The following is a 112,921-nucleotide window of genomic DNA, read 5'->3' as shown; positions in this document are numbered from 1 at the left end:
TCCGGTGAGGTGCGTGGATGTCCGTGGTTGTGCGGGGTTGTTGCCGTCGCCACTGCCGTCAGACGGTTCAGCCCAGGTGCGGCTTTTCGCGCTGTTCCAGGAAGTGTTGGAGCCTGAGTCGTTGGGTGTGGTGCATCGGCAGCTGTTCGATCTCTTCCGGCGGTACGAACCGGAGTTCGGTGGACTCGTCGGAGATCTCCAGTTGGCCGCCGGTGATGCGGGCGGTGAAGCAGACGTTGAACTGACGGCGGACCTCGCCGTCGGTGTAGGCGATGATGTGTTTCGGGTCGGTGTAGGTGCCGACCAGGCCGGTGATCTCGACGTCGAGGCCGGTCTCCTCTTTGACCTCGCGGACGGCTGTGCCTGGCAGGGAGTCGGTGAGGTCCATGCCGCCTCCGGGCAGGGCCCACAGGTCGTTGTCGCGGCGGCGCTGGAGGAGGATGCGCCCGTGGTCGTCGGTGACGACGGCGGAAGCGGCGACGACCATGCTGTTCGGCTTGGGTGCGTTGGGGTCGTCGTAGTACTCGGTGCGGGCCACGGTCAGTCTTCCTCTCGTACGGGGGTTGCGGTCGCCCACACGGCGTCGAAGCTGTCGGCGTAGGTGTCGAACATGCCGCTCTCCTGGTGTCGGCGAAGGTGCCACACGGGGGCTGCGTAGGCGTTGACGCCCCAGACGTGTGCGTTGACGAGTTGCTGGTCGTCGGCGCGGTAGAGGGAGTTGTAGAGCGTGGTTTCGTGGGTGCGGACTTCGATGCCGGGGGTGTCGGCGAGCGGCTTGTAGTGCATGAGCGCGAGGCGGCAGCGGGATTCGATGCCGTGGCCGAACCGCTCTTCCTGGCCGCGGGCTTGGACGTTGTCGCTGTCGGGGTCCCCGATCGCGATGCGGACGGTGCAGCCTTCGGCGGCGCGTTCGGTGAGGAGTTCGTTCAGCCGCGGGTACGCCTCGTGGAGGAAGACTGCCGCGTAGACGAGGATGTCGATACGTTCCCGGGCCTGGGCCATCAGGTCGGTGAACGCCGAGACGGGGATGTCGGCCCGCTGTTCGTAAAGCGCGACCAGTTCGGGGCTGATGGCGCGGGCGGGGCGGGCCTGGCGGAGCGCCGGCCAGAGTGCGTGCACGTCTTCTCCCAGGGCCTTGGCCGCCTGGAGGGCTGTGGCACGACGTGGGATACGCCCGAGGTTCACCCAGCGCTCGACCGACTTGGGGTCGACCTCGACCTGCTGAGCGAGTGCGGCGTACGTCCAGCCTCCCGCCGCCATGACGGCTCGTAGTCTCTCGTTCGGCACGAGTCTCCCCCTTCGTCTCAGGACGGCACTAGGGACGTTCTACACGGTGCAGGACGTCCCGAAGTGGGGTTTGGTGGAGGTTCCTTCGTCCCGGTGACCGGCGTGAGGATCGGTGCCGACCCTGCGGCACGAATAGGTCCAGGGGCACGCATCAACGCCGCCGAGGAGCGTCACCGTGCGAATGAGCGCCGCCCCATGTGTTCCCGCCCTGCGACTGGACGCCCGGTCGCGCGCCGCCTCGCCGGGGTGGTCACGATGACGGCCCCCACCCCTGGTGCCGACGGGCACACCGTCTCGCCCGATGCCGGCGCCCTGGTGGTCGACCGGCGGAGCGGCAAGGTGGGCGTGGTGATGGGGCATGTGGGGACGTACGTGCAGCTTCGGCCACCGCGCGGTGGCAGAGAGTGGGACGTGCCGCCTGAGGACGTTCGCCCGCCGACTCCGACGGAGGAGTTGAGCGCGAAGGTGGCCGTGGCCAACCGGAGGTGGGGACGGTGACCCCGCGCTCGGTCCTGCGCTACGAGACCTGGACGCTCCAGCCCGACCGCGAGCCGGACGCGGAGCCGGTCCTTTACGCGATGCAGTGCGCCGTGGACGGAGAAACCTCACCGACGAGCGTGGACTTCACCGAACCGCAGAACTGGGTGCTGCGGCACTGCGGCCAGAACCCGTCCCACCATACCTACCGGGAGATCATCACCCGGCCCTGGCGGGCCTGGCGGCAGACGTGACCAGCCCCGCTGGCCCAAGCACCGCACCGCGCTGACCTACCCGACTCCCGTCCTTGCCGGGCGTGGCCGATCGAGGCTCCCCCGTCCTCGTCAGCCCCGGCAGGGACGGGCCCTCACGTACGTGCCGGGCCCATGGGTCATGAGGTTCTGGCCTCAGCCACAGAAAGTCAGCCACCACGGCGGGCGTGCCGACCGATTACCCGCCACGTGTGTCTCGCTCAACCCCGCACCGGCATCAGCCCAGTTATCTCCATCGTCACGGCCCCCAGCCAGGCAGCAAACATGGGCGTCCGGGACGGCGCGAACCCGTCGGGCGGCCTCTCGAGTGCCCCGGCCGGTCTGCTGGTGAGCGGTCGGACCGGGGGCTTCCGATTGGTAGTCCGGCCTACGCTCCCGGGCTCTGCGCGCCGAGTGGTCGGCGGCCGTCGCCAGCGGGGCGGCAGACAGGAGCGGGCGGCGGTCACCGACCGCCGACGCGCGGCGGCCCGCGTCAGCGGGACGCCCTTGATCAAGTAAAGAAACTCTGAACAGCTCACCCACTGGCCGACCTGTCAGCCTGGTCGTCAGGGGCCCTGCTGGCGGCGCCTCTTCGCGTCGGCGAGTCTGTCTTCGAGTTCCTTGCGGGCGGCTGCGGGATCTTCGTGGAGCGGTGGCGCGAGTTGGCCACGGCGGGCCAGTTCGCGGGTGATCTTCCGGCCTTTCTCAACCGCTGCTTGGTACGCCGTGCGGGCCTGGTTGAGCTCGTTATGGATTTGGTCGGCAAGCGCTTTGAGCTCGGCGTCGGAGAGGTGCGCGAATTCGCCGGCGGTCCTACGGGCCTGGCGTTCGATCTCCTCGCGCTGGAGGTGCTGGACGACCTTGGAACTGTAGTTCTTGCCGGGTGTGGGGGCGGTGCGGACGAAGACGCCGCGCCCCTTGACCGCGTAGATCAGTCCCTCGCTCTTCAGGAGGCGAAGGGCGTTCTGCGCGGTGGAGTTGGCGATGGTGAACCGCTCTTGCAGCTCACGTGCGGAAGGCAGCTTGCTACCCGGGGGAAAGAGTCCTTCCTTGATCTCTTCGCGCAGGGTGTCTGCGGTCCGGACGAAGGGAGGACGGTTGTCCTCGGCGCGGGCCGAACGCCACCCAGGAGGAAAGGGGCCGTCCCCTGTCGCGCCTTCGTCGCCGTCCTTTTCTTCGGTGTCCTGTTGGTCGAGGGGCAGGCTGACGTAGCTGCCCCGGCCGAGGACGGAGTAGACGAGCCCTTCCTGCCTCAGGACGCGCAGGGCGTTTTGGACGGTGGAGCTGGCGACACCGAACCGCTCTTGGAGATCGCGTGCCGACGGCAGGCGCTCACCGGGCTGAAGCTCGCCGTTGAGGATGGCGGCCCGCAGCACTTCGGCGGCCTGGAGGTAGGGGGGCCGCGGGTCGTCGTCCAAGGGCAGGGTCATGGGCCAACCGTAGCGTCCGTAGCGCCCGCCGCACACGCCTGCATCACCACCCTTATCGACCGTCCCACCTATGCGTGCGTTGCATCCATATCGCCGTAGCGCTATGGTCATCATCGAGTCGATCAAGCGGCTCCATCTCGAACGATGAGGATGTGATGGCATGGCCATGTCTCGAATCCGGGTTGCCCTGCTGCCGTCGGCGGTGTGCATCGCGGGCACCGACCCGGTGCTGAAGATCAAGGACCAGCAGACCGGGGAGGTCGCCACCGACCGGGAGACCGGCGCGTCGCTGTACACGGTGACCGTGATGCTCATGGAGGACGGCCGGGCCGAGGTCCTGAAGATCACGGTTCCGGAGACGGGCCTGGCCGCCGGGCTCAAGCCGGGCGCGATGGTGCGGCCGGTGGAACTGTTCGCCACCCCGTGGGCGCGGATCTTCAACGGACAGCTCTCCGACGGCGTCGCCTACCGCGCCGCCCGCCTGGAGCTGGTCGCGGCGGAGGCCGCGCAGTGACCGGGCTCGACAACCGGGGGCCGCAGCGTGAGCTGCATGTGCTGCGGCCCCTGCCGGGCACCGAGAGCAAGGCGACGTTCTCCGCATCCGGGGCGGTCCTCGACCTGCTCGGCCTGACCCCGGCGGACGCGGCCGGGCTGGACCTGGCCGACGTGCTGCACCTGATACGCGCGACCAAGGGGGACTGACGTGGAGAACCTGACCGATCGCGCGCCGCAGGTGCTGCTGGTCGTCGCCGTGCTGGCGGGCGCGTGGCTGTTGTGGGCAATGGTGCGCTACGTCCGTGCCGACCGGGGCACGCGGGTCAGCATGCGGCAGGCCGTTCGGGTTCGATGGGGCTGGGTGCGCCTGGCGCGGATGGCCGGACTGACGGTCACCGACAAGACGCCGGGCCTGCTCGCGCAGCTCACCGCTCAGAAGGACAGCCCCGCCCCCGCGCCCCGGGTACTGACTCCCCGGATCAAGGTCAAGCCGGACCGGTTCGGGGTGATCGTGCAGGCCAGGACCCTGCCGCAGGTCGGACTGGAGGAGTACCAGAAGGCGGCGCGGTTCCTGGCCGACGCCTGGCGGTGCACGCGGGTCTCCGTCCTGCCGGACGGGCCCGGCCGGGTGGTGATCCGGGGCGTGCGCTCCGACCCGTTGACCACACCGACCGAGCACCGACCCACCGGCCGCCCGCCGGAGGACGTGGCGCGCTGGGAACTGGGGGTGGACGAGTACGCCGCACCGGTATGCGTGTCCCTGGCGAACGTGCCCGGGGTGACCGTGGCCGGCACCCCCGGCGCGGGCAAGACCTCGGGAATCAACAAGTTCGTGTGTGACCTCGCGCCGTCGGCGGCCGTGCAGTTCGTGGGCTTCGACGGGAAGGTGTCGCGGGCCGAAGAGGGCGACTACGCGGACCTGGTCAAGCGGATGTTCGCTTTCTGCGGGGACGACCTGGATGAAGCGAATGCGCTGTTCAAGCGCCTGGTGGCGCTGCGTCGGCGGCGATCCTCGGTGATCCGGGACGTGATGGACGTGAAGAACATGTGGCACGTTGGCCCCTCCCGGCTGTGGCCACTCACCGTGGTGCTCATCGACGAGGCGCACACGTTCTTCCGCGAGTACAAGGGCAGCGACGCCGAGACGAAACGTTTGGCCGCGCTGACGGCGGAGAACACCCGGCTGGTGGAAGACCTGGTCAAGAAGGGCCGCAGCGTCGGCATCCTGACCATCCTGATTAGCCAGAAGACCACGGGCGACGCCATCCCGACCTTCATCCGCGACGTGTGCCCGGTCGGGCTGTCGTTCGCACAGAAGACCGTGGAAGCCGCGGTGGCCGCACTCGGCGACGACATCCGCAACTGGCCCGACGCCAGCCCGGTCACCTTGCAGGACCCCGCCTACGTCGGCGTCGCGGTGATGGCCATGCAGGGCCGCCCCGGCTACACCCGCATCCGCACCCCCTACGTCTCCGACGCCGACGCCGCCCGCATCGCGGAGGACACCTCGCACCTGACCGCCGACCCGGAGCTCCTTCTGGACGCCCTGCTTCACTCGACCGGCCAGGCGGCTACGCCTCTGCCCCGGCTCACCAAGCAGCCCTGAACACCCGGACCCGGGAGGGAGGTTGAACCCATGGCGGAGGAGCGGTTCACCCGGCGCACTGTGACCGTGGTCATGGCGGTCATCGCGGCCCTGGCCTTCGTCTTCTCCTTCGGCAACGTCTGGGCGCTCGCCCTGCGCCTCGGCGTCCCGCATCCGATCGCCCCGCTGATTGCGCCCATGGTGGACCTGTCGGTGGTCGGACTCTTGGTCGCCCTGCGCTTCCTCGCCCTGCGCTTCCTCGCCCTGCGCGGCGTGCCGCAGGCGGAGCTGCGAGCCGGTACCCGGCTGCTGCACCTGTGCGGCCTGCTCACCCTCGCGCTGAACACCGCTGACCCCCTGCTCACCGGACGCTACGGACGGGCCTGCCTGGACACCGTCGCCCCGCTCCTGCTCTTGGGCTGGGGCCACATCGGCCCTGCCTTCCTCGCCCAGTTCCACACCCTCACCCACCCCACCGAGAACCGGGAGACCACCACCCCTGCCGCCGAACAGGTCCCCAACGAAGCACCCGTATCCGAGCCCCCGACGCCCGCCCCGGTCGTCGCCGAGTCCCCCACCGAGGAACCGCAGCCCGCTCCGGCTCCGACCGCCGCTGCGCCCGTCGTAGCCAAGACGGCCCGGCCCGCATCCGGTCCTGCCCTGCCGCCCGCCTTGCTGGACGCGGCCCGGCGCGTCGCGGATACCCACCGTGCCGAGCACGGGACACCGATCACCGCCGCTCACCTGGGGACGCGCATGGGCGTCGCCCTTCCGGTGGCCACCGCAGCGCTCGCTCAGCTCTGAGTCCCAGCCCTCACCGGCCACCTCCCCCTCGCCGCACCACGCCCGCCCATGGGCCTGGTTCGTCATGCCCCGAGTAGTACCAACACGCCTTCCTGCCTGGCTGGTTGCTGCTCGGGGCCACCCACCCGACAGAAGGGACACGCCCCGAATGGTCACCCTGGACCTGCGCCACGTGGCAAGCCCCGCCGTGCGGGACTTGCTCCACCTGGTCAATCACCCCGACTTCGACCGCGCACAGCGGCAGATCGAACGACTCGGCGGCTGCACCGAACCCGTACGCCTGACCGGCCAGAGCACGACCGTCGACACCATGACCGGTGAGGTGCTGCGCTCCTATACCGCCTCCGACGAGCCCACCGGCAGCCTGCTGACCACGTGCGGCAACCGCCGTGCCTCCCGCTGCCCGGCCTGCTCCCGTCTCTACGCCGCCGATACCTACCACCTCATCCGCGCCGGCCTCTCCGGCGGCAAGACCGTCCCCGACACCGTCCGCACCCACCCCCGCGTCTTCGCCACCCTCACCGCCCCCTCCTTCGGCCCCGTCCACAACCGCCCCGACGCCCGGCCCTGCCGCTGCGGAACCCGCCACGAGCCCACGGACCCACTGCTCGGCACACCGCTCAATCCGGCGACGTACGACTACGCGGGTGCAGTCCTCTTCAACGCCCACGCCGGAGCCTTGTGGGCCCGCTTCACCACTTACCTGCGCCGCGAGCTCGCCGTCCGGCTCGGCCTCACCCAGAAGGCCGCCCGCACGGTTCTACGGATGTCCTTCGCCAAGGTCGCCGAGTACCAGAAGCGCGGCCTGGTCCACTTCCACGCCGTGATCCGCCTCGACGGCCCCGACGGCAGCACCCAGCCCCCGCCCTCGTACGCCACCGTCGCCGTGCTCACCGAACGCCATCCGCGCCGCCGCACCACGCGCCCGCATCTCCGTCACCTCGGACGCGATCGGGGAACGCGAACTCACCTGGGGCCAGCAGCTCGACGTACGCGAGATCGCCGCCTTCGACACCGATAGCGAACTCACCGACCAGGCGGTGGCCGCCTATGTGGCCAAGTACGCCACCAAGTCCGCCGACGCCTCCGGCACCCTCGACCACGCCCTGTACTGCCGCCCCTGCCAGGGACGCGGCGCCACCCTCCTGCCCCACGGCACCCCGCTCCCCTGCACCGCGTGCGACGGCACCGGACAGGCCCGGCCTCTACCCCGCCTCGCGGTCGCCCGGCATGTGCGGCAGATGATCCGCACCTGCTGGGAGCTCGGCAGGCTGCCCGAGTTCGCCGACCTCAAGCTCTGGAAGTGGGCGCACATGCTCGGCTTCCGCGGCCACTTCTCCACCAAATCCCGCGCCTACTCGACCACCCTCGGCGCGCTGCGCGCTGCCCGCCGCACCTGGCGCACCGAACAGGCCCGCACCCACGCCGGCCTGCCCGAGCGCGCCCCGGACACCACCCTCGTCGTCGGGCACTGGGCATACCTCGGCACCGGCTACAGCCCCGGCGCCAGGCTCCTCGCCGCCGCCGTCTGGCACCGCAGAGAACTCGCACGGCGGTTCATCGCGGAAGGCGGCTGCTGATGACCGCACATGACCCGGTCCCTCCCCGCCAGCCGGTGAGCACGCCGGAGGAACTGCTGACGGTGCCACAGGTCATGGCCCGCCTCCAGCTCGGCCGCTCCGCCGTCTACGACCTGCTCCGCACCAGCCAGCTCGCCTCGATCACCCTCGGCCGCGCCCGCCGCATCCCCGCCCGCGCGCTCACCGACTTCATCCGCACCCGCCTCGACCAGGAAGCCGCGTAATGACCACTCCCCGAGACAGCAGCCCCTCCCGCCGCGTGCGCGCCAACGGCGACGGAACCGTCTATCAGCGCAAGGACAGCCGGTGGGAGGCTGCCGGATACGTCCTCGCACCCGGCAACACGCGCAAGCGCATCCGCGTCTACGGCGCCACCCGCAAGGAGGCCCTGGCCAAGCTCACCGAGAAGATCGCCAACAGTAACCGCGGCCTCCCCATTCCGTCCGCGCAGGGTAGCGTGGCCGCGTACCTGACGTACTGGCTCGACGCTGTCGCCGTCCACCAGCTCCGCGAGAACACCCACACCCGCTACACCGCCGTCGCCCGGCTCTACCTCATCCCCGGCCTCGGACGGAAGAAGCTCGCCAAGCTCACCGCCAAGGACGTCCGCACCTGGCTCAACCAGCTCCGCACCACCTGCCAGTGCTGCACCCGCGGCCTCGATGCCGCCCGTGACCAACCCCTCTGCTGCGCCGCCGGAAAGTGCTGCTCCAAGCAGCTCTCGCCCCTGACCCTGGCCTACGTACACTCCGTGCTCAAGTCCGCCCTGGAGCACGCCGTGCGTGAGGAGGAGATCCCGCGCAACGTCGCCCATAACGTCCGCACCGGCACGCCCCGGCCCCGCCGCTTCGAACCCCTCACCGGCGACGAAGCGCGCAACTTCCTGGCCGCCACCAGCGGTCACCGGTTGCAGCCGCTGTTCGAACTCGCTCTGCATACCGGGCTCCGCAAGGGCGAACTCCTCGGCCTGCGCTGGGAAGACCTCGACCTGGCCAGCGGAACCGCCAGCATCCGCCGCACCCTCCAACGCATCAACTCCAGCGGCCTGACTGCCCTCCCGACCAAGACCAAGAGCTCTGAACGGCGCATCGCCCTGCCCGCGCCATGCCTGCGCTCCCTCGAACAGCACCGCAACCGGCAACTCCAGGAACGCGAGGCGGCGGGAACGGGCTGGCAGGACAGCGGCTACGTTTTCACCCGTCCCAACGGCGCCCCGATCGAAGGATCAACCCTCACCCGGCACTTCAACACCCTGCTCCGCCGGGCCGGGCTCCGGCGCATCCGGTTCCACGACCTCCGCCACTCGACCGCGACCCTCCTCCTGGAACAAGGAGTGGAACTCGTCGTGATCAAGGAGCTGCTGGGGCACGCCCACATCGGCGTCACCGCCACCGTCTACGCCCACGTCCGGCTCCGCCTCCAACGCGACGCCATCGACCTCCTCGGACACGCCCTCCGCAACCCCACCGAGACCACCGGCAAGCCCGACGACGGCAACGAACCACCCCTCGTCGGAGCCGCCGTCCGCTGACGTTGCCGTCAACTACTGCCGTCACCCCACCCAGACGCCCCGCCAGATGCCAACTGGCGGGGCGTCATATTTGCTCGCGCACGCGCCCTAAAGTCAGCAAGTGGCGAGATCTACGCGAAGTTCTCGCATTAGTCCCACAATCGAATCCAGGAAGGCATTATCAAGGGATTCTTGAGACGTCTGAAAGTTCCGCCAAATAATCCTCGCCGGGGGCCCTTCGCCGAAACTCGAAGAAATACAGTCCGCGAGAGCGTCAAGATTTGATCCAAAGTAACCGCCCGGACCATTGACCGCCTCACCCAATGCACAGTAGAACCCCGACTTCGTGGAAATTTGCCCACCGTCCAAGTGGACAACGTCCTCCACTCCATAGCGAGCAGCCCTACGGTTCGAAGCGAACCAGGAATTTTGAACAACGTGCAGCCATGCGCCCTGATAGTTCGCCGGCCACCGAACCCATTCCCCCTTCTCCAGGGCGACCCCTGATGCCCAACGCGGCCAAATTCTCTCAGCTTCGGGATACTCGCAACGATTACCAAAGAACCGGAAAGCGACTCTTGGAATATTTCCGCCTGGCTCCCCTACGCCAGGGTCTCCGAGCACAGCCCGACCAATGAAGTACTCGCCAATCTTCTCCCGTTGACGATTCATGACCGCCATCACTGCATCTTCGACCCTCCGCCCACCCTTCTCGACCTCATGAGCCCTCAGGAAGGCCACTTCCGGCGATTCCGCTTCCGGGTCGACAAAAAACCCCTCTACTCCCTCAGCGGCAACAAGCACCCCCCCGGACTCTTCATCCGATACCACGTACAGCGGGAAATCCGCCTTGCCCACTACGGGCAGTTCGCCAGCCACGCCTAATCCCCAAACCGGAACTGGTGCAGCGACAATCAAGTCGCTGCACCAGTTAACCAATAGAGCTACTAATTCCACCCCGAGTCAGGGAAATGGGGTGCACTGAAGCGTTGAATCTTCGTGTAATGCGTGGACGTCCAGCCGTATACCTTGACGCCGTTCGGCAGTTCCTTTTCCAGGATTCTGTCAGTTTCAGGCCTGCCCGGCACGCGGTACTCCTTAGAACCTGCCCACCACGGGTGTTCACGTCCCCCGTACGTATCGTGCGAAGGAATCCGCCCTGCCCTCACGTCGTCGTAGGCCGAAGCGATCTTATTATTCATCCCCCTGGGCAGGGGATCCGACAACCTCCCAGTGGGACAGCCGTTGCTGTTGTGAACGAGAACCGGCGTATCGCCCGCGAGTACATAGTACGTGTGCAGGCCGCCGACCGTGAGGTTGTATGTACGAGCGTGGCGAATGAACGGGCGGTTGGCTGTAACCGTGACGGTTGTGCCGTCGTCAGTGAGCAGGGTCATGCCGGGTGTGAGGTCTCCGGCTGCGATCCAGGTCCGCTCGGATGGTGACCAGAACGGGTGTTCGTGCGTTGCGGTTAGCTTTTCGGAACCGTCGTTGGTGGTTAGAGAGAGTTCGTTGAAATATTTATCGCCGTCCGTTCTGATGAGAGCGGTGACCTTTTTCGGGGCAGTCTTCCCGGTCTCGGGGTCGGTCGCTAGGACCTTGTCGCCAACCTCAACATCTTCGATATCCTTCGTTGCTCCGTCAGCCATGAGAACATTGGTGCCGGCAAGGAAGCAATTGCAGGACGTGAGCTGCATTACCCCCTTCTCTAGCGCTTGCTCGAAGATTTTCAGTTTGGCGACGAAGATTGCGTTCTTCGAGAGTTCAACGCAAGCCATGGCATCGCCATTCTTGCAGTCCTCAAAGGCGCCGATCCCGATCAGGTCTTTCTCTACTTCCCATGCCTGTTTGGCCACTTCCTCAAAGGTTGGGCCATAAGAAATGATCTTGCAAAATATCGGATTGTGCTGGCAATATCTACCCGGATTTTCGGAGGCCTCGCATCCGATCACGCCACAGCGATACTGTTCCGCAGCTGTGGTCGTGGTGCTCGTGCTACCGCTTGTGGAAGCTGTCCCGCCGCTGCCACCACTGCCGCCGTTGGGTGTACCGCGTACGGTGCCGTCTGCGTTTTTCCCTCCGTTCGTATCGCCCTTCGTGCCACCGTCGGGGCGGGTCCAGCCGGCACCGTCGTTGCAGCTGTCGCACCAGAGTCCGGTCGGATCGCTGCCGGTGACAGGGTTGTTGTTGGCGTAGCTGTAGCCGTTGAGGGACTGTGGCTGGTCGGCGGCCAAGATGGGGTCGACGCTGATGAACTGGCCGATTTCTGTGTCGTATTCGCGGGCGCCTATGTGGGTTAGTCCGGTGCCGGCGTCCCGCGTTTTGCCGAGGAAGCCCTTGTCGTCGGGCCAGGGGCCATAGGTGGGCGTGCCGCGGTCTTTGCCGAAGGGTGTGGTGAAGCGCTTGGTGAAGGTCTGGCCCGTGTCCGGATTGAGCGCCAGGCTGGAGGTGCCGTGGTGGTCACCGGCGAGGTATGTGAGCTTGTTGATGCCGGACTGGTTGGAGCGGAAGGCGGCCGTGATGTCGCCCGCGGTGTAGTAGCGCTGGGCCCAGGTGGTGCCATTGGCGCGCAGGTGGAGTTCCGTGGCGCCGGCGTACAGGATGCGCTCGCCGTTCTCGGTGCTGCGGATCAGTAGTGTGCCGGCCGCGTCGTATGTGTAGTCGGTCGACGTCTCGTTCTCGGTGAGCTTGGACAGCTTGCCGTCGGGTGACCAGTCCAGTTCCTGAGTGGCCGACACCGTTGTGCCGGGGCGGTGCCGCGTGTTGCCGGTGGCGTCGTAGTCGTAGGTGCGCTGCGGGGTGGTGCAGTCGGTACCTGTGGTGGTGCCTGTCAGAGTGTGGGGCTGGCCAGTCTTGGCGTAGCAATAGGTCGTCTTCGTGTCGCTGACGCCCGTGTGGTTGGTCTCGCTGGTCCGCTGGCCTGCTTCGTTGTAGGTGTAGCTCGTCCAGTAGGGGGCTGGGCCCGACAGGGCGGACGCGCTGCGCGTGTCGCTGCAGTTCTGGGATGCGGGGGTCCAGGCCTCGCTCAAGCGCTGGTGGTCGTCATAGGCGAAGCATTGGGTGTCCGTGGAGCTGGAGCCGCCCAAGTTGGTCGGGTCGCTGATAGCGGTGACTTTGCCTGCCTGATCGTAGGTGTAGTTGAGGTCCTGAAGGTTGTATGGGTGGGTCTGGTCAGTGATATTGCTGCGCTTGAGGCGGCCGGTGCCTGGCTCGTAGGTGTTGTTGATGTAGAAGTCCTTGTTGCTGGCCCCGCCCAGGCCCAGGGTCACTTGCTGTGGCTGAGCGAGCGCCGAGTAGGAGATGCCGCGTATGTAGCCCACCCCGGTGCCGCCGTTGAGTCCCGTGGGATTTCCCAGGTCGTCGTAGCTGTACTGCAGGGGTTCGGACGGAAGCCCGCCGAGTGCCGGCTCCGTGGCGGTCTGCAGTGTTCCGTCGATGTTGTAGGACGTCTCGAATGCCAGCTTGGAGGGCTGCCCTGCCGTTACGAAGGCATCAGTCGCAGGCAGTTGCAGCTCGAGGCCGATGGGCCGGCTGAGACTGTCGTACGCAGTGACGGTCTGCGTGTAGGCGTCGCCCGCCTTCCCGCCGACGTACCGGGTGGACGAGGTGGGCTGGCCCTTAAGAAGGGTGTCGTAGGTGTAACCGGTGAGCTGGTTGGCGTCCGTTTCGGAGTTTTTCCACGTGCCGGTTGCACGACTCAGTTCGTCGTACTTGGTCAGGATGGAGATGCCCCGTGCGTCCGTGGTCTTGACGGCCCGGTCGAGGTCGTCGTACGCGGTGGTGGTGGTGCCTCTGTCGGGGTCAGCGGCTTTGGCTTGGCGGCCGAACAGATCGTAGCTGTACGACCAAACGGCTCCGTCTGGGCCAGTGATCGACTTCTGCTGGCCATCCAGTTCGTAGGCGAACTTCGTCGACGTGTACGGGCCTCCCGGACCGGTGCCGAAGGAGGTGTCGGCCGGACTCGTGCCGGTGTACTCGCGGCTCTCTACCGTCCGGCCGCGTACGTCGGTGATTGTGCGCGTGGCCGAAGCGCCTTCAAGCGCAGTCGTCGCGACGGAGTCGCCGGTGTAACTCGTCTCCGTGGACCACTTCTTGACCCCGTAGATGTACAGGGTCTTGGCCGTGGCACGTCCGGTCCCGTCAAACACCGTCTGCGTCTGGGTGGGGGACTCGCCAAATTCGGCACGCGTGTAGGTTCCGTTGGGGGTGCTGGTGTCATCGAAGATGTCCGCGGATGTCTCATGGGCCAGGCCGCGGGTGTCGTAGCGCGTGTCCGTCAGCAGACGGCCACCCTGTGGGGTTGGCGACTGGGTCTGCAGTGGGCGGAGCAGCGAGTCGTAGAGGGCATAGCCGGTGTTGTAGCTCTTGCCGTCGTTCTTCAGCGCAGAGGTCGACACCCACGAGGCCTTGGTGTCGTCCAGGTGGTAGGCGAAGGTCACATTTGCGGCGTCGGCGTTGGCTCGGTTCCGATTGGGTTGCCAGACGGCGGTCAGGCGGCCCAGAGAGTCATAGGTACTTTCGGTCTTTTTCGAATTGACGTCGAAAATCCGTGTCGGCAGACCGCGCCGCGGATCGAAGTACTTGTACGTCTTGTACTGCTTGGGAGCGGGGCCGGTCACAGCGACCCTTGTCAGCGGGCCCGCATCAACGGGGACGTAGGCCGTGGATGAGGTTTCCCCCTTCGAGTTGGTGACGGCGAGGGGGCGGCCTAGCGTGTCGTACGTCATCCTGGACACCATCTGCCAGGCGGCCGGAAGCCGTTCGCCGTTGGGGTCTGCAGTGACGGCGTAGCCGGTGGCGCGGCCGGTCCAGGTCACCTGGCCTTTGGTGGGCGTCTGGGCGGCCGACCATGTCGTGGCGTTAGCGGTGTCGTAGACCCTGGCGTCGTCTGCCAGTATGTCGCCTCGCTGAGGGTTGGCAGGGTCCATGGTCGCGGGCATGGACAGCAAGGTGTCCGCTGTCGCACAGGTGCGGGCGACCGTGCGAGTGCGGGAGACCAGGCTGGTCAGGTTGACATCAGTATTGCGGGCGTACCACGTACGCGTGCACGTCTCGTCGTCCGCTTTGCCGACCTGGCCAGAGTCCTCGACGGTCACTGGCATGCCGTAACTGTCGAAGGTCGTGGCTGTCTGACGCTCACGCCATGCCTGGGACGCCGTCAAGAAGGTGTAGGAATGGGTCTTCGACGTGCGCACATAGCGGGCGACGTGATCACCGGCGCCTGGCACGGTCTGGCGACCGGTCTCCTTGGACCACGGGTCGTTTATCGTGCCCGAGATTGCCGTGGAGCCGTCGTAGGTGACCTGTTCACGCAACTGACCCGCGTACGGGTCACTATCAGTGAGCTGGGCGGCCCCGAGGGCCGGAGATGCCAGAGGGGATATGGAGACGGACTTGGTGGTGCCGTCTTTGTTCTTGTCCCCGTGCATGCCCTGGAAGTACAGGGAGACCGTTCGAGAGCGGGTGGCATCCGTTGCGCCGGCCCACGTCGTGACCTGGCGGTATCCGCGCCAATCGGACCAGGTCCGCTCATCAGCCGGAGTGAACGGCTCGTCGCTGTAGTGCCAGGCCGCACCGCTGTAGGCATACGCATGCTCGACGGTCTCACTGGCCGCGGCCGGGTCGGAGACGGTGACGGCCAGCACCCGGTACTTGTGGAACCAGTCGATCGAGGCGTCCGAGGCCCCGTTGATGTTCCAGAACTGCGGGTGACACGAGCGGGTGTTGCTGTCCGGTGCCGCGCCCAGGACCTCGCTGCGTACACATTCCTCACCCGACAGCGTCACTCTCGTGATCGCGCCCGTCTCCGAGGTGATCGTCGATACGCGAGGGCGGGTGAGGGGCAGGATGTTGTCAGTAGCATCCACCCTGTTAGGGCGCATCTGATAGGTGAACAAGATCGGGTTCACGGCGATGCTCGTGTCGCCTGCCTTGCCGGTCGGCTTCAGCGACTTCAGGGTCAGCACCTGGTCGGAGCTGTCGCCGATGTCTCCGCCGTCCAGGTAGGCCTGCACCAGATCCCAGGAGTCCACCGCGTCATAGGTAGCCGCGGTGGCGTTGTAGGAAAAGGTATCGATCCCGGTCAGGCGCTTGCGGGAGAAGAAGCTGGGGCCGGCTGCGTTGCATTCGTCGTCGCCGCTGGAGCAGATCGCGTCGAATGGTACGTCCGGCCAGTTGTCGGCCGTGTCCTTGGTCAGGCTGGAGCAGTCCGAGGCAGTGCAGCGCTCGGCGTGGGAGAACGTGACCTTCGCGTCCGCCTTGTCGGTGAACAGTGCCCCTGCGCGCAGACCGTACTCGATCTGGGTGAGATAGCCACCGCGCGTGTAGGAGGCGTTCGCGGTCGTCGCCTTGTTCTTCTTGTAGTAGTTCGACTCTTTCGTGTACCAGTAGGTGGTCGCGTTGCCACGGGTGTCCTCGACGTAGTCGAGGTTCCATCGCCACGCCTGGGTCAGCGCCCGGTCACCGAAGGTGTCTCCGGCCGAGTAGCCTGGCTCGCCCGAGTCGTCACCGAAGACCGGTACGGTCCATACCGAGTTGGTGCGTTGCGCGTCCGAGCCCGCAAGTTTGTCCAGGCCGAACACGTACCTGGTGCCGTCGCCCGTTGTGACAGTCCAGTACTCACCGTTGTCGTCCCCGTTGTCCGCGCCCGAGGACCGAGTCACCTTCGAGGCGTCATCGTCCTCCAGTCGCCACTGGCCGCTGCCGTCGTCTTTGACCAGTCGGCTTGCCTTGCCGTTCAGAACAAGGCTCGCATTGTCGTACTTCCAGCAGCGGTCGAACATGTCGGTGTGACCGTCGTCGTCACAGGAGCCGTAGGAGCGCTCAATGTAGGACTCGGTGAGCGTGAAACCCTCACCGACCGCCGAGCCCTGGTTGTTGGTCGTGGCGGTACGGCCATCGACGCTGCCTGAGTCGTACGACAGCGACGGTGCGGGCGCCGGGCCTGCCGCCGCGGGCGGCATCGAGAAGCCGTACGACCAGGTGAAGGACCCCGAACTGCCGCCTGCCTGCCACGACGAGGACTCCGAGAGCGGTGTCGATGAGTAGTCACCGGCGCCGTTGGGCGACTGCCCGGAGCCGGCGCTGGAGGCCGTGACAGCGAGCACTGTGGCGGACGCGGCGCCGTCGGCGGTACGTATCAGTTGAGCAGTCTTGCCAGCCGTAGAGCTGCCCAAACTGACCGTGGCCGATACCGACTCACTGGCGATGTCATTGTCGGAAGAGAGCGGTTCCTGAGTGCGGCACTCGACCTTCTGCGGTGTCGTCAGGGCGCAAGCTGGCAATTTCACCACGTGCAGGCGCTGGGACCATCCTCCGCCGATGGCTGAGGCGAAGCCGCCATAGTCAACGCGCATCTCTACGGCGCTCGCGGAGTCCGCCTCGGCGGTCAGCAGCACACCCGTAACGCCGGCCTTGCGGGTTGCCGTTTGGTCCAGAGTGCTCACCCGGACGGTGCCGCCCGCTGCCGCCTCGACGCCCGGCGCCGGCGATATTGTGACTGCGACGCCACCCGGATCCACGGTCTTCGGCCTGCCCCCAGTGAGGGTCAGTGTCGCCGTGCCGTGTCCAGGCCAGACTGCCTCTCGTTCCGTCTGGGCCCGTGCAGCCTGACCAGCGTTTGCCTTCTTGTCCTGGGCAACCTGCCTGCGAGCCTTCCCCGCACCCGGGCCGCTGAACTCCTCCACCTTGCTCACCCGGGATTCAGGTACACCGGGCCGACCCAGGCCCTTGGCTCCTGCGGCCTCGGCCACTTGGGCCACGCCGACCGGCACAACCAGCGCCAGGGCCAACGACTGCACCAGCAGTCGAGCACGGTGCCGTTCGCCGCCACGACGCCGCTTTGAGGTGCCTATGCCAAAGACCATCGTTTTCGTCCCCACCCAGTCCCGTAAGAAGAGCCCGCCCAACGCCGCAAACCGCCGCTTCCACAGCGGCTGGGGGTGAGGCGGCCGCGCCTGCGGCTGCCCCACCCTCTGCACCCGTCAGTCACCCACGATGTCTCCGACCTGTGCGAAGCCGCCCATCGCACCGGCCCACAAGCGCACTTCCGCGACGTTGCCGGGCAGGTAGTGCTGCCAGGCGCCGCTGGTGAAACCCTTTCCGAGGGCGAAGTCGCCCGAGCCTGCCTTCGCTGTGAACACCTCGGCGTCCCCATTGGGGATGCCTCCCACATAGAGGCTGATCGTGCCACCCCGGTCCTGGGCGTCGAAGACTCCCGTCAGCCGGACCATCCCGTCCGTCAGGGCACTGTCCCGGGAGACGACGGACGAGAAAGTGCCGTCAGCGTTCAAGCGTCCAAAGTGCCACTTGCCGACCGGTAGCGTGTGCTCCATTCCGTCGTCGTCGAGCACGATGTCCTCGCCGGTCAGCTTGTACCAGAGTCCCCAGGCAGACCCGTCTGCCGTCCGCTGACCCACTATCTGGCCGGTGTACCCGACGCTCTTGCCGGCGAGTTTGTCTCCATCGACGGACACCAGCGCCGTCACGGTGAACGACCCGTTGTCGTCGACGATCGGTCCCCCGACGGTGGACGCATCGTCCACGCCGTCCAGCACGATCGATTCCCCGTCCAGCGATGCTCCACCGGTCAGGGCCAGCGACTTCCCGTAGCCCGAGGTGGTGTCCGGGACGCTGGTGCCACTGCCCCGATCCGCCGACCAGTCGGCGACCAGTTCTACATGGTTGTACTTGTCGAACTGCGCCAGTTTTGCCTCGTCTGAGATCTCGATCGCAGAAAGGTCCCGCTGCCACACCGACACTTCGTCGGCCGAGCCCTGCAGGTAGTCGGTATAGGCATCGGCCCAGATACCGCGTCCGATCTGCAGGGGACCGGTCGCTTTCCACGCGGTGCCGGCATCGACGGAGCTCTGCAGTTTCCCGTTGAGATAGAGGCTGATCTTCTTCGTTGCCGCGTCGTGCACCCCAACCACATGGGTCCATACATTGCGCGCTGTGGCCTGTTGAGCGCTCGCCTTGTGGATTGCGCCGTCACTGGCCAACACGCTCATGCTCCACGTGTTGTCACCTCCGCCGGCGTATGACAGCCCGAACGGGATGTACTTCTGGCTGAAGGGGCTCCCGCTCTCAGGCGTCTGAGTGAGCACCGTCATCGTGCGTGTGGCGCCGGCGTCGACCCGCACCCAGGCAGAGACGGTGTAAGACGCTGAGGTGTCCAGCACCGTACCTGCGCTCGCTGCGTACGCGGTGGTGCCGTTGAGACTCAGTCCCTTGTCCGTCACCGGAGTCGCAAGGGCTGTCCCCGAATCGTCGTATGTCACGAGACCGCGACGCCCTCGGTCGTCACGGACCGCGCCGCCGTTCAGCGTCGCATCGTCCGCCCCGTCCCAGGTCCCGGAGTCCACAGCCGAACCATCAGCCTCGTCGAAGTGCCAGCGGCCGACCGGATCCTGGCCTTCGTCGACCATGAACTCGACAGGTGTCTCCTCACCGTAGCGGCCAGTACCGACATTGTCCTTGGCTCGCACGGACAAGGTGTATTTACCTGCTTGCGCAGGTGTGACGGTGAACGTCGGCGACGACGCCGGCCGGTCAGCCGACCATGCGGCGTTGTCAGTCGTGCCCGTAGAGAGCTTGTACTGGTAAGCGACGACATTCGTGTCCACGGCCGCCGGCTTGAACATGAAGGTGCCTGGGACACCCGGCCCACCGTGCGACACACAATCGTTGCTGAGGCATTCTGTGTACGGCGTGCCGAAGGTCACCTGCGGCGCCTTCGGTGCCGTGGGGTCGACCTTGAAGTAGCAGGGGGCTGAGTAGCCAGAGTTCAGCCGGTTGGTGCCGTCCTCGTAGTACGAGAGAGTCAGTGCCTTGAGCCGGTACAAAACTCCTTCCTGGACGGCGGGAAAGCGCTTGGTCTGCCTCACCATGTTGCCGATGTATCCGCTGGTCGGGCTGTCGAGGTCGCTGACGAGGCTCCAGACGGAACCGTCAGACTTCTCCAATCGCCAACGGATCCTCAGGCTGGCACCCACCGACCCTCCGGACGCAGTACGCGGTTTGCCCTGAACGTAAGGCATCGGGTCGGAGACGATGTTTGGCGCAGTGGAGTTGGATGCGCATACGTAAGAATTTCCGGAGATCAATCCCACTTCGATGGGGGTGTCCGGCAGGCCCACGTACTTCACGGCGAGCGTGGCATCGTTCCTGAACCGCTTCCATGCGGCGGTGTCGCCCTCGTCGTGCGCCTTGACCTCGAGGGTCAGCCTCGAGAACTTGCCTGCCGCGAAGTTACGCACCGTCGGCGTCAGGTTTTCGTTCGTCTCCGTGGCGCTGTCGTTGAACTCAATTGGTGCGTTCGGTGAATCGGGGTCACACAGCGACCCTCGCCCAGCCGAAACATTGACGTCCACCATCAGGTCCAGCTCCGTCGGCCGGGACGACCAGGTGGTGGCAGAGGAGATGTTGTTCGTGCGGACGAGGTCCACCCAGCGCGGATCACACTGGAACGCCCACGGCTCGGTCACCCGGAACGTGGCGTCCAGGATGTTCTTGCCTTTCAGGCTCGCCGGGGAGAACTCGAAGTACAACTTCTGTACATAGCCCGGGCCGCAGTAGTAGCCGTTCCAGGTACCGCATTTGCCGGCGCCCTTGCCTTGGTCGTCATCACCGTTGGACCAGCCGTAGGACTCATAGCCGTCGCTGCGCAGGAGCGTGCGCTCCGACTCACCCCACGACACGGTCGGGTCGATGAAGAGCGGAAACGCCGACTCCTCGGTCGAGGAAAGCATCTTCGCGTCCGGCACCACCGACAGCGAGTCCTTGCTGACAGTCACATTCATGCGAGCCACGGTGTCCCCCTGCCCGGGCTCCAGCCCCGACCCCGACGGCGCACTCTCCGACGGATCGGAAGGCTCGGCAGCGGCGGCGCCTGGCGTATCCGCCGTCACCAGCTGTGTCTGGGCCGCGGAGCCTTCGCCGGCGGAGTCCCACATCCGCGCGGGTGGCGATCTGAACACGGTCTGGCCGCTGTCGTCGACAGCCGCAAGGTTGCCGGACGACCCCTCACGCACGTTCAGGCCGTGGGCCTTGAGTCCGAAGGTGAGCTTTTGCAGCTTGTCGTTCGCCGCGGCCTCAGGCGTTTTGACCACGAATACGGGCTGGAAGCTCTCCGGTGTCGCCGTCACCTTCAGATCGACACCCGGCAGCACGTCGCCGTACACGGCGCTGGAGCCGTTCAGCTGCGGGGCTGGCAACATCCCCGGCCAGTCAAGCTCCAGTGATCTGCCGCGATGAGCGATCCGTGCAAGCGGCGCCTTGTCACCCCCTGCAGTGAATTCCACCTCCACGGCAGCGGCCTTCGGACCCACAGACCCGTCCGAACGTTTCACCAAAGTTGCATCCGGCGTCTGCCAGCCGCCGTCTGCAGTGGCCACACGTACGGGGACAGCCGACTCCTCCAAGGTGAACGTGAAACCGTCAGGATTGGCGTAAACGGTCGTCCGTTCCGACCGCTCCCCAGTGACTTCCACTCGTTGACCGGACTCCTGGGCTTGCACCAAGGCCTGTTGGGCCTGGGTCAAGGACGCGGGCTCCGGTTCTGCTGCAGAGGCAACCCCATGCTGGGTCGGCAGCACCATCATTCCCAACAGCACGCCAAGCGCAGCCGTCGTTGCACCAGCCGTCCTGCCCCCGCCGCGTCGGCGATGCCCCGCCATATCTCTGCCACGCCGACCTATCGGCACAGAACCCCGCCCCCAGAGTCACATGATCTTCAAAATGAGACCACATTCAAACCTCATGGCTACCTTCCGTCAAGGGGGAATCACGGTGCGCATAAGCCCGCAGGTGCAGCAAAAGGAATGCAACCACCACCCAACTCGGAGGCACCCGGAAATATGCAGCTATGCACACTCAATACACGCTGCCCGACGGGCAGGTACCGACAGCCTCGCCCTCCTGCGTCAACCCGAGAAGGTGCAAGGTCGAGCGCGTGACGTCACGTTGGCCTGGCGCTCTTTCGCGGATCGCCACCACCTCGTCAGGGCTGCGTTGAGTCGGAAGGGCTCCGGAATGTCGTTCATGCTGACAACGGGCACATTCGGGGCGCCTGGTGCTCATGTCGCCGACGCCCGCTACCCTCGGCAGCCAACACCGCAGCGGCGACGCCATCGAGGGCGCGTCGCGGGCAAGGCCGTAGCCCGAGCAGTCCCTGCGGCGTCTGCCGCATACACGGTGACCGAGGCCTTGACCTACCGGGCGCTCGTCGAATGCGCCGGCTGCGGCGCTCCTGCAACCGCTCCCTGCGAAGGTTCCTGCCCGGCCTGCCTGGCTGGCCGCCGTGCCGAACCTGCCCCGGGACGACGCCTCGGCGAGCCCACCCGGAGGGCGATGGCCGCTGCCCCACCTGCGCCACTGCATCGAGCCACTTGCTGGAAGGACGCACGCCATGACCACCTGCCCGCTGACGACCGAATTCCGAAAGGGGCACGAGAGCGCGTCGCCGTCCCGTCGATGTCGGCGAAGCTGTCGAGGGCGAGGGTGCAGGAGGTTACCGGCGCAGAACGCTGGCTAAGCTTGGCGTCTATGCAGCTCCAGTGACTGTGGTGGCTGCCATGAGGTTTGGTTTGTCCTGTTTCCCGACGGGGTGCTCACATGCACGGTGCTTGTTCTTCATGCCGGTTGGCCGGCCGGGGCCAGCGGTGCTGAGTTTCGGTGCGCTGGCCGGCTGAGGGGTTTTCCCGTGGAGGCGGCGAAATCCTCGGCGGACACGTGCGGGTGTGAGGCGCCCCTGGCGTGCGGGACGCTCCCAGGGCTTGCGGAGGTCTTCTGCGAGGGGCCGTGCAAGGCGGAGTTGTGTGTGGGCTGCGATGACGAGCCAGGTCCAGCGATCAGCGGCGGCTGGCTCCCGGAGCCTGGGAGTGGTCCACCCGAGTGTTTGCTTGAACATCCTGAAGGTGTGCTCCAGATCGAATCTTCGCAGGAATGCCTGCCAGAGCCGGTCCACATCCCCAGCAGTGGCGGCGGTGGACGACCACCACAGCCAGACAGGCTTGGGGTTCCGGTCCCCTCGAAGGTGGTCGACCTGCAGACGGATGACGGTGCCTTCGATGACCGGCAGCTCTCCTTCGGGGTGGTCGGCGAGCGCCGCACCAGCAGCGGGTGCAGGCGGTCCCAGGCAGTGGCGACGGCCTTCCCGTAGTGGGTGGTGTCAGTCACCGTGGTGACGGAAGGGGCGGGCTGAGTTGCCGCAGCCTCGAACGCGAACTGCGCACCGCGCTTGGGCTTACGCCCCCGTTTCCCCGACGGCTGCGGTGGGGGCGGGAAGTACAGGACTCGGTCCGAACGCATCCGGCCCAGCAGCTCAAGGGGCAGGTCCGCGAGCAAAAAGGCCAGGCGAGTCACGTCATAGCCGGCATCGACGACGACCAGAACAGACGGATCGCCGATCTGCCACTGACCTGCCACATATAGCCGCTGGAACACCTCCCGGAGCTGGGTTGCGGTGACCGCGACCGCGTCGTCCCACGGACACAGCCGGACCACGTCCAGCATGGCAGTCCACGACGTCCGCCCCGGCTCCAGAGCGGCGACGAAGGAATAGGGCCACCCAGGGATCATCTGTGCCGAGCCCCTGCCCCGGCCATACGTGTGGCAGAACAGCCGGTACGGGCTGGTATTCGCATCCGGCGGCAGCCAGTTGCTCACATCGACCGCCAGCACCAGCCGCCCTTCCGCCGTCCGGGGAAGCGGCAGCTCGGCCAGCGCCATGCGCAGCCGAGACACGTCCAGATGCCCACAGTTCAACCCGCCATACAGTGCACCATGCCCACGCTGATGCTCAGGTGCGAGGGACAACTCGACCAACGTCCTCACCGGGCCGTCCGCACACAGCAGGGCGTCGCTCAGCTCGAACAATGCGTCGGGTCTGCGGGTCAGGCAGGCATATAACTCCGTCCGAAAGCATGACAGTTCGGCAAACGCATCCCGCGGGACATCCCGCTGCAGCAGACTCATTGCTACGGCCTTCGTGCTGGTCAAGTGCCTCTGTGACGGAGCACAGGATCAGACGAAGGCCGCTCTCACGTCAGGCGCTCGGTCAAAAGCGTCAGCAAGTTCGAGGCCATGTTCGACCACGGACGTTAAACGCCAAGCTTAGAGACAAGTAATTTGGTCGCTGGGCGGGCGTGCGTTTCTTGGGGGCGCACTGTTCGGCGGCCAGGAGGGTGCGGACACAGTCGGTGCGGCGGCCAAGACGGTCGTAGGTGACGGCGATGTCGCTCAGGGCACGGGAGCGGCGCTCGATGCTGGGGAGGGCCTTGAGGGAGATTGAGTGGGCTGCGGCGAGCGCGGCCAGGGGGTCCCCGGCGTGGTTCTCGGCGCTGATTTTGTGAAGTGTCACGGTGAGGGAGCTGAAGCCGCCGCCGTGGTCGCGCAGGAGGGTGACGCCGCCGAGTTCCCTGGCGATGGCTGCGGCTTCGTCGGTCAGCTCCCGCATCCCGTCCCGGGCGCCCCTGCGTGCGAGGGTGTAGCTGGCGCTCTGCACGAGAAGGCCGCGTACTGCGGCGCCGGGCCGTCCGGCGCGGCGCAGATCTGGGTGGTCGGCGGCGGACAGTGCGATCGACAGTGCCTCGGAGTGCCACCCTGCTTTCCTGGCCAAAACGGCCAGCTGGCGGGCGGATTCGGCGATGGCGAGGACGTCTTGTGCGGCCTCGCCGAGCTGCCGTGCGCGGTCGGCCGCCATCCAGCCGAGCTGCTGCTCGTCCATCTTCACGAGCATGCGGGTGGCCAGCAGGTAGCTCTTGGCGAGAAGGGCGTACTGGGCGGTGCCGTCGCCGTTGGCGGTCAGTGCGTGGCCGGCGCGGATCAGGCGCGGCAGGCGAACGGCGAGAGAGGCGTACCGGCAGGCGTCGAAGTCGGCGAGAGCGCCGGTGAAGTCGGCGGAGAGCTTCTCTGTCGGAGGGTTCGCGGGGTCCGGGCCCAGGCCGAGCATCGCGTCCCTCAGGCGGGCTACCAGCAGCTCACCGGGCGGGGCCTCATCGGCCTGTGCGGTTTTGCTCCCGAGGAGCGGGGTGCCGGCCGCTGAGGCGGCCGTGGCTGCCAGGACCGTAAGCAACTTCCTTCGTCGCACCTGCTCTTCACCGTCCTCCCTGCCGGATCTGCCCACCCTAGAGGTGGGCAGGCGGGGGAAGGCGCTGGTTGCGCCGATCGGCTGACCGTGTCGAACTTCCGGCCGGGGCGCGGGCGGCGCCAGACCGAATGCCTGGTGCGGCAGCTCCAGCGCGTCGGCGAAGCAGCGCAGTACGTCGACGTCCGTCATCGGCGAGATGCCCCGCTCATACCGGGAGACCTGGGCCGCGGAGTAGCCGGTCTGCTTGCCGAGTCCGGCGAGCGTTTGGCCCTTGGCCTGCCGGGTCTGCCGTATCAGCTCCCCGGGTTTCACGTCGGCCCCGAGAGTCGTCGCTTGTGCCGTGTTGACCGCATCCGTACCTCGTTCCCGCCGGTAGCCGAGGTTGCGCCGCATCAACCGTAGTCCTGGGACTGCACGGCCAACAGACGGTTTGCATGAGATGCAAACGGCTTTGCGGGCCAGGACAGCGCCCCTCCCGCCGAAGGGCTGGCAGCGGCGACCTTCGGGGGCAGGCGGCCCGCAGCCACGGGCAGCCCCAACTCCGGGAGGCTCCGATGCACTCCGCGAACGCTGCCCCGTCCACGATGCCAGCCGTAGACACCCGTCTGATGTCCGCCTACTACTTCGGGACCGAGGGTCTCGGCTCGTACGTCACCGCCCTGCTGGAGCGGTGCCCCAGCGTGTTCGACCTCAAGGAGGCGATGACTGCCGACCTCGACCGCGAGATCACGCGCCTGCGCTCCGGGCACGGCGTCATTGAGGACGGCGCCAAGCTCAAGGGCGAGGTCATCGTCCAGGCCGGGGCCCGGATCGAGGCCGGCGCCCAGATCATCGGGCCGGTCCTGGTCTGCACTGGCTCCGTCATTTCGGCCGGAGCACTCGTACGCGACCACAGCGTGATCGGGCCCGGCTGCCGGATCGGATTCGGTGCCGAGATCACCCGCAGCCTGCTGGCCGCGCACGTCTTCATGAAGCACCCCGGCTTCATCGGCGACTCGGTGATCGGACGAGGTGTCAACATCGGCTCCTTCTGCTCCACCACCGGACTGCGTTGCGACCGGGGCCCCGTCGCCGAACCGGCCATCGAGGAAATCACCGTCAACCTCGACGGGCAGCGGATCACCACAGGGCAGACCAAGTTCGGCGCCGTCATCGGCGACGAGGTCGCTTTGCCAGCGGGCACCGTGCTCTCCCCGGGAACTCTGATCGGCCCCCGCACCGTCATCTACCCTCGCGACCACATCGGCGGCTTCCTGCCCTCCGGCTCCCGGATCCGGTGACGGCCATGACCACCACCCCCACCGTCGTCCACGTCACCGGCGGACGTCCGCTGTCCGGCCGGATCCCCGTGCAGGGCAGCAAGAACATCGCTCTGCACCTGTACGCGGCCACGCTCCTGGCCGACGCCCCCGTCGTCCTCACCGCGGCCCCGGAGATCACCGACACCGGGGTCTGCGCGCGAATCCTGCGGCACACCGGAGCCCACGCCGACGTGATCGACACCCGGTTCACGAGCTCCCCGGCCCAGACGGTGCGCCCGGTCATCCATCCCGAACTCGGGCGCCAGGTGAGGACGACAGTGGTGCTGGCCGCCGCCGTGCTCGCCCGCACCGGCCAGGTCGCCTTCCCCTATCCCGGAGGCGACGCCTTCTGCCCTCGCCTCATCGACCGGCACCTTGCCGCCATGCACGCGGCGGGCGCCGAAGTCATCGCGAGCGGCACCGGCCTGCGCGCGGTGTGCGGGCCGCGAGGGGTGAAGGCTTTCACCGTCGACGTGGACACACCCTACGGGCCGAGCCTGGGCGCTACCGTCACAGCGATGCTGCTGGCCGCCCGGGCCACCGGCACGAGCCTGATCACCCACCCTTCCATCGAGCCGGAAGTCACCGAGACTGCGCGCTTCCTCGCCGAGCGCGGCGTCCTCATCCACTTCGACGACCAGGGCCTGCACGTGGTCGGCAGCGACTGGATCGCTGGGGGCGAGTTCGCGGTGGCCGGGGACCGGATCGAGGCGGCCACCATGGTCATGACCATCGCTGCGGCTGGCGGTAGCACCTCGACAACATCACCGCCGCCGGCTTCCGCAGCGACCTCGTCCATGTCCTCACCGCGGCCGGGATCTGTCTGAGCGACGCGACGGACGGCGGCGTGCACAGCCAACTGAAGGGACCGTTGAGGGCCGTCAGAGCCGAGACAGGCCCCCACCCAGGCCATCCCACCGATACCGCACCACAGCTCGCCGCCATGCTCACCCAGGCAGACGGCACCTCGCTGGTTGGCGAGCGCGTTTACCCCCGCCGCGACACCCACGTTGAGGGCTTGCGCGCCTTCGGCGCCGACATCACCACCACCGGCTCGGTGAACCGCATCCGCGGGCCCCTCCGACTAAGTGGCGCAGAAGTGGAAGCGTCAGACATCCGTGCGGTCACCGCCCTGTTGATCGCCGCCCTCGCTGCCGAGGGCCCCTCTACGACCCGGGGCATGTACCACCTCCGGCGCGACTACGGACACCTGCTGTCCAACCTCGCCACGCTGGGAGCCGACACCACCATCATCCCCGGAGGCCCCTGATGCCCGTCCCGTTCACCGCCGCTGACGCCGCCCGCCTCAAGGAGACCCTCGAGTCCGTCGTCGCCGACGGCGCCACCCCCGGCGGCGTGATCGTCTACGGCACCGCGGACGGCACCCCGGAATTTCTCAGCGCCGGTGTCGTCGCCCCGGAGTGCGGCGACGAGGCACCCACCCGGCACACGGCGTACGACATCGCCTCGCTGACCAAGGTCGTCGCGACCTGGCCCCTGGTCGGCCGCGCCCATCATGACGGCCTGCTCGACCTGGACGAGCCCGTCCGCGACTTCCTGCCCGCGATGAACGGCGAGACGCCCACCGCCGAGGCGACCGTGCGCCAGCTCCTGGCGCACACCTCGGGACTTCGCGCCTCCACCCGCCTGGACCACTACCGCGGCGCCGAGTTGCCCCTGCACGAACTGATGTGTCGCGAACCGCTGGACGACGCCCCCGGCACCCACCTACATCAACTGCGGGTACATCCTGCTGGGCTTGGCGCTCGCGCACATCAACGACCAGCCCCTCGACCAGCTGGCCGCAGCCATGTGGAAGAGCCTCGGCATGCCCGAAGTGATGTACGGGCCCCTGAATCGCTCCAGCCGGGTCGCCCCGACCGAGCGGCGCATCCCCGGCGCCCCGCGCATCAGGGGCGCCGCGCACGACGACAACGCCGCCCTGCTCGGCGGCGTCGCCGGCCATGCCGGCGTCTTCGCCACCCCGCACAGCCTCGCCCAGTACGCCCAGCGGCTGCTGACCGCGTGTGCAGACGAGACCGACGCCGACCTGGGCGAGTGGATGCGAGCCAGTCTCGTTCCCCAGATCGCCATCGAACCCGGCCTGGACCGCGGCCTGTCCTGGATCCTCGCCGCCGGTGGACGCGTCGCCTACCACCACGGGTTCACCGGGACCAGCCTCTACCTCGCCCCCACACCGGCCGCTACCTGGCGATCTGCACGAACGCCGTGTACCACGGCAACGCCCGCACCCGGATCGCTCCACTGCGCGCCCTCGCACTCAAGACGACCTCCGCCACCTGACCAAGGAAGCGAAGCAGGCCGCCGACAGGTCCGCACGGTGCGTAAGCCCGGCAGTGCAGCGCCGCTGCCGTAGATCGATTGCTCGGCCACCGAGCCGGCGAGGTCCCCCCAGGCCTGAGCGTGGGACCCCAGAGGTGTTCTGTAATGCCGGCTACGACTCCCAGAGGGGCCCGGACTGGGCAGGTTTCGGGCCCCTCGTCTGCCGCACGCGTCCAGGGGGAGAGGTACGCGCCCACGTACGCAACGACGCTAGTGAAGAAAGGTCACACCAGGAAGCGAGTGCACCGTGTCGGCCCTCTCTCCGGTGCCCTCCCGCTCCCATGGGGAGTGCAGATCGCTTTCGCCCGAGTGACAGCGCAGCCCTGGCGCGATGTCCGCAACTTCGGGGGAGGGTTGAACCGAATGAGCAGACAGGACAACCCAGCTCAGCCCTCATCTCTGAACGGAGAACCGACAATCCACCATTCTTCTGCATCTGATTCGTCAAGATCCTGAGCCAGTTGGTCGATCATCTGGTTGATACGTGCCTCCTCAGATTCGGCCGGAAGGCTGGCCCGATAATGCCGGGTGGCCTCCCAGTACTTCCTGAAGATGCTATTGCGTAGCAGAGTTCTGGCGTATCCGTGCAATTCCTCCCAGTTGAGCAAACCTGCACGATAAGAAAAGATGAAGTTCGCGTGCAAGGCGTTGCTGAACAGGAACTGCCGACGCCGATCTTCCGACACTTGCGTATCGTAGATATCAAGGACTTCAGAGAGGGTTGGATCGTCAAGTGCCTTCATCAGCAGCTCAAAATGCAGGCGATGGCTCGCCTCCAGTGCCGTACGTCGCTGATCAGCCTGTTTTCTTGCTTGAGGAAGAGACCGGTGCGCGGCCCGTCGCAACCGTGCCGTGAGGAACTTCCGGCCTCGGTCGAGGATCCCGACGCTCGACTTCTGCTGCGAGGACGTTGGTCCGTCCGTCCTCCGGCGTTCGGAGGTATTTGAACTGGTCTGGTGCTGAGGCGTATTGGATGCGTTTAATAGCAGGGCGTGAGAGCGGACAAACTCATCCACGTCCGCGGCGGTCGGAGCATGCGCAAGCCCCACGCGCGCAATGTGTTCGGCGGCCGCCTCCACAGTCTCGGGTCCGGCGTCGCTGAACATCTCTGTGAGCATGCGTCGTACGACCTGCTCTGCGCCTGCCTTCTCAGTCATGTCGCGATCGCCACCAGGATGTTGAGGGGCCGTAGACGCCGCAAGCCCAGCATTTGTGTACCCGAGCCAGACTATGGGCGAGCATACGCGCGATATTCTCCGCACGGCGCTCCGCTTGCTCGGGTTCCAATGATTCCATCTCCTGTGCATGATCAGCTATGTGTTGCACCGTACGTGTCCAGTGGTCTTTCGCCACACGGACATTCCCACTGTGTGGATTGTTGACGAACTCCGTAACAAACTCCAGTCCCTCACCGCCCTCAGCAGCCAACTCATCAAGCGATCTCATCCACTCCCCCCGGTTGACGGTGGCCCTCCCGATTGGGTTCGCATCCGCTCCAAGAGCTCGTCAAGGGCAATCGAACGTCGGCGCTCTATCTGCCGAGTGACGAGATACCCCGCCGCCGCGCCTGTCACGCTGGGCACCAGAAGCCAGCCCGCGAGGGAGAGCGCATATCCGTACCAAGGATGTCGGCACTCAGCCGGCGCGGTCAATCCCACCAAAAGCTCGTAAGCGATGGACCACCCCAGCAGCATGCCTCCCAGCACGTACAGCACAACGAACCCCGCAAACCAGACCGAGGCCCGCGTCACCAGCCAGTGATGCGCTCTGTTGAGAAACGCGATAGACCTGACAAGATTTCGTGCGTCTTCCCAGACGGTGTCACCCGGCACGTCGGGCGGAGACGAGGCCATGACCGCACCGTAGCGGCGCAGCTGCGATTCGTCAGCAGCGCGTAGTTTCCCTTCAGACGGTCAGCGATCTTGCCCGCGCGCATTGAGCTTCTTCGAGTTGGCCACCGATCAGGTGACGGTCCATGAAGTGCAACGAACGAGGCCCCCGAGCTGTTGATCGAGATGTCTGACGTCTCAACCACGCTGCTCGGGGGCCTCGTTGGTCATCTATCCTGCCGCACTCGACCTGCCCCATGCGCTCGTGGAGTGGGTCACCATGCTCATCGTCACCCGTGAGGGTGACCGGCGCGCGGCAAGCTCCGCCCGTCCCAGCGCGCGATGGTGGCACTGGTGTACCTGCGCGAACACACGACCCTGGCGAAGATCGCTGCCGGGTTCGGGATCAGCGAGTCCACCGCCCACACCTACATCGGCGCGGTCATCCATCTGCTCGCCGACCGTGCGCCGGGTCTGCTGAAGGTCCTGCGCGAGGCCGATGCGGACTTCGTCCTGCTGGACGGCACTCTCACCGAGTGCGACCGGGTGGGCGACGGGCGGGCCGACTACTCCCACAAGCACCGCCGGCATGGGGTGAACGTGCAGGTGGTCACCGATCCGGGCGGCCAGCCGCTGTGGCTCTCACCGGCATTGCCGGGCCGGGCTCACGACCTGACCGCTGCCCGCACCCACCGGATGATCCGTATCTGTGAGCGCCAGGGCGTCCCCATCCTGGCCGACCTCGCCTACCAGGGCGGCGGCCCCTGGGCGAGCACCGGCATCAAACGCAGGCCCTTGCAGGAACTCAGCCTCACCGAGAAGACCGTCAACCGGGCTCTGGCCGCAACACGGGCACCGGTCGAGCGCGGCGTCGCGCGCCTGAAGTCCTGGCGGATCTTCCGCAGATCCCGATGCAGCCCAAACCGCATGACGTCAATCGCCAAAGCCGTCCTCACCCTGGAGCGGCAACGCTGAAGAAGCTCATTCATCGGAGCAGTAGATCCTGCGGCGGCCAGCCAGAGCGGCGAATCCGGCCAGACGGGCCAAGCGCGTTTGCTCGTCGCGGAGGTCGGCGCCCTTACCGCTGCCCAAGCCTTGCGTGACGACCCGTTCGTCTCGTGCCTCCTCGCCACCGGACTACCTTCTCCCCGCGGCAAGCCGGTCTCCGACTGGAGCAAACATCCGCTGGCTCTTCCACGCCGACATCGACAACGCTCAAGTAGACGCGCTTGCCGCCGTGCTCGCCGAGTCGATGACGATCCCGGACACTGAACGCGACGAGCTGCAACGGCGGCGCTACGCCCCCATCGAGGCAGGCAAGGACGATGCCCACCTACTCTCTGCACGACGTACACGGTGAACCGATCGTCGCCGGACTGCGCCTGCTGCTCGCCGACGCCACCCGTGCCCCCGTTGTGGTGGTCGGCACCTGTTGAGTATGCGGCTCCCTGGCAGTGCCGAGACACTGTCCCTCCGCCCGGCGTCTGCTCCCAGTCCCCTTTCTGAACGGGTCCATCTGCCGCTGCCGATCGGCGGATTGATCACTGTTTGCGGGCCGCTTGACGGAGCAGGACGGCCTCCGCCCGACGTGTAGGTATATCTCGTGGTCTGTACGATGCCGCATGCTCGGCAGATGTCCGGTGAACGGCTTCTGCAGGCCCGTCAATCACCTGCTCCGCATCCAGAGAAGACCTCACCCTTGAACCACCCGCCCGCTTTCCCGTCACCTCCGTCCCCCGCCACCCGCTGGTGGTTGACCACGCCGGCCCGCATCGGCTTCGTACTCGCCGTCCCCTTGTTCGGTCTGGTCAACCAGTACCTGGGTTTCCTGGCGATGATCGCAGCGATCGTCCTGGTGTGGAAGGACAGCCTCTGGCAGAAAGGCGCGAAAGTGGCTGCCACCATCGCGGCCCTGGCGCTGCTCGGTGCGGTACTCCCCGACCCGCCCGAGGAAGGCGCCGCCGTGGCCCAAAAAGACGCCAAGGGCGCGGTGGACCGCACGCTGACCTCGCCATCGCCCTCCGCCCCTCAAGACAACCCGTCACCGACCCTCAAGCTGCGGCCGGAAGCCGCGGACTACCGCGGCATGCGCCTGGACGAGGCTCGTGACAAGGCCGAAGCCGCAGGGTTCGGCGCGAGTGACCACAATGCGTCCGACGAGGACAAGAGCATCTGGATGCGATCCAACTGGACCGTCTGCTTCCAGAAGACCGGCTGGACCAGGTCAGAGACGAAAACGATCGACTTCGGAGCCGTGCAGACCGGCGCTCCATGCCCCGGCACGGACGGCGGTGCCATCCCATGGCCGAGCATGCCGGAGCTGACCTGGAAGACCTGGAAGACGGCACGAAAGGAAGTCGTAGCACTCGGCGTCGTCCCCGCGGATCATGTACGGGCCGACACGGCCTACCTCAACGACACGCTGCCCGACGAAGGAAAGCACGACAACTGGCGGGTATGCGCGACTGACCCGGTCGAGGGCGCAGATGTCACCATCGACACGTGGGTGACCCTTGAGCTGACGCACCCGGACAACGGCTGCCCGGAGCCCGGCGAAAGCACGGAAGACAGGGCGGACCTGCCCGATCGAGACGACGACGGCGACCCCGACTACCGCGATCCGTTCCCCGGCGACCGCAGTCGCAACAGCACGTTCCCCAACGGTTTCCCGGACAGCTCCGGAAACTCGTCCGGCGGAGGCGGCGGGGGTGATGGAGACGGCTGGAACTGCCCCCGCACCCGTTGGTGCTGACCTAGGCCTTCACAACTGCGCTACGCGCGCTGCAGGACAGGTGGAACGACCTCGCCCGCCGGTTCCAGGACCGCGGCTGGATCGGCGGGCGTCCGGCGCTGATGCCGAGCTCGAACGTCAAGTCCGGGGGCGCGGGGCGGCGGCGGCGCCGGCCGTGCTCGGTTTCTGCCCTCCGCTGCTGTACGGCGGCAATTTTCGCATCGATGCGGGGTTAGCCACAGGGTGTGCCACACCCGCAGTGTCTCGAGGTGGGGCAGGTCCTCCGGAAGGTCATCGAACACGGTGTACCCGCCTGCCGTCTCCATCAGGGAGGACGTCACGGGGGAGGGACTGGTGGTTCGGCGGGCTGCTGTGGGGGTGCCGCGGGGTCCGGGGGTGGCGGGAGGGCGATGGTCTGGCGCATGCGGGTGATGTGGTCCAGGCCTGCCTGGTGGCGGTCGGGGTCCTCGAGGAAGCGGTCTTCGTGCCGCAGCCGCATGGCGGCGGCACGGTTGTCGGAGTAGGCGGTGGCGAGGGTGGCGATGCCCGAAGCCAGGGCAGGGAAGGCGGGGAGCAGGAGCGGGATCGCGATCCACCACGGGGCGCCCGTGAGGGCCGTACTTCCGGCGGCGAGGCCGAAGAGAAGGCTGGGCAGTGTCGGGGCGTTCATGGTCGGCTCCTGGCGGGTGCGGTGAGCAGGGCGTGGGTGTGCCACTGCTTGTGGTGGCGGGGGCGGGGGACAGCACCGGATACGGCAGCTGGTGTGGCAGGCAGGGTGGCGGGGGCGGCGGTTAGCCGCGCAACCCCTGCTGGACGGGCAGCATTCTCGTCAGTCGTCCGGGCGTATTCGAGGCCTGTGAGCTGCAACTTCCTGCCCGCGCGAACCCGCACGGACCGCCGCGGCCGGGCGGGTGGGTCCGTAGCGGCGCGTCAGGCAGCCTGCGGCCATGGCCAGCAGTGCGGCGGTCAGCACCGCGAGTGCGCACGAGAACACCACGGAACTGAACGGACATGTCGTGACTCCTTCGGTCCACGAGGGGTGTGTGGCACCGAAGGTGGCGGAAAAACCGTTCACAGAGGTTCGCGGCGGTATAAAGCGGTAGAAGGTGAACGCGTAGGGATACCGGGGGTATGCGTATGGTGAGCGGCGAGCCGTCCAACCCTGTAGCCGCGCTCGCGGAGTTACGTGCACGTCTGCAGGCCGCCTTGGTCGCCAAGCGGATGACCAAGGCGGCTCTTACGCGGCGGGCGAAGCTCGGGCGTACCTCGGTGAGCCGGGCCTTCTCCGTGTCCGCGCCCGCGCCGTCCGCGCAGACGGTGAGCAGCGTGGCGGCGGCCCTCGGGCTCGACCCCGGCCCGCTGCTAAAGCTGCGAGCGGTCGCTGTGTCTGGTGCTGTGCGGGAGAACTCGGAAGCACGGGAGCGCCTGCCACATCGGTCTGACGAACGCCTGCACGGCTCGGAAGACTCCGCGCCTTCCCATCGTGGCGTCGACCGGCCGCTGGGAGGGGACCTCGCCCCGTCCTCGAGCGAGAACCTCCGCGCCGCCCTGATGGCTTACGCGCACCGGGTCAGGCAGACGTACGCGAATCTCGAACTCGACGTACTCACCCCGCTGTCCGACCAGAGTGACCATCCGCCGGTCGCCCTGCGCGAGGTGTTTGTGGTCCCCGGTCTGAGGGCTGACCCGCCACCGGTCGAGCTCCCCCGTGAACTGGTCTACCGCCTCATGGAGTCCGGGGACCTGGCGGAGGAAACGGAGCCCCCAGAGGAGACGGCTCGCGAGGTGTTTGCGGTCCCTGGTCTGAAGGCCGACGCGCGGCCGGTCGAGCTCCCCCGTGAACTGGTGTACCGCCTCATGGAGTCCGGGGACCTGGCGGAGGAACTCGAGCCGACAGAGGAGAGGGAGTCCCCGGCGGAGGAAGGAGAGCCTTCCGAGTACACGAGGTTCTGGGCAGCGGTGAGAGTGGCAGCCGACCGCCTGAAGGACTCCTACCGGCGTAAACCGGTGGTCGACGCACTCACAGTCCTGACGAGCGACGAGGCGCGCAGAACCGTGCTTCTGGGCGACCCTGGTGCGGGCAAGTCCACGCTCGCCCGGTACCTGGCGCTAACACTGACCCGTCCTGGACCGCCGGAGGGGTCACTGGCCGCGCTGGCAAGTCATGTCCCGCTCCTCGTGGAACTGCGGGAGTACGCTGCCGCAGAATGGCGCCAGCGCACCTTCGAGGACTTCATCGCACATTTGCACGTCAACCGGGGGATGGCCCCTCCGCCGTCCCTGACCCAGCAACTCCTGCTCTGCGGACAGGCGCTGGTCGTCTTTGACGGGCTGGACGAACTCTTCGACCCGCGCATTCGCCGTGACACCCACTACCGCATCGCCGCCTTCGCCGCCCGCTATCCCGAGGCCCGTGTCATCGTGACGTCCCGGACGATCGGTTACCAGCGGGCTGTTCTCGACGGGGCCGGCTTCAGCCACCATATGCTCCAGGATCTCGACGGGCCCCGAATCAGCGACTTCGCGCACCGCTGGTACGCGCCCTCCGGCCGGCAGGACCCGGATCTCGGCGACCGCTTGGCCGGGCAGCTGGTCGCGGCTGTCACGGACTCCCGGCCGGTCCGTGAGCTCGCTGGAAACCCCCTGCTGCTGACGATCCTGGCCATCATCGGCCGCCGCAAGGTGTTGCCGCGCGACCGCCGCGGAGCCTACGAGCACGCCGTTACCGTCTTGGTCGCCCACTGGGACCAGCAGGCGAAGCACCTGGAGGCCCAGCTCCCCGAGGCCGTGGCGAACACGCTCGACGCACTGGGCGAACGGGAGCGCACTCGGTTGCTCCAACTCCTGGCCAGAGCGATGCAGGAGGGGACAGGCGGGATCGCTGGCAACCACATCCACGGTAGTGATCTGGAGCGCCTAATCGGCGATCATCTGCGCGCGCGGTACGAGATACCGCGGCCCCTCGCCGCCACGTGCTCACGCGCCATGATCGCGCAATTACGGGAACGCAACTTTATCCTGTCCCGCTACGGAGGCGAGGTGTACGGGTTTGTGCACCGTGCCTTCCTGGAATACCTCGCGGCCACCGACATCATTCAGCGCATCAAGGACGACTGGGACCGAACACCCAAGCAGTACGTCGAGGAAATTGTCACTGCCCACGCTGCCGACCCCGCCTGGCACGAGGTGCTCCTGCTGCTGATCGGCGAACTCGGCGAGCGCGCCGCGGCCGCCGCCGTCGACCGCATCCTTGAGCTCCACGCAGCCCGGAAGGACCCCGCGGACGCGGGCCATGTCGTCCTCGCCCTTCGGGCCCTGGCAGAGGTCGGCGCGGTGGGTGGTCTGGCCAGACAGAGCATCGCCGTCATCGACGCCGTCACTGCCTTGCTGGATGCGAGCATTGGCGACTCTGGGCCGCGAGACGGGCCCACCGTGCTGCTGGACGAGAACGACAGCTATTCCCGGCCGCAGGTACCCGCCGCTGCCACAGCCTTCCAAACCTTCGGACCTTACTGGATCGGCCGCGATCGCTATCTGCGCTGGTACCACCTACGTGGACAGTTCGCCGACGCCAGTACCGAACCGGCCGAGCTGGCGGTCGCCTTGCGTCCTGACCCCGCCGAACTGCGCCGTCTCGCAACAGGTTCGTTCTACGGTCCGGATCGCGAGATCTTCCTCAAGGCCTTGGCGGACAGGTGGATATCGCAGGATGACACACGAGAGTTCTTGGCCAGTCGGTCGGCTTCGGACCCCAGTCCCGAAATCCGCCGCAAGCTCGTCGATCTGCTGATCGGTCAGTGGCCTCACAGCCCCGATGTCCGCGCCCGCCTGGGGCACTGCGCGACGAGCGACCCCGACAGCGAGGTCCGTCACCTGGTGGTCAAGAGCCTATTGCTGCGCTGGCCCGACCGTGCAGATGTACGGGATCTGCTTGTCGCTGTGGCCACCGAGGGCAGTGACACCGAAGCGGCTCAGGCAGCCACCGAGGCGCTTGTGGCGAGAGCACCCTATGACGAGACACTCCACCCTGTTCTGGCGCATCTGGCCGAAGAGCACACTTCCCCCCTCGTTCGCGGAACAGTGCTGCCTCTGGTGCTGGACCGCGGGAACCAGGACGAGGCACGGCGGCTACTGTCCAGGCGCGCCGTACGCGACGAGGACCCGGACCTGCGCTTGGCGGCGGTACGAACCCTGGAACGGATGTGGTCGCAGGACGACGACGCCCACTCCTTCCTGCGCACGCGTGCCACGGAGGACCCCGCTCCCCTGGTCCGCTGTGCTGCGCTGACAGCCTGGGCCGCCCAGTGCAAAGACCACGAGGAGGTCCGGGCGGTGCTGACTGAACGCATAGTCGGAGAGGAGAGCCTGGACCTGCGCTTGGACGCGCTGACGGCGCTGGTGGACCGGCAGCCCGACGCGGAACAGGCTCGCTCCCTACTGACCCAGCGGGCAGCGCACGACGCCGACCCCGATATGCGGGCGGCTGCGTTGAGACGGCTCATCGATTACCGACCCCAGGAGGATGAGGTTTGGGCGTGGTGGGCTGAGTGCATTCGCCGGGAGGAGAACGGCGCGGTACGCCGGAGCGCGGTGTTGATGCTTGGCGAGGCAGACCTGGGACGCACAGACGTCCGCGCGGTACTCGTCGAGACCGCCGTGGGTGACCCAGTACCAGCCGTCCGTTGGGCGGCAGCAACCGTGCTCACCCAGTGCGGGGACGCGCCAGAGGTTCGCAACGCGCTGCTGGCACTCGGCCGCCGGGACACGGAAGCCGATGTCCGGCTACTGGCGGTCTCGCACTTGTCCGAAGGACGGATGGGCAACGACGAAGAGCTGGCGTCATTCCTCGCCGAGCGGGTCCGGGAGGACCTGGACCCTGCGGTCCGGCGCGCGATCCTTGAAGCCTGGACAAAGGGTGCTGGCTTTCCGCCGGTACCCGCGTCCGTGTTCGTTGCCGTTGCTGCTGAGGACACTGAACCTGCTCTCAGGTTGGTGGCCCTCACTCATCTCATCGACCACCACGCCGACGACCACCAGGTGCGAACCTTCCTCCTCGCCCGCATCCAGGAGGACCTGGACCCTGCGGTCCGGCGCGCGATCCTTGAAGCCTGGACAAAGGGTGCTGGCTTTCCGCCGGTACCCGCGTCCGTGTTCGTTGCCGTTGCTGCTGAGGACACTGAACCTGCTCTCAGGTTGGTGGCCCTCACTCATCTCATCGACCACCACGCCGACGACCACCAGGTGCGAACCTTCCTCCTCGCCCGCATCCAGGAGGACTCCGCCTCCAATGTCATACGTACGCTGCTCTGTCTCTGGGACGGAGACGGCCCCGCTCCGGACGAGGAACTGTCCGTACTGGCATTGGTCGCTGCCAACGATCCGTCGGAATTCAACCGCTGGGCGGCGGTCGGCGCCGTGGTCCGCCGCCGGCCGGACGAGGAGTGGGTTCAGGCACTGCTGGCCGACCGAGCGGCTCACGACAGCTCTCCCCGCCTCCGCTGGGCGGCGGCGCTTGCCTTGGCCCAGCGGCTGCCAGTCGAGCAGGCAGGCCGCACCCTGGCGGAACGTGCCGAGCACGACCCCGACAGGGACGTCCGCTGGGCGGCCCTGAGCAAGCTCGTGCAGGAGGTGCCCGTCGACGATGAGGGGCGGGAGTTGCTGATTCGGCTGGCGTCGGGGGATGAGCATCCGACCATGCGCTGGCAGGCTCTCGCCTTGTTGATCGTGCACAGGCCGGCGGACCCGGACCTTCGTGCCGTGCTTACCGAACGTGCCGAGCACGACTCCGACAGGGACGTCCGCTGGGCGGCCCTGAGCAAGCTCGTGCAGGAGGTGCCCGTCGACGATGAGGGGCGGGAGTTGCTGATTCGGCTGGCGTCGGGGGATGAGCATCCGACCATGCGCTGGCAGGCTCTCGCCTTGTTGATCGTGCACAGGCCGGCGGACCCGGACCTTCGTGCCGTGCTTACCGAACGTGCCGAGCACGACTCCGACAGGGACGTCCGCTGGGCGGCCCTGAGCAAGCTCGTGCAGGAGGTGCCCGTCGACGATGAGGGGCGGGAGTTGCTGATTCGGCTGGCGTCGGGGGATGAGCATCCGACCATGCGCTGGCAGGCTCTCGCCTTGTTGATCGTGCACAGGCCGGCGGACCCGGACCTTCGTGCCGTGCTTACCGAACGTGCCGAGCACGACCCCGACAGGGACGTCCGCTGGGCGGCCCTGAAGATGCTGGCCGATCTTTGGAACGACGACGAGGTGTGCGCCCGGTTCGCCGCCCATTCTGCCGAGGACCCGGATGCCGACCTGCGCTGGGCGGCGGCCGTGGTCATAGTGAACCGGTGGCCCGACCGCAGCGCAGTGGCCGTGGCGCGGCTGCGTGCACAGGCGTGCTCCGCCCCGGACGCCGAGTCTCGCTGGCTCGCACTGGCTGCCCTGGTGGAGATGCCCGGCGCTGCGGAGGAAGCGCCGCTGCTTGCTGTCCGGGCCGAGAGTGATTCCGATTCGTCGATTCGTCACGCGGCCTTCGACGTGTGCATCGGCGCCCTCCCGCCAGGCGGCCCGCTCGCGGCCTTCGGCAGCAGCATGGACGAGCGGCTGCTCGCGCTCCAGTCCCGACTCCTCACGGCCGCGGACGACGGCCGGCTGGTCGCCGAACGCAGTGCCGCCTACGATCCTGACCCCGAGATCCGGCGGAGGGTCCTCGCCATGATCGCGCTTCACTGGCCGGACCGTCGGACCACCGGACTGCTCTCTGACTGCGCCACTGGGGACGGCGAATCGGAAGTGCGGGCGTACGCGAACCGACTGCTCGGCATGCTCCGCGAACGCTGATTATCGTCGGCGGCTCCGCAACTACTCATCTACAGCGCATGGCGTCGTTCAGGTGTGGTCGAGCAAAGAATGCAGCAGGGTGGTGACCGCGATGCCCACGAGGAGGGCCGCACCCGCTGAAGGGCTGGTCAAAGTGAGGTAGGTGGCGCCCGCCCCTGCCAGTAACAGAATGGTGGTGCGGAGGCTGAGCTGGCCGTTCATCGGGGGTCCTTCGGCGTCGGAGATCTGTCTGATGGGGTCATTCGCTGCGTACGGTTTCCAGAGCGGCGCGCACGAGCCTGAAGGCGAGTGCGGCGCCTTTGTCGTCGGCGAGGGGGCAGTTGATCTTGTAGGGGTCGGAGGGGGCGACGTTGCGGGGCTGGATATGGCCCTTGTCTTTCTCGTCCAGGCCGAGACCGTCGAGGTCGTCCGGGCTGAGGCGTAGGGTTACGCCTCCGTTGCTTGGGCGCAGGTAGGCGACCGCTCCGTAGCGCTGGGGGCCGTTGTCGCGGATCATCAGGTAGTCGGCAAGGCCGTCGAAGGTCTTAGAGGAGCGACCGAAGGCCACGATGATGTTCTCCTTCTCCAGGAGCTGCTTGACGAACTTCTCGGTCTGGACGGTCCGTTCGTGGTTCTTGCCGGCGCGTCCGTAGATGAACTTCATCAGGGCGACGTGGTCTTCGGGTGTCAGAGAGGTCGAGGCGCTGAGCGTTGCCGCTTCGCCGTCGGGCTCCGTGTCCGCAGTCTCTTCGCGGGAGGGGGCGGCGTCCACGGTTGGCGCTGTGTGGAATGCAGAACTGGTTGCTCGCTCGTACTCCACGATCTCCTGCGGTGATCCCTCGATGATGCGCATGCTGGCAGCCCTCTAGTCGTCAGTCGGCGAGTAGCTCTCACTATCTCTCGATACGTTAGCCAAAGCTGTCTTCGCATTGGATTGCTTTAGAGAAATAGACCCCTTCGTTTGGTGTTTTAGCTCAAGCTGTGGCGTCCGCTGAACCCGCGCCGAGCGCAGGTCTGCTCGTCCGGCTGGAGGATCGCCCCGTAGCGGGCCGACGACCGCAGAGGCTGCCCTCGGCCACGCTCCGGTTTCTCTGCCGGCCGTCAGCCGGGGTGGAAGGATGCCCAGTCATGGGAACGAGAGATGACTGTGATGAGGCGTACGTCATCGGTCTGTGTGACCGGATCCTCCGCGAGAACGCCTCGACGCAGCACAAGTTCGACTGGCTGCAGGGCGATCCCGGAACGAGCGGTCGTCGCGCCAAGCTGCCGGTCGACGCCTACTGGCCAGGTCACCAACTCGTGGTCGAGTATCGCGAACTGCAGCACGACCAGCCGATGCCCCACTTCGACAAGCCGGACCGGCTGACCGTGAGCGGCGTTCACCGGGGTGAGCAACGGGCTCTGTACGACGCCCGGCGCGACACGGAGATTCCCGCGCACGGGCTACGGCTGGTCGTCATCCGCCCCGCCGACCTTGACGCCGACGGCCGCGGACGGCTGCGCCGCAACGAGGAGGCCGACCTGGCCGCGCTGCAGAAGATCCTGGCCCGCGACAGCGACGAGGACCGCGTCACCGACGCCTTCCGAACCTGGCTGCTGGCCGAAGGTTGGACACCGGTCGAGCCTACGGACCGTTGGACCGACCTGGAGGCCGTCTGCGGCCAGGAGCGGCTGATCTGCGAGGTCAAGGGCCGCACCAGCGAGAAGGGCATCGACGCTGACATTGCCTACGGCCAGCTGCTGCGCCGCATGGTGAGCCAGGACCTTCACATACGCTATGCGCTCGTTGTGCCATCGTTATCGGTGACGGCCGCCGCACGCGTCCCGGTCCATGTCCGCGAGTTGCTGCGCGTCGACGTGTACGAAGTGACGGACGACGGCAAGGTGTGCCCTCTGACAGGGTGAGCGGCCACGGGTACGCTCCCGCCTGCGCGCGGGGCGGAGGCAGTCTGGCAGGCCTTCTTCGAGGCGAACCAGTGGATCTTCGGCCACGGACTCAACCTCATCGCCTGCGAATCCATCGACGACGGCAAGCTGGAACGCATCACCACCGGTGCGAACATCTTCGGCGGAGCGTCTTCGCCGTCCTCGCCGTCGCCGGGCTCCGCCGTGGTTGCCCTTGGCCGCCGCGGCGACCTGGCCTTCGAGGGTCTTCTCCCGGAACCCGAAGATCCCCGGCTCCTGGCTGGTCGACCTCTCGCACATCGAGCTCGACCCGCGCCTGCCCAGCCCGTTCACCCCGGACGGCTCCCGCCCGACGGGGCCGGCCTGGTACCAGACGCACACCGTCGCCTACGCCCAGGAACTCGGCTACAACGTCCACCCGATCGAGGCGTACCTGCGGCGCGAGAGCGGCGCATACCTGGACCCGTGGCACGACCGCCTCAAGACCGCCTACGTCGACACCCTCGCCGACCTCGGCGTCACCAAGGACCTGGACGACCGTCAGTTCCTCGCGGCGATGGAGCGGCACAAGCAGGCCGACCCGGCGATGGCCGCCGTGTTGGCCGCCATCAAGGCGACAGTGAAGGGCGGCGTCGGGAAGCTGCGCGAGCGTCCGCAGGGCAAGTCCTACAAGCAGGGGGAGCGGTGGCCGGCGCTGGAACGCCCGACCTGGCGCCCAGACATCCGAGCCGCCGTCATCTCCAAGGCGCGGGTGAACATGCACCGCAAGCTTTCCAACATGGCGAGGATGACGGGCATGTTCCCGCTCGCGGTGCTGTCCGACTGCGTCGTCTACCCCAGCCCGGGGGAGAGTCCGCTCGACTTCCTCCCCTACGCCGCATCCGGCAAGCCGCAGCCCGGCGGGTTCCGCCTCGGCCCGACGCCGGGGCTGGCGAAGCTGGAGGGCGTCCAGACGATGCTGTGGGCGGTCGACCTGATGGAGCAGGGCCTCAACCCGGCCCGTTACATCAAGGGCGGCGACGCCGTCCTGGACGAAGGAGAGTAGGCCGTGGGGGAGATCGGGGACGCCGTCGAGCGCGCCGACCGCGAGGCGTTCACCCAGGAGCCGCCCAGGACGCTGAAGGGCCGGATCGGCTTCCTGATCCGGCAGTTGGGCAGTGCGAAAGCGGTGGCGGCGGAGATCGGTGTCACCGCCGACTCGGTCAACCGCTACCGGCGCGGTGCCCGCAAGAACCCGCCACCCGAGATCGCGGCGAAGGTCGACGAGGCGGTGCGGCAGCGCTGGCAGCCCCGGGTGCGCAAGCGCCGGCGCCGGCAGGCCGCCACCGCCACCGGGGTCACGGTGGAGACACGGGCCCGCTTCGGCTACACCGCACCCGTCGGAACGACCGACGACGGCCGCTTCCGCCGCCTCACCGTCCACCTCCCCCCGGCCTACGCACAGCGCCTCTTCGACGCCCGCGACCAGGGCGCCGGCGATCAGGAGATGCGCGCGATCATCGCCGAAGGGTTCAAGGACATCTACTTCCAGGACGGCGGCAGGCGCGCGCAGGGCCTCAGCGACGTCGAGATCAACGACATCGACTACCTCGACCTCGACTACTGATGACGCAGACGGAAAGCGATCTGCCCATCCCCGCTTCCGCGACTTCGCGTCGCGCGTACCGTGGCGGGAGGACCTGCCAGGAGGTGCCGATGAGCGCGCAGCCCGAACAAGCCCCCGCCCCGCCGGCCCCGGCCGCCGCCGCGAAGCTGCTCGCGCAGCTGCGCGCCGACCGCCGCGCCGACACGTGGGTGCCGGCCTTCGAGCGGGACTGGGCGAAGGCCCTGGAGGACTCCCGCCACAGCTACAGCCTCACCCCGCTGCACGACGTCGTGCGGACCTGGCAGCTGCGGGTCGCCGCGGCCCCGGCCGTCGACGCCTACATGGACTCCGGCCGCGACGAGTCCGGATTCGTGGACCTGGACGACGTCCTCGGCACCAGCCGGTGACCGCTCAGCCGTGGACGGTGCGCCTGTCCCCGCAGGCGGCAAAGGTGCTCACCGAGCTCCCCGCGCCCGCCAAGGAGATGGTCCGCGACATCCTCGACATCGCCGTACGTTCCCCGTGGGGATGGCCCCAGTGGAACGCCCGCGACCCCGAAGGCGAGGACGTCCGCGCCGCCTCCATCGGACAGCTGTCCGTCGTCTACGTGATCAACCGGCTGACCCGGCGCCTGTCTGTCCTGGATGTCGTCTGGCTCGGGTAGCCGTTCGCGAGCACGCCCCGACCGACGCCGACGCTGGCGATGCTGCGGGCGGTCGGCCACATGGAACAGAGCCTCAACCCCGCCCGCCGCATGTCGGTGCGCCAGATGCTGACCGAGCATCGTCGACTGCGGACTACTCAGAACGATCTAGGTACTCGCGCCCAAGCGGAGCACGGTGCCCGCTGCCTAGCATCCGGAGCATGAGTTCCGTTGAGCAGACAGTCGGGTCGAGCGAACAGCTGACGGCACGTAAGCACAGGGGCACGACATCGTTTGTGCTTGGCGCTGCCGCCGTCGCCATGTTGATGTGCCCGTTTCTGCCTGCCTGGGTCCCGAACGGGATCCGGTTCCTTCCCGTGTACTTCATCCTGCCTGCAGGGATCGGTGCGGTCGTCTCCGGCCTTGTCGCGCTGCGCAGGGCGCGGCGCCAGGAGGGGGCGACTCCCTCCCGGGCGCGGGTGGGAGTCGCACTCGGCACGACGGCCGTTGTGCTGTCGCTGGCCGTGATCGTCTGGGCGATCTGGGCGCTGAACCAGGCCTACCAGTAGAGGCCGCCTACCCGGCCCGGGAATTGGCGGGCTACTGCAGGCCGGGGCTGCAGGGGGTTGTCCTGCCGTGTCCTGCCGACGGTCTGTGACGTTGCCCTGATCATGGACGGCTACGAACACCTTGACCTCGATGAGATCGACTTCGCGCCCATGGAGCACGACATCGAGCGGTTGCGCCTGCTGACGCTGGATGAGACGTACGAGCTGATCAGGGTGCTGCGCACAGCCGCCGAGGAGGGCGGGGCGGCCGCGCAGGACGCGGACCGCCTGGCGCGCGAGATCGGCGCGCGCATCCCGTCGAAGAGCTGACGAGGTGCTGGTCGCGGCCGGCACAGATTCTGACCCCATGCCCGGCTGTCGTGAGGCCGCACGCTGTTACTCACTTTCGGGTGACGGCCCGCCCCGGGCCAGGCTGGCAAACTCCGGGGAAAACCAGCTGCTGCAAGGGCTGTGAGATCCCTTCAGCCGTCAACATGACGCCGATGGCATAAATGGGCGATGCATCTGAGAGTCACAGAAACATGGGCAATGGGTAACACAGCCCATGTTTCTGCCCAAACTCCTGCACGGGGCGGACAGAGTGTGGGTGCGCGGCCGGTCCGGCCGCCACCCGCACACCGCACCGACTTCCACGGCGGCCGAGGCCGCTGCCGGAAGGGGTGCCCGCACCATCTGGGGGACTCCCTTGTCCGCTTCCGCTTCTGTCACCGCCCGCCGTCTGGCCGCCGCAGCACTTGCCGCTGGTGCTCTGGTCTCGGTGGCGGCGCTGCCGGCCACCGCGGCCGACCACGCCCGTCCCAGCCGCCCGGCGGTGGAGATCTCGAAGGTGCAGTACGACTCCCCGGGACGCGACAACCGCTCCAACCGGTCGCTGAACAGCGAGTGGGTGGAACTGACCAACACCACCCGCAACGCGGTCAACCTGGACGGCTGGACCCTGAGGGACGAGTCCGGCCACAAGTACACCTTTGCTCACTACCGCCTGGCCGGCCGCGCCACGGTCCGCATCCACACCGGTGAAGGCCGCGACACCCGCACCGACCTCTACCAGGACCGCCGCGCCTACGTGTGGAACAACGACCACGACACCGCCACCCTGCGCAACGACCACGGCCGCTTCGTCGACGACCAGTCCTGGGGCCACCGCCGCGGAGGCCACCACTGATCCACCCTCCTGTGGGTGGATGCCGTACGGCGGCTGCGGCAGACCTGGCACCCGGGCGGGGTGCCCTCCTTTCCAAGGGAGGGCACGCCGCCCGGCGTCATGCGTCGGCCACGGTCACTGCGGCACCTGCTCGTAGCTGACCGTGGTGTCAGGGCAGGCCTCCGCCAGGCGGGTCAGGGCGTCGCGCTCGGCAGGGTCGGCGGGCAGCTGCCAGCGCAGCTTGGTCGCCACCCATGCGCTCGCGTACTCGCAGCGGAAGCCCTCGACGGGCAGCCAGTCCGTGGGATCCTTGCCGCTCTTGGAACGGTTGGAACTGCCCGAGACCGCGATCAACGACGCCGAGGCCCCCTGATCGTTCGCATACGCCTCACGCCGGACGGCCGTCCAGACGGATGCCCCGGAGTCCCACGCCTCGGCCAGCGGCACCATGTGGTCGACATCGAGCGAGGACGCCGCAGTCACCCACACCTGGTCGTACTCCGAGAACCAGCGCCCGCCCGACAGCGCGCACCGCGCCCCGGTCTCCGGGGCGAGCTTGGCCTCGGACAGGATGACCTCTTTGCGGGTGTCGCACCCATCGGTGGGGTTGAGGCCCTTGTTCCAGTGCTTGAACAGGTCCCGGCTGTAGCCGTCCCGGCTCTCGGGAGCCTCACCGACCCACTCCAGGGCCTGGAACAGCGCCACATCCTGCGCGGCCGCGGGCGCCGATGCCACGGTGGCCTGGCCCGCGGCAGCAAGTGATGGCGCGTTGCAGCGGACGCCGGGGCGGTGAAGGAAAGCATCGAGAGGGCGAGCAGGGCGGCGACTTGGGGCAGTTTCTTGATCACACCCGGGTTGTAGCGGCCAGCCCCGTGGAGCCGGGAGGGTAGTGGAGACCGTTTCACCCGGGCAGGTGCAGGAGTTCACCTGGAGAAACGCCACAGCAGAGACGCAAGGCAGTCCCACCTCGGTGTCCGCAAGGCGGGCCCAACGGACAGCGGCTGGATCCGCGTTGCAGTTGTGGGCGTCCCGCCGGGATCGCGTCGGCGCGGTGCGTGGTCTGTTGCGTCCCGCAACTCCAGGCCCGCGATGTCTGCTGAAGAATTTCCGGCGCTGTGTAAAGAATCGGCTGCCCGTGGGTCTCTCAGAGTGCGTACGGCCGCTGCTTCACCGTGAGGCGCTGGGCCGCAGACTGGAGGAGGTCCGGTGGAGTTGACGGGTGTGGGAGTTGCGGTGTTCCTGGTACTGCTCTTCGCGCCGGCGCTGAGCAGCGTGCTGAAGAGCATCGCGTTCCGCAACCGCGCGGCGGGCAAGGCCGAGATGATCCGTGCGAGGGGCGAATCGGATGAGCGGGCGCGCACGGGGAAGCGGGGGCGGCGTGGCTGATCAGGAGAGGCTGCGGTCGCGGCATGCCGAGGCGCTGGCGGAACTGGTCGCGGAGCAGTACGGGCGGATGGTCGGTTACGCCGGCAAGCGGCTGCGCACCCGCGGGGTGCCGCGGTCTTCGGCGGACCCCGAGGACATCGTGCAGAACGCCCTCAAGAGCGTGCTGGCCCGCACGGAGCCGATCGACAACGTGCGCGCGTACATCTACAAGGTCATGGACAACGAGATCAATCGTGCGGCGCGGCACCACTGCACAGGCAGGGGTTACGCGTTCCTCGACGTGGACCTTCGGCTGGAGGAAGAGCCGTCGGTCCATCCGGTCGACGAGGCCGAACTAGGGCACATCGTCGACGAGGCCGTGAGCGCCCTTCCACCGCAGCAGCGGAAGGTGATGCTGCTGACGCAGGAGCTGGGGATGACCCAGGCGGAGGCGGCCCGGGTGATGGGGGCCGCACCGGGGACAGTGGGCGTCCACGCGCACCGAGCGGTCCGCGCGCTGCGCGTGAGTCTCGTCGGTCTGGGCGTGGCACTGGTCGCATGGGCAGCCGGGAACCTGATGTTCGGCGCGCGGAGCATCATCCCGGCCGCCGGCATGGGGGTGCAGGTCGGCATCGCGGCGGCCCAAGTCATCCTCAGCATCGGTGCCGCCACCGTCCTGTGGGCGTTTGCGACCTACACTCCGGGGGAGCTCTGGAGGGGGCTGCAGCAGAGGTTAGGGAACGGAACGTCGTGGCCCGAGGCTGGTCCCCCCAATTGAAGCAGCATTGGCGCTGGCTTCTACAACAACCCGCCATCCGGACGGGCCGACGGCCCGCACGGGGCCCGGCCTCGCAGGTGCAGCCACTTCGCAGCGGCTGCCGCCCTGCGGGCGTTCGCGTCTTCGGCGACGCCCGCGCGCGGTGTAACCCCGCGGAGTCGGTGCCCGGGCCGAGCGTCGCCTTCTGCCGGCGGTAGAGCGACCCATTGACGACGCCTCGGCCCTTTAGCGTGTCTCCACTCCCTGGCTCGGCCTCGTCGCGGGCGCGGTCATGTCGAGCAGCACGATGGCGTCGTGGTCGGGGGTGCCGGGTTCGGCGGTGTAGACGCCGATGCGCTGGCCGGGGGTGCCTTCCAGGTGCATGGACTGGGAGGTGAGCGTGATGGTGCCGACGCGGGGGTGCTGGAAGGTCTTTTGCGCGGGCTTGCGGCCGGTGACCTCGTAGCGTTCCCACAGCCGGGCGAAGTCGGGGCTCTTGAGGAGGAGTTCGCCGACGAGGTTGGTCAGGTCCGGGGCGTCGGGAGCGGTGCCGGCAACGGCACGCAGGCGGGCGACGCAGGCGGTGATCTGGCGGTCCCAGTCGGTGAAGAGATCCCGCGCGGCCGGGTGGAGGAACAGGTAGCGGGCCAGATTGCGGTGTTTGGTTGGCCAGTCCTCCAGGCCCGCATACAGGGCGAGACCGCCAGGGTTCCAGGCCAGCATGTCCATGCTGCGGCTGATGACGTAAGCCGGGTTCGGCCGCAGCGACTCCAGCAGCAGCTTCAGGTGGGGGCGCACGGTGCGGCTGGGGGCCGGAGGCGGTTCGGGGGCGTAGCGGGCGGCGCGGGCGGCGAGCTCGCGCAGGTGCTGGTGCTCCTGGTCGTCCATGTGCAGGGCGCGGGCGAGGGAGTCGAGGACGGCGGGGCTGGGGCGGGTCTCCTTGCCGCGTTCCAGACGCACGTAGTAGTCGATGCTGATGCCGGCGAGGGTGGCCAGCTCCTCGCGGCGCAGGCCGGGGGTGCGGCGGATGCCGGCGCCGACGGTGAGGCCGACGTGTTCGGGGCTGGTCTGGGTTCGGCGGGCGCGCAGGAAGCGGCCCAGCTCGGCGCCCTTGCTGTGCGCGCTCGTCGATGCCATGACTCCAGTCTCACCCGCCGTGCCCCCGCTACGCGGGCGGGAGGGGGGTCCTGTCGTTACCCCCGAAGAGCCCGCCCTGCCACACCCGAGCAATTCGGGCGAGGGTGAATGAGGAAGACCCGGCCCCTGGCGCCGTCCAGACTTCAACCGGCACGACCTGCCGGGTCTGGCGACAGTGGGGGGACCAGGTAACACCTTGATCGGAAGAGGGCGAGATGCGGTACATCAAGCTGCGTGATCTGGAGGTTTCCCGGATCGGGCTGGGCGCGATGGGCATGTCCCACGGCTACACCGGTTCCGGCACCGATGACGCGGAGTCGGTCAGGACTGTGCACCGAGCTCTGGAGCTGGGCGTCACGCTCATCGACACCGCCGAGATCTACGGCCCCTACACCAACGAGGAGCTGCTCGGGCGGGCGCTGAAGGGACGCCGGGAGAAGGTGGTACTGGCCACCAAGTTCGGCCTGGTCTCGCACAGCGGCGACGGCGCCTGGAACCTGGATTCCCGCCCGGCTAACATCCGCACCGCCGTCGAGGGCTCCCTCAAGCGCCTGGGCACGGACCACATCGACCTGTACTACCAGCACCGCGTCGATCCGAACACGCCGATCGAGGAGACCGCCGGCGCGGTGAAGGAGCTGATCGAGGCGGGCAAGGTGCGCGCCTTCGGGCTCTCCGAGGCCGGTCCGGACACGATCCGCCGGGCCCACGCCGTCCAGCCCGTCACCGCGGTCCAGTCCGAGTACTCGCTGTTCACCCGGGGAATCGAGGAGCGCGTGCTGCCCGTCCTGCGGGAGCTGAACATCGGCCTGGTGCCGTTCTCCCCGCTGGGCCGCGGTTTCCTGACCGGCACCGTGCGCTCCAGCGACCAGTTCGACGAGAACGACTTCCGCCGCGACAACCCCCGCTTCACGGGCGAGAACTTCCAGCGCAACCTGGCGCTGGCCGACGAGGTCAAGGTCCTGGCCGACGAGGCCGGTGCCACGCCCGGTCAGGTGGCGCTGGCCTGGCTGCTCGCCCGGGGCGACGACGTCGCCCCGATCCCCGGCACCAAGCGCGTGTCCCGGGTCGAGGAGAACGCCGCCGCCGATGCCGTCACGTTGACCGCCGAGCAGCTCGACAAGCTCTCCAGCCTGCCGCCCGCCGCCGGCGACACCCACACCGAGGCCCAGGCCCGGATGCTCGAACGCTGACCCGCCCCGGCACGCCGCGCCTGGCGCCCTCCCCGCCCCTCGTTTGGAGTAACACCTTTCATGCGTGCAGCAGTGATGTACGGAGCCGGAGACGTCCGCGTCGAGGACCGGCCCGACCCGAAGATCGCCCAGCCGGCCGACGCCGTGGTTCGCGTCGTCGCGTCCTGTGTGTGCGGCAGCGACCTGTGGCCTTATGCGTCGATGCCCGCCACCGGCACCGGCCGCCCCATGGGCCACGAGTTCCTCGGCGTCATCGAGGAGACCGGCGCGCACGTGACCGGCCTGAATGCCGGTGATCTGGTCGTCGCCCCGTTCACCTACAGCGACAACACCTGCGACTACTGCGCCAAGGGCCTGCACATCTCGTGCCGCCACGGCGGCCGGTATGGCTTCGACGGCGTGGACGGCGGGCAGGGCGAAGCCGTCCGTGTCCCGTACGCGGACGGCACCCTGGTGAAGCTGCCGGTGGCCGCCGACTCCGCGATGCTGCCGTCGCTGCTCGCGCTCTCCGATGTAATGACCACCGGCCACCACGGCGCCGTCACCGCAGGCGTCGGCCGCGGTGATGCGGTGCTGGTGGTCGGGGACGGCGCGGTCGGCCTGTGCGCGGTGATCGCCGCCAAGCGGCTGGGTGCCGAGCAGATCGTGCTCGCCGGCCGCCACGAGGCCCGCACCGGCCTGGGCCGTGAGTTCGGTGCCACGGACGTGGTCGCCGAGCGCGGCGAGGAGGGCATCGCCCGCATCCGCGAGCTGACCGGTGGCGTGGACAAGGCCATCGAGGCCGTGGGCACCCGCCAGGCCCTCGACACCGCGCTCGGGGCGGTCCTGGACGGCGGCACCATCAGCCGCCTGGGCGTCCCCCAGTACGAGCAGGGACCGATCGGCCCGGCCGAGTTCATGCGCAACATCACCCTGACCGGCGGCGCCAGCCCCGCCCGCGCCTACATCGAACAGCTGCTGCCCGACGTCCTGGACGGCACCATCACCCCCGGCCGCGTCTTCGACCAGGAATTCACCCTCGACCAGGCCCCGGACGCCTACCGGGCCATGGCCGACCGCCAGGTCCTCAAGGCCCTCATCCGCCCCTGACCACCCGCCGTCCCAACGAACAGCGAAGGACTTCCCCCATGCAGCACGTGACCTTGAACAACGGCGTCGACATGCCGCTCCTCGGCTTCGGCGTCTACCAGATCCCCGCCCAGGACACCGAGCGCGCCGTCTCCGAGGCCCTGGCCGCCGGCTACCGCCTGCTGGACACCGCCGCCGCCTACGGCAACGAGGAAGCCGTCGGCCGCGCCATCAAGTCCAGCGGCATCCCGCGCGAGGAGCTGTTCGTCACCACCAAGCTGTGGGTCCAGGACGCCCCCGCCCAGGACAACACTCGGCGCGCGTTCGAGACGTCCCTGACCAAGCTGGGCCTGGACCACCTCGACCTGTACCTGATGCACCAGCCCTTCGGCGACGTCTACGGCCAGTGGCGCGCCATGGAGGCCCTCAACCGCGAGGGCCTCGCGAAGGCGATCGGTGTCGCCAACTTCTACCCCGACCGGTTGATCGACCTGATCATCAACAACGAGATCACCCCGCAGGTCAACCAGATCGAGACCCACCCCTTCTTCCAGCGCGCCGACTACCAGGGCCTCATGCGCGAGCATGGCGTGCAGATCCAGTCCTGGGGCGGCTTCGCCGAAGGCAAGAACGACCTGTTCACCAACCCGCTGCTCGCCGAGATCGGCAAGGAGTACGGCAAGTCGGTCGCCCAGGTCGTGCTGCGCTGGCTCACCCAGCGCGGCGTGATCGCTATCCCCAAGTCCGTCCGCGCCGAGCGCATGGCCGAGAACATCGACGTCTTCGACTTCGAGCTCACCGACGAGCAGATGGCCCAGATCGCCACCCTCGACACCGGCAGCTCCCTGTTCTTCGACCACCACGACCCCGAGATGGTCAAGTGGCTCGCGGGGCGTCGTCTGGACAGCTGAACGCCTCACCCACTGCCCCCAGCCGCCGCGGGTGCCCTCAAGGCGAATGCCCGGGGCGCCCGCCCGGCTTCCACGGTTCACCGGGAGCCACCCACCATGATCCCGCCGCAGCACCACGGAGCCCTGCCGGGCCGGCGCACCGTTCTGCGCGGCGCGCTGCTGACCGCAACCGCCGCTTTGAGCGCGACCCACCTCGCGGGCTGCTCACCGTCCTCACCGCGGTCCGGTACCCCCACCGCCTCCCAGTGCGCCACGACGAGCGGAAGCAACGTGAAACGAGTCCTGCTGGCCTACTTCTCCCGCGCGGGCGAGAACTACTACTTCGGCGGCCGCACCGACCTGAAGGTCGGCAACACCGAAGTACTCGCCAACAAGCTCGCCGACCGCATCGCCTGCGACACCTACCGCATCCAGGCCGCCGACCCCTACCCGCACGACTACGACGCGACCGTTGAGCGCAACGTCCGGGAGCAGGAGACCGACGCCCGACCGGCCGTCGAAGGCCGCCTGCCCTTCCTCGACGGCTACGACACGATCCTCCTGGCCAGCCCTATCTGGAACGTCCGGGCACCTATGATCATGACGACGTTCACCGAAGCCCTCGATTTCCGCGGCAAGACCATCCATCCGGTCACCACCTACGCCATGAGCGGCCTGGGCACCACCGAACGCGACTACGCCGCCTCCTGCGCCGGAGCGAGCATCGCCGAAGGGCTCGCGATACGCGGCGAGGAAGTCGAAGACGCTGACATCAACATCAAGGCGTGGCTGCGACGCGCCGGGTTGTCCACCCGGTGACCGCTCTCACCGAGCACGCCAGAGCCGGCCGAGTCCGCGTCGCTAGCCGCCGGGCGACACGGCAGGCGCAGGTCCGCCAGCCGGCCGAGCTCCATAGGCCGAAGCTCCAGCGACTCATGGGTCGAGGTTCGCGTAACGCAGCCGAGGCCGGTGAGTTCTACCCGTGCGTTCAAGACCTCGCGCTCCTGCTCCACCCGGCAAGCACGGCATGTCATTGGACGACGGTCAGCCCCGGTGGTTGAGGGCACGGGTCAGATCCCGGTTGGCTGCCCGTGCGGCCTCCAACTCGTCCTGGCGTTCCTCCAAGGCCCGAGCCAGGTCAACGGCGTGCTGCTCGAGATACGTGAGGCGCTCCTGTAGTTCAGTAACATCTGTCGGCGCCGCCATGCCGGAGGCATGCCAGGCCGCCTGTCCCAGGGCCTTGGACAGGCGAGCTTCGAGCTGACCGACTCGGGCGGCCAGGCGGATGTTGCGTGCGTTGGCATTGGCGAGGTCGGCCATGAGGGATGCCCGGGTTACTGCGGGGCCCGCCCCGTATGGGACGCAGACGGTTCGCGGGCGGCGGCGTGGAGCGTGTCGAGCAGATCACGGTGGCGGTAGAGGAATGTCCGGGCGGTCATGACAGAGTCCTCAAGCGCCCCGCCCTCGTCGTGGACGACGAGCGGATCTGTCCGCCGGCAGTGCGTGGACAGGTGGCCCTGTTCCCTGCGCCGTACCGGCTGCTGGAGCGCCATGCCGTCGCGATTCGCAGCCGATTCCAAGACGATCTGATCCAACTCAAACCGCTGGTCGGTCAGGTGCAGGCCGAGCACTGCCTCGGGCGTGCCTGGCGCGTCAGTGCCATGAACATGTTGGCCCTTGCGCTGGCGGCGCGCGACGCGGCCGGCCAGGACGTGGTTGACGCCGCGATCCTTGACGCCCTGCCTCACCGGCCCGTCGGAGTCACCCGGGTCCTGAACAAGGCTGGCTGGCTCGCCCCTGACCTGGACCGCGAGGTCGTCCTGCTGCCGCACGCCCAACGGGCCCTCCCCCAATCTCAACCACGAAGTTGTGATCACTGCCTTTCGTGGGGCCGAAACCAAGTGTGCGACGCCTGTAGAAGCTGGCGTCGTGTCTACGCTGACCAGCGAGGATGCTGTGGTCGGTGTGGCGCCGGGCCGCTTCCTCTTCGGAACGGTCGATGCCGCGACTGCACTCGACAGCGCCTTCGCCTGGGTCCTGACACCGACGCCTCTACCTGGCGACAACTACGATTCGCCGGACCGTCCTTGGCGTCCTTGGCGAACGGCAGCGCGGCCCGTCGCGAGCTCCGCGCGAATCGCCCAGAGCTCAGTCCGCCAGCCGTACTTGTAGGTCAGGCGACGATCTTCGAGATCGAGCGGGACTGGCGCCCGCTGGCCGGAGCCCTGCTGCCGGCCCCGCTACCGCCGGTGAAGGCCCTGCTGGCGGACTTCGCCCAATACACCTCCGAGAACCACTGGCACCAGAAAGTCCACGAGCCGATGGCTCGGGTCCTACGAGTGGCCGCCACCTGGTTGGGCGCCGACACCGTCTTCCGCGAGGATGAGCTCCGGGCAATGCACCGCGTGTTCGGTGGCACGGGGCGCATTCGCGGGCTTCTCGCCTTCCTGGACCAACGCGAACAGCTCGTCACCTCGCCGCCGCGGCGCAACCGCCACGAGGCTTTCGTCCAGCGCACCATCGCTGCCTTCCCTCCACGAATCAGCGACGAACTCGGCACGTGGGTCGGGGTCTTGCGTGGCACCAGCAGGCCCCACCACCGCGTTACCGACTACGCCACTATGCGCCGCTACCTCATCTACCTGGCCGCGCCACTCGCTGACTGGACCACCCGCTACACCACCTTGCGCCAGGTGACGGAGGCTGACGTCACAGCCGCTGTCACCGCGGTCAAAGGCCCACGCGCCCACGAGCGCGCTGTGGCGATCCGGTCGCTCTTTCGAGCCCTGAAACACACCAAGCTCGTCTTCGCCGACCCCACCCGCGGCGTTCGCATAACCCGGCAGGAACTGTTGCCCACAACTCTGGCCCCTGACCGGCTGGCCGGGCTCTTGGAGACCAGCACCAACGCGGCTACCCGTCTGGTTCTCGCCTTGGTCGCCCTCCACGCAACCAGCGGCACCGACCTGCGCAACCTCGTCCTCTCCGACGTGCTGCTCACCCGCCGGCAACTTCTGATCCGCCGCCCCCACGGCCGTCACGTCGTCCACCTCGACAACACCACAGCTGACCTACTGCACGCTTGGCTCCGCTACCGCCATCAGCGCTGGCCACGCACCGTCAACGCGCACCTTCTGGTCACTCAACAGACCGCCAACGCGACCGATCCTGTCTCCGCGGACTACGTCTACAGGCGCTTCGATCCCGCCGGTCTGACTCTGCGCGCAGTTCGCGCCGACAGAATCCTTGATGAGGCCCGCGAGACCGAAGATCCCGTCCATCTCGTCCGTGTCTTCGGAATCTCCATCACCACCGCCATGAAGTACATCCACGCTGCCCACCCCCACCGCGCCGGCCCTGTTCCTCACTGAGCCCCAGTGGGGCCAGATCAAACCGCCCTGCGGGACCACCACAACGCCCGGCTGGATAGCACGGTCGTCTCCCCCGTCCACACCCCCGAAATCAAACAAATATCCCAGTCGGGCGTGGGCATGACATAGGGTCAGACGCGTGTGCGGGCCTGCACTAGCGGCCCGCACTAGCCGTGCACGAACTAGAGAAAAGGATCCATGTGAAATCCACCCGACACCCCGCGCCACGGGCAAGACGCCGATTAACCCGGCCGCTCGGCGCCCTGCTCGCCTTCGGCGCATCCCTGATGCTGGTGTTCACCACCGCCACCGCCGCCCAGGCGCACTACGTGTACCAGTCCGACGAGGTCTGGTCCAACAGCGACTCCTCCAAGTGCGAGTACACCTACTCGGAGGTCTCCCACGGCAGCGGAGGCGGCTACGCCAGGGCCTACGGGCTGGCCTCCTCCGGCATTCCCTTCTCCCAGGCGTGCATCCTGGTCTGGAACCGGCCCCCGGGCAACCTTAAGGCCGCTTTTCAGTACTTCTACTGGGACGGCACCCAGTGGGGCGTGTGCCGGCAGCTCATGGGCACCCAGAACCCCGATGGCACCTGGAGCGGCTACGCCAACACCACCGAGACCTCCAGGATGGAACTCAACTACGACTTCGGGGTCGTGTCGCCCTGCGGTTGGGGCTACTACGCGACCAAGGCCGGGAGCAACGTCTACTACGGCGGCACCTGGTACGGGGGCAACGTCCCCATCTGGTCCGGACAGCACATCATCGAGAACTAACCTGCAAGAAACTGGAGACACCGCACATGAAGAAGACCCGTGTATCCCTCGCTGTGACAGCGGCGGCCGGCGTGCTGCTGCTGGGCACCCTGGCAGTGAACGCCTCCGCCGACGAGTCGCCCCGCTCCGCCGACAGCGGGCAGAGCGAGAAGGCCGCGGTGCCGCCGGCTCCGCCGACCCCGGAGTGGGTCAACCCTGACGGCACGGTGGACGAGTCCAAGATGCCCGAAGAGATGCCGCTGATGGGGCCGGACGGCAAGGTCGTCAAGGACGAAAACGGCAACCCCCTCATGGTCGAGACGCGCGTCAAGTTAGCGGAGCCCGGAGCGCCCCAGGCGCCCCTGGCTGGCCCCCGGGCCGGGGAGAAGCGGTCCACGAGCACGGACGCAGAAGGCCGCAAGACGGAGACCATCGAGGTCGAGCCGTCCGTTCCGCCCGCGCAGTAACCTGAGGGACATTCCGGAGAAGAAGGGCCGCATGAGCAGGCTGCTGGAAGCGGTGTGTGCGCTGACCGTGGGCGTCCTCGTTGCGCTCCTTGTATGGGGCGCTGACCCGGACGCTGTGCGGGTGGCGTGGAGGGAGGGCGAGCTGAGCGGTGTCACGGTCGTGTTCGTAGCGGCGTGTGCGCTGTGGCTGGTGCTATGGCGCAGGCGTACCGGGCGCGGCCGACTGGCATGGCCGCTTGCGGTGCTGCTGTGCGGTGCGGCTATTGCGCTGGTCATGGCGGCCATGGCCGGTTGACCGGCGCAGACAGGTGGGGCTCCCCGTTCTTGTGGGCGGGGAGCCCCACTGGCGTTTCGGGGTGGAGCGGCTGTTAAGGATCTTGACAGGCCGCACGTGAGGGGCCGGCGTCCGTCCCCGGACCCTGACCGGACGAGTTCCCCAGACGCCGTCCCTAGCCGTGTCCTGATCGCACTCGCGGTGTACTCCGCCTCCGACACGGTCGCGGACGTAGGGCGTGGCCTTCGCCGGGCACTGCACTTCTTCGCTGTTCGGGTGCCCGGTACCGGGCGGCGTCGCCTCAAGGTCATCCGGCAGGAAAACCAGCGTTCCGGGACCTGAGTTCCGGCTGCGCTCTCGGGGCGGTGGTCCGGCGCCCCGGGAGCAGACCGGCCTCACCCTTCGGGGGGTGGTCCATCAGCCCTCCTGCGCGGCGGACCCGCATCGTACGCCGCAGCCGTGATGCTCGGACGGATCGCAGGGGAGGCGGCCAGATGGGTGCCGACTACTGCTGCCGCGTGGTCCTGTGGATTGCTCATGCCCCCTGGGGGTACGCGGCGGATCGGTGTGGAGCGAAGGGAGCGGCCGAAGATGGCATGTGGGGAGGAGCCGGGTGGCGGCGGCCGATGGGCGGCCCGGTCGGACGCGCAGAGCGGCACTTCGGCGGGGTCCGCTACGTCACACGTGGCAAGTGCCGTCATGGCTGGTGAGAGCCGGTGAGTGGTTTCACCGCTGTGCTGTCCCTGCTGGGCGTGGCCGTGTTGGCTGTCGCCGGCGTATACGGGGCTGCCTGGGCGCTCCGGATCTCGCAAGCCCCCCTGGCCGCGCAGCCGTTCCATTGCGGTCTGGAGCCCGTCGAGCACGCGGTGAGTCGGTTCCATGTGCGCTGGTACACGGTGACGATGCTCTTCCTCGCTTTCGACATGGAAATGGTCTTCATGTATCCGTGGACGCTGGTGATCTCCGTGATGGGCCCCAGTGCGGTGATCGAGATGTTTGTCTTCCTCGCCGTCCTGCTCACCGGCGTCGTCCACGCGTGGCGGGAGGGGGCGCTGCGATGGGCCTGACAGCCGTCTTGACGCGTGCTGCTGCGGCCCGGCCGCGCGTGCTGCTGGTGACCTCACCGGGCGGGACGGCGGTGCGGCTGGCCGCCGAGACCGAGTTGCGGTCGCGGGGCTGGCCGCTGGCCTCCACGCCTGCCGGGGCCGACTTGATGGTCGTCGCGGGTCCTGACTGCTCGCGGCTGCGGTCGGCACTGGAGCGGCTGTGGCAGGACATGCCGCAGCCGCGTGCACGCGTGCGGGCGACGACGGCTGATGAGGTGCCCTCGTTGCTCGATGCCGGCCGCGCCTGCCTGAGCTCGTCCGCCCGTCAGTGCGCCGACGCCCCCCATGGCCGTCCGCGGACCGGGCTGTCCCTACCAGTGTTCGGCGGGAGAGAACTGCCTGCCGGCACTCCCGCGGCAGAGGCCCGGGCCCGAGGACGTACCGACCGGTTCGAGATCGCCACGCTCCGGGGTCGCCGATGCGGTCTCGTACCTCCGGCGTCCGCCCGGCGTGTCTCGGAACCCGGCGGGGGCACTGGGGGAACGATGCATGTTCCCGGACAGCGACGAGCCGGGGTCGGAGCGGAGGGAACGCGTGGGACAGCGGGGTACGACCGAGCGGAGCGGCGGGAGCGCGGGCGGGGGTGTCGGCGGTGCTGCCGGGGCCCGTGAAGAGGTGAGCGCCGTGCCGGACGTGCGTCGACGGATTCCCCGTACCGACGCGCTGTTGCGTGACCCCCGTCTCCTGGACGCGGCGGCCCTGCTCGGGTCGGAGCAGGTCAAGTCGGCTGTCCGCCGTGCGCAACGACAGGCGAGGGAGGGAGGCGTGCAGCCGGAAGAGGTGATGGATGCGGCGATCGCGCTTCTGCCGCGCTCGGCGAGCGGCCTGCAACCGGTGATCAACGCGACAGGGGTGCTCCTCCACACCAATCTCGGCCGGGCGCCGCTGTCCGCCGCCGCGCGACGGGCGGTACAGGACGCCGCCGGTCCCACCGACGTCGAACTCGATCTGGAGACCGGGGTACGGGCCCGCCGTGGCCGTACCGCGCTGGCGGCGCTCCGAGCCCGGGTGCCGGCCGCTGCCGCGGTGCACGTCGTCAACAACGGAGCGGCCGCGCTGGTCCTGGCCGCGACCGCGCTGGCCGCCGGCAGGGAGATCGTGGTCAGCCGTGGGGAGATGGTGGAGATCGGGGACGGCTTCCGGCTGCCGGACCTTCTGGTCTGCACCGGGGCCCGGCTGCGCGAGGTGGGCACGACCAACCGCACGACCGCGGAGGACTACGCCAGGGCCATCGGTCCCGAGACGGCCTTCGTCCTCAAGGTGCACCCCTCCAACTTCCGCATCACGGGATTCACCCGCGCCGCCGAGGTCGCTGAACTGGCGCCGCTCGGTGTCCCGGTGGTCGTCGACATCGGGTCGGGTCTGCCGACCCCCCACCCCAGGCTGCCCGAGGAACCGGACGCGCGGACCCAGCTGGAAGCCGGCGCCGCGCTCGTCACCGCCAGCGGGGACAAGCTGCTGGGCGGACCCCAGTGCGGACTCGTCCTGGGGCGAGAGGACCTCGTCCGCACCATGGCCCGTCATCCGCTCGCCCGCGCGCTCCGGGTCGACAAGAAGCCGGTGGGGGAGTGGGCCGGTGACGTTCGAACTCCTCCTGGTCCTCGCCGCGGGCCTCACGCCCGCAGTCTGCCGCGCCTCCTACATCAACCCGCGGATGATTGAGTTGTACGAGGAGGGCGTGACGGTAGCCGACGCGCTGCCCCGCCTCGGCGACGAGGGCTCGTGCGGCGTCCCCGCCACTCACGAACCCGTCGAACGGGCGGTGCTGCACATGCTCCGGAACGGCGGTCGTCCAGGCGCGGCGCCGCACCGAGCGGCCCGGGAATTGGCGGGCTACTGCAGGCCGGGGCTGCAGGGGGTTGTCCTGCCGTGTCCTGCCGACGGTCTGTGACGTTGCCCTGATCATGGACGGCTACGAACACCTTGACCTCGATGAGATCGACTTCGCGCCCATGGAGCACGACATCGAGCGGTTGCGCCTGCTGACGCTGGATGAGACGTACGAGCTGATCAGGGTGCTGCGCACAGCCGCCGAGGAGGGCGGGGCGGCCGCGCAGGACGCGGACCGCCTGGCGCGCGAGATCGGCGCGCGCATCCCGTCGAAGAGCTGACGAGGTGCTGGTCGCGGCCGGCACAGATTCTGACCCCATGCCCGGCTGTCGTGAGGCCGCACGCTGTTACTCACTTTCGGGTGACGGCCCGCCCCGGGCCAGGCTGGCAAACTCCGGGGAAAACCAGCTGCTGCAAGGGCTGTGAGATCCCTTCAGCCGTCAACATGACGCCGATGGCATAAATGGGCGATGCATCTGAGAGTCACAGAAACATGGGCAATGGGTAACACAGCCCATGTTTCTGCCCAAACTCCTGCACGGGGCGGACAGAGTGTGGGTGCGCGGCCGGTCCGGCCGCCACCCGCACACCGCACCGACTTCCACGGCGGCCGAGGCCGCTGCCGGAAGGGGTGCCCGCACCATCTGGGGGACTCCCTTGTCCGCTTCCGCTTCTGTCACCGCCCGCCGTCTGGCCGCCGCAGCACTTGCCGCTGGTGCTCTGGTCTCGGTGGCGGCGCTGCCGGCCACCGCGGCCGACCACGCCCGTCCCAGCCGCCCGGCGGTGGAGATCTCGAAGGTGCAGTACGACTCCCCGGGACGCGACAACCGCTCCAACCGGTCGCTGAACAGCGAGTGGGTGGAACTGACCAACACCACCCGCAACGCGGTCAACCTGGACGGCTGGACCCTGAGGGACGAGTCCGGCCACAAGTACACCTTTGCTCACTACCGCCTGGCCGGCCGCGCCACGGTCCGCATCCACACCGGTGAAGGCCGCGACACCCGCACCGACCTCTACCAGGACCGCCGCGCCTACGTGTGGAACAACGACCACGACACCGCCACCCTGCGCAACGACCACGGCCGCTTCGTCGACGACCAGTCCTGGGGCCACCGCCGCGGAGGCCACCACTGATCCACCCTCCTGTGGGTGGATGCCGTACGGCGGCTGCGGCAGACCTGGCACCCGGGCGGGGTGCCCTCCTTTCCAAGGGAGGGCACCCCGCCCGGCGTCATGCGCTGGCCGCGGTCACTGCGGTACCTGCTCGTAGGTGACGGTGGCGTCTGGGCAGACTTCCGCGAGGTGGGTCAGGGCGTCGCGTTCGGCCGGGTGGCTCGGTTCACGAGAACGAGCAGCAGTTGTACGTCTCTTCGGGAGGCGGTCGGCGCCGGCAAGGAATTCGAAAAGTTCATGGGAGCGGACAGCAGGGCCGGGCGCTGAGCCCGCGCGCGTGCCGCCTTGGTTCGGTGCGGGTTGCGAGAGCGGGGTGTCGGACCGACTCGCCTCAGCCGCTTGTGGCACGCACTGTGCAGCGGCTCGAAAGCGATCACCAAATCGGGTGCTATATGCGGTGTTCGACGCATCTTTCGGACGGTTTGCGCCATGCTGGCGGTCCCGAGACAAGATCACGGAAGGACTCGCCCCATGACCACCACGGTGCAGGACGCCATCACCGCCAAGCTTGAGCGCACGTTCGACATCCTGGATGCCGACCAGGACGGCTACCTGGACTGGGCGGACCACCAGAAGCTCGCCGAGCGGTACATCACGGCATACAAGCTCCAGAAGAACGACCGCCGGGCCAGGGCGCTCCAGGCGTTCTTGCAGACGCAGTGGCTGGAGCTGCTGCGGCATGCAGGCGTGCAGGGGGACAAGCTGACCAAGGCCGAGTACGTCACGGCCGGCCGCCTCGCGTCCATCGACACCAGCCGGCTCAACCTCGCCGATGGCGCCGGCCACGTCATCTTCGACGTCATCGACGTGAACCAGGACAACGAGATCAACAAGGACGAGTTCGTGCGCTTCCTGAAGGACGTATGGCACAGCGACGCGCCCGACGCGATGGACGTGTTCGCCCAGCTGGACAGCGACGGGGACGGTTCCATCTCGCGTATGGAGTTCGTCCGCGCGGTCCGCGAGTACTACCTCTCGGGCAACGCCGACGCTCCGGGCAGCCTGTTCTTCGGCAACGCCTGACCCACCTGCTTCCAGGCGGGCGCCTGCACCAGCAGCAGGACCGGCTGACCCACCTCATGCTCCGCCGTCGTACGCAGACGGCGGAGCATCGCCTTGAGCGCCACAGGTTCGCCGACGCGATCTGGCGGGGTGCTGCCGCTTCTTGTGAACATCGAACAAGTCCCCAGTGCGCGCCTCCTGGCCCCATGAACAACCGCTGCCGCAACCCATGAAGTCATCCAGCCCTCCCACGGGTGCCCAACCGCTGGGGTGAGGTGTCCGGCGAGGGTGCGGGCGGTGGTCTGGGGCAGGGTGGTGGTGCGGCCGATGTATTTCAGCTGGCCGGTGGTGTCGTAGCGTCCGAGCAGAAGGGAGCTCGGTGTGCTGAGCGGGCCGGTGACGGCGCCGACGGGCCTGGGAGCTACGTACAGCCCAGGCGCGTGCCGGGCGCCCCGTAGACGACGGCGGGCAGAGCAGCGAGCCGGTGCGGGAGATCGTGGAGCGCACCGAAGTGCGTACGGTCGTCCTCCAGGAGCACCCTGCTCGGCTCCGGCCGGCGCAGCGCCTGAGCGGAGAGGCCTACACCCTGCCCGAGGATGCAGTGGAGTGGCTAGAAGCGCTCGCGGCCCTGCGGGCCGACATGACCAATCCCTGGATCTACCCTTTCCGCGAGCAGATCGCCCGGGCCTGTGAGCGGACAGCGGCGGCGCTGCGCGTGGATACCGGCTGAGGCCTTCTGCCTGCGCGTCGGCCTCCCGCCTTACGCAAGGCGTTGTGTACCGAACTGTGCGCAACCGGTACGGTCACCGCATGTCTGGGGATCACAACACAGAAGGCGCTGCTCGAACGGGAGTTGGCGCGGGCGTGGTCAGCGCCGAACTACCGGCGCAGAGCGGACCGCCGCTGACGGAGTTCGAGCTCTCGGTCGGCGAGCGCAAGATTCTCCAGTTCAAAAGGAAGCCCCAGATCACGGCCATCGCTGAGCTGGTGTGGAACGCCCTGGACGCCAACGCCTCCGAGGTCGATGTCGAACTGCGGCGCTCCAGCATGACGGCGATCACCGACGTCGTGGTGACCGACAATGGTCATGGCATGACACCCGAGCGGGCGCGCAACGCCTTCCAGGCATACGGCACCACCTGGAAGACGACCAGAACACATACCGAGGGCGGGGTGCGCATCCTGCACGGCCGCAACGGTGAAGGCCGTCTCTTCGCCTTCGCCCTGGGCGACCAGCTCACCTGGGAGTCCGCTGCTTGGGAGTCCAATGACTTTGGCGACGAGTTGGTCGGGGTCCGGATCCGCGGCGACGCTGACCACGCCACCATCTGGCAGGTTGAGGAGACAGAGCCGACCCGGGACAAGCCCGGCACGACAGTCCGTATCTCTGTTCCCCAGGGCAAGCCCCTGAGCAGCCTGGAGCGCGACGACGCCGCCGCGAACCTCACCGCAAAGCTGGCGTTCTATCTCCTGGCCTACCCGCACGTGCGCGTCACGTTCGACGGCAAACGGCTCGACCCCAGCGACATCATGGTGGGCGAACCCGTCGACCTGAAGCTGGAGCTGCCGGAGGAGTACGCCGACGAGGACCCGCCCCCGGTCGTGACCTTTGTCGAGTGGAACAAGCGGATGAGCGACCGCAGGATGCTCATCTGCAACGCCGACGGCATCGCCCTCGGCGAGCACGGCAGCGACTGGTCCGACGGCATCATCAGCTTCACCCCGTACCTGCGCGCCAACCTGTTCAACGGCCTGTCCGTCGATGACCTGCATGGCCTGACCATGTCCCACTCCGGGCTCCTGGACGCGGCCGTGAAGGCTGTCCAGAAGCACCTGGCAGTTCGCGGTGCGCAGATCTCGGCAGAGGTCGTGCGGCAGCTGAAGACCGAAGGCATCTACCCCTACGACGACCAACCGGCGACCGGCACGTTCGCCATAGAGCGACAGACCTTCGACGTCGTCGTCACCGCCGCCCGCCACGCGCTGCCCAACAAAAGGGCCGCCCGCAGCCTGTCCGTCAACCTCATCCGCACCGCACTGGAGAGCAGCCCAGGAGACCTCCACACCATTCTCGAGAAGGTCCTGGCGCTCAGCGACGACGACCGCCGGCACCTGAAGAACCTCCTCGACAGCACCGACCTGACCCACGTCATCGGCGCAGCCACCACTGTCACCAACCGCCTGAACTTCACCCAGGCCCTGCGCAAGATCCTCGCCGACGAACACCTCCGCAAGAACCTCCGCGAGGTCGACCAGCTCCACCCCATGGTCGCCAAGAACCTCTGGCTGTTCGGTGAGGACTGGCACATGACCAGAAGCGAGATGGGACTCACCAACGTCCTCCAAGCCCACCTGGAGGACCACCTTGGTGAAGACGTGGTCCTGGAGCACGAACTCGAAGCCGTCACCCAGCCGGACGGGCGCAGCGGCCGCGTCGACATCCTGATGTTCCGCAGCCGCCGGGACGACATCAGCACCGAGCGCCTCGTCATCGAGCTCAAGCGACCCACAGTGAAGGTCGGGCCGAAAGAACTCGATCAGATCAAGGGCTATGCCCGGGCCATCATCGACGACCCTCAGTACAGCGGGGTGGGCTCCAAGTGGCGCTTCTACCTCGTCACCTACGAATGCTCGGACAAGATTCGTCGCGACATCCGGCAGAAGGACCGCCCCGCTGGCCTCGCCGACGTACAGGACAACTATGAGGTCTGGGTCAAAAGCTGGGGTGAGATCCTCGACGCTGGAGAGAAGAAGCTGCGGTTCTTCCAGGAGCAGCTGAACTACGAGGCGACCGATGACCGCGTCACCCAGCACCTACGTGAGAGCTACTCACACTTCATCCCCGAGGCCCTCTCACAGCAGCAGGGCCAGCCCGAAGAAGCTGATCCAGCGGACGGTGAACAGGAACGGTGACGGCGAGGTGTGGCCATCCCGGAGGAGCTAGCTGCCGCATCAGGGCGGACGTCCGGGCCGGTTCGTCTACTGCTGGGATTCGGTGTGGTCCCGGATCGCCTGTCCAGAACTTGCGCAGCCGAGGCCGGGATTCGGCGTTGACGTGAGTCTTCCGGCACCCCGTCAGCTGTTGCCGGGTGTCAGGTCGTCGCGTAGGCGCAGCAGCCGCACGGGATGCCGGAAGCGGCCGGCCGCGTCCCGGGCGACGTCGGCGCTGACTTCCACCGCCAGCCCGGGTTCCGTCAGCGTGACGTTCAGCGTCTCGCGGCTGCCCCAGCCGGCGGATTCTCTGTCAAGTTCACCGTGTTGAGCGCGAGCTGACCTCTGAGGCGGCGGTGGTGTGCACTGATCAACATCGGCGCGGGAAGCGACCTACGCTGGTGGCCGCATAGGCCCTGACCTGTTTCATTGGTGCCCCGTGGCGGGCCGGTCAGCCGGTGAAGGGTTCCAGTGCGAAGCGGCCGACCGCCACGAAGGCCGTCAGAGCGAGGTAGCCCCCGTCCAGCAGTGCGGCTTTGGGCTCGCCGCGGCGGACCCGCAGGATCACGGCACCGGTCATGATCAGGGCCAGGCCGGCGGCCGCCAGCGGCACCAGGATCGGCGCGATGCCGAGTAGGGCGGGCAGGACGAGGCCCGCTGCGCCGAGGATCTCAAGTGCTCCGATGGCCTTGAGGGTGCCGGGCTTGAAGTCGAGGACCCAACGCGCGGCATCGGTCATCGCAGCCATCTTCTCCCGGGGGACGAACAGTTTCCCGAGGCCGGAGAACAGGAAGACGGCGGTCAGCAGGCCGGTGGTGATCCACAGTGCGGTGTTCATGAGTCTTGTCCTTGGCGATGTCTTCGGTGGCGGAGGCGGGCGGCGGACCCGGGGCCGTCCCGGGGTCCCGGGTCCGCCTGGGGGGTGTCCGTGTCAGCCGAACTGGCCGGGCTGGTACTCGCCGCCGGGCGTCCGGGTGATCACGTTCAGCCGGTTGAAGGCGTTGATCGCGCAGATCAGGGCCACCAGGGCCATGATCTGGTCCTCGTCGAAGTGCTTCGCCGCGTTCGCCCACGCCTCGTCGGTGACGCCGCTGGAGTCGGCGAGGCGGGTGCCCTGCTCGGTGAGTTCCAGCGCCGCCCGCTCCGCCTCGGTGTAGACGGTCGTCTCCCGCCACGCCCCGACGAGGTTGATCCGCACCTGGCTCTCGCCAGCGGCCGCCGCATCTTTGGTGTGCATGTCGAGGCAGCCGCCGCAGCCGTTGATCTGGCTGGCGCGGATCTTCACCAGTTCCTGCACCGCCTTCGGCAGCGTCGAGTCGGTGATGACCGTGTTCGACGAGATGATGTACCTGGCCCACTTCGCCCCGACCTCGTTGGCCATGGGGTTGATCCGGGTTTCCATTGCGGTCTCCTTCGTCTTCCGGATGCTTGCACCCCTACGACGAAGCCCTTCGCGAAGACGTAACAACCCCATGCGCTCGACGTGTTCTACTCGGGACGCTCGGGCAGGCCCATGGCGTCCAGACGCTTGCGGTCGCTCACGGTCAGGAGCTCGACGATCCGGTCGTCGACCACGGTGCACGCCGCCACGCCGAGCACCTTGCCGTTCGCACCCCAGGACACGAACCCGGGCTCGCCGTTGACCAGCACCGGGAGCACCGCGGTCATCGACCGGGCCCCGCGCAGGACCGGACCGGCCACCTCAGCCGCCCCGACCGTGGTCATCACGCCCTGTGGGTGGTACGTGCGCCAGGTCACCTGCGGATCGAGCAGCCGGACGAGCCCTTCGAAGTCCCCGTTCCGCGCGGCGGCGAGAAACGCGTCGACCACCGCGCGCTGCCGCCTCGGCTCCTCCTGCGGCAGCGGTGTGCCCCGCACCTTCCGGCGGGCCCGGCTCGTGAGCATCTTGGTCGCGTCGGTGGACCGGCCGATGATCTCGCCGATCTCGGCGAAGGGCACCGCGAACATGTCGTGCAGGACGAACGCCAGCCGCTCCGTGGGGGTGAGCGTGTCGAGCACCACCAGCAGGGCCAGCCCGACCGATTCGGCGAGCATCGCGTCGTCCTCGGGCGCCGCCCCGTCGTCCACGGTCACCACCAGCTCGGGCAGCCGGTCCTCGTACGACAGCACGGCCCGCCTCTTCCGCGACCGCAGCGCATCGAGGCAGACCCGGCCGACCACGGTGGTCAGCCAGCCGGCCAGGTTGTCGATCGCCGCCGCGTCCTGCCGCGCCAGCCGGATCCACGCCTCCTGCACCGCGTCCTCGGCCTCCGCCCGCGAACCGAGCATCCGAAGCGCGACCGCCACCAGGCGCTCACGCTGCTGCTCGAAGGCTCCCGCCAGCACGTCGGTCGGACCTGATCCAGTCATGTCGTTACCTTCCTCGCGGGAACTCCGTCATGACCATGACGGGCTCGAAGGCACCGAGGTAACCGTTCGGCATGCGGCCTGTTGTCGGCGAAGGAGCTGGTTCTCGGTTGCCGCCTGGTCCAGGGCGCCGAGCGAAGGCCTCGACGTCGGCTTTGAGCCGGGCGATCTCCTCGGCGTCAGCTGCCCGGAGTTCCTTGAGGCGGCGGACCTGTCTGCGTAGACGTCGTTCGCTGTCCGGGGTGCCGCCGCGCGCTCGGACCTCGGCGTGGAACTGCGCCACGCGACGATCCTGCGGCACCCAGTACGTACGCCAGCCCGGCACCCAATCCACCCCGGCTCGATCGGCTTCAACACGTCGATCCAACAGGGAAGGCGGAGAACGTCCAGCCCTCCCACGGGTGCCCAACCGCTGGGGTGAGGTGTCCGGCGAGGGTGCGGGCGGTGGTGTGGGGCAGGGTGGTGGTGCGGCCGATGTATTTCAGCTGGCCGGTGGTGTCGTAGCGTCCGAGCAGGAGGGAGCTCGGTTCGTTGAGTGGTCCGGTGACGGCGCCGACGATGGCGTCGTGGGTGGCACGGACTTACTGGTGAAGATGCAGTATCTCGAGCCTGCGCAATTCGCGCAGGAAGCAGGACGATTGCGTCGACGCCGCCGTCACCCGGCCGGCTTTCGCACGGCCACGAACGGTCGGGGGTCGCAGCGCCCGTCTGCGGCCGTGCGGATGTGTCTCGTGAGGGTTCAGTTGCCGCGGTGTACGCAGAAGAGCTGGCTTTCGGTCCCGTTGCGGTCTCGGTAGTTCACGATGGCCGGTCCCTGCTTGCTGAAGTGGTCAGCGAGCTGGATGTCCGGGTGCCAGGTGCCATCGAAGCGAGTCCACCACAGGCTGCCCCGGCTTTCCCCGCCGCGGTGCACGCAGTAGAGGTAGTTGTTGTAGACGGCCAGGGCGGGGCCTTCCTTGCTGTGGTGGTTGGGCAGCTTCTCGTCGCCGTGCCAGCCGTTGGTGCCGTTGAACCGCGCGTAGTAGAGGGCGGTGGTGTCGACGCCCTTGTAGACGGCGTAGAGGGTGTTCTTGTAGACGGCCAGGGCGGGGTTGGAGTATGTGCGGTGGGCGCCGAAGGTCTGGTCGTCGCTCCAGCTGGTGCCGTTGGTGGTGGTGCACCACCACAGGTTGTTGTTGCTGCCGGTGCCCTTGTAGGCGAAGTGCAGCTTGCCGTTGAAAACGGCGAGGGCCGGGCCCCGGCTGGTCTTCTGGCTGCCGAGCTTGGTGTCGGGGCTCCAGGTTTTGGTTTTGCCGTCGAAGCGGGTCCACCAGAGGTTGTCGTCGCTGCCGCCGCGGTGCACGCAGTAGAGGTGGCCGTTGAAGACGGCCAGGGCGGGACCGTCCTGGCTGTAGTGGTTGGGGAAGGCGGTGTCCGTGGACCAGCCGTTGTCGTCCGGGTCGTAGACGGTCCACCACAGCTTGCCGTCTCCGTCGCCGCGGTGGACGCAGTACAGCTTGCCCTCGTACTCGGCCATGGCCGGGTTGGACTTGGAGCGGTGGTCGGTGAACTTCTCGTCGTCGCTCCAGCTGTGCGAGGTGTCCATGACCGTCCACCAGGTGGGTGTCGTCCTTGGGCCGTAGCGAGATCGGGATGAGCATGCCCGGCGCGATCCAGGGTGAGACGAGCTTGCAGCCGTATCCGTTGGACACAGCCTTGATCCATGCCGACTTGATCTTGCAGAACGCCTCGACGGCTGGACAACGACCGTCGAGAGGCCCCCGGCGGGGGCGCGCCGATGGAGCTGGCCAGCACCAAGACGGCCGCGCTGGTCGGTGACCAGCTCACCGACTTCCCGCCGCAGGGAGGGAAGTACCAGCTCCAGCAGCCCGTCGACTTCGCCCCGGTCGGAGCACCCGGCCAGGTCGTCCTCTCCCTGCAGAAACTCGACCGCCATCACGGCCCTCCGAAGATCGACAACATCGACCCGCGAAGGCTCCGCCGTACGATCCGCCCTGGTCAACGGCCTCCCGAGACCGGCCAGGGCTTAGCGCACGATCCGGCACGGATGTTCCTCAGCCCCCGCATACGCGCGAGCCTGCACCGCCGCCAGCGAGGCAACCGCCTCCCACGCCAGCGTCGACCAAAGACGCATGACCCCGCAGGTCACCAGACGGTTCCTCGAACGGCTCCGCATCCCCCGCACCACCGTGAGGACCGCAGCGGCCGCCGCCGGCGTCACCAACACTGCCATCTACCAACGCCGCCGCCGTGACCCGGAGTTCGCCCAGGCCATGAGGGCTGCCCAGGAAGAGGCGAGGGCCGCCGCCAGCACCTGACCGCTACCCCCGCCGTCCGTACTGAGCGTTGCCACTGGAGCTCCGCGTCGTTGGTCATGCATGACCAAGACAAAGCGCGTCTTCGCAGCTCTCACCCTCGCGGTTGCAGCTCTCGGTTTCACGGTCTCCACCGCCAGCGCCGCGGTCGTAGATCCCCCATCCCCATTCGGTGTGGACCTCGGGTCAATCCGGGGCGAGACCCTCATGTCCGTCAGTGGTTTGACCTATGCGCAGGACGTGACCGAGGTCAGCTAACTCATCACTGGGCAGCCAGGACGCGGTGCAGCAAAAAGCCGATACCGGACGCCTGGCCGTGATCACCGCAGCCACTCGTACTCGCCGTCCGCCTTCCCTCCGGCGTCGCGGTCGCCGTCGAGCAGGTTGTTGATCTCGTCTTCGGTGTCTTGATGCGAGGGCTCTTCGTGTCGACTGCGCTGCACCCGACGGCGGGGTTGTTCAGACCAACCCTGCATACTCCACGGCGTCGGCACTGCTTCACACTCGGTGCCGACGCCGTGGCATCCCGCCCGGTTCGGGCAGGGCCTCGCAGCTGTGAGGGCGTGGTTGTTGTTGCCGGGTCTTGCCAGGCAGGCGAAACCTCCGCGACCTCACAAGTGATTCGGTCGTGGGTTTAGTTAGCGCGGGGCACAGCGTCGAAGAGCACGGTCATGGCGGCCGTGTAGAGCCCGTTTTGGGTGTTGAACGGGCGTGCGGCCGTGATCGTCATGTCGGCTTGGGTTCCGGGAGTGGAAGTCGCGTCGTCCACGACCTCTTGAGGGAGTGCGGTCAGGGTCACGCCATTGAACTCGGTGGTCAACTCGACAGAGGGGCCGTCGGCTGCCTGCGCGGCTCCGGTGACGGACAGAGCGGCCCCCGCCAGAGCAAGGGCACAAAGGGTGTATGTAAGCGTCTTCATGGCCTGGTTAACGATCTCCATGTTCTCGCGTCACTAAGCCCGGCATACCGCAGAAGTTCCCCGCCCCGATACGAGCCGCCCAACGGCCGTGCCGGTGCGTGTCATTAGTCGAGGCACTCGACCCGGCGGAGCTTCAGCCCATCCTGACGAGCGGGGACGGTGACCACCACCAGCGGTGAGCCGACCATGCTCACACGGCAGGCCGGGTCTCGGCCGGGTGGCTGTGACGTTGTCCAGCGGCCCCGGCGTGACGTCTTCCAGCGGTCCCAGTGGAAGTCGACCGTCATCCTGTTTTTGTACTTGCGCCAGGTCCTGGCGGTGGGGCGGTAGGGCTCGGTGAGCCGTTTGAAGCACAGCCCTTCCATGCCGGCGGCCGTCCACTCCAGCCACCCGTGGGCGGTGTCGGGGTCGGTCGTGGACGGGGTGAGTGTCCAGGGGGCTTGCAGGCGCAGGTCGGTGAAGAGTTCCTCGAGGGCGGCGCGGCGTCGCCGGTAGGACCAGGTGGTGGTGTCGGCCAGGCGCAGGACGTCGAAGACCACGAGGTGGGCGGGCCATCGCGTCGCGGCCGCCACTGCGACACGTCCCCGCCGGGGCAGGCGCTGCTGGAGCCGCTCGAACGCGAGCCGGCCTTCCTCCCACGCCACCAGTTCCCCGTCCAGGGCGGTGTCGCCGGGCAACTGCGCGGCCGCCGCCCGGATCTCGGGGAACGACGGTGTCATGTCGCCGCGGCGGGAGCGCAGCAGGACGCGGCCGTCGGCGTAGCGGGCGAGCTGGGCGCGGTAGCCGTCCCACTTCGGTTCAGCCGCCCAGCCGGGCGGCAGGGTGGGGTCGGCGGTCGGGGCGGTCAGCATGGGCTGGGGGAGGTGCCACGTCACCGGAGATCTCTTCCACCGGGCGGCTGTGGCGTTCGGGTGTACTCCGGGACGGTCCGGCACGCGGTGCCGGGCGTTGACCGGTCAGGCGCGGGTGCTGGTGAATCGGGCGTTCCGCCCCCAGCCTTCCAGGACCGTCGTCATGCACCACCGGCAGAGCGGGCTGCCGCCGTGGCCGTACTTGTGGGTCTTGCGCTGGCAGGTGGCGCAGGGACCGACCTGGCTGCCCAGGCAGACGAACGCGGACGGGTCAGGGTCTGCGATGGGAGGAGCGGGCTGGGGAGTGCTCATGGCGCTGGTGTCCTTGCGGCAGGGGACGGTGTCGGGAGGCTTGGGTGGTGCCGCGGGGTAAGCCGGGGATGTCGAGCTGGGTGTCGGGGCGGCAGTGGGTGCAGGGCCGCATGCCGTCGGCGAGGAGGCGGCGTGCTTCGTCGCGGTCGACGGGACGGCGTCGCTTGCCTGCCATATGACAGTCACCGGCGTGGACCTGGACCGGTGGGCGTCCGGCGCCGATGCCGAGCTCGACCGTCCAGTCCGGCGGCTCGGGACGGCGGCGCCGGCCGTGCTCGGTTTCTGCCTGCCGCTGCCGCACGGCGGCGATCTTCGCATCGATGCGGGCCAGCCAGAGGGTGTGCCACACCCGCAGTGTCTCCAGGCGGGGCAGGTCCTCCGGCAGGTCATCGAACACATATTTGATTCTAGGTGTACGGGCTTGCCGGTTCGACTGGGGGCACGTCAGTGATCGCCGGGCGGCGGGTCCGGGGCTGGGACGTGGTTGCGGAGGCCCGGGCGCCCGGGTGCGTCCTTGCGGGCCGGTGGGCTACGCGTCGGCGGGTGCGGGGCTAGGTCAGGGCGTCCTGGATGCTTGCGCGGGTGTCGAGCACGGTGTCGGCACCGGTGATCTTCAGAACGCGTCGTACCTGTGGTGTGGGGCCTGCGATGCGCAGTGAGGTCATGTGGTGGATGCGCAGCAGCAGGTTGAGGAAGGTGGAGTCGGCGAAGGAGACGCCGGAGACGTCGAGGACCACGCGGGAGTGCTTGCGGGCGGCGGTGTCGAGTGCTTCCTCGAGCGGGGGGAGGGTGTGGGCGTCGTAGTCGCCGTGTGCGACGACGATCCATGCGCCGTCCTGCTCGTACTGCACCGTCGTTCCTTTGCCGTCGGGTTCGTGGCTCATGTTCGAGATCATGCCCTGGCTGCCGGCGACGGTGGTAGGGGGCTGTGAGCGGTTGGCGGGCGGGGGTTCAGGCGCTGCGTGGCCGCTGTCCGTGTCCGGTCGTCTTCTTCGCCGCGGTGGTCTTCTTGGCCGGCTGCTTCTTCGTCGCGGTCTTCTTGGCCGCGGTCTTCTTCGCGGCTGTTTTCTTCTTCGGCAGTTCGTGGATGTCGGCGTTCTCGCCGCGGGAGGCTTTCGCCTTGGATACGGATTCCTCGAGCGCGGCCATCAGGTCGAGGACGCGGCCCGGCTGCTCCGGCTCGGGTGCTTCGGGGAGGGGCTTCTCTTCCCGCTTGGCTTCGATGATCTTTTCCATGGCCTCGGTGTAGGTGTCCTTGAAGGCGTCGCCTTCGAGGTCGTCGCGGGACATCGACTCCATCAGGGCGAGCGCGCCCTTGATCTCCTCCTCGGACACGTCCACGGGCTCCGGGAGGAGTTCGGTGGGGTCGCGGATTTCGTCGGGCCAGTGCATGGCGTGCAGGACGATGGCGTCGCCGCGGACCCGGAGCATGCCGAGCCGCTCGCGTCCGGACCACGCGTATTTGGCGATGGCCACCTTCGACGAGCGGGCCAGGGCCTCGCGGAGCAGCTTGTAGGGCTTGGCTGCGACTTGGCCGTCGGGGGAGAGGTAGTAGCCCTCGCCGATCCGGATCGGGTCGATGTCGTCCGCGGCGACGAAGGCGTCGATTTCGATGGCCTTCGCTGTGGGCAGCGGCAGGTCGCGCAGTTCCTCGTCGCTGATGGCGACGACCTGGTCCTTGGCGTACTCGTATCCCTTGCCGATCTCGGTGTTCGCCACCTCGCGGTCCTCGAGCTCGCAGATCTTGCGGGTACGGATCCGGCCGCCGTCATCCAGGTGGTACTGGTGGAAGTGGATCGAGTGGTTCTCGGTGGCGGACTGGACGTGGATGGGGACCGTGACCAGGCCGAACGAGATGGCGCCGGACCAGATGGTTCGGGGCATGACTGACCTCCGCGACAGGCCCCGAGCAGGAACAGCCTACGAAGGGTGCGCGCGGTCCGCACCAGATGGTCATGGCGGGGGAGTGGGGGTTCGGCCGGCCGCTGTGTCTGTGCCGTGGGATTCGGTGGTGGGGGAGCGGTGGCCTGGAGGACGCGCTATGCGCGGGTTCCACGTCTGTATGCCGCGCTATTTGCCGTCTAGTGCCCTTTCGCGCATTCGGGATGTCCGGCGCCGTTCGGCTGTGCCCTTGGGGGCGCTGTTTCCCAGTGCGGCGTTGTGCGGATGCGCGGCCGTGCGGTGTCGCACGCGGCTATCAGTCGCACAGTGTGATGATCGGGATTGTGGCCGCTCGGTCCGGCTGGTGCGTCCGCTTACCGGGCCGGGTGTCCTGGGGTCTACCTGGAGGGTGAGGAACGTTACACAGAGTACCTATGTAGTCGCTTCTTGTGCAGATCGGTACGAAGTTGGCCGCTTCGGTGGGGTAACTCGCGGGTTCTGTAGCAAATCTGACGGAGGGAAAGTTTCTGCGCGCGCTCGATGCGCGGGCGGAGCTCCGGCGTGTGCGGGGCGGGGCCGTCGGGTGAGGCGGCATTGTTCATAGGTCGACATTGGATGGGCTCGGACGGCGGTGTCCGGCTGAATTCGGAGCGGCTTTCCGTAGGGTGTCGCAATGGGTATTCGCTTTCTATCCGCTGCCCTATCAGGAGGGAATCCGCAGAGGCTTTGGCTCGCGAATCCCCCGGCAGTGAAAGATCATTTCCGTTTCCGGCGGCGGCAGGCGTGCGCCGGGCGGGGGATCGCGGCGGGCTTGATCGGGATGACCGATTCCGTTGCTCCGTGAGCGGAAGCTGTCGCTTGATAGCGCTCTCACAGCCCCACGGTTCAGGAGGGGAGGTGTTCACTGGGGAACAAAAGGGGCAAAGAGGGGAAGGGGGTGGCGCGTTGTTGGCGTGCTCAGCTCAGCGCGGATCGCTGCGCCAAACCCTCATCTGTGAGGGTTTTGGCTGGTCACAGAGGGGGCAGAGAGCCCTTACGTCCGTTTCGGGAGTGACCTTAACGCCCTCAGTGGTGTTTACTGGACACTGGTCTGTTCCTGGTGGGTCCAGGCCCTTTCCGGGAGGTCTCGGGGGTGGTGCCCCGGGGCCTCCCTGCTTTGTTGTGCGTTAACGTCTGCGCCTCCTGCCGCTCATCTGAAGAAAAACCTTTCGCTACGGCGCATAGGTATTCGAAATTGAATCCTTCTTCATTTCGGGCGTGAGTTCAGGATATTCGGAGGGTCTTACTTCCTGCGGGAAGCACCCGAAAAACCTTGTGCCCGAGGCTTCCGCACGCGCTCGCGCCTCTTCAAGGACTCGCGAAAAGGCGACTGGCTCTCGGCTCGTGCAGAGAGGTAGCGTTATCCACCGCAGGTCCTCTCCACCCGTCCGGCCCCACCAGCCAGGCACCGCACCACCTCCCGGAGAAGGCTCTGGACCCACCCCACGGGGCCCGTCGTACGACGGGCCCCGAACGTCAACTCCACAAGGAACAGACCCCATGTGCACCGCCACCGTCGACGGCGCCATCCCGCCGTCGCTTCGCGCGCCACACCCCCGCTCCGCTGTGACACGCCGTCACTGCCGCGCGCCGAGGGGCGCATACACCCGCACACGCGCCGCGGCCCGCCCCGGACGGGGGTACAGCGGATGACCTCCGTGACCACCGCCTACCGCCTGGTCGACCTCCTGCTCAGCTACGAGACGGTGCCCGACGACAGCTTCGTGGGCCACCTTCCCCCCTCGAGCTGGCAGACGCTGCTCGAGGCCGCGCCCGCCATCCACACCTACGCCCGCGACGAACTGCTCCCGATGACGGCAGAGGACCGGTACGTCTACATCGTCACCAGGGGATGCGTGCGCCAGGACCGCTTCCCCCTCGGCGCCGGCGAAGGCGTCCCCACGATCACCCGGTTCCGCGGCGTCGGCCAGTTCCTCGGCGAGGCCAAACTCATCGCCCCCGCCTCCCACGTCCTCACCCGCTGCCTGTCGGAGACCGAGGTCATCCGCTGGCGCGTGCGCTACATGAACGTCCTGCACCGCCGCCGGCCCGAGGTCCAGCTCGCCCTCCTGCGCAGCCTGGAGGACCGCAACCGCAGCGACGAACTCGTCTACTCCATGACGACCAGGCCCCCCTTCGAGCGGGTCAGCCGTCTCATCGCGCACCTCGCCGACATCGCCGGCGTGCCCGACCCCGACACAGCCGGCCGCACCACCATCACCGGCCCGAGCCAAAGAGACATGGCCGCAGCCCTCCAACTCGGCATCTCCAGCGTGGAGAGCGCCATCCGGTCTCTGCGCTACCAGGGAATCCTGGACGCCGGCTACCGCAAGTTCACCGTCCTCGACCTCGAGGGCCTGCGCCACTTCACCACCGGGGCCTGACACCACCGCGCGCACCACCGCGCAGCCCCGCTTCCCACGGACCCACCACCCCGTACACCCGCACCCCCGTGCAGGCGTACCCGCGAACGGACAACAGCATGATCAGCAGCACCACCGTCCTGGCGCTCGGCACCGGCGGCGGCACCCTTCTGGTGACCGCCCTCTCCGCCCTCGCCGTGGGCATTCTCGGCACCTACACCCTCCTGCACCACAAGGAGGTCCTGGCCTGGTGGAAGGAGGTCCGCAAGAAGGACCTCACCCACACCGAGCTCGACCAACCCGCCACCTGGGTCACCGACCTCTACACCGCCCTGTGCGGCCTCGCCCAGAAGCCCTGCCGCGCCAGCGACTTCGACAACGTGGTCCGCATCGGCAACATGATCAAGGGCATCGCCGAGGACACCGAGGACATCCGCGCCGAGCTGACCGAGGTCGTCAAGTGCGTCGGGACCTACGTCAGTACGGCCCTGCCGGACCCGGGGCCCAGCCTGAAGGTCTCCCTCGTGGACCACCACATCCAGATGGTGAGCGCCATGAAGCAGGAAGCGGCCCGCTGGGAACTCGAGCGAGCCATCAACGCCACCCAGAAGAAGATCAAGGCCCTGCGCAACAGCTGACAGCGCCGCACAGCAGGGGCCCGCCGAGTTCAGGAAGGCGGGCCCCTTTTGCGACACCAGCGCTGTACGGGCCCGCGGCAACCCGTGCGCTCCGCGAGCTCGGCAGGAGCGACGCGTGGCGACGCACACCGTTCAGCCTCCAGCCACCCCTACGGTGCGGCGAGTTGAAGGCGGCCCTGCCCCCGGCTCGCCACATCTACGCTCTCCAGCCGCTCCGTGACCCCGGCTCAGCCCCTCCGCCTCCGCACGAGCGTGACCTGAGGGGGCTGCCTCCGGTTGCTCCGCCGAGGGCTGGCCATCCGGGCCGGCGGTCCCGGGGGGTGGGGATGCCGTACGAGGACAGAGCCGTCACCGCGCTGGCCGCGGTGGCCGACCGGCAGCGGACGGCTGAGTACGGCTGGGCGCTGGACTGGGACCTCCGCCCGGTCAAGCAGCGCGTGTTCAACCTCGCCGAACGCGGCCTGGTCGAGTTCGCGGACCGGGACGACCGTGCGGCGCTGTCGGCGTGGGAGGGCCGGGCTGTGCGCTGGGCGGCCCGCCTGACGGCGCCCGGCCACGATCTCCTCCTCTACAGCCGCTTCCGCCTCCAACCCGCTGAGGGCGCTCCCGGCCCCGCCCTTCAACGGGTCGAGCTGATCCCGTCACAGATGACGGCGCTGCGCCTGTTCGTGGCGCTCGCTGACCAGCTGCGGGTACGGCCGGCCGTCGGGCTGGCGGAACAGGTGCACACGGCCCGGCGCGATCCGGCGGTGAACCGGTACGTGCTGCACCTCTCGGCTGAGCAGATGAAGTGCGTGGCGTACGCGTTCTGGCTGCACCGGATGTCCCGCTCCGCGCTCGAGGCCAATCGCTTCACCCGCGATTACGGCATCACCCACCTCCCCGGCCCCGCCGTCGACCCGTCCACCCACTGTCCCGCAGCCGGGACATGACCGCTCCGCCAACGCCGGCTGTCCCAGTCGCACGACATCCCCGGTACCCGCTTCTATGCGGGTCTGCCTGTACCGCGGGCGCGGTCAACCCGGCCCGGTGGGTGCCGTTTCCGGAGCGCTCAGCGGTGTCGCGGTGTTACTCACTTTCGGGTGACGACCCATCCGGCCCGGAGCGGAGTGACAGGGCCGGAAGGGTTCTCCGGCCAGCGCTCGCAAGGGGGCCGGCTCTGGTAGGGCGTCAACATCGTGCATGCACGGCATAAATGGACGATGCACTCAAGAGTCACAGGAATACGGGCAACAGGTAACACAGTCCATGTTTCCACCTCAACTCCTGCAAGAGGCGGACAGAGTGTGGGTGCGCGGCCGGCCCGGCCGCCACCGCACACCGCACCTACTTTCCGCAGCGGCCGAGACGGCCGCTCCTGAGAGCGGTGCCCGCACCATCAGGGGGACTCCTTGACCACTTCTGTCACCGCCCGCCGTCTGGCCGCCGCCGCACTCGCCGCCGGAGCCCTCGTCTCCGTGGCGGCGCTGCCGGCGACCGCAGCCGACCACGCCCGCCCGCACCACCCGCAGGTGGAGATCTCGGACGTTCAGTACGACTCCCCGGGACGCGACGACCGCTCCAACCGCTCGCTGAACAAGGAGTGGGTGGAGCTGACCAATACCACCCGCAACGCGGTCAACCTGGACGGCTGGACCCTGAGGGACGAGTCCGGTCACACGTACACCTTCGACCACTACCGTCTGGCGGGCCGTGCCACGGTCCGGATCCACACCGGTGAGGGGCGTGACACCCGCGCCGACCTCTACCAGGACCGCCGCGCGTATGTGTGGAACAACGACCACGACACCGCGACCCTGCGCAACGACCACGGCCGCTTCGTCGACGACGAGTCCTGGGGCCACCGCCGCGGCGGCCGCCACTGACCCGCACACCGGCCCGCAGGAGCCGCGCGGCGGCTCGGCAGACCTGACACCCGGGCGGCGTGCCCACCCTCTCCAAGGGCGGGCACGCCGCCCGGCGTCATGCGCCGGCCACGGTCACTGCGGTACCTGCTCGTAGCTGACCGTGGTGTCCGTCCTTGTCGGCCTCCTCGTCGTGGGCGCTCTTGCCTATCTCGCCCGTCGACACCCGGCCTGTGTGCAGCCGCTACTTGTCGGGCCCGCGGGAGAGGCGGCCCTGGCCGCGCTGATCACCCCGGTTGTCGCCCACTGAAGCCTTGTCTCCGGGCGTCTGCGCACTGTCTGCGCAACGCGGTGACCTGCGGTGGTCGGGCTTGTGGTCGGGCCCCGGCCCTTCGTGGTCGGGCCTGTGGTCGGGGGCATTGCGCAGACCACGAAGCGCTGCGCAATCGTCTGCTGCGCACCCGTCTACGGCGCACTGCCGGCTGCGCACCGCCTACGGCGTCAGCTGTTCCATCCAGCCGACTCGGCGTTCTGGGTCTCGTACGGGGCGCCACACGGCTGCGGCGGGTCCGTGCTGGAGGAGGTCGGCCATCGGTGCGGCGAGCACGGTGCACTCCCGCAGGAACAGCGCTACCGCGAGGTCGACGTCGGCCGCGTGCAGTGCACGCACACGGTTGTCGGTGCCGGCGGGGCCGGTGTCGGCCAGGACGAACAGCAGCCGCGGATAGTGCCGCTGCCATTCCTCCTGGACTGCCTATACCGCACGGCGCTGGCCGACCGGCGTAGTGGTGGAGCTGGGCGTAGGCGCGCAGCTTTGATGCTTCACTGTCTGCGCGGCAGTTGTGCGGTGCAGGCGATGTCATCCGTCGAAGCGAGACCATTCGATTGGTGCATCAGCCAGCAGGGAGAGGGCGCTGCGGTGAGTGGCACCGGCCCACGCTTCGAATTTGTCATCGCCTGCCTGGCAGACGTGCATGATGAGACCCGGCGCCACGTAGAAGCGAGTGGGGGCCCAGGGCCAGTAGGTTCGCAACGGAACCGGGTCCAGCCGCGCGGTGAGCTGGTCGACGTGTTGTGCTGTGAGTTCAAGGCTGTGGGGCAGCGCCAGGTAGTCCGCGCCCATAGCAGCCTCGAAGAGCGAGAACTGAAGGAGGAAGCCACTGAGCGGCTCCTGTTCGGCGATCGGCCTTTCACTGTCGTCGCAGAACCAGACGGTCGGATCGGTCTCCTCACCGCCGAGCGTCCACAAGAGTGACCAGACGAATCCTCCTTGGTTCTCGACGCCGAAAACCAGCATTTCGCCACGGTCGTCAGTGCCAAGGGCCGACTCGGGATGGATCCTGTTGTGCACTCCAAGAGCGGCCGGCCGCTGCACCGCCAGCCGGTAGAGCTGTTTCAAGCCGTCGGGTATGGATGCCAACGACAGCCCGGTGGACGACGCATCGGCGGAGTCGGTGGCGGGGTACCAGCCCGTGACGAACTGCTCCAGTGCCACAGCGCGCTCGCCGTTCACGTGCTGGAGCCATTCCAGCCCCGGCAGATTCGCCGCAGGCAGCGGCGGACGAACCCGGTCGAGCAGGGCCCTGTTCAAGGGCACTTCAAGCCGCGCCACGCAGTGGATGAGCTCGTACTCGGTGCAGCCGGACCGCTGAGCCGTCGCAGCCTGGACGGTACGGCTGACACCCAAATACAGCAGGCCGTCCTCGATACGGACCATAAAGTGCAGGGGCAACACCTCGTCACCCGCGCCCCATGTCCATCTCCGGCCAACAAGCCGCTCCGTGACGGGTCGCGGTGCCGGGCCGATCAGACGGACCTCCTCCGCGTTCCACACCCCGCTCTTGTCCGACCCTCCGTCACCCGCTTCGATGACGATCACCGTTCCCGAAGGACCGATCACGGCCATCGCGGCACCGAACGCGAAATGCTCAGCTTCCTCAACGCCACCGGCCAGCGCAAAGGCCTGCGCCTCAGTCAGCACTCCCAGAGGCACCGTGGGAATTTGATCAACCATGCCGATATCCTCCCGGCCGCTAAGGCTGCTTGTGCCTCACCCCTGCAAACGGTTGACGATGTCGAGCTGTGTGTCGGGGCGGCGGTGGGTGCAGGGCCGCAGGTCGTCGGCAAGGAGGTGGCGGGCTTCATCCCGGCCGACCGAGCGGCGCCGCGTGCCCACCATGTGGCAGTCGCCAGCGTGGACCTGGACGGCCGTCGCCGATGCCGGGTGCTAGCGTCCATGCCTTCGGCTCGGGGCGGTGGCGGGGCACTTGTTTGCGCAACCCTGTGACCTGTGCTGGTCGGGCCTGTGGTTGGGGGCACTGCGCAGACCAACCCGGGTGCGCAATCACCTGATGCGCATCGCCTATGGCGTCTGTGGGTCCATCCAGCCGACTCGGTGTTCCGGGTCGCGTATAGGGCGCCAGACGGCCGCGGTGGGTCCGTGCTGGAGCAGGTGGGCCATCGGCGCGGCGGGCACGTTCACCTCCCGCAGGAAGAGAGCCACCGCGAGGTCTACGTCGGCCGCGTGCAGGGCACGCACACGGGTGTCGAAGCGGCCGGACTCCTCAAGCTCGAGGTTCCGGCCGCGGGCTGACCTGTTCAGCATCGTCACGCCAGTGACCAATCCATGGTTACTGAGCTCGGCGTTTCACGTCGGCCGCGGGTCCCGCGTCTGAGCCCGAACTCTCTTCGCCGACTGGATGTTCCGCGGCCTGCGGTGAGGATGCTGTCCCGTCAGGCGTTTCGGCAGTAGCGCGCAGTGTACGGACCTGTGGTGAGAGCAGGGTTGCTGTCGTGGCCAGGACGATCAGGGCGGCGCAGCCGGCCAGCGCCTGGCTGGTGCCCACGGCGGAGGCGACGGGTCCGGCGATGAGCAGGCCGAGCGGGGCGAGGGCCAGGGAGCCGAACCAGTCGTAGGAACTGACGCGTGACAGGACCCCCTGCGGGATCTCCCGCTGGATCGTGGTCGCCCACAGGACGCCGAAGACATCCGACGCGATACCGGCGCCGAACATGGCTGCGGCAGTCAGCCATAGCGGGGCTTCGGCGCTGAGTAGGGCGATCGGTACGGCGGCGGGAAACGTACAGAGCACCGCCACGAGAAGGGGACGTCTCACCCGCACACGGGCGGCAAGTCCGGCTCCCGCGATGGTGCCCACGGCCTGCGCGCCCACGATGACCGACCAGGCCCGCGCTCCGCCGAAGTGCTGCTCGGCCGTCAGCGGCCCGAGCACTCCGACATTGGCGTTGAGTGCGGCCACCACCACCGAGTACTGCGCGACCACGACCCACAGCCACTGCCGGGAAGCAAACTCCCTCCACCCCTCCCGGAGATCGGCCCAGCCCGACGATCGCCCGCGCGGCCGCACCTCCACCCGCAGCCGGACCGTCAGCGCCGCGCTGACGACGAACGATGCCGCGTTGAGCGCGAGCGCCCAGCCGGCGCCCACCAGCGCCACCGTGACCCCGGACAGGGCCAGGCCCAGCAGCAGGGAACTGTTGGTGCCCACCCGCAGCAGCGCGTTGGCCTGTTGCAGGCGGCCCGCGGGTACGACGGACGGCACGAGGCCGTCCATCGCCGGTGCGAACAGCGCCGTGGCCGTTCCGGCGAGCACTGCCAGCAGACACATAGCCACCAGCGGTGCGTGTCTGGTCAGCACCATCGCGGCCAGTCCCGCATAGGCGGCAGCCCCCAGCACGTCAGCCGACACCATCAGCTTCGGTCGCGACATGCGATCCGCGATCACCCCGCCCACCAGGATGAACACCAGCTGCGGCAACGCCTGACAGGCCACCACCAGCGACAGCCGACCCGCACTCGCCCCGGGCAGCGCAAGCACCGCGAACGCCAGTGCCACCCGCGCGAAGCCGTTGCCCAACACCGAGACGACCCGCGCGGATACGAGCAGGACGAACTGCCGGTCGCGCCACAAGGACGACCCATCCAAGGAAACTGTCACGGCCAGGCACCCTAAGGGACCCAGATCAACACCCGCCCCGAACCGGCCACTCCAAGGAGAGCCACACAGGTGTCGTCGCTCATCGACATGGCCGAGCCATTTGATCGCCGAGCGCTGCGTCGAGTCCTCACAGCGGCTGGGCCGTTACGGCTGGGTTGTCGAGCGGACAGTGTCCTGGCTCGCCGGGTGCCGACGACTGCACCGTCGCTTCGTCGGCATCGCCGCAGTCCTCATCTGCCACCGCCGAATCACCAAGTGAGGCTTTCGGCAGGCTTCACCTGTCCTCCTCGACCAAGCGGAAGCCGCACGAGCCGCAGGCCGTATGCCCGTTGGGTGCCGTCCGCTTGCACTGCGGGCAATGAAACGACGGCGGTCCGGCAGGGGGAACGGTGGGAGGAGGACTGGTCGGCCAAGCCCAACGACCCCGCTGAAGCACCTCGAGAATCCGCATCCCTCCATGATGCTTCGCGGTGGTCGCCAGAACGAGCACCACTTGATGGACCAGGCTCGGGGTTCGGAACTCCTGGTCGGGCCTGTGGTCGAGGCATTGCGCAGACCACGACGGGTGCGCATTCGCCCGCTGCGCAACGTCTACGGCGTCTGTGGGTCCATCCAGCCGACCCGGCGTTCGGGGTCGCGTACGGGGCGCCACACAGCCGCGGCGGGTCCGTGCTGGAGGAGGTCGGTCATGGGCGCGGCGAGCACCATCACCTTCCGCAGGAACAGCGCCACCGAGAGGCCCACGTGGGCCGCGTGGAGTGCGCGGAGACGGTTGTCGATTCCGGCGGGGCCGGTGCCGTCCAGGACGAACAGCAACCGTGGGAAGCGCGGATAGTACCGCCGCCATCCCTCGTCGCTGCCCTGGACCGTCTCCGCCGTGCGGCGCCGCCCGACCGGCGTGGGGGCGTACTGGTGGAGGCGGGCGTAGGCGCGGAGCTTGGCGGCGAGGCCTTCGGGGCCAATGGTCGCCCGGTCGACCTTGAGGAACGCCCGCAGCATCGAACCCCCGCCACCTTCTCGGCTTTCGCGCTCGTAGTAGAGCAGCGCGTCCGGGATGACCGCCTCGCCGCCCCCGATGGGGTGGTGTACCTCGGGCAGGAAGTCCAGCGGCCGGCAGGTCTCGCCACGGCGGCGTGCGTTCAGCAGGAGCTGCAGTCCCATCTCGGTGACCGTCAAGGTGTGGTTCACCCGCACCCGCAGCCGCGCCGCGACCGGATCCGACACCAGCCTCGGCGGCCGCCGCCCCCGCACCTCCGGCCACTCCGCAGCGACCTGCACCCCGTATCCGGTGGCGAACCACACTCGGGTACGCCCCGCCTGCGGCAGGGTGATGCGGTCGACCAGGCCCTCGGTACGGAGCTTGGCCAACCTGCGTTTGGTCTGCTCGATCAGCACCTGCGGGGCGGTGATTTGATGCATCTGCTCGGTGGTTGCCATCCGGTACTGCACCAGCACCGCCAGCCGGCATCCACATTCGCCCGCGTTCTCTCCTCCGGAGCCTTGCGTTCCCGAACCCGTCGCAGGATGTGCTTGGCTGTAGGGCACCAGCTTCGGGCGGGTTCTGTCCGAGGGGTCTGGGGAGCCCGTCACCTGAATACTGCGGTCGGACGACATGGGCATTTCCAGCCCAGCCCCCTTGCTCTGGACGTGGCCCTCCAGATGCTCTGCCGCGGGACTCGACTACCGGGGCCGGAAGCTCTTCCGCCATCTGGACGTCGCCTGGACCGAATTGGCTACCCGGGCCAAGGCGAAGCGGGTGCTCGCACCGGTTGCCTTACGTCCTGAGGCGGAGCGCCAGACAGCCAGTGCGCTCAGCTCTCGTCCTCGGTCCGCTCGGGCGTCCGCTGGTCACGATGTTCACGGAGGAAACGAAATGCCTCGCCCCCAAGCTGGACGTCCGGCACTGCGCCGGCGTGGGTGGAGCCAGCCGGTCACGCACGTCGGCGTGGGCCGAGACTGTCGCCGCTCGCTTGCGCGAGGGCGTCACAGGGCGGTCCATGGGCGGGGCTCGCCTCCCGTCAGCGGCACCCATACTGGCCCACTGGGACCGTGGTGCTCGATGTCTTCCAGGACTGTGGCCCCTAGCTGTACCTCGCGGGAGAGGGCTGCGACGAGCGGGTGTTGAGCGACCATTGCCTGGAGGTCTTTGGTCCTGTCTCCCAGTCTGGCTCGGGAGGCGCCGGTGAGGATGAAGAGGACGCGGGGGAAGACCGGATACCAGCGGAGCCAGGCCGGGCCTGTGGAGGCTGGTCTGCGGCGGCCGACGGGCTGGGCTTCGTACTGGAACAGCCGGGCGTACTCGATCAGCTTCACGGCGAGTCGCTCGCTGCTCATGGTGGTGCGGTCGACTTCCACGAACGCGCGCAGTTTCCGCCGGTGTTCGCCGTCGATGACGGTGTAGTGCATGACGGCGTCGGCTACGAGTCGGTCGCCCTCGCCGATGGAGTGAGCCACCTCAGGAGTCCAGTCCCACGGGCCGTGCTCGTGCCCGAGCCGGCGGGCGTCTGCCGCAAACGGCAGGTGGGACCGTACGACGGTCAGTGTGTGCGGCGTTTTCAGCGACGCTGCGGTTGTCGAGGTGATGGGGTACGGCGGGCGCCCCCGAAGGGCGGGGAGATCGCGGGTCAGACGCGCCCCCTCAGGGGTGAGGTACCAGACGTGCGTACGCGACCGGTCCGAGTCCGGCAGCGGGGTGAGGTCGACGAAGCCTGTGGAGCGCAACTTGTTCAGTACTCGGGAGACCAGTTGGCGTGAGCCGTTCGGCCGCAGCATTTGGAGCAGCTGGCCGGTCGTGGCCATCCGGTGTAGGGCGAGCGCGGTGAGGACCTGCAAGCGCAACGGTTCAGAAGGGCTGGGGGCCAGTTCGACGGTCGGAACGCCTGATGTGGGTCGGGTCATGGAAGGGAGACAACCCTCATGCCCCGACCCAGGCTGCGACCACGAGACCCCGACCACGGTCACGGTCCAGGAACGAATTCGTGGTCGGGGCCACGGGACGCGACCACGCGACTGGCCGGAAGGGGCTTTGGAGCCGTCTGCGCGAGCGGTCGGAAGACAGGCGATGGCCGGTCCGCAGCAGCATCTGCTGCTGCGGGGCGTGGTGGCGAACCACGCCATGCCGGCCATCGTGCGACCCCGGGTCCGCAAGGGACCAACTCCCAAAACCGGGAGCCGCGTTCATGGGTGGTGTGCGGAGGTCCGCTCACCGCCAGGTACTACCTCTTGGACCGCTTGGCGGCCTGTTCCAGGATGCGCCGGCGCGTCCACCGGCGGCGCCCGTTCTGGCGGCCGGCATTCTCGGCGACCCCGTCCGTGGTCTTCATCAGCGGAAGGTTGCCCTGGGACAGGGCGCTGGAGAAGGAGCCGACGCTCTTGTACCCGAGCAGGGCGGCTGCCTGGCTTGCCCCCAGCAGTTCGTCGGGATCACCGTCGGCGGAGACCTTGGGCAGGGGCGGCGCCTGCTTGGCTCCGGCTCGTCTTCCGCGGCCGGGCCGGCTGGCCATCCACTCCTGCAGGGTCGCGACCTTCCAGAGCTGCCGGCGGTAGGGGTTCTCGGCTGTGCCCTTTTCTTCGACGACGTCCGGTTCGGGGAAGTAACCGGGGTGGTCGCGCACGAAGGTGTTGACCTGGTTGGTGTTCTTGTAGCCGAGGTACCTCGAGGCGTCCGAGGCGTTCAGCAGCGCCTGCGGGTCGATGGAGGGCGGCCTGTGTTCCGTGAGCCGCGGCGACGAGCGATGGGAAAACCACTCGGTGACTTCCGCGTGGTCCCACAGGCGGGCGCGGCCGCGTTTGTCGACAGGCTCGGGGAACGTCTTGCCGGCTGTGTTCTCCGTGTGCTCGGTGTAGAGCTGGCTGATCCGTGCGGGAGTCAGACCCTGTTCAGCCGCGATCTCGGCAGCGTCGGCCAGGCGAGGCTCACGGCGCGAGGTCATGGCAGAACCGTCCGTTCTGTCAGCGTGCGCCGGCCAGCCCGGCTCACAAAGCAAATAATGGCAGAAGGTGCGGAGGGAGGTCCAGTCCGCGGCTCATAGTTTTCCGTCGGCGGCCGTGCTGGCTTCCGGCCTACTCCTCGGGGATCAGGCAGACCCCGCGGCGCGCGGCGGCCTCGGCCATTTCCATGAATGCCATGGCGGCGGGCGTCATCTCCCACTCGACCAGGGCCAGTAGCAGGATCACCTCGGCGCGGCCCTGCGAGGAATCACATGGCATGCCGGCCGTCTCCGCCGCGAACATCAGGTCCGAGGTGGCCAGGCCGCTGAGGCGCTCTGCTACTTCCCGGTGCAGATCCTGCAGGCCCTGCTGGTACAGCTCGTTTGCCTCGGCCAGGAGCAGCACCAGGTCCTCGCCGTGGCTGGCCGGTGCCGCCGCAGCGAGGTCGAGGATGCGCTGGGTCGTCGTCATCGTCACTCAGTATCCCTCCCAGATGGGGGTGATCGCCGGTGTGGTGGTCAGCTGCAGCCATCGCACCCGGCGGCGCTGTGCAGGAGCATGCCCGGCCCGGTACGGGCCTTGGAGTCCCATGTGGGCGGCTTACGCAAGGCGCCGTGGACGTCGCGCTCCATCCGCTCGAAGTCCTCGGTCTCCTCAACCTCGACGCCAGGGTCCGGGGCGCCGGGCCGGCGGGACAGCGAGATGAGCTCGGCCATGGTGATGTTCGGGTTGAACGGCACCTGGCGGACACGTTCGACCAGCGCGCACAGCTCGGCGAGCCGCGGGCGGCGCCCGGCGGTCAGCAGCAGATCGCGGTGGTTGGCCAGGGTGCAGGCGGTCCGGGCTCTCCTCGGCCCGCATCCTGAGCACGTTTGCGAACATCAGTGGGCCGTCCGTCTCCTTCCTGAGCGCGCGGACCTGCGGTGGCCCTCCGTCACCATGGACGGAGTTCGCTGGCCGAATGCCAGCGAACCCGCTGAACTGCACAGCCAGGCCCTCGGCGTGCCGCCCGAGCGGCATGTCGAGATCCGCCGCAGCCGTGAAGTCGACGGTGAGCGGGTGCCGTTCGACCTGCTGACCTTCATCGCGGAGCGGGGCGACTGGCCCTGGCTCGGTAGGGCCCGCACCTGCACGGGCCCGTGGAAGACGAAGATGGTGTACCAGGCGTTCACCCTCCATCGGTCCCAAACTGGCGTGGGCGGTCCAGACGCGGTCGGCGACACCGGCCTGGCGGGCAGCGTCCATCGCGATCAGGCCGGCCACAAGTCCGTCCTTCCCGCCGGACAGGTTGATGACAATGCGGTGCCGGGTCGCGGCGAACTCGACCGGGTCGGCGTACAGGGGGTTGGAGTGCGACATGGTTCCGGAAGCGAGAATCTGCGCGACCACGCGCTCGGTGCCGCTCTGGACGGGGCGATCCGGCGCTGGCAGCAGCAGGTCCGCGCCGACGGCGTCGACTTCCCGCCCGGGTGAACTCCCAGGCACTGCGCCACAGCGCGCAGGCGCACCACGGTCGGGCCCGCAACAACACCCAGGCCACCCACGAGCGGGACTACCAGCTCCAGGACGAGGACGTCCGCGCCGCCTCGCGCGGCGCGGTGGAGCTCGGGCTGGCCCAGGCTGTGGCCTCCGCCCGGCAGACGGTCGCCATGCGCCTGGTCGCGAGGGCCGACGCCGAGGGCGAGGTGAGTGCCGAGCTCGTGGCCAAGGAGGCCGGGATCGACGTGGAGGTGGCGCACCGGATCGTGGCCGGCCGGCTGCGCACCCCGGTCGCCTCGTGCGCGGACTTCCTCAACTCCGACCACAGCCAGGCCGGGATGCCGTGTGCGGTGTCGTTCCTGCTGTGCTTCGCCTGCCGCAACGCGGTGGCCACCGGCCGCGACCTGCCCCGCATCGCCTACCTGCACCAGGCGCTGGAGTCCCTGCGGTCGGCCGTGACCTTACTGTCACACAGGCGGTGCCCCAGGCAGGGTGTCAAGTTTCTGCGGCCTGAAGTATCCCAGTCGAAGACCGTACGTACCTTGGTGCAGGATGTCGGAGCCGTAGGGCGTCAAGCCCGTGGGGCTGCCGTCGATAGCGCCGGTGTAATTGCCGTCCGGTGTCATTCTTCGATGTTCGCAATTATCTTTGTACCAGGCCCATGCAAGCCACCCGACTTCCCGCTGCGTAAGGTTGATAAGCAGATTCTGGTAGCGGAATCCGGTGCGTGGCGGGTTATCGAGATTTGTTCCGTCTAGCCCGTAGAAGCACTCGTTGTCGTTCGCAAATTGCTTGTTGGCGATCTCGCCGAGAACGATGGGAAGTTTCGCCCCAATCGCCAGATTCACATCGGCGGACCCGTCGTAGTCATCGCCCCAGTAGGCATGTGCACTGAGCAGGATGCTGTGCAGCGGGTCGTGATCGATCAACTCCTGGCCGGCGCTGAAAAAAAGCGTTGACCGATGAGCCGCAGTCCGGTGCGTCGATCATGATCGGCATTCGAAGCCCTTTGCTGCGAATGCTGGTGATCGCCTTCTTGTACGCAACCTTGAACTTATCCAGGGCTGCAGGTGACCAATTTTGCCATCGGTACCAGCCCAACTCGTTGGCGAGGTTGATGATGAGATATCGCTCATGTCTCTTCAACATCCCAAGCACGTCCGGCCGAGTCCACCAGCTCATCAGCTCACTGTTGACAAGCTCGGGGTCCTCTTTGCACGTGCAGTCGTGCAACTCCACGATGGGCACGAGGCGGCTGGTCCGGCACTTCTCAAGCACGCGGTCTAGGTCGGCCGTGGCGTACGGGGGACGCGACGCGGCAGGATGTTGCGCATACCACTGAATCCTGACGCAATTTGCGCCCGTCTTCGCCAACTCCTCCAGTTTACCGTAGGGGCGACTAGCGGGAAAATCCCAGTCATCGACGAGCGGGATGTTGATACCCTTAAGTACTATCTTTTTATGGTCATTGCCGCGTAACCAGTACCTACCACTGTCGTCGAGGCCGTAGCTCTTGTTGGACACATATAGCACCGGGCTGGGATCGGTCGGTAGAGGTGTCGGCATCATTGTTCACCCTCCGTGGTGTCAACTTGAGAACGACGGGCTACCGGCCGCTGGACGCTGCCGTTTCGTCGCGTATCCAGCGCAGGTAAGCGGCGTTGGAGCCGCCTTCCTCGACCTCGATACCCTGTGTAGTGGTCTCCACACTCATCAGCTCGCCTTGCTGGCGGAACCGCGTCTCCTGCAAGGTGACGACTTCCTCGCCGTCCTTGAACGTCTGATCGCGATCCCGCCCCATGTCGTGCCGGTGCTCCGGCTGCATTCCGCGCCCGCACGAACGCCTGGTACAGCGTGTTCCCCCGCAGCGGCGAGCCGTCCCGACTCCGAGGGCACTGGGCCTCGTATACAGCCCACCATGCGGAAGAACGACGATCTTCCCGTCAGTGTGGAGCGCCGTTACGCCATCCTGGGTGCTGGTCGAACCCAGTACAGCCACCGGCCACTGCTGTCCCAACCGATCATGGGCGCCCGATCCGACACTCTGCTTCCTCCACGCAGACTCATCGCTGCGTCTCACGTTCATTGTCTCCCCGGACCGTGCAGTTGGACACTCGGCAACACACGGGGGGTCGTTGACGCCTAAACATGACCCTGTAGTCCGCCTTCGGTCGCCTCGACCCACTGTCTGAAGACGACCTTGGGGCCTCCAGTTGGCCACCTCTCCCCGATCCCCGCCAGTCCCTTGCGCAGCAGTTCAGTCCGCTTGGCCAGGCACATCCGCCGCTCGATGGTCTACGTCAGCACGTCCCCGATGACGATCCATCCCGCGACCGAAACTACCCGCCAAGCATCCAGCAGGATGAACCGCGAGCACACCAACGACTCGGTGTACGGCCGGAGCTCGGGCAGTGGCTTGGTGAGGGCGGCGGTGCTCACCGGCACCCCGAACACAGCCACACCACACAGCCGTCGCTCGCCGTCGACGACGTCGTACAGGCCAAACTGCACCGTCACCGGCGGCCTTATCTGCATCTGTCAAGTGCAACTGCTGGTCACAGGCCCATAGCTTGTGCAGGCACATCAGGCACGTTCCTCGCAGCCGGACGCGGGAGGATCGGCACGATAAGGGGCTACGGACGAGGCACTCGGGCTGAGCGAGGACGAGGTGAACGACCTCCTCAGCGACGACTGATGGCGATTCCTGAAAACGGCCGCGCTGTCGGTGCGGCCCCCTACAGTTCCGTCATGTCCAACTATCAACGGCCGCAGCCGAATCGAAAGTTTATGCTGGTCGAGTTCCCCGCCGGCACCCACCTCGACCGTTCCCGTGCCTCCTCCGGCGGTATGCGGGGTACCGCCCGCGATGACCGGGACAACTCGCTCGTTGCCCAGGCCGAACTCTTCGACGCCGCCGACCGGTACGACGAGGGCTACAGGGACGGCCTAAGGAATCTCCTCGTCAACTGCGCCACCGACATTGCGATGGACGTCGCTCGAACCGTGACGGTCGCTGCCGTGGAGGTCGCCACCCCGTACCTCAAGGACGGGGCGCGTCGCTTCAAGGAGAAGCTGCGACGCAGGCCCAAGGACACCCTGGCCGCCGAGGTGGTGCAGGAGGCTGCCCCCGAGCGGCCGACTGCGTCTGGTCTCTGGCCGGTGACCGCTGCCCTCAACTGCCGCGACCAAGTGGACCTCGTCCTGCGTGCCGACCAGGGTGACACCAACGTGCAGGCCGCTCTGGAGCGGATCAACACGCGGGCGGCCGAGACATACGGCATCGCCGCGCACTACTCCGCTGGCCTGCCCGCGGCAGACGTTGTCGGCGAGGCCATGGACCAGGCCCTGGCAGCAGCCGCGCCCGGCTACATCGCCGCCGCCCTCGAGCGCCTCGCCTTCGACGACGAGCTCGGCCTGACCCCCGCGCAGCAGATGCGCTTGCGGGATCGCGCCGCGGAGCTCGACCCCGGCGTGGTCGAAGACCTCACCGACGCCAACGCCCCGCTCGCGTAGCCCGGACGCTCCGGGGGCGAGAGTGGCCGCTGCGCATACGGCCCCCGATCGGGCGCCTCCCGGCCGGGAGCCGTCTCCGTCCTGTGAGCTACTGGTCACTTCGCGGCAGCTTCAGGAGGACAGGGCACAGACGAGTGACCTCGGTGCCGCGAGTCGGGTGCTCATGTCTGCGTAGGCGTCGCTGCCAGGGCTCTCGGTCGGCGAGATCGGAGAGCCGGTGGCGGAGGCCGTCGTCGGCTCCGGCCTATGGCCTTGCGGGCTGTATCCAGTACGCATGGCACTGCCTCTCAAGTGGATCAGGTTACGGAGTGCGGGCTCAGAAGCGGGCGTACCGGATGTCGATGCAGTCGGAGCACATGGGGATCGAGTCGTCATCGGGTCCTATGTCGAGGACAGACCCGCAGCCGCCTTCACAGTCGATCAGGTGCTTGAAGACGGTGCCGCACGAGAAGCACAGGGGCGTCGCCCCGGGCTGGCCTGCCGCGGTCACCGCGTCCGGCACGAGGGCGCATACCCCGCACTCCGGGCAGTCGACTACCGGCGGATCGCCGCCGTCCTGGAAAACAGAATGCTCGTCCTGGCCCAGGATGATCCATGCGTAGTTGACGGCGGAGGGCTCCGGATTGTCCGGCCACACCTGATGGCAGAACAGGCAGTTAGACGTCGTTTCACTTGGTGAGTCGGCGGTGGTTGATGAGGCTGGTGGCGATGGCGGTGAAGGCGAGGAAGTGTTCGGGCTTGCGTTCGTAGCGCCGGTGGAGGCGGCGGCATCCGCCGAGCCAGGACATGGTCCGTTCAACCACCCAGCGGTGTTGGCCCAGGCGTTGTGAGTTCTCAACGCCTCGCCGGGCTATGCGAGGAATGATGTTCCGCTCGCGGAGCCATCGACGCAGGTAGGGATAGTCGTAGCCCTTGTCGCCATGGAGCTTTGCCGGGCGGCGACGGCGTGGACCGCGAGGGCTGCGGACCGGCGGGATCCCCATCACCAGCGGTTGCAGGGCCAGGCTGTCGTGAGTGTTGGCGGCCGAGATGGCGACAGATACAGGCAGGCCGGCTCGATCGACGACGAGATGGATTTTCGATCCCAACTTGCCGCGGTCGGTCGGATTCGGTCCGGTCAGCTGCCCCCTTTGAGGGCGCGGACACTCACGGAGTCAACGGCAAATCGTGACCAGTCCAGCCCGCCCTGAGCACCGAGTTCGTCGAGGATGACGCGATGCAGTCGAGCCCAGACACGCTGCTGAGTCCACCGCGCGAAACGTCGGTAGACGGTGGGCCAGGCCGGCCCGAATACCGGCGGCAACTGCCGCCAGGAACAACCCGACGTGGCCACGAACACGATCGCGGTCAGACATTCACGGTCCCCGGCCCGCCGACGGCCCCCGCCCTGCGGACGCACCACCACCGTCTCCGGCACCACCCGCCGAAACAACTCCCACAACTCATCCGAGACCAGATGCTCAGCAAGACTCGTCATACCAACACAACGACTCTCCTCGCCAAAGGAAACGTCGTCTTAGGACCCTCGTCCTTGCCGTCATAGGCGACCATGGCCCACTGCTCGCAGTCCGGGCACTTCACCGTCACGTCGGCGACCTTGGCCAGGTTGCTCCGGAGGTTGTTCATGCGCTGCTTGACCAGCGTCTCAATGCCCTTGAGCTGCAACCGGAACGAGTCCATGTCTCTCTCGACGCCCCGGGCTTCGGCAGGGTCGAGTCCTGGGATGAGGTGCCGGTGGATGAACGTGATCAGGAATTCGAGCACCCTCGCCGCGCGAGACTCGATGGCGTACGCGTTGTACGTCAGGCCGTAGTGCTGGAGGGCGTTGCGGCTCTCCCCGAGCTCCTTGATGCGCTTCCGGTCATTCGCATCGAGGCCCAGGCGGGCGATGTTGCGCAGGCGGTCGAAGGCGTCCAGGGTGCCGCAGCTCTTGAACTTGCCGCTCTCCCAGGTCTCGTGGGTGGCCTCGACCGGGTTCTGGAAGATGAGGCTGAAGTGTTCCCGCGCGAGCCGGGCCTTGAGCAGTACCTCGGTGGCCGCCTGGAGGTGGAGCACCGTGTACTTGAGGTCGCGGGCGCCGGGCGGCTTCTCGCCTTCGGTCAGGTGCTGGAAGACGCTCACCAGGTAGTCCATGCCGTTGGACACGGGGGTGTAGGACACGTCCGGCCGCTGGGACGGGCGTTGCGCCTTCTTCTCGCTCTGGGCGGGCGCCGGCGTCGGCGCCGGGACCTGCTCCGCGCCGCCCTCGGGCTCGTGGGGGTGCTGCGCGTCCGTCTGGTCGGTCATCGGGTTCCCTCCCCTAGGTACCGGCTATTCCAGGGAGAATCGTCGCCCCTCGCAGGTCAGTCAAATGGTTGCATCAGCGAGCGGGCAGCGGCGATGAAGATCGAAACGACTGCGGCGCATACTTCGTGGAGGTCAGTTCTAAATATCCGTCATGATCGGCAATGCCCCGCCGTCAGCATGGTGTTCGTGCGGGACGAAGATGTCTGGGGCATGACGTCGAGGGGCTGGTCATCGACGCGGTGGACGTCGTCGGGGACGTGGTGTAGATCGACTGCATGGCCGGCAGCAGACGGTAGCGTGCCCCTCGTGCGGCGTGGCCGCGTCACGCGTGCACAGCACGTTGTGGAAGTTCACGTAATTCCCCAGCTACCGACGTGGGCTGACGCCAAGGCAGTTCGCGAGCTGTTTCCAACCGCAGCTTGAGCAGGTCAGATGCAGGGTGAGGACCGCACCCGCAGCAACCGCTTCAAGCGCTGAACACTTCGCGAAGCGCTGCAGGCGGTCGCGAGCTGGCAGGTCGGCAACCACGACGACGAAAGGCGGATCAGCGCGTCGGCTCAGACGTGCCTCGCGCCTGGTCGCGGCTGGCGACCACCAGGTATCCATCGCTCTCGGGGTCGAAGGTGGTGGACTGCACCGTGAGCCCGACGCTCCGCAACTGCGCCACGAGGTCCTCGTACCGGTAGGGCCAGATGGACAACCGCTCCGAGCAGGCTCGCACTGCCCCATCCGGCTCGATCCGGGCGACCACGATCTCGAGGAAGTGTTCCTGCTCCCAGTGCTGCTCGACCTGCCAGTAGTAGCTGACGACCGCATCGCGGTCGTTGCGGCGGATGAGTCGATCGCGGACGTCTACCCGTGAGCCGGCGGAGCGCACGAGCTCCCAGTTGCGTGACGTGAGCACGAGGCGTCCGCCCGGATTCAGCAGCCGCGACATCGCGTCCAGTGCGGTCAGGCGCCCGGCTGCGCCCTCAGCGTGGCCGAGCGAGTTGCCGACACAGAACACCAGATCGAACGTGGAGTCCTCCAGGTGGTCGGGCAGCTCGTCCCAGCTCGCGCGGAGGGCTCGAAGCGAGACACCCTGCTCGTCGGCGGCCTTCTCGGTCCGGCGAACCATCCCACTGCTGGCGTCTGCGGCGACCACGTCAAGGCCAAGACTCGCAAGGCCGACGGCGAGCTGGCCGGTTCCACACGCGCAGTCGAGGACGCGCGCGTTGGGCGGCATAGAGCCCACGACATCGCTGTAGTAAACCGCGGCTGCCTTGGCGGGGGTCAACCTGTCGTCCCCGATCAGCCACTCGTATACGTCGGAAAGCGCCCCATAACCAGCCACCGCGATAACCTCCATCACTCGACGACACGCGGGCTAGACCGCGCCTGCGATTCGGACCTTGCGCCTCGCACTGTGCCGGGCCGTGTCAGCGAAGCATTGAGCAGGACCCAACCACTTCCGGCCGCTGAGACTCCACCGGATTTCGCGGCACGCCGCACCGACGCAGGTCCCCACTCCACCGGCGCCCCATCGGCCACGATGGGGACCGCGGTCGGCAAGCGCGCGTTCACTGCGGAGCGCTTTAGGCACAGCCATCCAAACTGATTGCCGAAATTGCCGAAACGCCGCGTCCGGATGAAGGACCGCCAGCGACCGCCTCTTCGGGATGGGGAATTACATGAGGCTCAAACCGCCCAACCTGGGGAAAAATGCGGCGCAGACTGATCCGGTGGTACAGGCTGACCGCCGCGCCGCCGCCGTCGAGGATGGAACGCAGCAGCGGGGCGTGCGTGTGAGGGTGGGCGCCGTCCAGGCCGCGCGGCAGGATGGCCAGCGTTGCCCGGCCTGTCCCGCTGGCGGCCTGGTGGGCGCTGGAGTCGACGCCGTAGGCGAGCGTGGCAGTGACCGTGTGATCGGCCTCGGCGAGGGCACAGGCGAAGTCGTGGCGAGGGTGACGGCCTGCTCGGTGGGGACCCGGTTGCCGGTCACGGCGACGGAATTGTCAGCCAGCCGCGCAAGTCGCTCGCGGCCGCGGACCCACAGGCCCAGCGGGCAGGCCGGCCCTAGGTCGGCGAGGGCGGTGGGCCACTCCTCGTCCGAGGGAATGACGAACGGGCAGGTTAGCTCCGCTTGGGCGAGTTCCTCGTGTGGCCGGTAGTGGGCCAGGCGCCCGCTGACGTCGCTTCCGACGCGCCGGTCCCACACCTCGTCCGGGGTGTACTCGTCGAGGTCGGCCGCGAGTTGCCCGGGGGCGAAGTGAGCAGCGAGCGCGGCGCGTGCGGCTCGCTCGGGCAGGGCGCGGCACCGGCAGGCGAACCGGTACCGCGCCGGGAAGGGCGAAGGCGGACGTGGCCAGAGGACGGGAAGGGAAGTGCCGTCGGCGGCCGGGTGGAGGAGCCGGGCTAGGTCCAGGTGGAGGCCCGCTTCTCCTCCCACCAGGCGGGCGGGCTGCCCGGTCGCCCGGTGGCCGGGGAGGCGGTGGCGGGCTGAGACGCCGGGTGCGCGGTGACCGGGCGGGCGGCGATCGGGCTGGGCAGGCTGGTTTCGGTGTAGGCGATGCGCCTGCGCAGGCTGATGCCGAGGTCGTCGACGCTCAGGTAGATGGAGTCGTCCTTGACTCCGGTGATGCGCCCCTTGACCAGGACGTTGACCCCGTCGACGAGCGATTCGGCGGCGTTGCTGGCCAGGTCCCGCCAGGCGGTGCAGATGTAGGGGATCGGGTCCAGGTCACGCCACTTCTGCACGGTGGTATCCCACTGCGTGGGGGTCTCGGCGAGGCGGAACCGGCAGACAGCAATGCCGTCTTGGGTGAAGCGGACTTCCACGCCACCGGCGACGGTGCCGGTCACGTGCGTGACGGACGGGGCCATGTGAACACCTCCTACATAAAATAATAGTGTGTATCGGGAGGGCAACCCCCTGTCGGTACTTCCGCCGCCGGGGAGCGCGGACGGCGGGCGAGACGCCGGAAGTGGGCCTTCCACCCGGTCGGCTGCGCCGGGGCCGGCGGCGGGGTGAGGTTGTCGAACACCGTGGCGTCCTCGATCTCCACCTGCACCGGGACTGTTCCGTCGGCCCGGACCAGCTGTTCGGCGGTGGTGTCCAGATGAACGGAGACCCGTACGGCCCCGCAGTTGGCGTCGAGGTAGACGAACACGAGGATGCCCGCGATCTCGATGCAGGGCAGGCCCTCGTCGTCTGGGCCTTCCTGCGCGTGGAAGACCGCCGAACTGTTCGCTTCCGCGCAGGCCTCGGCGTCTGAGAGGCTGAGACAGAGGGGCGCGCGCACGAGACGGGAGATGTCGACGGGGTACAGCGTGTAGCCCGCGTCGCCGCGGCTCTTCTCCGGGCCGTAGTAGAAATCCACGACCGCCTGGTCGTCGGCGGGAGGCCGGTACGGGACACCGTCGGTGCCCGCCACGTTGTCCCAGGAACTGCGTACCTCCTGCGCGAGCGAGGCCAGGGCGGAGTCCTCGTCGGACCAGAGGGTCACGTCATCGCTGTGCCGGTCCCACTGGCGCAGCGCCCATGCCCGGCCGGCTGCCTGTGTGGTGAGGTCGTCGGGGACGGCGAAGGTGAAGCGGCTCAGCCGTCCTTCGACGATGTCGACGGTGTCCGCACCCGGCCATTCGCCGGTGTGCTCCTGGAGGCCGTCCATCAGGTCGGCCAGGTCGATGATGGCCTCGCCTGCGAGCGTGGCCGGGTCCGGTTTGATCAGCATGGCGGTTTCCTTCCGTGCGGAACGGGGTGGTCAGGCCTCGTTCATGAGGCTGTTGAAGAGGTCCATCAGGTGTTGCTGTTCGGGGGTGAGAGTCGCGGTGCGCACCACGCGTTTACGCAGGACAGGCACGTTGAGGCTGATGCCGGAGGGCACATCGGGCCGCTCGGGCAGCGAGACCAGCTGGTAGTTCCGGGTGTGGATCATCCAGGCCTCGTACCGGTCGGCAGGGCTGCCGCTGCGGGCGAGGTGACCCTCGTCCGTGGTGCGCGACAGGCAGAGGCAGGAGGGATCGGTGCAGGGCCGTCCGGCGGGGTGGCTGGCCAGGACCGGGCTGCGGCGGTAGTGCGTGGAGGTGCCGTTCAGCATCGGGCAGTGCTCGGCGGTGTACGGCAGGCACTCGGGGTGCAGCGCCGGTTCCGGGGAGCAGCCTTCGCTGACGTCGGCCGGGCGGACGAGCAGGAAGTACCGTTCGTCCAGCGGCAATCCGCAGATCTGGCACAGACGTCGCCGGAAGGCGGCGTGGGCCTTGTCGGCGTCGAGGCCACCGAAGGCCGCGTGGCCGTCGTGGATCAGGGTCACGTACGGCACCACCAGCCCGCCCGCCAGCGGCCGGTGGGCACAGCGTTGGGGTATCGCGTGCATGGGGTGAGTTCCTTCGGATCGCGGCGGATGCGACTGGGGGGCCTGGGTGCCGGGCGTCAGTTGCTGGCCGGTGGTGGAGGGTCGGCGGGACCGCCGGCCAGGAGCGCCTCCCAGTGGGCGTAGCGGCAGCCGGTGGCGTCGTGCAGGCGCAGGTGCAGCCAGCTGAGGTTGTCTCCGGCGCTGATCACTGCCTCGGCGCCGATTTCGGCAGCCCGGGGATAGATGGAGCTGTCGTCGGGGTCGACCAGGACGATGATCAGGCCCCGGCGGTGCGGCACGTGGCGGAGCGTGAAGCCGGTGTAGCTGCGGTCGTCCAGGAGCACGAGCGGTGCACAGTGGTATTCCTCGGCGCTGAACAACGGCGACGGCAGATGCAGGCGGGGTACCGGGCTTGTTCGCAGGCCGACCGGATCGTCGTCGGTGCTGTCGCTGATGACCAGCACCGGGGCCTGCGGTTCTTCCGTGGGGTCTTGTGCTGGAGCGGACATGGCGGTGACACATCGCTTTCATGGGCGGGGGCCGAAAAGGCGCGCCGGTCGAAGGGGAGTTGACGTCCACCGGGGCGGGGCGGTCGGCCGCTGCGGGCGCCCCGCCCCGGTGGACGATTGGTCAGCCGAGCGGGAAGAGCACCAGTGCGGGGACGGCGGTGTCGGGGATGCCGTCCGCGTACAGCTCGCGCAGGGACTCGTCCTCCTTCAGCTCTTCCGGCAGCGGGAAGACGTCGCCGACGAGCTCGCTGTGGGTCGGCGCGTACCGGGAGAAGCTGTAGGTGGAGAACGGTGAGAAGAGGTTGCCCTCGGCGTCGCGGGACAGCACGACGAGCGTGGCTCCGGGCAGGTCCTTCCAGTCCTTGCGGACCAGGTGGCGCAGGACGGCGAGGTTCAGGGGGCGGTCGGGGGCCTCGCCGTCCGGGTCGGGGGACGGGGCCTGCTGCTGGTCGGTCATGACTGCCTTTCATGTGCGGGCCGGGCTGGGTAGGTTTCCGGCCGGTTGATCGATGGGGGCGGGCGCCGCCCCGTTGGCGGGGCGGCGCCGTCAGGCCAGGTCAGTCGTCCTCGATCTCGTCCAGGCAGGAGACGGGGATGCCGCTGCCCGGAATCCGGAAGCGCTTCGTGTCCTCGGGGATGCGGTACTTGGGCCTGCCCGGCTCGCCGTTGCGCGGGTCGCGGCGCAGGATGCGGGTGGACTCCTCGTCCAGCAGGAAGCCCGCCCGGCTGCCGGTGCGGTTGCGCTCCTGCACGGTGCCGGTGAGACCGCGCAGCAGGGCCGGGCGCAGCGAGTCGTTGATGCGGGCCCGGCGTCCGGCCACGAGGCCCGCGGACGCTTCCTTGTCGATCGCGCGGAGCCGCCGTGCGGACGCCTCCTGGAGCTTCGAGATCTGGATGGCGTCTGGCAGCTGGCCGATGAATTCGAGGACTTCGTTCATGGTGACGGTCATGCTGTTTCGCCTCTCTCACGCAGGTGGGGGGGGCCGGCCGGGCATGGGAGTGCCCGGCCGGGGCTTGGGGAAGGTGCTGGTCAGGAGGCGGTGTCGGGCCGGTGACGGGCGACCGCCTGGTTCTCGACCTCGGACAGCCGGTAGCTGCCGTTGTCGTCCTGGCCGAGCGCTTCGAGGAGCAGCAGGTAGCGGGCCTGCCGCAGGGTGAGGTTCGACCACGTTTTGGGCTCGCGGATGTCGTACTCGCAGGCAGCGGCGACGTGCGCGAACAGCGCGTTGACGATGCGTGCCTTGGGCAGCTGCACCGCTGTCTCCGTCAGGTCCGCGTGCTCGGGCTCCTTGATGCCCAGGAAGCGGGCGACGGTCTCGGACTCGTGCTTGTCGGTCCAGGAGCTGTAGAAGTACGGGAGGGTGAGCACGATCTCCTGCGCGAAGACGCGGGCCGCGTCGGGCAGGGTCTTCTGGCGTACGAGGCGGGCGACGAAGTCCTGACGGGGACCGGCGGCGGCCTTCCAGGCCCGGTTGCAGGCGATGACCTTGCGGCGCTCCTCAGCCCTGGCCTCGTCCTCCTCCGTCCTGGGCTTCTTCGGCTGGGGGCGGACCTTGTGGCCGTGCGCGGCCGGGTCGGCGCAGTGCCACACGGGCTGGTGCTCGCCGTCGAGCCGGGCGCTGTGGCCGGGGCAGTTCTTGTGGTTGTCCTCGGTGAGCGGATTGCCCAGCCCGGTGGTCAGTTCGGCCAGCGGCTTGGACGTGTCCTTCTGCCCGTACCCCGGCTGCCGCAGCAACGGGATGTCCGCCGTCTTGAGGTCTTCCTCGGCCTTGGTCCGGGCGTCGTCGTCGGCCTGCTCGGCTTTGAGCAGTGCCATCTCCTGGTCCCAGTGGCCGCGCCCGCCGTTGCCTTCCTCGTGGTCGCGCTTCAGCGCTCGCAGCAGACGGTGCTCCGCGCCGCGCACGTGCTCGACCTCGGCGAGCTGGGCGGTCTGCTCCAGGTCCATGCCTCCGGCCGTTGCCCGGCGAAGGGTGGCGTCGTCGAGCTTCTGCGCCGCTTTGGCCTGCCTGGCGGCGTTGCGGCCGACGCCGAGAGCCTTGGTGGCCTGGCGTCGCTCGACGTCGCTCATGTCGATCAGGGACAGCTCCTGCGACTTCAGGATGTCGCGCTCGCTCATTCCCTCGCGGTGCTTGTTCTCGACCAGGGACAGGAACCGGGTCCAGCCGTCACGGCCGACCAGGTCGTCCCGCACGTGCGCCCTGATCCTGCGTACCGGGCGGCCGTCGTGTTCGGCGGTGGCGTTGGCGACCTGCTGCGCCTGCGCGCGCCGCCAGCCCTTGAAAGCGCCGTACGTGCCGTCGGGCCGGGGCCGGACACTGATGGTCTCTTCGACACCGATCTCCTTGACGGAGGCGATCAGCTCCTCGTCCGGTTCGGTGCCGGTTTCGCGGGCGTTCTGCTCGTCACGCACCACCTGCGCCGGGTCGAGCAGGACGATCTGCGGCGCGTCTTCCTCCTCGTGCGTGACGGGTTCGGTGGGCTGGGTCGAGACGGCGGTGGCCATGGGGCTCTCCTTCTCCTTGCCTGTTCGGCGAATTGGGGCGGTTGGGGTGTCGCCCCCTCGCTTCATATGCAATATTAGTGTCTTTTGGGGTGAGGGCTAGATACCCTCTGAACTGCGGAAATGCTGACCCGTGGCGGAGGTGGAGCGTTCCGTACGGTGGTCGGCCAGGCCGTAGCTCAGCTTGATCTTTAACGTCTGGGTCGTTGGCCAGCCGCTGAATAGGGTCAGACTCCAGCCGTACCCGTAACGGCGAAGGATCCGGCGTTCGGCGGCGGCCGGGCCCCTCTGTGCGGCGTCGAGCTCCTCGACGGCTTTGATTGCTGCTGTTGGGTTGGCGGTCAGCTCGCGTACCGCGTCCGCGGCGGCCTGCTGAGTGCGTATCCGTGGAGCTGGTCCACGACCTGTTGGCGCCCCTCGTCCTCGGTGGCGGTGTACCGGACGGGCCGCTGCGGTGGGGTGCGGCGTCGGGGCATGGCGGAACTCCATCTACACATCGGGCGGGCGGTGGGTCGGGGCCGGCCGGGCAGCGGTCAGCTCCTGGGCAGCGGCCTGTTGACGGAGAAGACGTAGTGGCCCAACTCGCGCAACATGCCGGCGATGTCGTCCACGGCCGCGGGGTCGTGGTCGGCCTGGCGGGTGTACGCCTCGATCTCGTCGTTCCAGGCGAGCCCCCGGGCGGCAAGGGACTCTTCGGTGAGGGGTGTGAGGTCGTCGGAGGACTGCGGGGCTGCGACGAGTCCGTGAGCGGGGTCGGGTACGACGAGGAACACCGGGCCTCCTTCCGTGTGGGCCGCCCGGCCAGGGCGGCCCACGGTCGGGGTGGACGTGCGGTCAGTGGGTGACGGTGACGGTGTAGTCGGATTCCAGGACGGCGAGGGTGGCGCGGATGGACGCGCGGGTCTCCGGGCTCGGGGCCGAGTAGGGGAAGTCCAGGGCGAGCACCGCGTCGTCCAGGTCGTCGTCGGAGATCGGCAGCGTGTATCCGCTGCGGTAGAGGGCGACGGCGGTCGCGGTGGCGACGCGGACGCGGTTGTAGGCGATGGCCTCCCCCGCCGTGACGTCGGTGCCGAGTGCTTCGCGCGCTGTGGGCGGCAGTGCCGCGATTCCGGCGGTGAACCGCCGGGCGGGAATGCGGAGGCGTGCCGGTCGCAGTGCGCGGAGCAGCGTTCGAAGCATGGCAACTCCTGGGGCTGGACGGGAGGGGGCCGTCACCTCGTGAGTGACGTGAGAAGGCGGCGGCCCCAATTACTACTAATAATAGTGTTATATGTGGGTGTGTGAACCCACCCCTGACCTTTGCAAAGGGACACGCGGGCGAGTCTGCGCGCGGCAGGTCAGAGTTGCGGCGCGTACGCGGCCAGGGACTTCGGTGCCGCGCTGGTGTAGATGCCTTCCAGGCCGGACGGGGCGATCAGGCCCCAGGTGAAGGTGGCGGCGTCGGCGTAGAACTGCCCGCGCTGGGGGTGCGGCGGGGTATAGGCGCGCAGGGTACCGATGCCGTAGACCTCCAGCGTGCCCTCGAGGAGCGCGTCGCGCTGCTCCCCGGTCACGCCCGGTCCGTACTTGTTGAACTGCTCGTCGGCGACGACGGTGAGGACGGGGTTGAGGTCGTCCTCGATGGGGCCGAACATGCTGCGCCAGTGGGCGAGGTCGGCCATGGCCTCCGCGCGGCTCGCGCGAGTGCTGCGGTAGTGCACACCGTCGCGATGGTCGGCGAACTCGTCCGTGTCGTACAGCCACGCCTCGAACTGATGCTCCGTGTACATTCCGACGCCGTTGTGTCGGCAGCGCAGGAACCCGAAGGGCTTGCCGTCGACGAGTACGGGGTGGCGCTCCGTGCAGAACTCGCAGGTGACCCCGACGTGGCGCAGGATGCGTTGCAGGCGGGGGAAGCGGGCGAAGCGCGTGGCGCAGTTGCAGCAGGTGTACACCTCCCAGCGGGAGGGGCTCGCGACCGTGTCGTGGTGGCAGCGCGGGCACTGGTAGGCCTTGTTGCTGTACCAGTCGATGACCGGCATCGGGTTCCCTTGCACGGCAAGCTCCTGAGAACTGGATTCGGGGGAAGGGGGCGGGCCGTCGCCCTGGCGGGCGGGACACCGGTGAGGCGACGGCCCGGGATCACTTTCTATAATGGTGTGAATTGAGTTGACGTGAACCCCCCGCCTGACCTGCTGGTTTACGGCAAGCCGGGGACTTTCAGTGCTGGTGGGTCGACTGCGTGGCGTCCGGGCCGAGGTTTGGTGGCACGCAGTAGTCGACGTCCGATTCCGGGGATACGAGGTCGCCGGAACGGGCGTCGGTGCAGTAGGCGTCGAAGACCTCGCCTGCGGTGAGGGGTTCGAGATCTCCCTTGCGCAGTCGCCAGCCGTAGACCCGGTCCCGGGCGCTCGGAGCGGTGGTCCGCATGACGAGTCCGCCGGGGCTCCGGGTCGCCAGACCGAGGGCGAGGAGCGTGGTGAATTCGAGGGCTTCGGTCTCGTCGAGCTGGCCCGTGCCGTCCGGGTCCGTATCCGCGTGCAGGACGGCGACCAGGGTTTCGGGTGCCGCCGAGACGCTGCAGACGATGTGTCGGTGGCCCGGCCGGGCCGTGTCGAGGATGAGGGCCAGCAGGTCCGAGGACCGGGCGAAGGCTGTTCGGCCGATGTCCTCGCCGCAGCAGGTGCAGGCGCCGAGACGGGCCAGAAGTGTGGAGGCGTAGTCCCGCGTGGCTTGGCGGACGGCTTCGTCGACCAGGGCCGAGGTCAGGTCGGCCAGGGGCTGGCCGTCGTACGGGAGGGTCGTGCCCATGGTGGCGAGTTCGGCGGTGAAGCGGGAGCGGCTGGGCGGGCTGTCGGGGTCGAGGCCGGTGTCGGTGCAGAAGTCGGCGTACTCCTGCGGGTCGAAGAGGGCGACCGTGGTGTGGGTGCCCTGGGACGCGCGGCTCCTGAGGAGGTCTTCGACTGCGGCCAGATAGGTCGTGAAGTCGGCGAAGGCGAAGGTGCGGTAATGCTCCATGGCGCGGAAGTCGTGTTCGTCAGTGAGCAGGCCGAGGGTGCCGGCGACTTCACGGCGCAGGACCGCGGGCGTGGTCTGGCGGTCGGCGAGAGCCCTGTCGCCCGCACGCGGTCGAGCGGTGTGGGGCTCGTTCCCGCTGTCCTTGGAGGGCTGAGGTGTGGGGGTCACGTGCACGCCTTTCTCGTGGGCTGGCTGAAGGGGTTCGTCCTGGGTGTTGGCGGGGCGGGGCTCCAGTGCACCCCGTCGGCCGCGAGTGAGGCGTCAGGGGGCACGGGACCTTGAAAGTGGCGGTCGTTCGGCTCGTCGTCCTCGGCGTGGGCGTCGATCCATTTGTCGGGGGCCTGCTCGGCACCCAGGGCACGGAGCAGGTCGGCGAGTGCGTCGGCTTCGGTGCATCCGAGGCTGGCGGCGACGTTGGATGTGATGGCGGTGGTGCACCAGGCGTCGGTGAACGCCTCGGCGACATCGGACGGGATGCTGACGGTGTCGGCCATCGTGGCCTCCAGGACGGCAGGTAAGTGCGTGCCTCGAGGGGATGCGTGCCTCCCTCTCTCACTCCATCAATAATAGTGTCTTTTGGTGAAGTGGGAACCCACCCCCTGACCTTCCCTTTCACTCCTGTGACGCCTGGGCGAATGCGGCGAGCATAGAGATCACAGGGCTGGGGCGGCCGGATGCTTCGACCTGCACAGACGTCCCGGAAGCTCTGACGACTGCGCACACACTGTCGACCTGGACAGGGCCGCGCTGCCCGGGCGGCCGGGTGGCGTGCTGCCAGATGATCTGGGTGCGCCGGAATTGCTCCTCGATCCGGGCACCGGGCAGTGCGCCGGCCAAGGCTTCGGCGACGGCGCGGCGGCCGATCTCTTCCACCTGCTCGCGGGCGGCCTGCTGGGCGGCCTCGGCGTGCAGCGGATACAGCCGCCGGGCGATCTCGCGTGCCACATGGCGGGCGCTGCTGGCCGTGACTCCGATCGACGGCGCGACGGTCTTGTTCTCGTCTGGGAGCGCGGCGTAGATCCTCAGCCGGTCGGGGCGGCGGTCATTGGGTTGACACAGGCGCAGGGCATGACCGTCACCGTCGATGATGAGCCGTCCCAAACCGCGCCCGCAGTCGGCGAGTTCGGCGGTCCGGCAGTGCGTACCCAACTCCCGCGCTACCTCGGCGGCGAACGCGTCCAGCTGCTCCTGGGTGTTCAACTCCTGGGGCACGGCGACTCCTTCACTCCTTCGCATGGCTGGTGGGTGTGTCCGGGGTGGGGCCGCTCGCGTTCTGGCCGCGGAGCTTGGCGTCGCGGCGGGCGTCTTCGGCGGTGTATCCGGTGTCGCACCACGGGCGGCACAGCGGGCCGCGGGTGCGTTGCAGGTCTCGCACCGGTCGTCGAAGTCCTCTGGGCGCCACGGGCGTGGCTGGCTGCTCACGCGGGGGGCTCTCGGATGTGGTCGGCCAGGGCCCGGGCGGACATGACGGGGCTCTGGTGCGGCGGGGCGGCGCACACGGCCCGCCACAGGCTCGACGGCTGCCACGGGTCGAAGTCGATTCCAGGGACGGGCCGGATGGACCACTGGCGGCCGCGGGGCCCGGTGGCGGTGTATGCCAGATGTCGGGGGGAGTCCTGGCGGCCGTTGTCCTCCCAGGCAAGGCCGGCCGCCGTGAGCGCGCTGGCCAGCTCGTTGCAGCGTGCTCGGGTGATGTGCTCGAACCCGGCCGGGATCAGGTGGAAGCCGACCATGTCGTAGCCCCGCCACTGTTCCTCGTGGCCGTCCTCGCGAGTGAGGACGTACCTGCGGGCCTGCTGGCGGGTGCCGTCTTCTCGCGTATCGACGCGCTCGGAGCTGGTGACGTCCCAGACGCCCTCGGGGCTGCGCAGCTGCTCGCCCACCCTGAGCGCACGGGGCGGCTGGGTGTCGAGGAGGCGCGGGCCGGGGACCAGGCCGTTGTCCTTCATGTCGGCACACTGTGAGCACAGCCACGCTGTCTCGCCGTGCAGCCGGTAGATGCCCCAGCAGTCTTCGAAGCAGACCGAGCACATGAACCGGCAGTTCTCGGCGGCGCGGACCGTCGCCGCGTATGTCATGCGGGGGAGGCGGCTGATGACCAGGCCGAAGTGGCGTCCGACGGGCACGGTTTCTCCTTCCCTGGGGGTGGTGAGCAGCGCGAGCGGTCTGCCGGACTGGTCAGGGGGCGGTGGTCCACAGCGGGAGGCCGGTGGTGGTGCGGGCGCTGATGCCCGGGCGTACGGGGACGTCGCGGAAGTCGGACACCTTCACGTAGCCGCCCCGCTCGCTGTCGATGCGGACCGGGGCGCCCTCCCATTCCCACTGCTCGATGACCTCTGCGGGGAGGTTCTCGACGTCGTCGGCCTCCACCTGTACGGCCCAGGCGGTCAGCTCCTCGCCGTACGCCTGGCGCCACTCCTTCAGGACGGTGAAGAGGTGGGCGAAGTCGTCGACCAGGGCGAGAGCGCGCGCCTGGTCGGGTGCGGGGTCCTCGGCATAGGTCGGTGCGTCGGGGCGGGTGCGCTCACCGAGGCTCATCAGCCAACGCATGATCGGTGGCTCCTTCTCTTCCGTGTCGGGGGTCACGAGTCGGTGCGGGCAGGCGTGTTGCCCATGTACGCGGTGTCGATCTCGGCTGGCCATTCGCAGTCGACGCACGGGTCGCGCTCGCACCACCGCCATTCGTTGCCGTGAGGGCAGCGGGGCGCCCGGTAGGTGACGTGCACGAGGGCCGAGTAGGTGTAGTGCGCGTGGCGGACCGGGTCGGCGAACTGGTGGTGGACGGAGTTGGAGTCGTCGAGGTGGTCGCTGATGGTGGAGACGGTGACCTCGTGGCGCTCATTGTCGACGTCGGTGGTGATGTAGCGGTCGCCGGTCTCGAGGGTGCGGGCGTACTGCCGACCGGTGGTCAGGGTTATTTCGGGATCCTTCTGGTCAGGCAGCGATCACGGGCGGGGTGGTGGGCGAGGGGTGGTGGTCTAGGGGCGCCCGGAAGCCTCGGGCTTGCGGTAGCGGCAGAGGAAGCGCGCGGCCCAAAGGCGGCTGGCGAAGCCGGGGATGCCGCCGCCGCTGCCGGGGCGGTTGCCGGGATACTCGGCCACCCACCCGCAGACACCGTTCGGGTCGTGCCAGACGACGCCGTAGCAGGTGCTGTGATCCTGGGGGTCCAGCACCCGGCGGCCGAGCGAGCCGATGTTGGCGGCGAATGTGAACTCCTTGGCCACGGTGGCTCCTTCGGTCGACTCCGGCGCGAGAGGGGGCGGGGGCGTCCGTGTCACCCCCTCTCGCACTTCTAATACTAGTGTCTTTTGGGATGGTGTGAACCCGCCCCTGACCTGCGCCTTCCTCGGGTTGTCAGGGGGGTGCCAGCCAGGGCCGGGCGGAGCTCTCGCGGGCGCCTTCGCTGCTGGGCCCGCAGGGAGTCGGCTTCCGCCTGGGCGCGGCGGGCGTGCTCGCGCTCTTCAGCGGCCGCGTCGACACAGTAGGGGGACCACCACTGCTTGACGTCGACGGTGCGGGCCAGCGAGTTGGGCAACACCGAGTAGGGGAGGTCGGCCAGCATCAGCAGCAGCACCGGGTGCGGGGAAGCCAGGAACCAGTGGGCGGCGGTCCACCAGGAGGCCACGGCGGCACGGCGCGCGGGGTGGGCGGCGCGGGCCTCCCGCTCCAGGCGGGCGGCTTCGTCCTGGTGGTAGAAGGCGGACCAGGTGAGGAAGCGCAGCAGGCCGGGGGTGTCGCGATGCCGGGAGGCCTCCAGGATCGCGGGCAGATCGGTGCGCTGCTCGACGTGCTCGGCGCACCCGCGCAGGACGGTGGTGAGTACGGCTTCCGTCGTCTCCGACGGTGGGTGATCAGCAGTGGACAGGATCGGATGTACCGACACCGCGGGGCGGTCGGTGCTGTCGCGGTAGAGGGTCAGGCTGCCGTGGTAGCCGGTGCGGCTGCTGGCAAGCCGTGGAAGGGCATCGTCGGGGGCGGTGGTCTTGAAGGCGTTCACAGGGCCGAGACAGGCGCGTACGGCGGTGAACTGGTCCCAGCGGTGGGGGTCGGTGGTGCCGGTGACGTGAACGCTGCCGCGCATTGCCCCGCCCAGCTCGAACACGACGGCGTCGGCGTCGCGGGGGCCGGCGGTGGCGCGCACGGGGCCGGCGGGGGTCTCGACGGTCAGGCTCGGGCTGGTCATGGGCTGCGACTCCTCGGGGCTCGACTGGGTGGGCTGGGGCCCGCCGCCCCGCGCTCGCCGAAGGGGAGAGTGCGGGGCGGCGGGGCGGCAGGTCTTCGGCCAGTGGCGCGCTGGCCGGGTTGGCCGTCCGTCCTCCCCCTGGAGCTGGGAAGGGCGGGAACGGCGTCTGTGGGCTACTCCTGCGCCTGGTGGACCCAACAGGTGCAGCCCGTGCCATCGGTGCGGGACCGGCCCCACAGGCGCACCGGGTCGTGTTCGGATTCCGGGTACCCGCACTCGGCGCATGGCGGGCCCCACGAGGCAGGCTCGTCGGTTGGCTCGGCGGTGTAGATCTCCTCAGAACTCCACGGGAACCCGCCGGGCTCGAACTTGACCGTTGCGTTGGGCAGGAGGTGTGCCCACCCGGCGGGCCAACCGACCGGGGGCTTTTGGCGGCATTTGGCGATGGCGTCGCGGACCGCTCGACCACGCCACAGCTGAGTGACGCCGGTCGGGCCGGTCACACGGTAGGCGGCGGCTGTCACTTGCTCGTCCGGCCGGTTGATCAGGACTCCGGATGCCTTGTCCGGAACGAATGTGACGACCGAGTGATCGCGGGTCTGGCGGTATCGGATCACTCCGTTGTCCGCGATATGTGCATCGCTGGACAACCAGAAATTGAGGCTGCCTCGTAGCCAGCTGTCGACGTCCCTGCCGCCTACGGTGCGCAGGCCGTAACTGACTCCCTGGGCCGAAAACTGTCCCGCGCGGCCTATGACCTGGTTGTACGTCACATGGATGTCCGCGCGGTCCATGTGGATGTAAGAGCCTGCGATCCCGCAGGCGGGTAGGCGGTAGGCGATGAGCCTGGTGCCGGGAAGGGGCTGCCGGGCGGGGATGTCGTCGTGGTCCGTGGGTGCCGGGGTGACGGCGGGCGTGTCAGGCACGGGAGTCCTCTTCGTCGCTGTCGAGGAGTAGCAGGACCGGTGCGTCGTAGACCTCGCGCGTGACAGCGCAGACGTCGGGGCACGGAATGACGGCGGCCTGGAGCGCGGCCGTGTCCATGGGGTGAAGCCACCCGTCGTGTACGGCGCACGCACGGGGGTTGGGCTCGGCGGCCGTGGTGGCGACCAGGACGGCGCTGCGCATGGTGCTCCCCTCCAGCGCGAACACCAGCAGGGCGCGCAGGGCGCAGAACTCGTCTTCGTCCAGTACGGCCAGGCGGATCGGGTCGGTGCCGATGGAGAGATCGGTTCGGCCCGTGACGAACGCGTCGTCGGTCCGCTGGGCTACGAGGTTGAGCGTGTGTTCGCCGTCTCCGAGTGCCTGGAACACGGCGGTAAGGGCGGTCAGGGTGCGGCTCATGGCGGCTGCGATGGCGGCATCGCCGGGGTGGGTGAGCTCCGGGCGTGCAGGCATGAGGGCTCCTTGCGGGAACGTGGGCGGTGGGCGGTGGGCGGTGGAGGCCGGCCGCACTGCGCCCCTGCGCACAACGGGCGGCTTGTGGCGCGCGCGGTCTGCTCCGCCGGCGCGTCGCGCCGCCGCTACGCGGCGGGGGCGCGACGGGCGCGCTACGCGCTCCCTGCGGGGCTGGGTTGCGCGCTCCGCGCTGGGGGCCCGTGCGGGCCGGGCTGGGGGAGGTGCCCGGCCCGCACGGGGGTCTGTCAGCCGTGCGCGGCGGCGGCCGTGAGGGCGGGCAGCGCGAGCGCTTCCAGGGCGGCGGCCTGGTCGGCGTCGGCGAGGGTCTGCGCGGTCGACGTGACTGCCTGCATCACGCCCCCGGCCGTCATCTGCCCACCCCGGATGAAGTGGGAAAGGATCGTCTCCTTGGTCTCGTTGCTGATCCTGAGCGTCTTGGTGACGTGCTCGATGGTCTTCGTCGGCTCGGCCACGGCCTTACCGGCGGCTACCTGGATCTCGCGCACCTTCGCCTCGACATACTCACGCGACAGGAACGTGCGCACCGCGTCGGCCGTCTTCGACGTGATGACCGCGAGTTCCTTCCTCTCGGTCTCCTCCGACCACGACACGACTCCTTCGTCGTGCTTGGCTCCGATGTGCACGGCCCGCATGACGTCCTGCGGCATCGTCAGGCCGTTGCGGCAGACCTGGATCACCGCACGCGGGGTGATCGACCACGCTCCGGCACCGACCTCGCTGTTCGTGATGACGAACCCGGCAGAGATCACCGGGAGTTCGTCGCCGCTGCGGCCGTCGAACGGGGAGCGGTACCCGCTGAGAAGCTCGGGCGCGCTGAGCGCGACCGCTTCGGACTCGACCCGCACGTACATGCGACGGTCAGTGAGATCACAGCCGGTGACGTCGGTGGGGTGCCCGGACTTCTGCACGCCCTCCAGGGCGGCCAACAGGATGTCCAGGTTGTCCATCACCTTGTAGCTGTCGGACATCAGAGCGCGGGCCACGCCCACGGCGGGCGGCATGCCGGGGCCGCTGTCGCCACGGAGCGCACGGAGCATGAACTTGCGCTGCGGGTCCTGACGCAGCCACGCGTTCACGTTCTCGTCCAGAAGCGGGACGTTCTCGGCGCGCATGCGGCGCAGGTAGCCCACCGGGATCTTCAGCTTGTCCGCTATGCCCTCATCGGCGACGGCGGTGGGGCGGTAGGTGCCGTCGACGTCCGTCACGCCGTCTTCCGTGATCTGGCGCTCGATGCCCTCGACCTGGACGTTCCCGTCACGGAAAGACAGTGCGGACGCGGAAGCCACGACGTCCAGCTTCCGGTTCCTGTGGTCCTCCAGGATGGTGACCAGGTCACGGAGATCGGCGTTGCGGGCACCCCTGGGGGCTGCTGCCGTGGCGCGCTCTGCGTACTGCTGAGTCATGCGATGTTCCCCTTCGCTGTTGGTTTCTGCGGGTCGGGGGGGCGGAGCCACCGCCCCTCCGACAAACTCAATATTAGTGTGTTTCAGGGGTGAGTGAACCCACCCCTGACCAGCACACTTAGACCAGCGGCGCGCGGAAGTCCGGCAGCGGCGTCATGCTCTGCCGCCGTACGTTCGTGACAGCGGTCACCGGAATGCCGCTGATCACCTCGCACAGGTCGTAGCGGACGTCCGCTACGACCGGTCCGGCCTGGGCCTTGATCGCCTGCACCCAGTACACGCCGTGACACCGTGTCACGCTGCCGTGATACCTGACCTTCTGCCACAGCACGGGACCGGAGTCCTGCGGGTCAAGGCTGCGCGCCACCGCCAGCGCAAGCTGATTCGCCACCCGCTCGGACAGCAGTAGGCCGACGAACGCGCGGTCAACCGTCACCCGGTCGACCGGCACATCAGTCATGGCCGGGCCGGTGTGGCCGGTGCGCACACCCATGGCCCAACCCAACTCGAAGAACGACCGGACCACGTCCAGTTGTTCGCGAGATACCCGCATGGCATCCGGGTCCCGCTCGCTGCGCGCCAACTCGGCGAGCGCGTAACGGGCCTGCTCCTTCTCGGCGTCCGTGAGCGGCGCTCCGGCTTCCTGGGCCTGCTCTGGAATCCGCGTGTTCTCCATGGCTTCCCTTCTCCTTTCAGTGATGCCGGGGGACGGGGGCACCCCTACCGGGGTGCCCCCGTGCGGATTACTTGAGGAACCCGTTCGACCGGAGGAAATCGGCCGTGATGAGCGCGATTCCATGGGGCTTGTAGATCTGCGGGAATCGCCGCAACTCAACTTCCGTACGCCCCGCCTTGTCCGGGTCGATGAACTCCTGAACCAGACGGTAAGGCTCCTCACCCATCGGCATTTCCAGGACGACCGGACCAGCGGCCTTGGTCTCGAACCGAATTCCGGTGTAATTCCGGTCGGAGTTGTGCACGATCTTCACGCCTGCTCGCGCGCACAGCAGGGGCAGAAGGTTCGCGATCGTGCGGGCCCGAACCGCAAGCTCGGTCATGGGCGCGTCCGCACCGCGCACCCCGCGCACGATCCCGTCAGTGATCGTAAGTTCCACGTCTTTCCCCTTCGTTGGTCCCTTGCGTTCCTCGGGGGTCGCCTCCCCCGGTACTTCATATAATAGTGTCTCCTTTGCTTGGGTGGAACCCCTGTTGCGCTGCGGGTTGCGCCGGATGTTGCGCCATGGTGTTGCGGTAGAGGTTGCGCTAGATGTTGCGCAGGCTCCTGGAGCGTCTCCGTTTCACCCCAGGTCACCCCAACAACAGAGCCTGGTACGCCTGCTGACATCCCCTCTGCTGCCGCTACTCCCTACCCGTGTGAAGAAGAGAAGGGGGCGGGGGCGGGCGTGGTCGGCGCGGAGGCATTCGGGGATCGGACGCGACTGGTGTCCTGCTGCGCGTCGGCTCCGCCGCCGCGCTCGGCCGTGCGGGTCCGGCCGGTCCCGCAAGTCGGGCCGCATGGGGATCGAATGACAGAGCGGAAAATCAGGTGGCTCACTGGTAGAGGAGAAATCTCCGTCACGGGGTCCGTTCGACTCCGCTGGCCTTCGCACGCCGAATTCCGGCATCTCTATTCGGGGATTCTGTGCCGATATTGGGGAACTCGACCCCGGTAATTTTGGATTCTGTGTGTGGCTTTTCTCTACAGGCTAAGAGGTGGCGTACCGTGATCCCAATTACTACACAGCACACATCATGATGCATTTCGATGTGCCATGTTTGCGTTTCGGTCTGGCGAGCGAGCGCGTCCGAATCTTTGGTGGCCGGTTTGTGTGTGCTCTGGCGGAGCGGTTTTGAGGGGTGGTCGTACGGGAATGGGGGTCTTGGAGGGGTTCAGGTGGAGCGCAAGCGGAGCCTGCCACCGCTCCCTATGACCACCCGTCAGACCTGATCGGCCGTCAACCCTGCGGGGCAGTGGGCTGGGATCCCAGTAGCTACACAGTGCCGCACGTGATGCACTCGTCCCCTTTGCTGCCCGCCCAGACGACCGCGCTTGCGCGGTCGCTCATAATTCGCGCTTGCGCGAATTATGATGCGTTTTAGAATTCCGTTTACGGAATTCTATTCCCCCGCTTGCGGGGGAATTCGAATTGCGCTTGCGCAATTCGCGCTCTATGGCACGTCTTGCCGTGCC

At 68.1% G+C, this 112,921-nt stretch carries 113 protein-coding genes and 10 pseudogenes; 51 read left to right on the top strand and 72 right to left on the bottom strand.

Annotation, left to right across the window (positions count from 1 at the left end):
• Window positions 1–67 precede the first annotated feature (67 nt).
• Both OHU34_RS44165 and OHU34_RS44160 read right to left on the bottom strand, forming a co-directional pair.
• A complete protein-coding gene (locus tag OHU34_RS44165) occupies window positions 68–538 on the bottom strand; it encodes an NUDIX domain-containing protein (protein WP_331733326.1) in 471 nt (156 codons plus the stop codon).
• A gap of 2 nt (window positions 539–540) precedes the next feature.
• Window positions 541–1,260, bottom strand: coding sequence for an XRE family transcriptional regulator (locus tag OHU34_RS44160; RefSeq protein WP_051822022.1), 720 nt, complete (start codon window positions 1,258–1,260; stop codon window positions 541–543).
• 273 nt (window positions 1,261–1,533) lie between these two features.
• Between OHU34_RS44160 and OHU34_RS44155 the strand changes: the two genes are divergently transcribed.
• Both OHU34_RS44155 and OHU34_RS44150 read left to right on the top strand, forming a co-directional pair.
• Window positions 1,534–1,785: a hypothetical protein gene (locus OHU34_RS44155; protein WP_331733987.1), complete on the top strand. Its 252-nt coding sequence runs from the start codon at window positions 1,534–1,536 to the stop codon at window positions 1,783–1,785.
• Window positions 1,773–2,018 carry a hypothetical protein gene (locus OHU34_RS44150; protein WP_331733324.1) on the top strand — a complete coding sequence of 82 codons (246 nt, stop codon included), beginning with the start codon at window positions 1,773–1,775 and terminating at the stop codon, window positions 2,016–2,018. Before OHU34_RS44155 ends, OHU34_RS44150 begins: the two co-directional genes overlap by 13 nt.
• Window positions 2,019–2,581: 563 nt before the next feature.
• Here OHU34_RS44150 and OHU34_RS44145 read toward each other — a convergent pair.
• Entirely contained in the window at window positions 2,582–3,433 is an 852-nt protein-coding gene (locus OHU34_RS44145; RefSeq protein ID WP_405772652.1) for a GntR family transcriptional regulator, read from the bottom strand.
• Between the two features lie 172 nt (window positions 3,434–3,605).
• On the opposite strand from OHU34_RS44145, the gene OHU34_RS44140 reads away from it, so the two are divergent.
• The 7 genes and pseudogenes from OHU34_RS44140 (at window position 3,606) to OHU34_RS44110 (ending at window position 9,440) form a co-directional block, all read left to right on the top strand.
• Window positions 3,606–3,959, top strand: a complete 354-nt coding sequence (locus OHU34_RS44140) for a hypothetical protein (RefSeq protein WP_331733321.1) — start codon at window positions 3,606–3,608, stop codon at window positions 3,957–3,959.
• Window positions 3,956–4,147 carry a hypothetical protein gene (locus tag OHU34_RS44135; RefSeq protein ID WP_331733319.1) on the top strand — a complete coding sequence of 64 codons (192 nt, stop codon included), beginning with the start codon at window positions 3,956–3,958 and terminating at the stop codon, window positions 4,145–4,147. Before OHU34_RS44140 ends, OHU34_RS44135 begins: the two co-directional genes overlap by 4 nt.
• Before the next feature lies 1 nt (window position 4,148).
• Complete coding sequence (locus tag OHU34_RS44130; RefSeq protein ID WP_331733317.1) at window positions 4,149–5,546, top strand: FtsK/SpoIIIE domain-containing protein; 1,398 nt, start codon at window positions 4,149–4,151, stop codon at window positions 5,544–5,546.
• Between the two features lie 30 nt (window positions 5,547–5,576).
• On the top strand, window positions 5,577–6,329 hold the full coding sequence (locus OHU34_RS44125; protein ID WP_331733314.1) for a DUF2637 domain-containing protein: 753 nt from the start codon (window positions 5,577–5,579) through the stop codon (window positions 6,327–6,329).
• A 148-nt stretch (window positions 6,330–6,477) separates the two neighbouring features.
• Window positions 6,478–7,909 (top strand): annotated as a pseudogene (locus tag OHU34_RS44120) (replication initiator).
• Window positions 7,909–8,133, top strand: coding sequence for a helix-turn-helix domain-containing protein (locus OHU34_RS44115; RefSeq protein ID WP_331733311.1), 225 nt, complete (start codon window positions 7,909–7,911; stop codon window positions 8,131–8,133). The pseudogene OHU34_RS44120 and the gene OHU34_RS44115 overlap by 1 nt, the downstream one beginning before the upstream one ends.
• Complete coding sequence (locus OHU34_RS44110) at window positions 8,133–9,440, top strand: tyrosine-type recombinase/integrase (RefSeq protein WP_331733308.1); 1,308 nt, start codon at window positions 8,133–8,135, stop codon at window positions 9,438–9,440. The genes OHU34_RS44115 and OHU34_RS44110 overlap by 1 nt, the downstream gene beginning before the upstream one ends.
• Before the next feature lie 93 nt (window positions 9,441–9,533).
• On the opposite strand, the gene OHU34_RS44105 is transcribed toward OHU34_RS44110, so the two are convergent.
• From OHU34_RS44105 to OHU34_RS44085, 5 genes and pseudogenes are all read right to left on the bottom strand, one after another.
• The gene (locus OHU34_RS44105; RefSeq protein ID WP_405772648.1) at window positions 9,534–10,298 is read right to left on the bottom strand and encodes a barstar family protein; all 765 of its coding nucleotides are present in this window, start codon (window positions 10,296–10,298) and stop codon (window positions 9,534–9,536) included.
• A gap of 68 nt (window positions 10,299–10,366) precedes the next feature.
• On the bottom strand, window positions 10,367–17,284 hold the full coding sequence (locus OHU34_RS44100) for a polymorphic toxin-type HINT domain-containing protein (protein WP_331733306.1): 6,918 nt from the start codon (window positions 17,282–17,284) through the stop codon (window positions 10,367–10,369).
• A 117-nt stretch (window positions 17,285–17,401) separates the two neighbouring features.
• On the bottom strand, window positions 17,402–21,019 hold the full coding sequence (locus tag OHU34_RS44095; RefSeq protein ID WP_405772646.1) for a LamG domain-containing protein: 3,618 nt from the start codon (window positions 21,017–21,019) through the stop codon (window positions 17,402–17,404).
• 941 nt (window positions 21,020–21,960) lie between these two features.
• Window positions 21,961–23,393, bottom strand: a pseudogene (locus OHU34_RS44090) (NF041680 family putative transposase).
• Between the two features lie 91 nt (window positions 23,394–23,484).
• Window positions 23,485–24,900: a helix-turn-helix transcriptional regulator gene (locus OHU34_RS44085; protein ID WP_331733300.1), complete on the bottom strand. Its 1,416-nt coding sequence runs from the start codon at window positions 24,898–24,900 to the stop codon at window positions 23,485–23,487.
• 191 nt (window positions 24,901–25,091) lie between these two features.
• On the opposite strand from OHU34_RS44085, the gene OHU34_RS44080 reads away from it, so the two are divergent.
• The 4 genes and pseudogenes from OHU34_RS44080 to OHU34_RS44065 all read left to right on the top strand — a co-directional run bounded on the left by OHU34_RS44080 (window position 25,092) and on the right by OHU34_RS44065 (window position 28,185).
• A complete protein-coding gene (locus tag OHU34_RS44080; protein ID WP_405772644.1) occupies window positions 25,092–25,787 on the top strand; it encodes a hypothetical protein in 696 nt (231 codons plus the stop codon).
• A 5-nt stretch (window positions 25,788–25,792) separates the two neighbouring features.
• Window positions 25,793–26,635: a hypothetical protein gene (locus OHU34_RS44075; protein WP_331733295.1), complete on the top strand. Its 843-nt coding sequence runs from the start codon at window positions 25,793–25,795 to the stop codon at window positions 26,633–26,635.
• Window positions 26,572–27,078 (top strand): hypothetical protein, encoded by a 507-nt coding sequence (locus tag OHU34_RS44070; RefSeq protein ID WP_331733983.1) that lies wholly within the window; start codon window positions 26,572–26,574, stop codon window positions 27,076–27,078. Before OHU34_RS44075 ends, OHU34_RS44070 begins: the two co-directional genes overlap by 64 nt.
• Window positions 27,078–28,185 (top strand): annotated as a pseudogene (locus OHU34_RS44065) (serine hydrolase domain-containing protein). Before OHU34_RS44070 ends, OHU34_RS44065 begins: the two are co-directional and overlap by 1 nt.
• Window positions 28,186–28,537: 352 nt before the next feature.
• Here the strand turns inward: OHU34_RS44065 and OHU34_RS44060 are convergent.
• Genes OHU34_RS44060 through OHU34_RS44050 form a run of 3 tightly spaced genes read right to left on the bottom strand, consistent with a single transcriptional unit; the run spans window position 28,538 to window position 30,004 of the window.
• Window positions 28,538–29,308 carry a DUF6082 family protein gene (locus OHU34_RS44060; RefSeq protein ID WP_331733291.1) on the bottom strand — a complete coding sequence of 257 codons (771 nt, stop codon included), beginning with the start codon at window positions 29,306–29,308 and terminating at the stop codon, window positions 28,538–28,540.
• Window positions 29,301–29,597, bottom strand: a complete 297-nt coding sequence (locus tag OHU34_RS44055; protein ID WP_405772642.1) for a DUF6313 family protein — start codon at window positions 29,595–29,597, stop codon at window positions 29,301–29,303. Before OHU34_RS44055 ends, OHU34_RS44060 begins: the two co-directional genes overlap by 8 nt.
• On the bottom strand, window positions 29,594–30,004 hold the full coding sequence (locus OHU34_RS44050) for a DUF6313 family protein (RefSeq protein WP_331733288.1): 411 nt from the start codon (window positions 30,002–30,004) through the stop codon (window positions 29,594–29,596). The genes OHU34_RS44055 and OHU34_RS44050 overlap by 4 nt, the downstream gene beginning before the upstream one ends.
• 199 nt (window positions 30,005–30,203) lie before the next feature.
• Here OHU34_RS44050 and OHU34_RS44045 point away from each other — a divergent pair.
• Window positions 30,204–30,955: pseudogene (locus OHU34_RS44045) on the top strand (transposase family protein).
• A 778-nt stretch (window positions 30,956–31,733) separates the two neighbouring features.
• Window positions 31,734–32,732, top strand: a complete 999-nt coding sequence (locus OHU34_RS44040; RefSeq protein ID WP_331733285.1) for a hypothetical protein — start codon at window positions 31,734–31,736, stop codon at window positions 32,730–32,732.
• A 316-nt stretch (window positions 32,733–33,048) separates the two neighbouring features.
• On the opposite strand, the gene OHU34_RS44035 is transcribed toward OHU34_RS44040, so the two are convergent.
• On the bottom strand, window positions 33,049–33,381 hold the full coding sequence (locus tag OHU34_RS44035) for a hypothetical protein (RefSeq protein ID WP_331733282.1): 333 nt from the start codon (window positions 33,379–33,381) through the stop codon (window positions 33,049–33,051).
• A 461-nt stretch (window positions 33,382–33,842) separates the two neighbouring features.
• Here OHU34_RS44035 and OHU34_RS44030 point away from each other — a divergent pair, with 461 nt between their 5' ends.
• Window positions 33,843–39,542: a HEAT repeat domain-containing protein gene (locus tag OHU34_RS44030; protein ID WP_331733280.1), complete on the top strand. Its 5,700-nt coding sequence runs from the start codon at window positions 33,843–33,845 to the stop codon at window positions 39,540–39,542.
• A gap of 48 nt (window positions 39,543–39,590) precedes the next feature.
• On the opposite strand, the gene OHU34_RS44025 is transcribed toward OHU34_RS44030, so the two are convergent.
• Both OHU34_RS44025 and OHU34_RS44020 read right to left on the bottom strand, forming a co-directional pair.
• Window positions 39,591–39,743 (bottom strand): hypothetical protein, encoded by a 153-nt coding sequence (locus tag OHU34_RS44025; protein ID WP_331733279.1) that lies wholly within the window; start codon window positions 39,741–39,743, stop codon window positions 39,591–39,593.
• 37 nt (window positions 39,744–39,780) lie between these two features.
• The gene (locus tag OHU34_RS44020) at window positions 39,781–40,374 is read right to left on the bottom strand and encodes a hypothetical protein (protein ID WP_331733276.1); all 594 of its coding nucleotides are present in this window, start codon (window positions 40,372–40,374) and stop codon (window positions 39,781–39,783) included.
• A gap of 275 nt (window positions 40,375–40,649) precedes the next feature.
• Between OHU34_RS44020 and OHU34_RS44015 the strand changes: the two genes are divergently transcribed.
• The 8 genes and pseudogenes from OHU34_RS44015 to OHU34_RS43980 all read left to right on the top strand — a co-directional run bounded on the left by OHU34_RS44015 (window position 40,650) and on the right by OHU34_RS43980 (window position 45,388).
• Complete coding sequence (locus tag OHU34_RS44015) at window positions 40,650–41,426, top strand: hypothetical protein (RefSeq protein ID WP_331733274.1); 777 nt, start codon at window positions 40,650–40,652, stop codon at window positions 41,424–41,426.
• 256 nt (window positions 41,427–41,682) lie between these two features.
• Window positions 41,683–42,471, top strand: a pseudogene (locus OHU34_RS44010) (transcriptional regulator); the annotation flags it as partial.
• A gap of 3 nt (window positions 42,472–42,474) precedes the next feature.
• The gene (tpg, locus tag OHU34_RS44005) at window positions 42,475–43,032 is read left to right on the top strand and encodes a telomere-protecting terminal protein Tpg (protein WP_331733272.1); all 558 of its coding nucleotides are present in this window, start codon (window positions 42,475–42,477) and stop codon (window positions 43,030–43,032) included.
• Window positions 43,033–43,121: 89 nt separating this feature from the next.
• Window positions 43,122–43,418, top strand: coding sequence for a DUF6247 family protein (locus tag OHU34_RS44000; protein WP_331733269.1), 297 nt, complete (start codon window positions 43,122–43,124; stop codon window positions 43,416–43,418).
• Window positions 43,415–43,675: a hypothetical protein gene (locus OHU34_RS43995; protein ID WP_331733266.1), complete on the top strand. Its 261-nt coding sequence runs from the start codon at window positions 43,415–43,417 to the stop codon at window positions 43,673–43,675. Before OHU34_RS44000 ends, OHU34_RS43995 begins: the two co-directional genes overlap by 4 nt.
• Window positions 43,676–43,875: 200 nt before the next feature.
• Entirely contained in the window at window positions 43,876–44,223 is a 348-nt protein-coding gene (locus OHU34_RS43990) for a hypothetical protein (RefSeq protein ID WP_331733263.1), read from the top strand.
• A gap of 102 nt (window positions 44,224–44,325) precedes the next feature.
• A complete protein-coding gene (locus OHU34_RS43985; RefSeq protein ID WP_331733225.1) occupies window positions 44,326–44,532 on the top strand; it encodes a DUF6417 family protein in 207 nt (68 codons plus the stop codon).
• 376 nt (window positions 44,533–44,908) lie between these two features.
• Window positions 44,909–45,388, top strand: coding sequence for a lamin tail domain-containing protein (locus OHU34_RS43980; RefSeq protein ID WP_331733980.1), 480 nt, complete (start codon window positions 44,909–44,911; stop codon window positions 45,386–45,388).
• A 114-nt stretch (window positions 45,389–45,502) separates the two neighbouring features.
• Here the strand turns inward: OHU34_RS43980 and OHU34_RS43975 are convergent, their stop codons facing one another.
• On the bottom strand, window positions 45,503–46,102 hold the full coding sequence (locus tag OHU34_RS43975; protein ID WP_331733261.1) for an HNH endonuclease family protein: 600 nt from the start codon (window positions 46,100–46,102) through the stop codon (window positions 45,503–45,505).
• 471 nt (window positions 46,103–46,573) lie between these two features.
• Here OHU34_RS43975 and OHU34_RS43970 point away from each other — a divergent pair, with 471 nt between their 5' ends.
• Both OHU34_RS43970 and OHU34_RS43965 read left to right on the top strand, forming a co-directional pair.
• Window positions 46,574–46,753: a hypothetical protein gene (locus tag OHU34_RS43970; protein WP_142270006.1), complete on the top strand. Its 180-nt coding sequence runs from the start codon at window positions 46,574–46,576 to the stop codon at window positions 46,751–46,753.
• A complete protein-coding gene (locus tag OHU34_RS43965; protein WP_331733259.1) occupies window positions 46,746–47,510 on the top strand; it encodes a sigma-70 family RNA polymerase sigma factor in 765 nt (254 codons plus the stop codon). Before OHU34_RS43970 ends, OHU34_RS43965 begins: the two co-directional genes overlap by 8 nt.
• A gap of 225 nt (window positions 47,511–47,735) precedes the next feature.
• Here the strand turns inward: OHU34_RS43965 and OHU34_RS43960 are convergent, their stop codons facing one another.
• A complete protein-coding gene (locus tag OHU34_RS43960; protein WP_331733257.1) occupies window positions 47,736–48,626 on the bottom strand; it encodes a helix-turn-helix transcriptional regulator in 891 nt (296 codons plus the stop codon).
• Window positions 48,627–48,841: 215 nt separating this feature from the next.
• On the opposite strand from OHU34_RS43960, the gene OHU34_RS43955 reads away from it, so the two are divergent.
• From OHU34_RS43955 to OHU34_RS43940, 4 genes are all read left to right on the top strand, one after another.
• Window positions 48,842–49,819 carry an aldo/keto reductase gene (locus OHU34_RS43955; RefSeq protein ID WP_331733254.1) on the top strand — a complete coding sequence of 326 codons (978 nt, stop codon included), beginning with the start codon at window positions 48,842–48,844 and terminating at the stop codon, window positions 49,817–49,819.
• Between the two features lie 60 nt (window positions 49,820–49,879).
• The gene (locus OHU34_RS43950; RefSeq protein WP_331733250.1) at window positions 49,880–50,908 is read left to right on the top strand and encodes a zinc-binding dehydrogenase; all 1,029 of its coding nucleotides are present in this window, start codon (window positions 49,880–49,882) and stop codon (window positions 50,906–50,908) included.
• A 38-nt stretch (window positions 50,909–50,946) separates the two neighbouring features.
• A complete protein-coding gene (locus OHU34_RS43945; protein ID WP_331733247.1) occupies window positions 50,947–51,798 on the top strand; it encodes an aldo/keto reductase in 852 nt (283 codons plus the stop codon).
• 96 nt (window positions 51,799–51,894) lie between these two features.
• A complete protein-coding gene (locus OHU34_RS43940) occupies window positions 51,895–52,596 on the top strand; it encodes a flavodoxin (protein ID WP_331733244.1) in 702 nt (233 codons plus the stop codon).
• A gap of 225 nt (window positions 52,597–52,821) precedes the next feature.
• Here OHU34_RS43940 and OHU34_RS43935 read toward each other — a convergent pair whose 3' ends face one another.
• Both OHU34_RS43935 and OHU34_RS43930 read right to left on the bottom strand, forming a co-directional pair.
• Window positions 52,822–53,097 (bottom strand): hypothetical protein, encoded by a 276-nt coding sequence (locus tag OHU34_RS43935; protein ID WP_331733241.1) that lies wholly within the window; start codon window positions 53,095–53,097, stop codon window positions 52,822–52,824.
• A gap of 14 nt (window positions 53,098–53,111) precedes the next feature.
• Window positions 53,112–53,609, bottom strand: a complete 498-nt coding sequence (locus OHU34_RS43930) for a hypothetical protein (RefSeq protein ID WP_331733238.1) — start codon at window positions 53,607–53,609, stop codon at window positions 53,112–53,114.
• Between the two features lie 264 nt (window positions 53,610–53,873).
• Between OHU34_RS43930 and OHU34_RS43925 the strand changes: the two genes are divergently transcribed.
• The 12 genes and pseudogenes from OHU34_RS43925 to OHU34_RS43870 all read left to right on the top strand — a co-directional run bounded on the left by OHU34_RS43925 (window position 53,874) and on the right by OHU34_RS43870 (window position 64,671).
• Window positions 53,874–55,148, top strand: a complete 1,275-nt coding sequence (locus OHU34_RS43925; protein WP_331733237.1) for a hypothetical protein — start codon at window positions 53,874–53,876, stop codon at window positions 55,146–55,148.
• 287 nt (window positions 55,149–55,435) lie between these two features.
• Window positions 55,436–55,924: a hypothetical protein gene (locus tag OHU34_RS43920; protein ID WP_319666234.1), complete on the top strand. Its 489-nt coding sequence runs from the start codon at window positions 55,436–55,438 to the stop codon at window positions 55,922–55,924.
• Window positions 55,925–55,950: 26 nt separating this feature from the next.
• A complete protein-coding gene (locus tag OHU34_RS43915; protein WP_331733233.1) occupies window positions 55,951–56,370 on the top strand; it encodes a hypothetical protein in 420 nt (139 codons plus the stop codon).
• Window positions 56,371–56,401: 31 nt separating this feature from the next.
• Window positions 56,402–56,665, top strand: a complete 264-nt coding sequence (locus OHU34_RS43910; protein WP_331733230.1) for a hypothetical protein — start codon at window positions 56,402–56,404, stop codon at window positions 56,663–56,665.
• Window positions 56,666–57,360: 695 nt separating this feature from the next.
• Window positions 57,361–57,711 carry an NADH-quinone oxidoreductase subunit A gene (locus OHU34_RS43905; RefSeq protein ID WP_331733227.1) on the top strand — a complete coding sequence of 117 codons (351 nt, stop codon included), beginning with the start codon at window positions 57,361–57,363 and terminating at the stop codon, window positions 57,709–57,711.
• 573 nt (window positions 57,712–58,284) lie between these two features.
• Window positions 58,285–59,352: pseudogene (selA, locus tag OHU34_RS43900) on the top strand (L-seryl-tRNA(Sec) selenium transferase); the annotation flags it as partial.
• Between the two features lie 7 nt (window positions 59,353–59,359).
• A pseudogene (locus tag OHU34_RS43895) lies at window positions 59,360–59,641 on the top strand (hypothetical protein); the annotation flags it as partial.
• Window positions 59,642–59,654: 13 nt separating this feature from the next.
• A complete protein-coding gene (locus tag OHU34_RS43890; protein WP_331733225.1) occupies window positions 59,655–59,861 on the top strand; it encodes a DUF6417 family protein in 207 nt (68 codons plus the stop codon).
• Window positions 59,862–60,237: 376 nt separating this feature from the next.
• Complete coding sequence (locus tag OHU34_RS43885) at window positions 60,238–60,717, top strand: lamin tail domain-containing protein (RefSeq protein WP_331733980.1); 480 nt, start codon at window positions 60,238–60,240, stop codon at window positions 60,715–60,717.
• Window positions 60,718–61,227: 510 nt separating this feature from the next.
• Window positions 61,228–61,779, top strand: a complete 552-nt coding sequence (locus OHU34_RS43880) for an EF-hand domain-containing protein (RefSeq protein ID WP_331733222.1) — start codon at window positions 61,228–61,230, stop codon at window positions 61,777–61,779.
• A gap of 463 nt (window positions 61,780–62,242) precedes the next feature.
• Window positions 62,243–62,488, top strand: coding sequence for a hypothetical protein (locus OHU34_RS43875; protein WP_331733219.1), 246 nt, complete (start codon window positions 62,243–62,245; stop codon window positions 62,486–62,488).
• Window positions 62,489–62,568: 80 nt separating this feature from the next.
• A complete protein-coding gene (locus OHU34_RS43870) occupies window positions 62,569–64,671 on the top strand; it encodes an ATP-binding protein (RefSeq protein ID WP_405772632.1) in 2,103 nt (700 codons plus the stop codon).
• Between the two features lie 162 nt (window positions 64,672–64,833).
• Here OHU34_RS43870 and OHU34_RS43865 read toward each other — a convergent pair whose 3' ends face one another.
• The 5 genes from OHU34_RS43865 to OHU34_RS43845 all read right to left on the bottom strand — a co-directional run bounded on the left by OHU34_RS43865 (window position 64,834) and on the right by OHU34_RS43845 (window position 68,641).
• Complete coding sequence (locus OHU34_RS43865) at window positions 64,834–64,935, bottom strand: ATP-dependent DNA ligase (protein WP_331733213.1); 102 nt, start codon at window positions 64,933–64,935, stop codon at window positions 64,834–64,836.
• A 205-nt stretch (window positions 64,936–65,140) separates the two neighbouring features.
• The gene (locus OHU34_RS43860) at window positions 65,141–65,527 is read right to left on the bottom strand and encodes a DoxX family protein (RefSeq protein WP_184916462.1); all 387 of its coding nucleotides are present in this window, start codon (window positions 65,525–65,527) and stop codon (window positions 65,141–65,143) included.
• Between the two features lie 93 nt (window positions 65,528–65,620).
• A complete protein-coding gene (locus tag OHU34_RS43855; protein WP_331733977.1) occupies window positions 65,621–66,091 on the bottom strand; it encodes a carboxymuconolactone decarboxylase family protein in 471 nt (156 codons plus the stop codon).
• A gap of 86 nt (window positions 66,092–66,177) precedes the next feature.
• Complete coding sequence (locus tag OHU34_RS43850; protein ID WP_331733206.1) at window positions 66,178–67,059, bottom strand: sigma-70 family RNA polymerase sigma factor; 882 nt, start codon at window positions 67,057–67,059, stop codon at window positions 66,178–66,180.
• 736 nt (window positions 67,060–67,795) lie between these two features.
• Window positions 67,796–68,641 (bottom strand): hypothetical protein, encoded by an 846-nt coding sequence (locus tag OHU34_RS43845; protein WP_331733201.1) that lies wholly within the window; start codon window positions 68,639–68,641, stop codon window positions 67,796–67,798.
• Window positions 68,642–69,188: 547 nt separating this feature from the next.
• Here OHU34_RS43845 and OHU34_RS43840 point away from each other — a divergent pair.
• Window positions 69,189–69,374 carry a hypothetical protein gene (locus OHU34_RS43840; RefSeq protein WP_331733199.1) on the top strand — a complete coding sequence of 62 codons (186 nt, stop codon included), beginning with the start codon at window positions 69,189–69,191 and terminating at the stop codon, window positions 69,372–69,374.
• Window positions 69,375–69,691: 317 nt separating this feature from the next.
• On the opposite strand, the gene OHU34_RS43835 is transcribed toward OHU34_RS43840, so the two are convergent.
• The 7 genes and pseudogenes from OHU34_RS43835 to OHU34_RS43805 form a co-directional block, all read right to left on the bottom strand.
• The gene (locus tag OHU34_RS43835) at window positions 69,692–69,814 is read right to left on the bottom strand and encodes a hypothetical protein (protein ID WP_405772628.1); all 123 of its coding nucleotides are present in this window, start codon (window positions 69,812–69,814) and stop codon (window positions 69,692–69,694) included.
• Window positions 69,815–70,005: 191 nt separating this feature from the next.
• Window positions 70,006–70,200, bottom strand: a pseudogene (locus tag OHU34_RS43830) (hypothetical protein); the annotation flags it as partial.
• A 194-nt stretch (window positions 70,201–70,394) separates the two neighbouring features.
• Entirely contained in the window at window positions 70,395–71,165 is a 771-nt protein-coding gene (locus OHU34_RS43825) for an RNA ligase family protein (RefSeq protein WP_331733193.1), read from the bottom strand.
• Window positions 71,166–71,246: 81 nt separating this feature from the next.
• Window positions 71,247–71,453, bottom strand: coding sequence for a hypothetical protein (locus OHU34_RS43820; protein ID WP_331733192.1), 207 nt, complete (start codon window positions 71,451–71,453; stop codon window positions 71,247–71,249).
• Window positions 71,413–71,850 (bottom strand): DUF6233 domain-containing protein, encoded by a 438-nt coding sequence (locus OHU34_RS43815; protein ID WP_331733189.1) that lies wholly within the window; start codon window positions 71,848–71,850, stop codon window positions 71,413–71,415. Before OHU34_RS43815 ends, OHU34_RS43820 begins: the two co-directional genes overlap by 41 nt.
• A 154-nt stretch (window positions 71,851–72,004) precedes the next feature.
• Window positions 72,005–72,337 carry an STAS domain-containing protein gene (locus tag OHU34_RS43810; protein ID WP_405772625.1) on the bottom strand — a complete coding sequence of 111 codons (333 nt, stop codon included), beginning with the start codon at window positions 72,335–72,337 and terminating at the stop codon, window positions 72,005–72,007.
• Window positions 72,338–72,404: 67 nt separating this feature from the next.
• Window positions 72,405–73,337 carry a Ku protein gene (locus OHU34_RS43805; protein WP_331733184.1) on the bottom strand — a complete coding sequence of 311 codons (933 nt, stop codon included), beginning with the start codon at window positions 73,335–73,337 and terminating at the stop codon, window positions 72,405–72,407.
• Between the two features lie 1,685 nt (window positions 73,338–75,022).
• Here OHU34_RS43805 and OHU34_RS43800 point away from each other — a divergent pair.
• From OHU34_RS43800 to OHU34_RS43785, 4 genes are all read left to right on the top strand, one after another.
• Window positions 75,023–75,757, top strand: coding sequence for a Crp/Fnr family transcriptional regulator (locus OHU34_RS43800; RefSeq protein ID WP_331733182.1), 735 nt, complete (start codon window positions 75,023–75,025; stop codon window positions 75,755–75,757).
• Between the two features lie 98 nt (window positions 75,758–75,855).
• Window positions 75,856–76,374: a hypothetical protein gene (locus tag OHU34_RS43795; RefSeq protein ID WP_331733179.1), complete on the top strand. Its 519-nt coding sequence runs from the start codon at window positions 75,856–75,858 to the stop codon at window positions 76,372–76,374.
• Window positions 76,375–76,700: 326 nt separating this feature from the next.
• A complete protein-coding gene (locus tag OHU34_RS43790) occupies window positions 76,701–77,306 on the top strand; it encodes a DUF6417 family protein (RefSeq protein WP_331733177.1) in 606 nt (201 codons plus the stop codon).
• A gap of 459 nt (window positions 77,307–77,765) precedes the next feature.
• Complete coding sequence (locus OHU34_RS43785) at window positions 77,766–78,239, top strand: lamin tail domain-containing protein (protein ID WP_331733174.1); 474 nt, start codon at window positions 77,766–77,768, stop codon at window positions 78,237–78,239.
• A gap of 472 nt (window positions 78,240–78,711) precedes the next feature.
• Here the strand turns inward: OHU34_RS43785 and OHU34_RS43780 are convergent, their stop codons facing one another.
• The 5 genes from OHU34_RS43780 to OHU34_RS43760 form a co-directional block, all read right to left on the bottom strand.
• Entirely contained in the window at window positions 78,712–78,888 is a 177-nt protein-coding gene (locus OHU34_RS43780) for a hypothetical protein (RefSeq protein WP_331733168.1), read from the bottom strand.
• Between the two features lie 189 nt (window positions 78,889–79,077).
• Window positions 79,078–80,232 (bottom strand): hypothetical protein, encoded by a 1,155-nt coding sequence (locus OHU34_RS43775; RefSeq protein ID WP_331733166.1) that lies wholly within the window; start codon window positions 80,230–80,232, stop codon window positions 79,078–79,080.
• A gap of 36 nt (window positions 80,233–80,268) precedes the next feature.
• Window positions 80,269–80,397, bottom strand: coding sequence for a DUF6233 domain-containing protein (locus tag OHU34_RS43770; RefSeq protein ID WP_331733164.1), 129 nt, complete (start codon window positions 80,395–80,397; stop codon window positions 80,269–80,271).
• A gap of 183 nt (window positions 80,398–80,580) precedes the next feature.
• A complete protein-coding gene (locus OHU34_RS43765) occupies window positions 80,581–80,829 on the bottom strand; it encodes a hypothetical protein (protein ID WP_331733161.1) in 249 nt (82 codons plus the stop codon).
• A gap of 19 nt (window positions 80,830–80,848) precedes the next feature.
• The gene (locus tag OHU34_RS43760) at window positions 80,849–82,177 is read right to left on the bottom strand and encodes an MFS transporter (protein ID WP_331733158.1); all 1,329 of its coding nucleotides are present in this window, start codon (window positions 82,175–82,177) and stop codon (window positions 80,849–80,851) included.
• A gap of 97 nt (window positions 82,178–82,274) precedes the next feature.
• Between OHU34_RS43760 and OHU34_RS43755 the strand changes: the two are divergent.
• Window positions 82,275–82,436, top strand: a pseudogene (locus OHU34_RS43755) (IS5/IS1182 family transposase); the annotation flags it as partial.
• Between the two features lie 332 nt (window positions 82,437–82,768).
• Here OHU34_RS43755 and OHU34_RS43750 read toward each other — a convergent pair.
• The 5 genes from OHU34_RS43750 to OHU34_RS43730 all read right to left on the bottom strand — a co-directional run bounded on the left by OHU34_RS43750 (window position 82,769) and on the right by OHU34_RS43730 (window position 86,847).
• A complete protein-coding gene (locus tag OHU34_RS43750; RefSeq protein ID WP_405772819.1) occupies window positions 82,769–83,626 on the bottom strand; it encodes a replication-relaxation family protein in 858 nt (285 codons plus the stop codon).
• A 534-nt stretch (window positions 83,627–84,160) separates the two neighbouring features.
• Window positions 84,161–85,075 (bottom strand): replication-relaxation family protein, encoded by a 915-nt coding sequence (locus tag OHU34_RS43745; protein WP_331733152.1) that lies wholly within the window; start codon window positions 85,073–85,075, stop codon window positions 84,161–84,163.
• Window positions 85,076–85,392: 317 nt separating this feature from the next.
• Window positions 85,393–86,109 (bottom strand): hypothetical protein, encoded by a 717-nt coding sequence (locus OHU34_RS43740; RefSeq protein WP_331733149.1) that lies wholly within the window; start codon window positions 86,107–86,109, stop codon window positions 85,393–85,395.
• Window positions 86,110–86,239: 130 nt separating this feature from the next.
• On the bottom strand, window positions 86,240–86,578 hold the full coding sequence (locus tag OHU34_RS43735; RefSeq protein WP_331733146.1) for a hypothetical protein: 339 nt from the start codon (window positions 86,576–86,578) through the stop codon (window positions 86,240–86,242).
• A 47-nt stretch (window positions 86,579–86,625) separates the two neighbouring features.
• On the bottom strand, window positions 86,626–86,847 hold the full coding sequence (locus OHU34_RS43730) for a hypothetical protein (protein WP_331733143.1): 222 nt from the start codon (window positions 86,845–86,847) through the stop codon (window positions 86,626–86,628).
• A 199-nt stretch (window positions 86,848–87,046) separates the two neighbouring features.
• On the opposite strand from OHU34_RS43730, the gene OHU34_RS43725 reads away from it, so the two are divergent.
• On the top strand, window positions 87,047–87,580 hold the full coding sequence (locus tag OHU34_RS43725) for a hypothetical protein (RefSeq protein WP_331733140.1): 534 nt from the start codon (window positions 87,047–87,049) through the stop codon (window positions 87,578–87,580).
• Window positions 87,577–88,344, top strand: a complete 768-nt coding sequence (locus tag OHU34_RS43720) for a hypothetical protein (protein ID WP_331733137.1) — start codon at window positions 87,577–87,579, stop codon at window positions 88,342–88,344. Before OHU34_RS43725 ends, OHU34_RS43720 begins: the two co-directional genes overlap by 4 nt.
• A 109-nt stretch (window positions 88,345–88,453) precedes the next feature.
• Here the strand turns inward: OHU34_RS43720 and OHU34_RS43715 are convergent, their stop codons facing one another.
• The 3 genes from OHU34_RS43715 to OHU34_RS43705 all read right to left on the bottom strand — a co-directional run bounded on the left by OHU34_RS43715 (window position 88,454) and on the right by OHU34_RS43705 (window position 90,103).
• The gene (locus OHU34_RS43715; protein WP_405772618.1) at window positions 88,454–89,110 is read right to left on the bottom strand and encodes a cellulase family glycosylhydrolase; all 657 of its coding nucleotides are present in this window, start codon (window positions 89,108–89,110) and stop codon (window positions 88,454–88,456) included.
• An 82-nt stretch (window positions 89,111–89,192) separates the two neighbouring features.
• The gene (locus tag OHU34_RS43710) at window positions 89,193–89,411 is read right to left on the bottom strand and encodes a hypothetical protein (RefSeq protein ID WP_331733132.1); all 219 of its coding nucleotides are present in this window, start codon (window positions 89,409–89,411) and stop codon (window positions 89,193–89,195) included.
• A 470-nt stretch (window positions 89,412–89,881) separates the two neighbouring features.
• Window positions 89,882–90,103, bottom strand: a complete 222-nt coding sequence (locus OHU34_RS43705; RefSeq protein WP_405772616.1) for a hypothetical protein — start codon at window positions 90,101–90,103, stop codon at window positions 89,882–89,884.
• A gap of 231 nt (window positions 90,104–90,334) precedes the next feature.
• On the opposite strand from OHU34_RS43705, the gene OHU34_RS43700 reads away from it, so the two are divergent.
• Window positions 90,335–91,099: a hypothetical protein gene (locus OHU34_RS43700; RefSeq protein ID WP_405772614.1), complete on the top strand. Its 765-nt coding sequence runs from the start codon at window positions 90,335–90,337 to the stop codon at window positions 91,097–91,099.
• 316 nt (window positions 91,100–91,415) lie between these two features.
• On the opposite strand, the gene OHU34_RS43695 is transcribed toward OHU34_RS43700, so the two are convergent.
• The 29 genes and pseudogenes from OHU34_RS43695 to OHU34_RS43555 form a co-directional block, all read right to left on the bottom strand.
• The gene (locus tag OHU34_RS43695) at window positions 91,416–91,736 is read right to left on the bottom strand and encodes a hypothetical protein (protein WP_331733128.1); all 321 of its coding nucleotides are present in this window, start codon (window positions 91,734–91,736) and stop codon (window positions 91,416–91,418) included.
• 31 nt (window positions 91,737–91,767) lie between these two features.
• Window positions 91,768–92,576, bottom strand: a protein-coding gene (locus OHU34_RS43690) for an IS5 family transposase (protein WP_405772612.1) whose coding sequence is annotated in 2 segments (ribosomal slippage) — window positions 91,768–92,226 and window positions 92,229–92,576 — 807 coding nt in all. Because the reading frame shifts where the segments join, the coding sequence is not laid out codon by codon here.
• The gene (locus OHU34_RS43685) at window positions 92,573–93,385 is read right to left on the bottom strand and encodes a hypothetical protein (RefSeq protein WP_331733125.1); all 813 of its coding nucleotides are present in this window, start codon (window positions 93,383–93,385) and stop codon (window positions 92,573–92,575) included. The genes OHU34_RS43690 and OHU34_RS43685 overlap by 4 nt, the downstream gene beginning before the upstream one ends.
• A gap of 544 nt (window positions 93,386–93,929) precedes the next feature.
• Complete coding sequence (locus OHU34_RS43680; protein WP_331733123.1) at window positions 93,930–94,733, bottom strand: class I SAM-dependent methyltransferase; 804 nt, start codon at window positions 94,731–94,733, stop codon at window positions 93,930–93,932.
• 226 nt (window positions 94,734–94,959) lie between these two features.
• A pseudogene (locus OHU34_RS43675) lies at window positions 94,960–95,328 on the bottom strand (DNA-processing protein DprA); the annotation flags it as partial.
• Between the two features lie 451 nt (window positions 95,329–95,779).
• Entirely contained in the window at window positions 95,780–96,247 is a 468-nt protein-coding gene (locus OHU34_RS43670) for a single-stranded DNA-binding protein (protein ID WP_331733121.1), read from the bottom strand.
• An 11-nt stretch (window positions 96,248–96,258) separates the two neighbouring features.
• On the bottom strand, window positions 96,259–97,098 hold the full coding sequence (locus OHU34_RS43665; protein ID WP_331733120.1) for a hypothetical protein: 840 nt from the start codon (window positions 97,096–97,098) through the stop codon (window positions 96,259–96,261).
• 30 nt (window positions 97,099–97,128) lie between these two features.
• The gene (locus OHU34_RS43660; protein ID WP_331733118.1) at window positions 97,129–97,740 is read right to left on the bottom strand and encodes a cell envelope biogenesis protein OmpA; all 612 of its coding nucleotides are present in this window, start codon (window positions 97,738–97,740) and stop codon (window positions 97,129–97,131) included.
• A gap of 56 nt (window positions 97,741–97,796) precedes the next feature.
• Complete coding sequence (locus OHU34_RS43655; protein ID WP_331733115.1) at window positions 97,797–98,228, bottom strand: hypothetical protein; 432 nt, start codon at window positions 98,226–98,228, stop codon at window positions 97,797–97,799.
• Window positions 98,229–98,349: 121 nt separating this feature from the next.
• A complete protein-coding gene (locus OHU34_RS43650) occupies window positions 98,350–98,685 on the bottom strand; it encodes a hypothetical protein (protein WP_331733112.1) in 336 nt (111 codons plus the stop codon).
• Between the two features lie 100 nt (window positions 98,686–98,785).
• Window positions 98,786–99,178, bottom strand: coding sequence for a hypothetical protein (locus OHU34_RS43645; RefSeq protein ID WP_331733109.1), 393 nt, complete (start codon window positions 99,176–99,178; stop codon window positions 98,786–98,788).
• 80 nt (window positions 99,179–99,258) lie between these two features.
• Complete coding sequence (locus tag OHU34_RS43640) at window positions 99,259–100,731, bottom strand: ParB N-terminal domain-containing protein (protein ID WP_331733106.1); 1,473 nt, start codon at window positions 100,729–100,731, stop codon at window positions 99,259–99,261.
• Window positions 100,732–101,069: 338 nt separating this feature from the next.
• The gene (locus tag OHU34_RS43635) at window positions 101,070–101,204 is read right to left on the bottom strand and encodes a hypothetical protein (RefSeq protein WP_405772608.1); all 135 of its coding nucleotides are present in this window, start codon (window positions 101,202–101,204) and stop codon (window positions 101,070–101,072) included.
• 57 nt (window positions 101,205–101,261) lie between these two features.
• The gene (locus OHU34_RS43630) at window positions 101,262–101,501 is read right to left on the bottom strand and encodes a hypothetical protein (RefSeq protein ID WP_331733101.1); all 240 of its coding nucleotides are present in this window, start codon (window positions 101,499–101,501) and stop codon (window positions 101,262–101,264) included.
• A 61-nt stretch (window positions 101,502–101,562) separates the two neighbouring features.
• Window positions 101,563–101,907, bottom strand: a complete 345-nt coding sequence (locus OHU34_RS43625; RefSeq protein ID WP_331733098.1) for a hypothetical protein — start codon at window positions 101,905–101,907, stop codon at window positions 101,563–101,565.
• Between the two features lie 158 nt (window positions 101,908–102,065).
• Window positions 102,066–102,764, bottom strand: coding sequence for a hypothetical protein (locus OHU34_RS43620; RefSeq protein ID WP_331733094.1), 699 nt, complete (start codon window positions 102,762–102,764; stop codon window positions 102,066–102,068).
• 163 nt (window positions 102,765–102,927) lie between these two features.
• Window positions 102,928–103,785, bottom strand: a complete 858-nt coding sequence (locus OHU34_RS43615) for a hypothetical protein (RefSeq protein WP_331733974.1) — start codon at window positions 103,783–103,785, stop codon at window positions 102,928–102,930.
• Window positions 103,786–103,889: 104 nt separating this feature from the next.
• Complete coding sequence (locus tag OHU34_RS43610) at window positions 103,890–104,219, bottom strand: hypothetical protein (protein ID WP_331733091.1); 330 nt, start codon at window positions 104,217–104,219, stop codon at window positions 103,890–103,892.
• Between the two features lie 118 nt (window positions 104,220–104,337).
• On the bottom strand, window positions 104,338–104,937 hold the full coding sequence (locus OHU34_RS43605) for a hypothetical protein (protein WP_331733088.1): 600 nt from the start codon (window positions 104,935–104,937) through the stop codon (window positions 104,338–104,340).
• Window positions 104,938–104,947: 10 nt separating this feature from the next.
• Entirely contained in the window at window positions 104,948–105,100 is a 153-nt protein-coding gene (locus OHU34_RS43600) for a hypothetical protein (RefSeq protein ID WP_331733085.1), read from the bottom strand.
• A 43-nt stretch (window positions 105,101–105,143) separates the two neighbouring features.
• Complete coding sequence (locus OHU34_RS43595; RefSeq protein ID WP_331733083.1) at window positions 105,144–105,851, bottom strand: hypothetical protein; 708 nt, start codon at window positions 105,849–105,851, stop codon at window positions 105,144–105,146.
• Window positions 105,852–105,903: 52 nt separating this feature from the next.
• Window positions 105,904–106,275, bottom strand: coding sequence for a hypothetical protein (locus OHU34_RS43590; protein WP_331733081.1), 372 nt, complete (start codon window positions 106,273–106,275; stop codon window positions 105,904–105,906).
• A gap of 428 nt (window positions 106,276–106,703) precedes the next feature.
• Window positions 106,704–106,949, bottom strand: coding sequence for a hypothetical protein (locus tag OHU34_RS43585; protein ID WP_405772603.1), 246 nt, complete (start codon window positions 106,947–106,949; stop codon window positions 106,704–106,706).
• Window positions 106,950–107,023: 74 nt separating this feature from the next.
• Window positions 107,024–107,908, bottom strand: coding sequence for a hypothetical protein (locus tag OHU34_RS43580; protein ID WP_331733075.1), 885 nt, complete (start codon window positions 107,906–107,908; stop codon window positions 107,024–107,026).
• Between the two features lie 173 nt (window positions 107,909–108,081).
• Window positions 108,082–108,834, bottom strand: a complete 753-nt coding sequence (locus tag OHU34_RS43575; protein ID WP_331733072.1) for a hypothetical protein — start codon at window positions 108,832–108,834, stop codon at window positions 108,082–108,084.
• Window positions 108,827–109,306: a hypothetical protein gene (locus tag OHU34_RS43570; RefSeq protein WP_331733068.1), complete on the bottom strand. Its 480-nt coding sequence runs from the start codon at window positions 109,304–109,306 to the stop codon at window positions 108,827–108,829. Before OHU34_RS43570 ends, OHU34_RS43575 begins: the two co-directional genes overlap by 8 nt.
• Window positions 109,307–109,551: 245 nt before the next feature.
• Complete coding sequence (locus OHU34_RS43565; protein WP_331733065.1) at window positions 109,552–110,730, bottom strand: DUF932 domain-containing protein; 1,179 nt, start codon at window positions 110,728–110,730, stop codon at window positions 109,552–109,554.
• Window positions 110,731–110,848: 118 nt separating this feature from the next.
• A complete protein-coding gene (locus tag OHU34_RS43560) occupies window positions 110,849–111,406 on the bottom strand; it encodes a hypothetical protein (protein ID WP_331733062.1) in 558 nt (185 codons plus the stop codon).
• Window positions 111,407–111,473: 67 nt separating this feature from the next.
• The gene (locus OHU34_RS43555) at window positions 111,474–111,845 is read right to left on the bottom strand and encodes a hypothetical protein (protein WP_331733059.1); all 372 of its coding nucleotides are present in this window, start codon (window positions 111,843–111,845) and stop codon (window positions 111,474–111,476) included.
• Window positions 111,846–112,921: the final 1,076 nt, after the last annotated feature.

It is taken from the genome of Streptomyces sp. NBC_00080, from assembly GCF_045041255.1.
Taxonomy (GTDB): Bacteria; Actinomycetota; Actinomycetes; order Streptomycetales; family Streptomycetaceae; genus Streptomyces; species Streptomyces coriariae.
Note: the sequence above shows the minus strand (reverse complement) of the source record. Positions and strands in the feature narration are given on the sequence as shown.

Bases quoted from the DNA above. Each gene is read 5' to 3' on its own strand.
- OHU34_RS44080 (WP_405772644.1), top strand. From the start codon at position 25,092: ATGCCAGCCGTAGACACCCGTCTGATGTCCGCCTACTACTTCGGGACC.
- OHU34_RS43855 (WP_331733977.1), bottom strand. From the start codon at position 66,091: ATGGAAACCCGGATCAACCCCATGGCCAACGAGGTCGGGGCGAAGTGG.
- OHU34_RS43840 (WP_331733199.1), top strand. From the start codon at position 69,189: ATGACCCCGCAGGTCACCAGACGGTTCCTCGAACGGCTCCGCATCCCC.
- OHU34_RS43775 (WP_331733166.1), bottom strand. From the start codon at position 80,232: ATGGTTGATCAAATTCCCACGGTGCCTCTGGGAGTGCTGACTGAGGCG.
- OHU34_RS44095 (WP_405772646.1), bottom strand. From the start codon at position 21,019: ATGATGGTGCTGCCGACCCAGCATGGGGTTGCCTCTGCAGCAGAACCG.
- OHU34_RS44115 (WP_331733311.1), top strand. From the start codon at position 7,909: ATGACCGCACATGACCCGGTCCCTCCCCGCCAGCCGGTGAGCACGCCG.
- OHU34_RS43820 (WP_331733192.1), bottom strand. From the start codon at position 71,453: ATGAGCACTCCCCAGCCCGCTCCTCCCATCGCAGACCCTGACCCGTCC.
- OHU34_RS44020 (WP_331733276.1), bottom strand. From the start codon at position 40,374: ATGCGCATCATCGAGGGATCACCGCAGGAGATCGTGGAGTACGAGCGA.
- OHU34_RS43940 (WP_331733244.1), top strand. From the start codon at position 51,895: ATGATCCCGCCGCAGCACCACGGAGCCCTGCCGGGCCGGCGCACCGTT.
- OHU34_RS44055 (WP_405772642.1), bottom strand. From the start codon at position 29,597: ATGAGATCGCTTGATGAGTTGGCTGCTGAGGGCGGTGAGGGACTGGAG.
- OHU34_RS43725 (WP_331733140.1), top strand. From the start codon at position 87,047: ATGGACGGAGTTCGCTGGCCGAATGCCAGCGAACCCGCTGAACTGCAC.
- OHU34_RS43990 (WP_331733263.1), top strand. From the start codon at position 43,876: ATGAGTTCCGTTGAGCAGACAGTCGGGTCGAGCGAACAGCTGACGGCA.
- OHU34_RS44060 (WP_331733291.1), bottom strand. From the start codon at position 29,308: ATGACTGAGAAGGCAGGCGCAGAGCAGGTCGTACGACGCATGCTCACA.
- OHU34_RS43710 (WP_331733132.1), bottom strand. From the start codon at position 89,411: ATGCAGCCGGAGCACCGGCACGACATGGGGCGGGATCGCGATCAGACG.
- OHU34_RS44030 (WP_331733280.1), top strand. From the start codon at position 33,843: ATGCGTATGGTGAGCGGCGAGCCGTCCAACCCTGTAGCCGCGCTCGCG.
- OHU34_RS43650 (WP_331733112.1), bottom strand. From the start codon at position 98,685: ATGACCGACCAGCAGCAGGCCCCGTCCCCCGACCCGGACGGCGAGGCC.
- OHU34_RS43790 (WP_331733177.1), top strand. From the start codon at position 76,701: ATGCCGTACGAGGACAGAGCCGTCACCGCGCTGGCCGCGGTGGCCGAC.
- OHU34_RS43660 (WP_331733118.1), bottom strand. From the start codon at position 97,740: ATGCACGCGATACCCCAACGCTGTGCCCACCGGCCGCTGGCGGGCGGG.
- OHU34_RS43915 (WP_331733233.1), top strand. From the start codon at position 55,951: ATGAAGAAGACCCGTGTATCCCTCGCTGTGACAGCGGCGGCCGGCGTG.
- OHU34_RS43570 (WP_331733068.1), bottom strand. From the start codon at position 109,306: ATGCCTGCACGCCCGGAGCTCACCCACCCCGGCGATGCCGCCATCGCA.
- OHU34_RS44110 (WP_331733308.1), top strand. From the start codon at position 8,133: ATGACCACTCCCCGAGACAGCAGCCCCTCCCGCCGCGTGCGCGCCAAC.
- OHU34_RS43770 (WP_331733164.1), bottom strand. From the start codon at position 80,397: ATGGTGGGCACGCGGCGCCGCTCGGTCGGCCGGGATGAAGCCCGCCAC.
- OHU34_RS43670 (WP_331733121.1), bottom strand. From the start codon at position 96,247: ATGGCCCCGTCCGTCACGCACGTGACCGGCACCGTCGCCGGTGGCGTG.
- OHU34_RS43985 (WP_331733225.1), top strand. From the start codon at position 44,326: ATGGACGGCTACGAACACCTTGACCTCGATGAGATCGACTTCGCGCCC.
- OHU34_RS43610 (WP_331733091.1), bottom strand. From the start codon at position 104,219: ATGGCCGACACCGTCAGCATCCCGTCCGATGTCGCCGAGGCGTTCACC.
- OHU34_RS43805 (WP_331733184.1), bottom strand. From the start codon at position 73,337: ATGCCCCGAACCATCTGGTCCGGCGCCATCTCGTTCGGCCTGGTCACG.
- OHU34_RS43700 (WP_405772614.1), top strand. From the start codon at position 90,335: ATGTCCAACTATCAACGGCCGCAGCCGAATCGAAAGTTTATGCTGGTC.
- OHU34_RS43735 (WP_331733146.1), bottom strand. From the start codon at position 86,578: ATGACGACGACCCAGCGCATCCTCGACCTCGCTGCGGCGGCACCGGCC.
- OHU34_RS43845 (WP_331733201.1), bottom strand. From the start codon at position 68,641: ATGGACACCTCGCACAGCTGGAGCGACGACGAGAAGTTCACCGACCAC.
- OHU34_RS44025 (WP_331733279.1), bottom strand. From the start codon at position 39,743: ATGAACGGCCAGCTCAGCCTCCGCACCACCATTCTGTTACTGGCAGGG.
- OHU34_RS44085 (WP_331733300.1), bottom strand. From the start codon at position 24,900: ATGCGGCGCAACCTCGGCTACCGGCGGGAACGAGGTACGGATGCGGTC.
- OHU34_RS44125 (WP_331733314.1), top strand. From the start codon at position 5,577: ATGGCGGAGGAGCGGTTCACCCGGCGCACTGTGACCGTGGTCATGGCG.
- OHU34_RS43745 (WP_331733152.1), bottom strand. From the start codon at position 85,075: ATGACCCGACCCACATCAGGCGTTCCGACCGTCGAACTGGCCCCCAGC.
- OHU34_RS43955 (WP_331733254.1), top strand. From the start codon at position 48,842: ATGCGGTACATCAAGCTGCGTGATCTGGAGGTTTCCCGGATCGGGCTG.
- OHU34_RS43880 (WP_331733222.1), top strand. From the start codon at position 61,228: ATGACCACCACGGTGCAGGACGCCATCACCGCCAAGCTTGAGCGCACG.
- OHU34_RS43935 (WP_331733241.1), bottom strand. From the start codon at position 53,097: ATGGCCGACCTCGCCAATGCCAACGCACGCAACATCCGCCTGGCCGCC.
- OHU34_RS43960 (WP_331733257.1), bottom strand. From the start codon at position 48,626: ATGGCATCGACGAGCGCGCACAGCAAGGGCGCCGAGCTGGGCCGCTTC.
- OHU34_RS43560 (WP_331733062.1), bottom strand. From the start codon at position 111,406: ATGGAGAACACGCGGATTCCAGAGCAGGCCCAGGAAGCCGGAGCGCCG.
- OHU34_RS43680 (WP_331733123.1), bottom strand. From the start codon at position 94,733: ATGGAGGTTATCGCGGTGGCTGGTTATGGGGCGCTTTCCGACGTATAC.
- OHU34_RS43850 (WP_331733206.1), bottom strand. From the start codon at position 67,059: ATGACTGGATCAGGTCCGACCGACGTGCTGGCGGGAGCCTTCGAGCAG.
- OHU34_RS43635 (WP_405772608.1), bottom strand. From the start codon at position 101,204: ATGCCCCGACGCCGCACCCCACCGCAGCGGCCCGTCCGGTACACCGCC.
- OHU34_RS44035 (WP_331733282.1), bottom strand. From the start codon at position 33,381: ATGAACGCCCCGACACTGCCCAGCCTTCTCTTCGGCCTCGCCGCCGGA.
- OHU34_RS43795 (WP_331733179.1), top strand. From the start codon at position 75,856: ATGATCAGCAGCACCACCGTCCTGGCGCTCGGCACCGGCGGCGGCACC.
- OHU34_RS43740 (WP_331733149.1), bottom strand. From the start codon at position 86,109: ATGACCTCGCGCCGTGAGCCTCGCCTGGCCGACGCTGCCGAGATCGCG.
- OHU34_RS43640 (WP_331733106.1), bottom strand. From the start codon at position 100,731: ATGGCCACCGCCGTCTCGACCCAGCCCACCGAACCCGTCACGCACGAG.
- OHU34_RS43685 (WP_331733125.1), bottom strand. From the start codon at position 93,385: ATGACCGACCAGACGGACGCGCAGCACCCCCACGAGCCCGAGGGCGGC.
- OHU34_RS43580 (WP_331733075.1), bottom strand. From the start codon at position 107,908: ATGACCAGCCCGAGCCTGACCGTCGAGACCCCCGCCGGCCCCGTGCGC.
- OHU34_RS43860 (WP_184916462.1), bottom strand. From the start codon at position 65,527: ATGAACACCGCACTGTGGATCACCACCGGCCTGCTGACCGCCGTCTTC.
- OHU34_RS44140 (WP_331733321.1), top strand. From the start codon at position 3,606: ATGGCCATGTCTCGAATCCGGGTTGCCCTGCTGCCGTCGGCGGTGTGC.
- OHU34_RS43655 (WP_331733115.1), bottom strand. From the start codon at position 98,228: ATGTCCGCTCCAGCACAAGACCCCACGGAAGAACCGCAGGCCCCGGTG.
- OHU34_RS43645 (WP_331733109.1), bottom strand. From the start codon at position 99,178: ATGACCGTCACCATGAACGAAGTCCTCGAATTCATCGGCCAGCTGCCA.
- OHU34_RS43945 (WP_331733247.1), top strand. From the start codon at position 50,947: ATGCAGCACGTGACCTTGAACAACGGCGTCGACATGCCGCTCCTCGGC.
- OHU34_RS44000 (WP_331733269.1), top strand. From the start codon at position 43,122: ATGAGCGCGCAGCCCGAACAAGCCCCCGCCCCGCCGGCCCCGGCCGCC.
- OHU34_RS44015 (WP_331733274.1), top strand. From the start codon at position 40,650: ATGGGAACGAGAGATGACTGTGATGAGGCGTACGTCATCGGTCTGTGT.
- OHU34_RS43910 (WP_331733230.1), top strand. From the start codon at position 56,402: ATGAGCAGGCTGCTGGAAGCGGTGTGTGCGCTGACCGTGGGCGTCCTC.
- OHU34_RS43565 (WP_331733065.1), bottom strand. From the start codon at position 110,730: ATGACTCAGCAGTACGCAGAGCGCGCCACGGCAGCAGCCCCCAGGGGT.
- OHU34_RS43800 (WP_331733182.1), top strand. From the start codon at position 75,023: ATGACCTCCGTGACCACCGCCTACCGCCTGGTCGACCTCCTGCTCAGC.
- OHU34_RS43590 (WP_331733081.1), bottom strand. From the start codon at position 106,275: ATGCGTTGGCTGATGAGCCTCGGTGAGCGCACCCGCCCCGACGCACCG.
- OHU34_RS44075 (WP_331733295.1), top strand. From the start codon at position 25,793: ATGACCACCACCCCCACCGTCGTCCACGTCACCGGCGGACGTCCGCTG.
- OHU34_RS43665 (WP_331733120.1), bottom strand. From the start codon at position 97,098: ATGCTGATCAAACCGGACCCGGCCACGCTCGCAGGCGAGGCCATCATC.
- OHU34_RS44100 (WP_331733306.1), bottom strand. From the start codon at position 17,284: ATGGTCTTTGGCATAGGCACCTCAAAGCGGCGTCGTGGCGGCGAACGG.
- OHU34_RS43890 (WP_331733225.1), top strand. From the start codon at position 59,655: ATGGACGGCTACGAACACCTTGACCTCGATGAGATCGACTTCGCGCCC.
- OHU34_RS43920 (WP_319666234.1), top strand. From the start codon at position 55,436: ATGCTGGTGTTCACCACCGCCACCGCCGCCCAGGCGCACTACGTGTAC.
- OHU34_RS43625 (WP_331733098.1), bottom strand. From the start codon at position 101,907: ATGCTTCGAACGCTGCTCCGCGCACTGCGACCGGCACGCCTCCGCATT.
- OHU34_RS44160 (WP_051822022.1), bottom strand. From the start codon at position 1,260: ATGGCGGCGGGAGGCTGGACGTACGCCGCACTCGCTCAGCAGGTCGAG.
- OHU34_RS43810 (WP_405772625.1), bottom strand. From the start codon at position 72,337: ATGAGCCACGAACCCGACGGCAAAGGAACGACGGTGCAGTACGAGCAG.
- OHU34_RS43950 (WP_331733250.1), top strand. From the start codon at position 49,880: ATGCGTGCAGCAGTGATGTACGGAGCCGGAGACGTCCGCGTCGAGGAC.
- OHU34_RS44050 (WP_331733288.1), bottom strand. From the start codon at position 30,004: ATGGCCTCGTCTCCGCCCGACGTGCCGGGTGACACCGTCTGGGAAGAC.
- OHU34_RS43870 (WP_405772632.1), top strand. From the start codon at position 62,569: ATGTCTGGGGATCACAACACAGAAGGCGCTGCTCGAACGGGAGTTGGC.